Here is a 115343-nt window from a genome sequence, read left to right as displayed (position 1 = left end):
CTCAATGAAAAAATAGAATCTTCCGCAGATGTAACCTCGACAGCAACGTTAAATAATCCAATCTGAGGAACATCAATCTGAGCCGTTGCGCCGATCGGTAAAGCTAAATCCGCTCGAAGTTGGATACCCTGTTCTGAAAGTTGAATCGTTTCTGCCTCAATCCATTTTCCTTGGAACATCAAACCGCACTCTAGCTGATGGAAAAAATTCAGCGATAGCACTTTCTGCGGAACATCGATCGTGGTTTGCAGCGCAATCAGCAAAATCGCCATGTTATAGATTGCCCAACCTAGATTAATCAAGGTTGCATCGTTTAGCGCCGAGAAATTCCAAGTCAATCCACCCCACACGATCGCCATACTATACAGCCCAATGAGAACAATAATGGGAAATGAGATTTTCCAGTTAAACCGAATTCCTTTGGCAGTTACGCCTTTTGGTGTGACCTTGAAGCGTTTTCCAAAGGGATTGATCAATGTTTTGAGCGTGATTAACGCGATCGGGAAGCAGGTAATCGCAGCGTAGATTTCTCCCCAGAAGAAGGAGCGTTTACGATCGCTCAACCAGGACAATAGAATAATATTTCCCAAATAGCAGGGCAGCCAGTAAGACAGTAAGCCATCTAAGGGCATCAAGAGCGGAGTAAACCCGAACCATAAATAAGTGAGCGGCATGAGCAGCATCACGAGATTCAATCCAAATAGAAACCAACTGAGAATTCCGAGCAGACACAAGCCTCTTTGAGCGAATGTTAAGCCTTGCATTCTCAAGGGATTGTAGGAGCTAAACAAAGTTTGCAGAGTGCCTTGTGCCCAACGTAAGCGTTGATCAATAAAACTGCTAATGTTCTCAGCCGATGCGCCAGCAGAAAGACTTTCATTTAAATAGAGAACTTGGTAGCCAAGAGATTGGAAGTGCATGGATGTACAGAGATCTTCGCAGAGCGTTTCTGTAGGAATTCCGCCGATCTGGTTGAGCAGGTCGCGCCGCACGACAAAAGAAGTTCCACAGCAAATCGTCGAATTCAGTCCATCCCGACCGGGTTGAATTGCTCGAAAGAAAAAGTCTTGCTCATTGGTCAATACGCCTTCTAGTCCCAGGTTGTAGCGGATTGGATCACTGTTGTAGAACGTCTGGGGAGTTTGCACTAAAGCGACGGTTGGATCTTGGAACAATCCAATGGTGCGATGCAAGAAGTTCTGAGTTGGAATGAAATCTGCATCAAATACAGTGATCAAATCTCCCTCAAGGAATTGCAGTGCGTGATTGATGTTTCCGGCTTTTGCGTGCCGATTGTCGGGGCGATCGACATAGTTGCAACCGAGTTCTGCTGCAAGCGATCGCATTTCCGGTCGGCGCTGGTCATCGAGTAGATAAATACTCTTGCGCTCATACTTGAGCGCTTGACAACCAATAATAGTTCGTCTCAACAATGCTACAGGTTCATTGTAGGTTGGAATCAAAATATCAACCCAAGGCGCGTAAGATTCTTCTAGAACTGCCTCTGAAGCTTTGTCTGCTTGGGCAGTACGATCAGTCCTCCAACACATCAGCAGCATCGAACTGATGTTTTGAATGAAAGCTAAAAGTTCAATTCCAAGCGCTAACAGGCTTAAGCTCCCATTGACCGGATCAGAGAGATTAAGCGTATAAAGAACGCGCCAGAGTAGATAGCGCACCGCTAGAAAAAGCATCAGCGCAGAGGCAATTTTTCGGATACCGCTGGTCGAATCAGTAAAAAACAACTTGAGTGCGATCGTAATTGAAAAACTGATGACAGCAGGAAAGAGAACGGTCTGCCAGGAAGCATTGAAGTCTTCTAGCGATAGCAGTTGTCTCAGCCAAAACTGAACCTCAATCATCCAAGCTTCGATCTGCGGGTCTAACCAATCTTGCTGTTGTACTGCGTTCACGAACATCACGATCGCGGCACTCACAGCGGCATAAGAAATCAAACGACTGAACACGGGCACTCCTAAACGGCAGATAGATGAATAAAGTACTATGAAGAACTACAAACGCGACTCTGTGATCGGTTTTGGCACAGTCACTTCAACGGTGCGCCCGACGAAACAAAACTGCTGCGGTGGCAGTGTAGCGGAGGGAATTGCAATCCGCACGCTTACCTGCTGGCGTAAGGAGGTAGGCGGCGCGATCGCGACATCCTGCCCTACTCGTCTTCCGGTTCCCCCTCGAATCGATTCGACTTTACCTTGCAGCGTTTGACCTCCTGATATCTTCACAGGAAGCATCATTCCCGGAGCTAAATAGTGAGAATCTGCCTCAGAAAAGAACGCATCTACCCAGACATTCGCGCAGTTCATCACTCGAACGATCGGTGCGCCTGCATTCACAAATTCAGATGGTTTTGCATCCACAGACCAAATCGTGCCATCAAATGGACTTTTGACTTCAGCGGATTGATTCAGCTTGATTTGCGGCTCGATCTCTTTAAGTTCATTAATGGCACTGTTCAGTTGAGTTTGCACCGTGCTCAGTTGCCGCTGCAATTCTGCGATGTCAGTTTGAAGTTCGCGCTGACGAATTTCAGAATAGCTCAAGGTTCTTGATCCCCCAATTTGCAAGCCTGATTCTGCGGCTGTTAGTTGCTGAATGGCTTGGTCTAATCGAGCTTTCGCACTGTTCACCATTGCCCAAGCTTGATTCGCTTGAGCTTGATTCTTTTCGGCAAGTGCGGCGGAAGTTGCACCTTCTTCGAGCAAGACACGATAGCGATCGGCATCAGCTTGCGCGGATTTTGCCTCATACTTCGCTTTGTCTAATTCGCTCGATAACTGCTGCACTTGATTTTGGGCTGAATTGACTTCTAAACGTTGCCCGGACTGGGACTCTACTTTGAACTGTCCGATTTGTTGTAGTTGATCGGCGATTGTTTGCCGAATCGTAATTAGTTGCTTTTGGTTGAGTTGAATTTGCGATCGCAGTTGGTTTCGTTTGATTTCTAACTCTGCGTTTCTGGGATTGCGAACTTCACCGAGCTTAGTACCCGCTGTAAGTTGTTGTCCGGGCTGTAATGAATTGAGCTGTAATGTTCCAGAGATGGGAAGTTTGACGCTCACAACTTCTGCATTGATATAAGCAGAGCGACTTTGAGCTTCGGTTAACTGCTTCCATCCCCAAGCTCCAGCTAGTCCTAAAACACTCAGCGCAAGCGTTAAACGCAGCGTTTTGAAGATCCAGGGACGGGTAATCTTTGATGCCTTTTTTGGCTTTTGATCAAACTCAAATTGGGTATCCATGGATCGATTTTGACCTCAATAACGGGTTGATCGTACTGAGTGTGTAGTCTTACGCATTTTTTCTAATAATGTGTTGCTCCATCTAGTAACTTAGGTGCAACTTATGTCGTAGTTGTATAGCAATCTTAATTGAGTCGTAAAATCATAATCCTTCTGCCTTCTCAGAAGGATCAGAGATGAGGGCAGATCGGAAGTTTAGGACTCAATTAGAATTGCTATCGTTAGGTACTACTTAAATGTCCATCTTCCATCGTGACAATACGATCGGCGATGTCCAAAATGCGATCGTCGTGAGTCACTAGCACGATCGTACAGTGCTGATCTTTGGCAAGCTTCTGGAGCAGTTCGACCACATCGCGACCGGATTGTTTATCAAGAGCAGAAGTCGGTTCATCGGCAAGAATAATCTTGGGATGGTTGACTAACGCTCTTGCGATCGCAACCCGCTGACATTGACCATGAGATAGGTTCTCTGGATAGGCTTTTAAGTACTTTGATAACCCCACGATTTCGAGAAAGTGTTGGGCGCGTTTCTGAGCTTCTGGATAAGGCACATCAAACAATTGCATCGGCAGCCGGACGTTTTCCTCGACGGTTAGAAACTGAAGTAGGTTGTGAGACTGAAAGATATAACCGATGTTGTGTCGTGTCTTGACTAACTCGAACTTAGAAGCTCCTGCTAATTCTTGCCCTAGTAGCTTGAGACTGCCTGCCTGAGTTGATCTCAGACAGCCCATGAGAGACAGTAATGTGGTTTTTCCAGAACCAGAAGGTCCCATCATGATTACAATTTCGCCTGATTCTACAGCAAGATTGACATCGAATAAGACTTGCCGTTTTAATCCCCCTTGACCATAGTAATGATTGACATTGGAGATCAAGATCGGGGAATTCATAACATAGCACCCTAATATACTTCAGCGGGATCAGCGGAGCTGAGTTTGCGAACTGCGATCGCGGCAGAAACTGTACACATTCCGCATGTGAGAACAAAGACTAAGGTTGCTCTTTCTGGAGTCATGTAAATGGGTAACAGGGTATTGCGCTGCATATTGCCGTAGACAAAAGAAGCAATGCCAATTCCGGGCAGAAATCCTAGCAGCGCCAGAATCAGTGCTTCTTGAAACACGATCGATAATAGAAAGCGATCGCGAAACCCAATTGCCTTTAGGATCGCGTACTCTGGTAAATGATCACGAACATCACTATAAAGAATTTGATAGACAATAACCGCACCCACCACGAAGCCAATCACGGCTCCTAAAGTGAACGTATATCCGATCGCAGTTCCATTTGCCCAGTATTGTCTTTCTGCTTCAATAAAGTCTGCTTTCGTTAGGATCTTAACGTCATTTGGTAGTTCATTTCGTAGCTTTTGTAGCATTTCATCCCGGTTCACTCCTGCTTCAAGTTGAACTAAGCCCAGACTAATCGCACCTGGCTTACGTTTGCTATTCATCATTCGCAGAAAGTTGATATCACTCGTAATCAGAGTGCCATTGATGCCAAAAGACGTTCCTAATTTAAATAAGCCCTCAACTCGAATCTGGCGATTCTCAACTTCTGTAACAACGGGGTTTCCTTGCTTGATTAAATCTGCAATATTGCCAAATTCAGTCCTTGCTCCTTGATCGAACAGTACTGTATCAGGAAGCTCTAATTTCTGTTGATTCTCGGCAACACCTGGTAACGTTACCGCCTGGGTTCTTGGATTAAATCCGAGAACCAGAATTGACCAAGAAGTGCGATCGCTCGGATTCTTCCATTTACCAAAATCCGCATAAACGGGAACGACCGATTGCACCCCTGAAAATCCTTCGACTTGATAGAGCCGTCTTTCTGCAAATGTCGTCGGCGAGACTATCGTTTGATAATTCTTACTTGTTAGCACCAGATCGGCTTTCAAGCCAGAATGAAGCTGTACTGCTCCATTGAATAGCGCATCGCGGATTCCTAACTGCATAAACATCAGCATATCCGCGAACGTAATGCCTGCGATCGCAACGAGCATTCGACCCTTCTGTTTCATCAATTGCTTCCAAGCAACTGGAATATTTCGTTTTTGCATGAGTCACTAGAGTAGAATTTGAGCTTTAATCTTGGCGTTACTCAATCCAGCTACTTGTCGGCTCGATTCTGGATCAAGTTGGATTCTCACCTCCACAACACGAGCATCAATAGCTGTTGCCGGATCAGTATCAAGCACATCACGCTTTCCAACGATCGCGCCCACTTCGCTCACTGTTCCACTCAGGTTCCCAGTCGAGTTGAGCAGTTCAATCTTAGCGGTCTGCCCGACTTTCACTTGAGCAATATCACTTTCATAAACTTCAGCGACTGCAAGCATTTGCTGCGTTTGACCAATTTCAACCACTCCATTCTCCCCGACGATCTCGCCCTCATGCGTGTGAATCTTTAGCACCTCACCGTCGCTTGATGCCCGAAGATAGCTCATTTCCAATTCCGCTTGGGCACGTTTCATCTGCGCCTGTGCGCCTTCAACTTCTCGTCTTGCTACAGTCACATCGATCGGGCGGACTTCCGCTACACTTCCGAGCCTTGCTTTTTCTTCCCCAATTTGCTTTTGCAGCGTTTCGACGGATTGATCCCGCTGTGCGATCGCTTCTTGAAGCTGTCGTTCTGTTGTCTCTAGAATGAGCCGATAGCGATCGTGTTCTTGAGTTGAAATTGCTCCTTGGGCGGCGAGGGCATTGTAGCGCTCGACATCTTGCCGCGCATTCTCAACCGTTGACTGTAGCCGTTCAACAGTAGCTTGACGAACGATCGTCTCCTGTTGCAGTTGCGCTCGATAACGGGAGACGACTGCGGCTTGAGCATCGATTTCGCCTTGCTTCGCACCCGCTTCGATCTGAGCGCGTTTAGACTCAGCAATCTCGACTTGTTTCTGCGCCTCGCCGACCGCTGCCTCGCGGGTCGCATAGTTATCGAGCACAGCAATGATCTGTCCTTTTTTGACTTGCTCCCGGACTCGGACTCGCAACTCTCCGATTCGATTACTGTTTGCAGCTTGAGAAATCGACAATTGAATCACTTCGCCTTTCGGTTCTAGTCGTCCTAAAGCTGCGATCGATTTTTGTTGAATGGGAGACTCTGCTGGAGCAGTGTTTGACGGTTGAGCCACTTGATGAGCACGCCAAACGAAGTATCCGGGAACAGTGCTAAGAATGACCCCGGCAATTAACATTCCACCCAAGGCACGACGAGGGCGATCGAACAAGACTTTAAAGGCTGACTGTGACATAGTGAAAGTAGCTCAGGATGTAGGAAAAACTTCAGCGTAACAATCGAGCACTGTCCAAGGTGATGAAGTCAAGCGTGAAATGTAGGTAACTTGTGATTAACTTAAATCTTGCACCAGTCTTAACAAGGCGTATTTCGGGCGTTTCGTCCTCTGCACTATCTCGCCCCGGACTAGAAGTCGGGGCTAATTGTGCGAAGTCCTTTGAAAAGGACTGAAGAAGCTGAAATTGTCTGCTCAGTCCCCTTGAGTGGACTTTGTTCTGTTAGCCCCGACTTCCAGTCCGGGGCGGGTGAATGCAATAAACGAGAACCTTGAACAGTAGCTTGTGAGCAATTTAAAGAAAAAGACGACCAATTGAGCCATATCAAATTGGTTTGGTATGAGTAATGGGTGAAATTAAGTGAGAGACAACAGAGCGGATTGCTCCAGTGGTACTCTGTGTCAAATAGATTTCGGACTAATCTTGAGTTCAACTAACAGGAACCGTCTATTCCTCGACCAGCAAACCCCGTAATGGACTTTGTACTGTTGTTCCAGCCTAGAGAAGTAACAGCAAAACTCGCATCGAATACTGTTTCAATTGTGATTTATCGATCACATGGGGATTTTGCTGAACTAGAAAACAATGATACAAGAAACAGCGGATAATGCAACGAAAATAGGATTTTTTGTTGAGCGCTATTGTAGCGATCATATTTTGTAATGCATATACCTTCAGAGGGAGAAAGTTATCCTTCCATTGAATTAAGCTGATCTTTAAAGCTTGCTCATCCGTCTATCTGAATGTTCATCTTATCCTGGCATTCAGATAGATGGATGTAGAACGGCACTGTGAAGCTTTGTCTTCAATTCAGAACAATTATCAGCTTGGGGCTAATCTTATGAGACGCATGAGCAGATCGCTGCAAGCATCAGCAGCGGGGTTAGCTTTAGCGAACAAGGCAGTGCTTCAGTTTGCCCGCAAAGCGGATCTTGCCACGGACCTAGCAATTTCGCGATCGACCATCCAGAAGTTCTTTTCTGGCAAACCGATCGCCCGCGAGAACTTTCACCAAATCTGCGATCGCTTGGGGATTGATTGGCGCGTTGTTGCAGAAGAAGATTGTGATTTCCAAACCACGAGTGGCGATATCGGTGACGATCTCGATCTAGAACCAGAACTGCGATCGACGGAACCGCAGGATATTGAATCGCTAGTACAACAAGTTCGGCAGCAAGGACAAGCGAGTGTTCAAGCGCAATATGGAATGATTCGGGTACTCGATATGACACAGCCCTTGTCGTTGCTAGAAGTATATACAAGCACCAAAGTTTTAGAAAAAATCAGTGGGCGCAGACGATCGAAGCTAGAGCATCTGATCAAGAGTACCAGAGATAGTCCAGAGCGTTTGATTCTAAACCACCACATGGAACGAGAACGAGTGAGTGCCCTAAAGCTTGCTCATCAAGTCAACAAGCTGATTGTTTTGGGAAGACCAGGTGTTGGAAAAACAACCTTCTTGAAGTTTCTTGTCTTGCAATGTAGCCTTGGGAATTTTCAATCAAACTGTGTACCAATCTATATCTCACTAAAGGACTTTGCGGAAGAACCCGGACAGCCAAGCTTAACCGACTACATCAATGATCAGATCGAGGATTATGGCGTTGAACTGAGACAAGTTGCTGAACGACTCTTGCAGCATGGGCGACTCCTGATGCTTTTGGACGGATTAGATGAGGTAAAAGAGCAAGATCGATCGCGGGTGGTGCAGGACATTCAGCGCTTAGCGTTGCGATTTCCCGATAATTGGATGGTGATGGCTTGTCGGCTTGCCAGTCAGGATTATGTGTTTGAACAGTTCACAGAAGTCGAAGTTGCAGCGTTTGATGACGAACAAATTCGGCACTTCGTCAGCCATTGGTTTGCAGCAAGACTCCGAAATCAGAGGATTGCCGCATCAACGGCTCAATGCTGTTTAGAAAAGCTGTTCCTATCGGTCAATCTGCCCATTCGAGAACTCGCGACCAATCCCTTGTTACTAACCCTGCTGTGCCTTGTCTTCGAGGAGCGAGACGACTTTCCGCGCAATCGATGCGATCTGTACCAGGAAGGATTAGATATTTTGCTGAAACAGTGGGACGCAGGACGTAATATCAACCGAACTTCGATCGATCCCCAGTTCACACTAGCGCACCGCATCACTTTGTTGAGCCGTCTTGCTTGGGCAACCTTTGAACAAGGAAATTATTTTTTTACTCAAGATGAAGTAGACCAGCACATTCAGACCTATCTGAGTACTCAGCCAGCCTTAACGATGTGTGCTGATAGTGGCGCGATTCTCCAATCGATCGAGGCACAGCATGGACTTTTAGTACAGCGATCGCGGCAAATTTATTCATTCTGCCATCTCACGTTTCATGAGTATCTTGCCGCTCATGAGATTGTTTTTGGTAACAGATCAGAACGACCCGATCGACTAAAAAGACTGGTTGAACACATCACAGAACCCGGTTGGCGGGAAGTGTTTTTACTGGTTAACGGAATGCTACACCACTCAGATGAGCTATTGCGGTTGATGCAAGACCGACTGCGGCAACTGGTGGTCTGTGATCCGCAACTTCAGCAGTTTTTAAGTTGGCTAGAGTACAAATCTGTTCGTGTTTCGACAAACATTGATCCGGTTGTGGTTCGGGCGTTTTATTTTGATCTAGAAATGGGGAGAAGTTTTCAGCACTCCCATCGTCTGCTGGATTTAGCACGGGCGCTACAGCCAGAATTAATGCGATCGCTGACCTCAGAGTTGTCCTTAGATTTAGCGCTCGATCGAATCCTGGCACTGATGCAGTATGTTGGTGCGGTTGAAGACCCCAAGATGACCTTTATTCGAGTGATCAATCGTGCGATCGCTCGTGCGGATTCTTTGTCGATGACGGGATTGGCGACATCTCTTGAACAATTAAAGACCGCAATCCCAAAGGAGGTAAACTTTGAGACTTGGTGGGAGCAATGCGGTGAACCGTGGTGTGAGCAGCTACGAGCCATCCTAATTTCAGAACGCGATATTGGGCATCAGTGGCGTTTCGAGCCTCTGATGCAGTACTATAACGCCTGCTGTTTATTTGTCGATTGCTTGAACAGTCGTGAGCTATCTACTCCCAGACTAGAAACGACTCACCGCGCTCATGAGAACTATACAAAAGATCTAATCAAGCTGATTGATTGAAATAGGAAGGCGAAATTCACGAATCACAGATTGGTTTCGCTGATTGTTAGGACGATTCTGTATCAAAGCAAACAGAAGTGCAGAACCGAGTAGAACTAGGGTAACGAAGCCCACGAGTTGAAGCATCAGACTATAACGCATTACCATTTCCTGAGCGACATTAAGCCAGGTTGAAATGCTCTAAATGCACGTTCGTGATCGGCACATCCAATTCATGCAGCGATCGCTCAATTTGATTCATCATTTTGGCAGTCGCGCAGATAAAGTAGTGTCGAGTTCCTCGTTGCTGAGGAATGTGACGATCGAGCATAGGGGCATCAATGTATCCGGTTTCGCCCTTCCAGTCGGTTGGTGGCTCTCTCAGAACATAGATAACGGTGAGTTCAAGTTGAGTTTTGAGATCCTCGATCGAGGATCGATAGGGAATCTCATCCCAAGTTCGATTGGCATAGATCAAGGTGTAAGGGCGATCGTCTCTTCGCTCTGCTGCCGTAACTAGCATACTCATCATCGGCGTAATGCCAATGCCTCCTGCAATCAACACAAAGCCAGCGGCATCTTCATAGCGATCGGGGGTAAACACACCGTAAGGACCATCGAGATAAGCTTTCATGCCGGGTTTACACGCCTTGATCCGAGTCGTAAAGTCACCGACTGCTTTAATTCCAAACTCTAGCTTTTCCGGGTGTTCTGCACTAGATGCGATCGAAAAGGGATGTTCCTGCATTCTAAAAGGGTTAGTGCCCAGTGTGATCCAGACGAACTGACCGGGCTGAAACCGAAAGCCTTCATGTCCGCTCGATCGCAATATGAGCGTTGAGACATGACCCGCCTCTGGTAAAACAGATTCAATCAGGTAGGACTTACCGAGCATTAACCAAGGTCGAACGAGGCGGATGTAGATCACAAGCAAGAGTGCAATCAGTGCCATCGCATCCCAAAGGACTGCTTTCCAAAACAGTTCCAGATAATTGCTCACTGCTAGAGCATGACCTAATCCTAATCCAACGGTCAAGAGCGACAGAACTGAATGGGAGAATCGCCAAGGTTCGTAAGGAATTCTAAGCTGCTTGCGCCAGATAGTTGTCACAATCAACACAATAAACGCCAAGGTTGCTAACAGTGCTGCGCGTGCCCGCCAAGGTGCTGCCGAAAAATCCAACAGTTGAATCGTGTCAGGCTGTGCCCAAAACAGAACTATCGGATGCACAAGTACCAGGATAAAGGCGATGAATGCGCTGTACCGATGAAATCCCAAGATTAGATCAATGCCATAGGACGCTTCAATCCACTTGACTCGTGCGGTGAGTACGAACTGCAACACCATCAGTGCTAAGCTAATAAAACCGAGAGCAGCCGAGAAGTCAAGCCAAAATCCTCGCCCCGATGGAGGATAGATTAGCAAAACTAGCAGGGGCAAGACGGTAAAAAATAAAAACGCGATAATCCATCCCAGTGCAATGACAACGGGACTCGGCATCAACAAGCTTCGCATTCTTCATTCTCCTGCTAGGAACTGAAATCAAACTATTTGATCAAGTTAATCAAGCGTTCTGATTAATCAAGTTAATCAAGCATTCTGATCAAATATTGAGTTTGAGCAAATATAGCCGTACCTATTTTAGTTAGGACACTTCGAGATCGCCCCCCAGCCCCCAAGTTTGGGGGAGCAAGAGTCTTAAGCCCCCAGAATTGGGGGTTTGGGGGCAACTCCGAGAATGTCCTAATCTAAACTTCTACTGCTATATTATTTGATCAAGCATTGAGTCAACTGTTGCCATGTTTGTAATTCTCCACCTCGCTCGGTCAGTAGTTGGTTCAAGTCATCGAAGTCGCGGTGAATGCTGTCTTGTAACTGCTGAGTTTTGCGACAATATGCTGCGAGTTTTTCAGAATGGGTTGCTCCTACCAGCAGGTATCGCCAGAAGTAATCGAATAGATCGATCACTGTTTGGAACGGGAGCGCCAGACGATCGTACTCGATCGAGTTCAAATAGTTCTCGTAAGCAACTCGATCGCCTCGGATGATCAGATATTCCAAGTAGTTAATTTGCATGAACGGTGTATTTCCACTCTGTTCAAGCGCTGACTGCATCAGTTGAATAGAGCGATCGATCTGATGTTGACGCAGTAGAAAGATGGCGTACCGCTTGATTGCCCAACTATAGTTTGGGTTGCGCTCAAGAACGGTTCGATAAGCTTGCTCTGCCGCTTCAGGTTGATTGTATTTTTCTAGGAAATAGGCGTAGTGCGAGAGCGTCCAAAGATCACTGTCGTAACCGTGACTTAAGGCATACTCGTACCATCGATTCGCCTGTTCCATCAATTGGTTTCTTTCCAGGATGTAGGCGTAATAGTGTGACCCTTCAGTGCGATCGTCCTGAAATGCCTGGGTGAGATGGTTGAGCGCGGCTTGGTATTGATAGGTTTTGCCGTAGCAGACTCCGATGCCGTAGTGAAAGTCAACATTGTCTTGATGAGCCAGTAGATAGAGATAGAGGCTCAGGGCAATACTATAGCTTTCCTGGCGGCGGAGTAGATGAGCGACTTCTGCGATCGCATCGAGATCATAGGCGGCGTAACTATCGAGCAGATCGCGGTAGGACTTTGCTTCAGCAAGTTCAACAAGTGGATTGTTTAACATCAAGAAGTCTCCTGAATTTACGCTCCAACTGGAACTAGAATTCGCTGCAAGAAACTCGCAAGCGCCGCTGTAACACTTTCCGCTTGCTCGACATGGACATAGTGACCTGCCCCTTTCACCATGACCAACTCGGCTTTGGGAAGTGCTTGCTGCAAGAGTCTTGATTTTCGCGGCGAGATAATCACATCATCATCTCCGGTGATCACGAGCGTGGGCTGGTGAATTTCAGATAAGCGATCGCGCAAATCGCACTGGCTTAATCCCATAAAATCGGTTGCTTGTTCTGCTAATCGAACAGATTGCAGTTCATCGAGTACAAGCTGCTTTAGTTCTGGTGCAACTTCTGCTGAGAAACTTTGTTGCATCATGTCATAGTCCCACTGTCCGCTCAACGCTTGCTGAAGAAAATCAGGATGGAGTTGAATACAGGCAGAGGTTGCAATCAGCGTCAATCTTCGGACTCGTTTCGGATAGTTGAGCGCAAATTGTAATCCCAGAATTCCACCCGCTGAATGACCGACATAAGCGATCGGGGTTTTCACTTCGAGGGCATCGAGAAATGAATTGATAAAGTCAGCCTCTGCCTCGACAGACTCTAGAACGGTTCCCTCTGTCTCGCTATGTCCAGGAAGATCGAGAGCAACCGGATAGAAGTTTTCTCGAATCTGCTGAGTCTGCCAGGATTCAAGCATTGGGTTCCAATGACGGTGACTGCCGCCTGCACCATGAACGAGTAAAACAACAACACCGGAACTAGACTGAGGTAAACCTTTGGGAGCAATGTAATGGGTTTGTAACCCTGCACAGGAAATCAATGGCATAAGTGTGATTGGTGAGTTCTGGTGTGGAGCGAGAACCCCGATTTTGTTTGAGAAAATCGAGGCTCTAAGAGGATGTTTGAGAAGTATAGGAAGACTCTTCGCTGCGATCGCGTTCCGTCCGTGATTGGAAATCATGGTCTATCGGAAAAAGTCTACTAAAGGGGACTGGAAGCGAGGGATAGAGAACGCTTCAGTCTGTTTTAACAGACTTTGTTCCGATAGCCCCGAATTCCATTCGAGGGGCGATTGCTGCGATGAACGATGACTTTTCAAACACCCTCTAAAGGACTTAAGATTTCACGACGATCGTAGAAAGCATCGTATTCATCTTGTTGACCGATTCCACATATTCGTTTTCTGGAACGGATTCCCCGACAATGCCTGCACCTGCGTTCAGATAGAGATAGTCGCCGTACTGGTAAGCAGAACGAATCGCGATCGCGAGATCCATCACGCCGTTACTATTGACCCACCCGATCGCACCCGCATAGACCCCACGCGGCTCTGACTCTAGGCGATCAATCCAAGCCAAGGCTTCTTGTTTGTTGATACCAGACACCGTAATGCCCGGAAATAGAACCTTCAACGCATCCCAGGGAGTTTTATCAGGTTTGAGTTGTCCACCTACCCGTGAAGATAGATGCTGGACACAACGGTATTTCTTGACCTCCATAAAGTCGTAAATCTGCACCGTTTCCGGCAGACAAACCGAGGCGATTTCTTCCTGAGCAAGCCAAACGGATAGCGCGTGTTCTTTCACCTCTTTGGCATCCGAAAATAGTTCGTCGTGAAGCTGTTGATCGGCTTCTTGATCGGGGTCACGTGGACGAGTTCCCGCTAAGGGATTCGTGGCGACAAAGCGATCGCTTGTCACTTCCATGAGAATTTCTGGACTAAACCCAACCGCAGATACCTCTCCCATCTTCATGCAGTAAGAGCGAGCGGCATTATTGCTGCGCTGTCCTAGCACGTAGGTTCCGAGCAAATCCATCTCTGCCTTGACTTTGACAAAGCGCGAGATGATCGCTTTTTGCAGTTTGCCTGCTTGAATTGCATCCACGAGGTTTTTTACTCGCTGCTGATAGTCTTCACTATCGGCAAAATCAACCATCGGAGGCGTTGCCGTATAGTCTTGTAAAGGAGCATCAGATTCGAGAGCACGTTGGAGCTTGACGGGAGATTTCACACTCCGGACGTGAACGCCTTTGGGCGTGATGTAGATTTCAGTCTCCGGGACAATGAAATGGACGATCGGCTGATCAAAGGATTTAGAGTAGCTAGAATAAAAGCTGGAAACATCAAAGCTGACATAGCCGTAAGCAGTCCAGTTCTCGATCGGTAAAGTTGCGAGTAGCGCTTCGACTTGCTTGAGCGGATCGGCAGTCGGTTTGGATTGCGATTGCCCCATCCCGGTCAGCGTGACACTATCAGCAGTAACCATGACTTGGGCAAGCGGATTGCCTGCGATTCTTACCTCGTCATCGTGCTGATACATCACATAGTCAGAAATGAGTTGTGCTGAGAGGAGGCTGTTCAGCACCTGACTCGGATCGGTTTTACCCGGTAAGAACAATTCGTGATAAGTGATGACTTCTGGAGCTAGTTGATACATAGGTAATCCTCGGATGGGGAAACTTCAGGTGAATGTTGGTAAGAGGCGAATGTTGAATTGGTCGTGAAAGGTGGGGTCTGTTGTGCCCCCTAAATTCCCCACGAGTGGGGGACTTTGAAGTGTGAACAAGCCTTGAAATTGGAGAAATCTTTCTTGCTCGAAGTCCCCCAGAATGGTAGGGCTGATTCATTCTGGCGAAAGCCTTTCGTGCCCTCACCCCCAGCCCCTCTCCCAAGCTTGGGAGAGGGGAGCAAGAGTTCCGGTTCCCCTTCTCCCAGCTTGGGAGAAGGGGCTAGGGGATGAGGGCGAATCGGCTGAAACGTAGCTAGAGCAATCCTTTTAGTAGAATGAATCAGCCCTACCCCAGAATGGGGGATTTCTACCCTGTACACACAAGTCTTGGATCGCTTCGTTTCAGTCGGCTTCAGCCCCCTAAATCCCCCAAAATTGGGGGACTTTGACCTAGAAAAAGTTCTCTAATTCCAGAAAGGGTTCGTCCTTCAAAGTCCCCCAGAATTGGGGGATTTAGGGGGCGAGAGACTTCAGCAATGACAGATCAATCAACTTGTGTGTACACGGTAGGAATGGGGGATTTAGGGGGCGAAGAATATCAGCAATGACAGATCAATCAATCAATCAATCTGCATGTACACGCGGTCACAAATCAATCTGGTATCAAAACTCAAATCGGATGACGATCAGTCGTTAAACAGCAGCAAGTTCCAGAGGCTTGATCGGAGCACTCCAAGTCTCAACGGTTGCTTTGATCGCCCGCATTTGTGTTCGAGTGTTGCGATTGAGAAAAGATTCCATCTGTTCGGTTGTCCACTTGCAATCGTCGTGAACCTCAAACTTCTGAATCCACGTCATCACCGTTCCGACATTCTGGGGCAATGTCTCATAAGTCCAGTGGATCTTCATCTCTTTGAACGGAAAAGCTGCTTCGATGCGTTGTGCAGTTGCTTGTCGTCCCGGCTTGTCGATGATCCGGCGCGATACCCAAGTCCGAGAAGGTCGATCGCCTTCTGGGAAAGTCGTTAAGCTAAAGACGACTTCATTGCCCTTGCGCTCTAAAACTTCTGCTTTCTCGTACTCGGTGAACAGTTGTGTCCACAATTCGATTTGATTGGTCAGGTCAAACACCGTATCAAAATCGCGCAAAATGACGATCGTATTTTCTGTGTATCCTGGCATAGTCTCAGTTCTCCAATTTCGCAATCATTGATTCAGTCTCTAAGGCACAATGCCAACCGCACGCACCCAACTTGCATCTAACCCTTTGACTTTGAGCGGAAAACACGCCACCTGAAATCCGGTGTCCGGTAATTCCTCCAGATTGGCTAATCGTTCGATCTGAATGTATTCACACTCTCGACCGTAGAAATGAGCACACCAGAGAAATCGTCGATCGCCTGTGCGCCAAAAGTCTTCCAACATCGTCACAAAAGGTCGATCGAAGCCGTAAGTATCAATGCCAATGACCTTTATTCCGCGTTGGGTCAACCATTCGGTCGCTTCGCGGCTCATTCCAGGCGCATGGGAAAAATACTCGCGCTTACCCCAAAGCTTGTCGGTTCCAGTCCAAATCAGCACAATGTCTAAGGGCTGAAGCTTGTGTCCGGTTGCCAACAATGCGGTTTCTAAATCATCAGGTGTGATAAAGGCTCCTGCTTCCTTGTGCCGCAGATCCAGACGCACTCCTGGAGCATAAAACCACTCTAGTGGTAGCTCATGAACCGATCGTGCTGGCTTGCCTTCACACTCTGGACCGTAGTGAATCGGTGCATCAATATGGGTTCCCATGTGGGTCGGCAGCGTCACGGTATCAAGGGTAATGAATGCACCATCAGGGAAATCTTCCGGTTGCAGACGGCGCGGATCAGAGGGTTGCTTGGCGGCATTGCGCGTTGCAACTTCATTACAGAACTGACGAGCGCCCTCATAGTGATCTAACCGTTCCACCTGCATTTTCAGTGGTTCTGACGGTGAATTTTCCACTAAAACACTGAGATCAACTAACGGCACTCGCAACCTCCTTTCTCGATGTTGCTTGTTTCGTTTCGTAGTTGTCGATCGCTGCGACCGTCTCATCCAAAGCTAAGTTCGTATCGGTGATGCCAATAATCGGGAGTGCCAGCAACACCGCAGAGATCAATTCCTCTTTAGTTGCACCTTCATCCATCGCGCGTTCAACGTGGGTGTGAATGCCGCGTAGTCCTCGATTCGCTGTGAAAATACCAAGCAAAATCAACTCGTTCGTCTTCTCATCCAGGGGCGAAAACTGTTTCACAGATTTTGCTAGGTCAAAAAAACCTTGAGCCACACCAGGGGCTTCCTTGATCATGTTCTTCATTGGTCTATCTCCTAATGGTTAAAAACTTTACTCGTGCAGGATGTGTCCGTCCTTTGGAGAAGGTGCAAGCGGTGATGCTGCAAAGACAACGAGAATCTCTTCTTCGCCCGTATTCTGGATCGTGTGAACTGCGCCTTGGGGTGTCAGCACTGCTTCTCCCGGTTGAAAGGGATAGACCCCCATTCCTTCGATCGTGATTTCTCCCTTGCCCCGCAACACATAGAAGCATTCTTCACCGTGGGGATGAGCATGACGCAGCACTCGACCCCCCACTGGAACCGTTGCAGTTCCCATAATCAGATGGTTCGATGCCACGCTCGTCGGTGAAATCAAAACATGAATCTCACCGCCGCGATCCTCGATCGTCGGAACATCCTCAGCACTCATGACCAATCGGCGCAATTGTTGAATTTGCATCAGTAAACCTCTAAAAAATGAACCTCTAATGATTGAAAGATTGAGCGATCGCTGTTTCTCCACTGCGTTCTGTGCTCAATGCACTCGATAGCAACTTGCGATGAATCTTTCCAGTGGAGGTACGCGGCAGCTTATCCAGGAAATGAATCGTCTTTGGTGCTTTGAAGTGCGGGAGATGGGACTTAGCAAATCGGCGAATTGCGTCCTCTAGCTCTAATGAACCCATGAACCCAGCTTTGAGTGTGATAAATGCAGTCACATAAGGTAGATTCTCGCCATTCTGTTCGGGCATTGCTGCCACATCCAAAATGCTCTCATGTTGCAGCAAGACATCTTCAATCTCAAACGGCGAAACCCACTGCCCGTTAACTTTGAACAGATCATCTTTGCGCCCCATGAACCAGAAAAAGCCTTCTGCATCACAGCGGTATTGATCCCCTGTCCGAATGCTATTACCGTAAATGACCTTGCGCGTATCGTTTGGTCGCTTCCAGTAGCCCAGCATCAAACTATCGCCTGTTACTTGCAGTGTTCCAATCTCATCGGCTTCCACCGGATACCCTGCATCATCCAGCAGTTGCACCTTGTAGCCAGGAATCGGAAATCCTGAGCTACCCGGCTGACATTCCCCTGGACGATTGGAAAGAAAGATGTGCAATAGCTCGGTTGTGCCGATGCCTTCACAGATTTCGTGACCATAGCGATCGAGCCATCTTGCCCAGATCGTTCGCGGCAGTTGTTCCGCTGCGGAAATGCACAACCGCAATCGCAACGGATAGTCATCTAAGGGAGCAATGTCTTGAACTGCAAGAATGGCAGCATAGGTAGAGGGTACGCCAAAGAAGACCGTCGGCTGATAGCGCTGAATGTCGGCAATGATGTCAAAAGCATTTGTTGCATCTGATAACACGGATGCGGCTCCGACCGTCATTGGCATATACAGGGTATTGCCTAATCCATAAGCAAAGGGCATTGTTGCTACAGAATAGGTAATGTCTTTTTCGCTTAATCCCAGCGTTTCTCGACCATAAGATTCGGCACAGGTGATAATGCTGGAATGGCTATGCACCACTCCTTTCGGTCGTCCTGTACTACCAGAAGTATAAAGCCAAAAAGCAGGCTCAAACGGAGAAGTCATAGCAGGAGTCGGCTCTGTTTTCATCTGATCGATCGCGTGACAAAAGGGAGAATCGTCATCGACCAGCAGAGTGTGACGCAGGAAAGGAGATCGAAAGTGAGTGAACTGCTGCTGCCACTCGTCCGTGGTGAGCAAAATTTGAGCGCGGCAATCTTTCAGAATGTATTGGATATCATCCAAAGTGCAGGCAGTGTTGATCGGGACTGGAACCGCACCCGCCCAAATTGCACCGAGAAATGCAAAGATAAACTCTGGCGTATCGGATAGCAAAATGGCGATGCGGTCTTCGCGATCGAGACCCAGTTGCTGAAAGTAAGCTGCCGATCGCTGAACATAGGTTTTGAGGCTGCGGTAGGTGTAGATTTCGTTTTTGTAGTAGAAGGCAACGCGATCGCCATTGCCTCGACACAAGTTCAGTTCGATCAAGTACGCCGCGATGTTGAAAACCTCTGGAAATGGTTCACTAACTTGATACATAGTCGTTTTGAGGGTGAAGAATGGTTGATGCAAAAACTTGTACGAGCACATAATCGTCCCAAGTCCACCAAGTCGCATACCAGCGATGAATGTGTTGTTGAATTGCTAAATCGTAGGCGGCTCCTGATAGCTGGATATCAAGGATGTGCGGTGCGATCGTAACTTCGATTTCTGTCCAGCCAATGTCTGCAAGTCCTGTTCCTAAAGCTTTTCCGACGGCTTCTTTAGCGGAAAAACAAAGAGCATAGTAGTGACTTGGAGCGAATTGGCATTGTTCAATTTCGGAGTGGGTGAACAGCAGATTGAGCGTTGTGCGATCGTATCGATCGACGAGTTTTGCAATTCGGCTAATCTGCTCGATGTCAATGCCGATCATGAGAATGAACGGGAACTAAGTAGATAGCTGCAATTAAACCTGAGTTGGTTTTCTCGCTTCGTTGCTTGTTCGCCCCGGAATGGAATTCTACCGTGTACACATAAGGTGATGGATTGGTGATTGCTGAAGTCTTTCGCCCCCTAAATCCCCCAATTCTGGGGGACTTTGAAGGACGAATCCTTTCTGGAATTGGAGAACTTTTTCTAGGTCAAAGTCCCCCAATTTTGGGGGATTTAGGGGGCTGAAGCCGACTGAAACGAAGCAATTCAGACTTGTGTGTACAGGGTAGGAATGGAATTCGGGGCTATCGATGCGAAGTCAGTTTCAACTGACTGAAGATTCTTTTGTAGTCCCTTCAGTGGACTTTCTCCGATAGACCGTGATTTTCAATCACGGGCGGACAAGCAACGAAGCAGATCGCCCGAAATCTCGTTCTTAAGCTAATCTCGTCTACTTAAATCAGGGAGAAGCAAGATTCGGTGACATTGCTTGTTCTACCTTCTCGCAGACTTGAGCCAAGGTTAAATCTTGTCGGGATTCGAGTTTGACATTGACATCTAAGCGCCGTTTCAGTTCCAGCGAAATTTGCACCGTCTCAGTAGAATCGAGTTGCAAATCCTTACGCAGAAATGCAGAGTCACTGATTTCTGATTTTGTAATTCCCAATTCCGTCAAAATCGCGGTCAATGTATCCATGATCATCGTGTTTGCTCCCCAGGAAATGATGTCTTTCAACTAACTGAGCGAATTTCGTCCCACTACAAAGGAGAAGTTCACCGCTTCTCGCGCTCGCGAATTCACCATAAAACGATCGATAGATTGCTCAGTCGGTCGATCGACAAACTTGAGCGGACAATCGGGATCGGGATGCTCGATCGATTGCATCATCGGCAGCGTGTTGGTGTCCATTGCCAACAGTCCACAAGCCACTTCTGTCGCACAGCTTGCACCATATAGATGCCCGTAGAGTGCTTTAGGAACTGAAACAGGGAGTGATTTCACTGTCTCGCCAAATACCGCAGAAATCGCTTGAGCTTCAACGCGATCGCTCATCTGAGTCCCGCAGCCTTCCGCCAGCATTAAATCGACTTGATCTGGTGCAATACCCGCTTCTTGCAGTGCCTTTTCCATTGACCGCTCAAAGGCACGACTGCTTGTAGGACTGAGATCGGTTGCGGTATGTCCCGCCATGATTTCACCATAGATTCTAGCGCCGCGCTTCATCGCGTGTTCTGCTGATTCTAGAATCAAGACGGTACTTCCTTCGCCGAGAACAATTCCACTGCGATCGCGATCGAAAGGTTGATAAGCGCGATCGGGGTCTGAATTGTTGCTCAGTTCTCCAGTTTCATAGTAGCAGGTCATCCCAAATCGAGTGATGGGTGCTTCAGAGCCGCCTGCTAGAACAACATCATTGTGACCTTGCAGAATCGACTTAGCACCGAAGTACAATCCACTTGCACCACTCGCACGATCGCAGACAAAGCTTTTACTATAGCCGCGAATTCCATAGCGAATGGTTACAAATCCCTGAGCCGCTGTGGGAAACCAAGCGGTTGCCTGCCAAGGATTCACCATTGTTGGACCATCATTGTACAACTCATAAAAGCCGCGTTCAGCAATGTCCCAACCGCCTGCATTGTTGCCAAACCAGACCCCCACACGATACGAATCTTCTTGGGATAGATCCAGATTTGCATCTCGCAGCGCTAACTCAGTCGCTGCTAATGCATAGTGAGTAAAGCGATCGGTCTTGACAACAAAACGACCTGGAATATAGTCACCGGGAACAAAGTCAGTAAGCTCCCCTGCAACTTGAGTCGGAAACCCTTCAGCATCAAAGCGTGTGATTTTGCGAATCCCAGATTTACCACTAGAAATATTGTTCCAGAATTCATCTTTGCCAATGCCAGCAGGATTGATAACACCGATCCCAGTAATCACAACTCTCTGAGTGAGCGGAACACCATAGTTCATGTCGTAGCTCCATTAAATTTCCGTAGAATTGCAGCCGAGTGAATTCCACCAAAGCCGCTTGCTGTTAGCATTGCAGTGTTCACATGATGAGCACGAGCCGCGTTTGGAACATAGTCGAGATCACAAGCGGGATCAGGAAACTCATAGTTTGCAGTCGGATGAACGACCGATAACTCGATCGCGCCCAAGGTTGCAACCACTCCGACGAGACTTGCAGACGAAAGCGAATGTCCAATCATCGATTTGGTTGAACTGATTGGAATCTGATAGGCTTGCTCACCCAAAACTTTCTTGTAGGCATTCGTCTCAAACAAGTCGTTTTGAGGTGTAGAACTTCCGTGAGCGTTGATGTAGTCCAACTCTTCAGGCTTGACTTGTCCTTGCTCCATTGCTCGCTGTACAACCGCTGCCATCGGAATCCCGTGATCCGGCAGGTCGGTCATGTGAAACGCATTGCTGACACTAGCGTATGCGATCGCTTCAGCATAGATATGTGCTCCTCGTGCAAGGGCATGGTCTAGTTCCTCTAGCACCAACACTGCCGCTGCTTCCCCGATCACAAAGCCGCCCCGTTTCGCATCAAAGGGGCGCGATGCTTTCTCTGGCTCACAATCAGCGACAGAGAGCGATCCAATCACATCGAGTGTAGCGTAGGTCAAGCTGGTTAACGGTGCTTCTGAAGCTCCTGCCAGCATAATCTTAGCTTCACCGGAGCGAATCATTTCGATGCTTAATCCTAGTGCATCTAAGCCAGCAGTGCAACCTGTAGAAAGCGACGTGCAAGCTCCCTGAATGTTATGTTTATGCGCCAACAGTCCAGCCGGATAGTTGAACATCCCCGCATTGTAGAACGTTTCACCAACGGGCATATATCGAATGGGTTGCCGACCTAAATCGGTGACTTGCTCATAAATCTTCTGGATAAACGGCGTTCCCCCAATAGCAGAAGAGAAAATAATGCCGATCGAATCCGGATCTTCTTGTGCAAGATCCAGTCCGGAGTCCTCGATCGCCAATGAACCTGACACGACCCCAAACTGCACCACGCGATCCTCACGATCGAGCTTGTCGAATTCCTCATCTGTGCAGTAGTCTGCCAAATTAAAATCGTGGACGCGGCAAAGTACTTTACTCTTAATTCCCATTGATTCCATTTCGGGATCAGCTTCTAGATGGGAGCGTCCACGAATCGCATTGTTCCAAAACTCTTTCTTGCCAATTCCCAAGGGAGCAACCACACCAATTCCGGTTACAACGACTCGCTTGGTATCACTCTGATAAATCGACATATGCTATTCCTAAGGTGAATGATGGTGCTTTAGATGACTTGTAGATCTAAGAGGGTGTTTGAAAAGTATAAAAAGTGGCTTTGCTGCGTTGCCAGTCCGCCCGGAAATAAATCTCCGGGCTAATGGAAGAAACCCCGCTGAAGCGGGCTGGGAGCGCAATTCGGAGTTCTTAGCCCAGTTCAGTGGGCTTCCCCTGATTAGCCCGGAGATTCATTTCCAGGCGGGTGAATGCGATCCACGATTACTTCTCGAACACCCTCTAAAGTCGTAAACAATCCGTTGATATTTAGGGCTTGTCACGACTTCTCCAGTTCGTTTTTACTTTGTTCATAGCTGTGTTAACGCTTTGCTTTGTTCGCTGCTTGCAACAGGAACCTGGCTTCGGATGGTTCTCAATAGTTGTGAGGTTTGCGCGATGTTCTCACCGAGCCACATCGATCGCAGATGCAATCCTCGAATACCTTCAATTCTGCTGATTCCTTGTGCTAGATCGATCGTGGTCTTCATGCACTCAGCTTGAGTGTTACGACTGGCTGAAATTCGCGTCATTAATGCAGTTGGAACCGTCATGCCTGGAAGTCGGGCTGCTAAATGCTCTAGCGCTTTCAAGCTGCGGAAGGGATACATCGAAGCTAGGAAGTGCGCCCGTTGATGTAACTTGCGATCGCGAACCGCTGTCATCCAATGCTCTAACGATTCTAGTTCAAAAACCGCTTGAAGCTGAATGTACTTTGCACCTTGATTGATCTTAGTTTCTAGATCATCAATGCTTGCATCAAGACTACTCTGATTTTGAGGTGCTGCGATCGTGCCCATATAAAAGTCAGGTGCGGGTCTGATCGCTTCCCCATTAAACAGTTGTCCGGTCTCAGTGAGCCGATGAATGGCTGCGATCGCTGCAATGGGTTCAAGATCCGTTGCATCTTTGGCATCGGGATCGCTACCGATCGAGCAAGGATAACCCCGCAAAACAATCAGATTGCGAATCTCCAAAGCTGCGAGACTGAGTAAATCACCTTGCAGTGCAATTCGATTCCGGTGGCGCAAACTAAACTGCACAACAGGTTCTATGTCAATTCGCTGCAAGAAATAAGCTGCAACGACACTAGAGAGCCGTGCTTGCCCTAAAGCATTGTCACTCACCTGAATCACATCAACATGGGGCTTCATCTGATGTGCTCTTGCAATGAAAGTATCGATATTGTAATGACGAGGTGGGTTGAGTTCAGCAGATATGATGAAATGCCCCGCTGTCAGTAAAGTTTGTAATTTATTGGGAGTCATTTTCAGCAGGAAGATATGTTGGTAAGAAAAAAACTGTTTAAGCGCCAGTTGTTGAAGTAATAAAAATAACAACAATTCCGCTATTTCTGAATTTTCAATTTGGATAAAAAGCCTCTATCTTTGTGTAGAGATGTGGAGCAATTGCTCGATACTTTCTTACAACTTTCTCAAAATTTGCGTTCGTAGAACTCCACATGGTTCCTGTGAATTAAGACAGCTTACGTTCGTCGCTATGCAAAGCTCTTGTCTACGATTTTCAGTGATTCACACTGTATTAATTTGTTTGTTTCAGTATCACATGATTTGTCTGTGTTCGTGTCTAATCAATGCTTCGGAATTGTTGCTTTTATGTTCAACCTGTGCATCACTTCCTAATTGAGAAACTTAAAGACTTCATGAATATACTTTGTTTGTCAAGTACTTAACATTTTATGAATTAGAGGATAGCTTACTGTAAGCAACTATTACTAATCTGTCGCGACTGAAAAACTCGATCGAGTTTTCGCCAATCAAATTCAAAAGCGTCAACTCTAAACGGAGTGCGATCGTATACAACCTGGATCACCTGGGACAGTCCGAGATCATTTATCTGCTCGCTCCGCTTCTGGTGATTCCCGTTTGCAATTCGATTGTTCTTTCAAGTTTTTTATAATAGTGTCGGCTTCAGAACTATAGGGAGTGGGTGATGTCTATCAAATCTCGTCGTTCTCTGAAAGCATCAAGCAGTGGTATCCACCGCGCTAACCGTGCAGTTGTGATGTTCGCAACTAAGATAGATCTCGCGGCTGAAGTAGAAATCTCGCGGGCGACCGTGCAAAATTTCTTTGCGGGTAAACCAGTCGGACGCGAAAATTTTCACAAAATCTGCAATACGCTGAAGTTACCTTGGGGTGAAGTTGCGGACTTAGCAGACGAGCCAGATTTGGGTGTTTCCAATCTTAATTTACAAACAGATTTACAAACAGATGATGCAGACTCTTTCAAGATTGTTTCTGAACTTCCTTGCTTCCCTCTTGATTGTATGCCAGTTGATTGTATGCCAGCAAATCCGCCTGATCTAAACCCTGCTTTCCAACTGCGGCAGCATCTCCGGAGTCAAATCGAACAACGATGCGCTAGTGTACGGGTACTCGATATGGCTCAACCAATGCCGCTTCAGCAGGTCTATATTCAAACCAATTTACAGGTTCGCTCGAATCGCCATCGGCGGCTCAGTAGGGCAGAATTAAACAGTGTATGGTTTGGAACTTCGGGAACGGATTGGATAGACTTAGGCGCTCAAGATACTGTTTCAGCATCAAGTGTGATCTCTCAATCTGAGAAACTTCTGATTCTCGGCAAACCTGGGTCTGGTAAAACAACTTTATTAAAGCAAATTGCGCTGGACTGTATCGAAGGGAACCTACACCCTGATTCTGTTCCGCTGTTTATTTCCTTAAAGGATTTCTGCACAGAGGACACCGACGAACATCTACTCACCCATCTGATTAACTTGTATGCAGGACATCAACCGACGATCGCTCAACTCATTCGTAGCATTCTGCACGAGGGACAGGCACTGGTTTTGCTAGATGGACTAGATGAAGTGCATCCGAGTCAAAAAAATCATGTGCTGGCTCAAGTTCGTCGGTTCGTCGCACGATTCCATTCCAACCGTTTCGTGATCACCTGCCGAACAGCAGAAGGGTATACGTTGGAGCAGTTTACCGAGACGACGATCGCGGATTTTAGAGTAGAGGAGATTTCTAGCTTCGTGACTCGCTGGTTTAGTAAAACTCCGATGCTGGGTACACAATTATTACAGGAACTAGAGCGGAACAGTGCAGTTCGAGAACTTGCAACCAGTCCACTCTTGCTCACATTAGTCTGCATTATCTTCGAGGACTTAGAAGCATTTCCTACCCCGATTTCTGACCTCTATCGAGAAGCAGCTAATGTCTTGCTAAGGGAGTGGGATGCACAACGTCAGATCGATCGTAGCAGCGATGAGGAGTTAACGGTACAACAGAAAGAGTATCTTGTCGGTCAAATTGCGCTGCATAGTTTTGAGCAGGGTCAATATTTTTTTGAGCAATCAGAACTACAACAGTGGATTGAGAACGATATACGAGATTGGAGAACTTATTTTGGAACTTATCTCGATAGTGAAACAATTCTGAAGTCGATCGAATCCCAGCATGGACTTCTAACCGAACGAGCACGGGGAATCTATTCGTTCTCTCATCGGACTTTACACCAATACTTCGCAGCTTGTGCGATCGCGCAAGACCCGGATCAGTTAGAAACTACCTTGAGCAATCTCAGCGATCGCTTGCTTGATCCCTGTTGGCAGGAGGTTGTACTACTCACGCTTGAACTATTACCGCAACCCGAACGCTTGCTTCAGTACCTCCAGCGTTTGCTTGAGGAGGGAGTTTCACAGAGCGCAGTGGTATCTGAACAGAGCCTAGCTCTCAATCCTCCAGTTCGGGCGCTTGAAATGGTGAAAACGCCAGTCCGAACCTTCTATCGCGACCTACCGCACTAATTGATAGACAGCTTGAATCAAACCTAAATAAGACACAACTTAGACGTAAGCTTCTCATAGGAAAAATGCTGCTCCGCTAGTATAAAGTAGCAACAATTCATAAACCCTTACTAGGAGGCAAAAATGACAGCAGTAACACCACGTGGGAACCTAGTAACGACAATCTCGAAGGAACAAGAATTAGTCACATTAATCAACGTCTTCAAAGTTGCTCCTGAAAACCAACAGAAGTTAGTTCAGCTACTGGTCGATGCAACAGAAGAAACGATGGCTAACCTACCTGGATTTATTAGCGCAAATATCCATGCCTCTTTAGATGGAACACGTGTGACGAACTATGCACAGTGGCGCAGCGTCGAAGACTTTCGAGCAATTTTCAAGAATCCTGAAGCGATCGCGCACATGCCTGCAATTGGCGAGATTGCAGAGTCTGATCCGGTGCTTTACGAAGTTCAGTACATGAAGCAAGCCTAGTTCACATTCACTTCTACTTCTCAATATCCTTCTTCAACATCATGGCTCTCGCAAAATCCACTCACTCACCTGCAAAATCAAATCAACGGAAGCCAAAGCAGAAATTACCTCCCGCAGTCCTCATTCGCACGATGACGCGAGTGACCGATTCGTTGGGAATGCTGCGATCGAAGCTTGTTCCTCCCCAGGCGACGATGCTGCAATTGATCACCGGATATCGCATCTCTCAAGGAATTTACGTGGTTGCAAAGCTGGGGATTGCAGATTTACTAGCAACTGGACCGAAGACCAGTCAAGAACTTGCAGCCCTAACGAGTGTTCATGCCCCGTCCCTGTACCGGGTGATGCGATCGCTTGCGAGTTTAGGCATCTTCACTGAACAGGAAAACGGTCGTTTTGAATTAACTCCCCTCGCGGCAACGCTGAAGTCCGATCATCCCAATTCGGTGCACGATGCGGCTGTGATGTTTGTTGAAGATTGGCATTGGCAGGTGTGGGGGAACTTTTTTGACTGTGTTAAGACAGGCAAAACAGCTTTAGAGCAGACCTTCGACACTTCCAATTTGTTCGACTACTTTGCAACGCGCAATCCAGAGGCAGGTCATCAGTTCGATCGAGCAATGACAAATACCTCGGTTATGGCAAATCAAGCCCTACCGATCGCCTACGATTTCGGAGCCTTTCAAACCTTGGTTGATGTGGGGGGTGGACAAGGAAGTTTTCTCGTCGCATTGCTTCAAGAATGGGATCACCTTTCCGGCATCTTGTTTGATCTTCCTTCTGTGATTGAAAGCACGCGACAGCAAGACTTACTACACGGCTTTGAGAATCGCACGACCTTAGTAGCAGGAGATTTCTTTGAATCGGTGCCTGAAGGAGCCGATGCTTATCTGCTCAAGACCATCATTCACGATTGGGATGATGTAAATGCGATCGCGATTCTGAAATCTTGCCGCCGTGCAATGAGCCGCAACAGTAAACTGCTACTCGTGGAATTAGTTGTTCCTCCAGGCAACACTCCTAGCCTCAGTAAAATGCTGGATTTGGAGATGTTAGCAGTGTTCGGTGGTGTGGAGCGAACCGAAGCAGAGTATCGATCGCTGTTGTCGAACGCAGGGTTTCAACTGACCCGAATCTATGGAACTTCTTGTCCTTGGAGTGTGATTGAAGCCATTCCTGTGTAATGCGGAGGATGTTTGAGCAGTATAAAAAGCGGCTTTGCTGCGTTGCGAGTCCGCCCGGAGATTAATCTCCGGGCTAATGGAGGAAACTCCGCTGAAGCGGACTGGGAGCACAACACGAAGTTCTTAGCCCAGTTTAGTGGGCTTCCCACGATTAGCCCGGAGATTAATCTCCGGGCGGGTGAATGCGATCAACGATTGCTTTGATCAACGATTGCTTTTCAAGCACCCTCTAAGACCAATATTGTTTTTTACAAAATTATCATGACTGCAACCCAACCAACTATTTCTGCCAACGCTCCCAAAGTCCTGCCTCATTTGCCACCTCAAATTGCTATGCTGCAAATGATCGGTGGATTTCGGGTTTCCCGTGCGATCTATGTTGCAGCGGAATTAGGAATCGCAGATTTGCTGGCAAAGTCCTCTCAGACGGTGGAAGAACTCGCGCAAGCGACCGGAACCCATCCTCGATCGCTTTATCGGGTTCTACGAGCATTGGCAAGCTTGGGAGTGTTTACCGAAGCAGAAGATAGTCAGTTCCATCTCACACCCATTGGGGAATATCTACGCAGCGATGTCTCCGATGGCATTGCTGCAACAGTGAAATTGCTCGGTGAATCGTGGCACTGGCAGATTTGGGGAAATCTCTGCGACAGCGTTCAAACGGGGCAAGCTGCATTCGATCGGCAGTACGGACAGAACTTTTTCGACTATTCTGAGCAAAACCCTGAGTTTGGCAGAAAGCACGGACCTTCCAAAACAAGTATTTCTGCGAGAGCTTCTGCATCGCTTGTAGAGTGTTACGACTTTACAAACCTGAATCAGGTTGTGGATGTTAATCTATTCGGTGGCTATGGCAATTCGCTTATTCCACTGCTCAGAGCGCATCCTCATTTGCAAGGTGTTTTGTATGATTTACCTTGCGTGATTGAATCTGCAAGACCTGCGATCGCACAAGCAGATAGAACTGATCCGACCGTCGCGATCAAAGAGCGGATTCAGCTTGTCGAAGGGCATTGTCTCGACGCGGTTCCCTCTGGAGGAGATGCTTATCTGCTCATGTTTGTGCTCCATAACTGGGACGATCTAAGAACCATCAAAATTTTGCAAAACTGTTATGCAGCGATGTCATCGACAGCTAAGCTCTTGATTGTTGAGATGATGATGCCTAAGGGCAATGATCCTTTTGTCGGTAAGTTTATTGACCTAGAATCGCTGCTGATTACGCCGGGTGGGTATGAGCGCACTGTGAGTCAGTATCAATCTTTGCTAGAAGCTGCTGGCTTTCGCATGACTCGGATGATTGCAACTCGCACAGCGAACAGCATTATCGAAGCAGTAAAAGCTTGATATCGCTACACTAGAAGAATTGGAAAGCTATTACTCACACACATCGCTCAGAAGTGCGCGACCATTAATCGTAATCGCTAAACCGATAAAGTCTGAATCAAAACTGGAAGTAAATTTGCTTCCAGTTTTTTTGTTTATTTAAACCATTCTTACAATTTGTTTGTTAATGTAATCAGTAGTTTTAGGGCAGCACAAACCACAATCGGAGCACCAACGCAGCAGCGATGTGAAAGCTCCAGGGCTTGCAATCATTTAAACCACGCAGTTTTTATACATTGCGGCTTCCTGGTTGATTACTAATTGAATTCCAAATTATTAGGAAAATTACCATGTCCACTGTTGTTCTTGACATCACGTTAGATCTTCCAGAAAACGTTGATACCTTAGATGAAATTCGGAATTTTATTCAGCAGTACAACATTCCGACGTATCAATTCACGCCAATTAGCGGTGTTGGTACTGAACCATTTACAGTGTTCCGCCAACCTGTAATTAACGAAAGTGGTGTACTGGCATTTGAAGGATTCGTTGCTCCCGATGCTCCTCCCGGCAGTATTCTGACGGGCGATGGTCAGCGAATCGATCGCATTGCTGATTTCGAGCGTGGTCTAGATATCACTTTCGGTGCCTCATTTAATGATCATGGTGTTGTTTCTTTTACAGGCAATACCTTCGGTGGGAGTATTGATGCGCCTTTAGCCGCGAGTGGAGTGTTTGTCGGGAATGGTAGTTTTTTTATGACCGTTGCCTCTCGTGACACCTTCGTTGAAGAATTTGGCAACTTTGAGTTTTTTGGACCCTCTTCGATCAACGATCGATTAGACTCGATCGATGTCGCCTTTATCGGGATCAATTCACGATTCGATGTGGGTGTCTTCTTATACGAAGGGGGACACATTAGCACGATCGCGAGTAGTCTTGGAGAGTTCGATTCGTTCAACAAGCAAATCCCTACGATCGGGGGAGATGGTCCATTCACGATTTATGCGCCGCCTGCTCTAGACGATCACGGTACGGTCTACTTTACTGCAAGTCTAGACAATGGGAAACGAGGCATCTTCGCTGGAGATGGACAGCAAATCAAAACAATCGTAGATAGTAAATTGGAGTTCGATCGCTTTAGTGCACCTTCGATTAACAATCAGGGTTCCGTTGCCTTTCTTGCTCAGCTTGATAACCATTCATCTGGTATCTATGTTCGCGACTTCAATGGCAACACAGAAACGATCGCGACATCAGATGGACCCTTCAGTGAATTCCTCTCAGATCCATCGCTCAACAATAAGGGCGATGTTGCCTTCCAAGCGACACTCGACAACGGTAAAGAGGGAATCTTTGTTGGATCAGATCCAGTGCTAGATAAAGTGATTGCAGTGGGAGATCAATTGGGGTCTTCGACAGTATCGCGATTGTTATTTGGTGGTCGAGAAGCGTTCAATGGTGCGGGACAGTTGGCGTTTGGTGCGGTTCTGGCAGATGGTACGGAAGGAATCTTCCGCGCTCAGCCGTTCCTTACGGGCTACAAGGTGCTTGCCTAGAGGACAAATTAGAGCGGCGAATTAGAACGCCAGCCGCCGCATAGTCACCTGCATGGCTGATAGAGACCTCGATCGTGATGCCTTGTTGATCACACCATTGTTTAATGCGATCGCTCAATTCAACCTTGGGACGACCATTGAGTTCGTGCCGAATCTCAACCTCTGTCCGTTCCAAAGGGAAAAATTGAGCGGTTGCTTCACAGGTGTAAAGTTCGTTGATTGCTTCGATTAAAGCTGCCTTCGCACACCAAATTCCAGCGCGTGAAGCAGCAGGATTCGCTTTTCGTGAACAATACTGGTATTCATAGTCCGAAAGAAAGGCGGTATCGTAGTCTGAAAGAGCATTTGAGCTGAACCGATGAACCTTCTGAACACTGTTTCTAACAATCAGCATGGCATATAGTAATCCCAAATTAGTTGTAAGTCGCACGATTGATCTAGCCCCCTAGCCCCCAAGTTTGGGGGAACAAGACTCTTAGCCCCCGAATTGGGGGTTCTACCGTGTACACACAAGTCGAACAATTCTTGATTCGTCGGTCATTGCCGAGATCCTTCGCCCCCTAAATCCCCCAAAATTGGGGGACTTTGACCTAGAAAAAGGTCTCCAATTCCAGAAAGGGTTCGTCCTTCAAAGTCCCCCAGAATTGGGGGATTTAGGGGGCTGAAGCCGACTGAAACGAAGCGATCCAAGACTTGTGTGTACACGGTAGGAATTGGGGGTTGGGGGCTTTCCCGAATCTTACAACTCAAATTGGATTGCTATAGTAAAGGCATAGTAAAACAGTTAATTTCGACAGAAGCAACAAGACTGACATAAGTTGTACAGAGCTACATCATGAGCTAGACAGCGATCGCAAAAGAATATGACACTCTAGAGATTAACCATTCATCTCTGTACGGTCAGTTCGATGCAAACCCATCTGAGCGTCAATTCTAAAGTTAACTTGCGCGGCTATTTTCGTCGTCCCCAGCCTAGTTCTTCCGTAAAATCGCCTCGTCCCAAGGGAGATTACTTCAATCGATATGAACGTCAATCAGGAGTTTACCGCGTTCCAGTGTCCTATGAGTCAGGACGGGCTAAATTTACGCATCACCCAAGGATAGATGCGGTTTTCAATCGGTTGCAGAAGTCTCGTCAGCTTCCTCGAATTCAGTTCCCAGTGTTGGGCAGCGATCGCATTGACACCGTAAGCTATACTTCCTCTGCTCCAGACTCTGAGGAAGGTAGTGTATGGATTAATGACACCCAGTATTTTCGGGGCATTCCTGCCAAGGTGTGGAATTGGTCTTTGGGAGGACAGCAACCTTGTCAGAAGTGGCTCCAAGCGCGGCAGCACTCTACTCTTTGCGACCATAGCATTCAGCAGTATCAGCGCATTGTGACGCTGCTTGCGGACATGATGACTCTCATGGAACAGGTTGATAGTGTACTGCAACAGCAATGATCGTAGTTAGAGGATGTTTGAAAAGTAATCGTTGATCGCCTGAATCGCCCCTCGAATGGAATTCGGGGCTATCGGAACAAAGTCTGTTGAAACAGACTGAAGCGTTCTCTATCCCTCGCTTCCAGTCCCCTTTAGTGGACTTTTTCCCGATAGACCGTGATTTCCAATCACGGGCGGAACGCGATCGCGGCGAAGAGTCTTCCCATACTTCTCAAACATCCTCTTAGAGCAATTGACCCCACAGCAATAAAAAACTACAGCAATAGAAAACAAGTAGTTGGACAATTTAGATAATTGGTGAATTTGTGGAACAGGCAAGATTCCTGTTCGGAAGAACACCCCACAATCTTATTCTGTTCATTGACTTACAAACACTGCAAAGCTTCAACCTTAAAGCAACATTTATCCATCACTGAACTATGATCACCGCCAAACCCACCTCTTCCCCGAATCAGGGCATCCCGCCCCAGGTCATGATGCTCCAAATGGCAAACGCCTATCGCACCTCACAAGCGATTCATGTTGCCGCAAAATTAGGTATCGCTGACCATCTCATCTCTGGTCCTCAGAACATTCAAGTCCTCGCAGAAGCAACTCAAACCGAGCCACGATCGCTTTATCGTCTCCTTCGCGCCCTTGCCAGCATGGGAATTTTTGCTGAAACTGAAACGGGCGAATTTGAGTTAACCCCACGCGCCGAAACGCTCATCACCAGTGCCCCCAACTCTCTGCGCGACTATGCGATCGTGATCGGTGAAGATTGGCACTGGCAGATGTGGGACGATGTTCTCTACAGCGTCAAAACTGGACTGCCTGCCTTTGACCACCAGCATCAGATGCCATTCGAGGAGTACTATCAAAACAATCCTGCGATCGCGGCTCAATTCGATCGCAGCATGGTCAGTTTGCTGGACAACGTTGACTCCAGCGTGTTTGCAGGATATGACTTTTCCCTCTTCAACACGGTGGTAGAAGTTGGAATTCCAGGAAACTATGGCAAGCTCATGGCGCAACTGCTTCAAGTCAATCCCCATCAGTCTGGAATCATTGTCGATGCTGAATCTGGACTCAATGCTTGCAAGACTTATCTGAAGCAGCAGGGTGTGATCGATCGCTGTCAATTCATCTCAGGTGATGCGTTTCAACCAATGCCCAAGGGCGATGTCTACATTCTCAAGAACCTGATTCATGACCTGAATGACGATCGTGCACAAGAAGTTCTCAAGCAGTGCTGTACAGCGATGAATCACGATGCAACCGTACTGCTTGTGGAAATGCTGGTTCCGCCGTCTAACGAACCTGCTCTCAGCAAAATTGTGGACATGGAAGCATTGATCATGTCAACCGGAGGGTATGAGCGAACAGAAGCACAGTATCAAGTCTTGTTAGCCTCAGTGGGTTTAACAGTGTCCCATGTGATTCCGACTCGCTCACCCTTCAGCATCATTGAAGCCGTCCGCACTTGAGAGGTTTTAGAACATGACACACCCTTTGAAAACTGCTTGGGTTTTTCCAGGACAAGGCTCCCAAACTGTAGGCATGGGTTGGGATCTCCTGACCACGGCAACTGCAAAAGTAAGATTCGAGCAAGCGGCAGACCTCTTGGGCTGGTCAGTTCTGGAAGTCTGCCAACAAGAAGAATTGCTTTTCCAAACGCGCTACGCCCAACCTTGTCTCTTTGTCGTTTCAGCGATCGTAGCGGAACTGAGACAGCAGCGTGGAGAAACGCCCGATCTCGTTGCAGGTCATAGTTTGGGAGAATTTGCTGCGCTGCACGTCGCTGGCGTGTTTGATTTTGAAACAGGAGTACAACTTGTCAAGCAGCGAGCTGAGTTGATGAGCAAGGTCAGCACGGGGAAGATGTTCGCGTTGATTGGGTGCGATCGCGCTCATCTAGAATGCCAGCTTCAAACCGTGTCAGATGTTGTTCTTGCCAACGACAATCATCCAGGGCAGCTTGTGATTTCAGGAGCCGAAGCCGCGATCGAGGAAGTGTTAGCTGCTGTCAAAACGCGAAAAGTTGTCCCTCTAAAAGTGAGTGGTGCATTTCATTCGCCGTTTGTTGCCGAGGCAGCCACGGTGTTTAATCAAATTTTGGCAACCGTTGAGTTTCAGCCTGCAAAAATTCCAGTGCTTTCTAATGTTGATCCGTCTCCTGCGATCGCAGTGAATGAGTTAAAGTCTCGTCTGATGCGGCAAATGACAGGTTCGGTTCGGTGGCGCGAAACAGCTTTGCGCTTGCATCAAGAGGGGATTGAAAGAGTGGTAGAAGTGGGTCCGGGTCAAGTCTTAACCAATTTGATTCAGTATACCTGTCCAGACCAATTGATGCTGGAGACAACGTGCTAATCATCCGACGGTGTTCTCCCGGTGCGTGAATCCTCTATTTCCCGCGTCGCCTTCTAACTTCATCTTGCCTGAACGGGTCTTCTGAAATTTGCGTCTTTTCAACCATTCTGTCAAGAGACAAAAAGTTTCTTTAGAATTGAAGCGATTGCAGGTTCAAAATATAGCCGTACTTATTTCGGGTAGGACACTTCTAGAAAGCCTCCCAACCCCAAAGTTTAGCAGGGTAGTTTCATTGTCGCGAAAGTCTGTCGTGCCCTCACCCCCAACCCCTCTCCCAAGCTTGGGAGAAGGGAGAAAGAGTTCCGGTTCCCCTTCTCCCAAGCTTGGGAGAAGGGGTTAGGGGATGAGGGCGACATTAATAAATTTAAGTTCCTTGAGAACCGTATTCCCTTTGTACATCCATACTCAATTGATCAAATGCACTATTCCACAGTCACACTTTTCGCCAAGTTACGCGGCTGATCCACATCTAATCCACGTCGTGCCGCGATGTGATACGCCAACAATTGCAGCGGAATCACCGTCAAGATTGGCGACAGAATTTCATCCACGTGAGGCACAGGAATCAAGGTGTCAAACGTATCCGCTGCTTCCTGTTCGTCCATAGGTGTCACTCCGATCAGTCTTGCATCTCGCGCTCGTGCTTCTTGAGCATTCGAGAGAACTTTCTCAAACACTAATCCAGGCATCGCGATCGTAACCACTGGAACTTTCGCATCCAGAAGCGCGATCGGTCCATGTTTCATCTCGCCTGCGGGATAGCCTTCTGCGTGAATGTAGCTAATTTCCTTCAGTTTCAATGCACCTTCTAAAGCGATCGGGAAATTGATGCCGCGTCCTAAGAAAATAAAATCCTGCGTTTCTGCAAAATCATGAGCAAGTTCTTCAATATAGCGCTCTTGGCTTTCGAGAATCAGTTCGATCTGGGCGGGAAGTTGGCGCAATCCATCGAGCAATTGTTCGATCGTACTCGGATCTTTAGCTTGGCGGCGGAAAGTTAGATCGATCGCTAACGCATAAAACGCCATGACTTGAGCAACAAAGGTTTTCGTCGCAGCAACACCAATTTCAATCCCTGCATGCGTTTCGATGATGTTGGGAACTAGATGACCAAGAGAACTTTCGGCGCGATTGGTGATGCCGAGCATTCGAGCTTCTAAACCTGTGCTTAATGTCGATCGACGATCTTGTTCCATTGCTAAAGCAGCGAGAGTATCCGCCGTTTCACCAGATTGAGTCACCCCGATCGTTAACGTATTCGGAGTCAGGGGCGATGCAGAATAGCGATACTCAGATGCATAGTGAACTGAAGTGGGAACACCCGCTAATTGTTCGAGCAGATATTTACCTACTAATCCCGCGTGCCAACTCGTGCCACAAGCAATGATTTGAACTTGTTGGAGATTGTTCAAAGTGCTGTCAGACAGTCCGAGCTTCACTGGAGAGCGATCGTTTGAAGCATCCCATTCGGTATCGAAATAAGCTTCTAAACAAGCTCGAACCACTCCAGGCTGCTCGTAAATCTCCTTCAGCATGTAGTGTTTGAAGCCTTGCTTTTCGACCATTACCGGATTCACATCCAACGTACGCGGCTTCTTCTTTAATCGCTGACCCTCGAAACTGTAGATTTCAACCCCGATCGGAGTCATTCTCGCAAGTTCGCCGTTCTCTAGATTCAACACGGCGCGAGTGTAGGGAATCAATGCGGGCGTGTCGGAGGCACAGTAGAATTCGCCTTGACCGAAGCCGAGAACAACGGGAGCTTGCTGACGGGCAACGATTAATTCGTCCGGATAGTCCGCGCAGATAACCGCGATCGCAAATGCACCATTCAATCGTTTCACGACCGATCGCACCGCTTCAAGTAACGGGAATTCAGCCGAAAGTTCCGCTTTGCTCAATTCTTCCGCAATCAGATGAGGAATCACTTCGGTATCCGTATCCGATCGAAATTCACAGCCACGACTTTTCAATTCCTCGCGCAGTTCACGATAGTTCTCGATAATGCCGTTTTGAATCACCGCAATCCGCATCTTCATATCCATGTGCGGATGGGCATTATACTCTTCTGGTTTACCGTGTGTTGCCCAGCGAGTGTGTGCGATTCCAGTGCGAGCCGGATTCGTTTCACCTGCAAGTTTTTCTTCTAGATTATGGAGTTTGCCTTTAGCGCGGACACAGTGAATTTCGCCATCTAGAATCGTCGCAATTCCAGCAGAATCGTAGCCCCGATATTCCAATTTCCGCAACCCTTCAAGCAGAATTCCGCTGGCTTCTTGGGTTCCGATGTAGCCGACAATTCCGCACATAGCTCACTCCTTAAACTGAAGGATTTTACCCTGCTAATTTAGCCTGAGTCTGATGAACATACCAGATAAAAAGCAGACATTTCGCAATCGGTTGACAGAAGATTTTACAAAATGATGTCTCTTGTTGAGTGATCTAGGATGGAATGTACTACATCTACGATTAAAACAAACCGATGAATCAAGCAAAACTCTGGATCGGCGTGATTGGAACACTTGTTCTGTATTGGGTATTAGTCAATACTCTGCTTTAGGATAAGAAGCGCCGCCTTCTAAGGTCAGTCAAAATGCCTCTTCAAGTCTATGGGATTCCCACCTGTGGAACCTGCAAAAAAGCGCTCAACTGGTTAGACGATCGCTCGATCGACTACACCTTTGTCAATACGAAAGATCACCCTCCATCCCCGACTGAACTCAAAGATTGGGTCTCCACTTTAGGAGCAAAATCGATGCGAAATACGTCTGGGCTGTCTTATCGTGCGTTGGGGGAGGAAAAACAAACTTGGACAGAGACACAATGGATCGAGGCATTCTCAAAAGACGCAATGCTGATCAAGCGTCCATTATTTGTTAAAGATGGAACAGCGGTGTCTGTTGGATTTAAAGCAGATACCCTGGAGCAAGCCCTGAAATAGATTGGAGATTTACTATGGTGTCACGTGCGAGAAATGTGTTAGGCGAAGAACTACAAAGCTGTTGTCGATCGCCGATCACTGGATACTATCGCGATGGATATTGCAGCACTGGAGCCGGAGATACTGGAATTCATGTGGTCTGTGCTCAATTGACCGAGGAATTTTTAGAGTTCACCAAGTCAAAAGGCAATGACTTAAGCACCCCGAAACCGCTGTATGATTTCCCAGGATTGAAACCGGGCGATCGATGGTGTCTGTGTGCCGCTCGTTGGAAAGAAGCGCTTGATGCGGGGGTTGCGCCTCCGGTTGTACTAGCTTCGACTCATGCAGCCAGCCTGGAATATGTCTCACTGAGTGACCTTAAGCAACATGCAATTACTGAGTAGCGATCGTAGTTTCTAAATTGTGGTTAAAGAATAATTTCGAGCAGTATCCTTAAGTACTTTGTGGCGAAAAATGTCTTCAAGTCTTAGGGAGAATGTTCGGTTATGGTTTTACCCGGAGTGTGCCAAGCCGCAGCAGCAGGAATGGCTGCCCTTCAACTGTTTTATAGTCCGACGACTGGCTTGTGGAACTCGACAGGCTGGTGGAATGCGGCAAATGCACTCGAAACCACGATCGATTATTCACGGCTTACCAACCAGCAAACCTATCACCGCATCATTGCAAACACTTACGAAAAGCAGAAAAAGACGAAGTTCACTGAAGCAGAAGTCTACGACGATCAAGGTTGGTGGGCACTCACTTGGATTAAAGCCTACGATTTGACAGGCGAGAAGCGCTATCTCGATACTGCTAAATCTATCTTTAAAGATATGACCAAAGGTTGGGATTCAAAGTGTGGCGGCGGTATGTGGTGGCGGAAAGATCGTCAGTACAAAAACGCAATCACCAATGAGCTATTTTTTACAGTCGCGATCCGATTGCATCAACGCACTGTGAATGATTACGGTAAAGGAAGTTACATCGATTGGGCGAAACGCGGTTGGACTTGGTTAAAGCAGTCGGGCATGATCAACCGCAAAAACCTCGTCAACGATGGACTCGACGATCGCTGCCGCAATAATGGACAACCCACTTGGACATACAATCAGGGCGTTGTGATTGGGGGATTAGTTGATTTATACACCAGCACGAAGGATAGTTCTTATTTGAAGCAGGCGAATGCGATCGCGAATGCTGCAATTCAGCACCTTTCCAAAAATGGCGTTCTGCGCGAAGTGTGTGAACCGAACTGTGGTGAAGATGGACCTCAGTTCAAAGGGATTTTTATTCGCAATTTGGCTTATCTGCATCAAGTCTCACCAAATTCGCGATATCGAGATTTCATTGTGAAGAATGCGTCCTCGATTTGGGCAAACAGTCGCAACGATCGACATCAGTTTGGATTGATTTGGGGTAAGCGATTCGATCGAGCCGATGCAGCCCGTCAAAGTTCCGCGATCGATGCTTTGAATGCAACAATTCCGTTTGATTCTTGTGTGGCGAAAGCGAGTGAAACTCCAAAAATTACCAGCCCTTTATTTTCAGCGGTTCAGCCTGAAGTGCAACAGCCTTGGAAGCCAGTTCTATCGATGATGGTCGGATCTGAATCGAAAGGGATCATTGGCTATTAAACGATAAAATACCGACACTGAGAAAGTGAACTGAAATGCGATCGCTGTATTTTTTGCTGCCTGGAACTGGAAAGCGTTTTGCCTGTGGCGGATTGTGGGCAGAACTCAAAGCTTTTGAATTGGCAAAACAAATTTGTCCAGCAGAAGTTGTCACCTATCGGCAACGCGAGAAAGACACACTGTTCTTGGATGATGTGCTTCAGCAACAAGATTTGAACAATGTGATCTTTGTGATGAGTTGGGGGTTTGATGTTGCAAAGTTAGCAAAGCGATTAAAACACTTTAATGCGATCTATCACGCGCATAGTTCGGGCTATGGATTTACATTGCCATCGAGTGTTCCGATCGTAACAGTGAGCCGCAATACTTTAGGCTATTGGGGACAGCTTTCACCGAATTCATTGATCTACTATCTCCCGAATCAAATCTCAGATGAGTTCAATGTGCAAGGCTTAAATCGCGACATTGATGTTCTGATTCACACGAGAAAATCTTCTGAATATCTATTAAATCAATTGATTCCCGCGCTTCAAAAACAGTGCAATGTGAGAGTAATCGATAGTTATGTCGATAGTCTTGCAACTTTGTTTAATCGAACTAAAGTGTATCTTTACGATTCGGCAGAATATTGGGCACAGCAGCGGGTGAGTGAAGGATTTGGACTGCAACCGATGGAAGCAATGGCGTGTGGGTGTCAAGTGTTTTCGAGTGTGAATGGTGGATTGTCTGACTATCTAGATCCAGGCTTTAACTGTTACAAAATTGCAGGTTATTCGACCGAGTTTGATGTGCAGCGAATTTTGAGAGCGATCGATACTTCAAAACCGCCCTTACCGAGCAGTTTCTTCGATGAATATCGCGCTCCAAATATTCTCGATCGATTCGAGGTGATCCTACGCGAAGTTAATGAATTCTTTGACCATAAGCAATCGCATCCAGCCACGATCAAACCATTAACGCGATCGCGGTTAGCCCAACTTGCTGTCAAACGAATTCTCACAAAAGTGCAGAAAAAATTCGGACAAAATATCTAATCTTTCGTTTCCGCGTCCTTGAGAATAATTTGATCTGTCCAATCGGGGAGTTTTTCCACCCGACTGAGGACTGCCATCGAAAAACTGACAACTAATAAACTTCCAACGATTGCGAGTAGCGGAGAATGTTTCGCAATCCCAGAATCCCTTAGAATACGAGCGATCGGGCGACTTTGCTTTCTAAGCTGCTGACTTGATAATTTCTTTGTGCGGAACGGGTCGCGGACATAATGACCGCTAAGACTGACCACTAGGCGCGATCGACAATGAGGACACGTCAACAAACCGCCAACCGATTTGACAGACGGCAATCCTCCGGTACGATGACAAACCGGGCAACTATCAGAACCGCGATCAAAGGTATCAGCATTCATTAGACAACGGAAAGCAGTACAACTAAAGGGCGGGTCGCTAAAGGCGCTTTTCTAAATGAAGCAATCTGAGGCAGAAATTAAAGATCGAAATTTTCAAAGGGCAGATCAATTTAGTTATAACCAGTTTACTCGCGATCTTTATCACCATTACGATCGATTCGGCAAAATCGCTGAATCTTCATTCTTCCGAGTCCTCATTTCTGGACATTAAAGGAGTTCGTTCGAGTCGCTTTACTCCTACCAGAGTCAGCAAAGTTAATAAAGTTCCCAAAACGGTCAATTCCCAGAGTCCGGCTCCTGCGGTGATTCCTAGGGCGGCTGTGACCCAGATCGATGCAGCCGAGGTTAATCCCTTCACCTCTTGATTTTTTCGGTTCGGGCGCGATCGATGCAAGATTTCTCCAGCCCCTAAAAATCCCACACCAGCCGCGACTCCTTGGATCGTGCGACTCACACTATCAACTGAACCACTGACCTCGATCGGAACCAAGACAAACATTGCCGCTCCAAGGCTGACTAGCATGTGAGTTCTCAGTCCTGCGGATTTGCGTTGCTGTTGACGCTCCCACCCGATCGCGCCTCCTGCCAGTAAAGCAGAACCTAATCGAACAATCAGCCCGCCCCAGTTGTGTATATCGATCGCGTAATTTGCCATATTTCCTAGCACTAAATAGCCGAGTTAAACGTGAGAAAGTTGATGTTTTGTATTGTCGTTTCTTCTGATAGAAATTAGATTGTTTGATGGTATACAAAATAATTCATCCATCTGTAGAAAGCATTACCAAATTTAACAGGTTGCTATAGGGAACTCCACCCGCAAAATGGGTAAGTTTCCGATGGCAAAGACGGGGATCATCTCTTATGCTTGAAATAGGGTCGAGTGTGACGACCAAACACAGATTTGCCTCTATTCAAATAACGGTTAAATTCCATGCCTGAATGTCCTTGCTGTTCAGAAAAATTATTGCGTCACGTTCGCCACGGGAAAGTGTATTGGTTTTGCACTCATTGTTGGCAAGAAATGCCGAATTTAGAAGCCATTATTTGTGATGCCGCATTAACACCCAAAGAAAGAGTTCCAGCTAAAAAAGTTGTACTAACCTAATGAGTGATGACTTTGGGATCTGAGTATGGCTCTAGGAAGGATGGTGGATGGGAAATGGACAACGGATTGGAACGAACGCGATGAAAGCGGAAAGTTCAATCGCACCCCCACCAAGTTTCGCGATCGTATTACAGCAGACGGCTCTAGCGGGTTTCAAGCCGCATCCGGTAGATATCATCTCTACGTCTCGCTGGCTTGTCCGTGGGCACACCGAACGCTGATCATGCGATCGCTGAAAGGATTAGAAGAAGTGATCGGTTTGTCGATCGTCGATGCAGTTTTAAGCGATAAAGGTTGGTTTTTCTCAGAAGAACCCGGTGCAATTCCTGATTCTGCAAATCGCACAGAGTACTTGCAAGAAATCTATCTCAAGGCAGATTCAAAATACACGGGACGAATCACGGTTCCGGTGCTTTGGGATAAAGAGAAACACACGATTGTTAACAATGAATCGCGTGAAATTATTCGGATGTTTGACACCGAGTTTGGTGAATTTTCAAAGCAGGACATTGATCTGTATCCAGAAGCGCTAAAACAGCAAATTGAGGATACGATCGATAAGATTTACACCCCGATTAATAACGGAGTTTATCGATCGGGTTTTGCCACTTCTCAGGAAGCTTACGAAGAAGCAGTAACAGAACTATTTGAGAATCTAGACCATTGGGAAACGGTGTTAGGTCAACAGCGCTATCTGTGCGGAAATCAACTCACAGAAGCGGATATTTGTATGTTTACAACGCTACTGAGATTTGATTCGGTTTACTATAGCCACTTCAAATGTAATGTGCGCCGAATTGTTGATTATCCGAATCTGTGGAACTATCTCAAGGAGTTGTATCAACATCCGCAAATCAAGCCCACTTGCAATTTAGATCACATCAAACGGCACTATTACATGAGCCAAACTCAGATTAATCCGACGCGGATTGTCCCGATCGGACCTGAGCTTGACTTTGAAGAAAACCACGATCGAGATCGATTCAACTAATCAAACGTTCAAAATCTTGAGTTGATGATAGTCTGTTGCTGCGATTAAGTCCGCCCGGAGGTAAATGCTCCGGGCTAATAGGGGAAAGGAGGCTTTAGCCTCCTCAGAGCCTGTTTGAAAAGTATAGAAAGTCATTTCGCTACGATGTCCTCTCGCCCCGGAATGGAATTCGGGGCTAACAGCACGAAGTCCACTGAAGGGGACTGGGAGCCGATTTCAGAGTCTTGAGTCCCGTTTACTGGACTTCGCACCGTTAGCGCCGACTTCTAGTCCGGCGCGAGTGAATGTGTCCGAACGGCTACTTTTCAAACGCCCTCTCAGACAGCGGTTTCAGCCCTCTTTAGAGGGGTTCCCTCGATTAGCCCGGTGGTTCAGCGCCGGGTGAGTTCACGGATGAACGATTACACCAGAATTCACAAACTTTACTAATCAAACCAGCTAGAGTCTGGCTCAGTTGAGGAGACAGGCGCATTTGGAAAGACAGGATGGGCAAGCGCAGCGGCTTGGCGCTTTCTGATAATCTCCTGATGGTTTCTAAGGTCTGAATCATCCCTTGGCGCTTTCGGGAGTGCTTTAGGAGCTAACTTGCTTTCCGATTGCTTGTCTTTGAAGGTTTGATTTTCTTCGGTTAGCTTTTGATTGGAGTTCGCAAGCTGTTTGTTTTCTTCGATCAATTTTTGATTCGCTTCAGCCAGTTTCAGTGCGTCTTTTTGAACCTGGTCGAGTTCTGATTGAAGATGAGCAGTTTTGTCGGATTGCTCAGCTTGTTTGAGTTGCGATCGCAGTTGAGCCAGTTCTTCTGCGTGTTGCAATTTCTCCGCAATCAGTTGCTTATTTTCTTCGGATAGTTTGAGTGCCATGTGCTGAGCTTCTTTTAACTCAGCTTGCACTTGATTCGACTGATCGAGATGAGCTTCAAACTTTTGGACGATCGACGTATGCTGCTCAATTTGAGTTTGCAAATGTTCGATCGTATGTTGAAGCTGTTTCTCGTTTTGTTGCGAATGTTCTAATTCATGTTTCAAATCGTCAAGATGCGACATCAGATCAGTGTGAGGTGTGGAATCTGGCGCGATCGCTGGAGTGTTGCCATTTTGAGTGGGCGTTTTTCGCTGTCGTTGCGTTGCCATTGTGGGTCACTTGAGTTCCTACTTTCAACCCTACACCCGATTTGAAGAGACTCATACGGATGTTGACGAATCTTTGCTTGAGAGTTTCTGAAGAAAATGTGTACAGCCCATTGATGGATCAAACATGTGCAGTTGAAAATGGCGCGAAAGTTCTTCGCAAACTTTAATCCCTCGAACACTGTTTCCGTGACTATCAAGTAATGGAGAAAATACGGCAATTCCAACCTGATTCGGAACGACTGCAAGAATACCACCGGAAACGCCGCTCTTTGCAGGAATGCCAACATCATAAGACCACCTTCCTGCATAAGTGTACATGCCACATGTGTACATTACAGATAGGATATCGCGAATATATTCAGTACTGACTGCGCGATCGCTAGTAATTGGATTAATTCCTTTATTTGCTAACGTTCCCGCCATCACTGCGAGATCATGAGAATCTACTAAAACTGAACACTGCTGAAAGTACAAATCTAATTCTTCATCAATATTTTGTTCAATCATACCGAAGTGGTACATTAGATGCGCCATTGCACGATTTCGATGTCCGGTTGTACGTTCAGACATGAACACAGAAATATCAATATAAACATCATGTCCGATGTAGTTCCGAAACATTTCTAGCAATCGATTGACTCGCTCAGTTGCGTTTTCTCCTTTAATTAAACTTGTGGTTGCGATCGCGCCTGCATTTACCATCGGATTGTCCGGTCGCTTCGAGTTCTCATCCAATCGAATAATCGAATCAAACGGATCGCCTGTTGGTTCCACTCCAACTTTTTGCAGTAATACTTCTCGTCCCCGATCTTCTAGTGCCATTCCATAAGCGAACACTTTCGAGATCGATTGAATCGTGAACAATTGACTCGAATCTCCGACTTCAAACACTTGCCCATCAACTGTTACGACACTAATACTGAACCAATCGGGATCAGCTTTCGCCAATTCTGGAATGTAGCTGGCAACTTTACCATCCTTGAGATTTCGATATTTGAGGTACAGTTCTTCTAGGAAGGCTTGAAATGGATGAGTCATTCGTTTAGAGAGACGCAGCAAGACGATAGTACCTTATGTTTCAAACGACGCGACGACGATTGGCACTTTGGTATACCACCGTGACAGCAGTATTGCTGTTTGTGTTTGCCAGTGGGGTTTATTTCTATGTTCGATCGACCTTAATCGAACGAATTGACGATACGTTGAATCATGTTGCTGAAGTAGTTCAGCGATCGCTGGTGATCGAAGCGAAAAGCGATCAGGTCAGTGTTAACGTCGAAGCAAGTTTCCGCGATAATTCGATTTCGCTCGAAGATGATCACATTGATATTGAATGGTTCGATCCGAATGGCAATCAACTGTGGTCAACGTTTGCAGAACCATTATCTGTTCCATTGCATCTCAATCAAGATGGCGAAACAGTTCATGTTTCGGATACACAGCTTTTGAGACAAGTGACAGAGCGCATTCAGATCGGACGACGGGTTCTGGGCTATCTACGAGTGAGTCATCCTTGGTTTGAAGTCACCAAGCCTGCTCGTCAGCTAATTCTAGACCTCAGCATTGGAACTGCCACGATGATCGGGATTGTTGCGGCGATCGGGTGGTTTCTCTCAGGACTTGCCATGCAGCCGATTCGCGAATCCTATCAACGGTTAAAGCAATTTACGGCAGATGCGTCTCATGAATTGAGAAACCCGATCGCGATTATTCAAACAAATGTTCAAGTTGCACTTTCTGATCCAAATCCAGACCCGCAAACACAGCAACAGCATTTACAAGTGATTGAGCGCTTAACTCGACGGCTTGGAAAGTTAGTTGATGACTTGTTGTTTTTAGCTCGGCAAGATAGTGGAATAGTACAACCGCAACGAAGCGCGATCGAGCTTGATGAACTTCTCGACGAAGTGCTGGAAGAACAAGGAATGATCGCCGCAGAGAAAGATATTTCACTTTCGTTCAAAGTCGATCGCAGTTTGGAATATTGGCTACAAGGCGATCGCGATCAACTATCGAGACTCTTTACGAATCTGATTAGCAACGCAATTAAGTACACTCCAGAGAATCGAGAAATTACAGTAGAACTCTCGCAATCGAAATCGGGCTTACAAACGAAAGTGATTGATACTGGAATTGGAATTCCTGAAGATGCGATCGCGAATTTATTCGATCGATTTTACCGCGTTGATCCAGCAAGAACGAAATCAACAGGTGGATCAGGATTGGGATTAGCGATCGCACAAGCGATTACCGAAAATCACAATGGACAAATTCAAATCGAGAGCCAAATCAACCAAGGGACAATCGTTACGGTCACTCTTCCTCAATCCCAAGTAGAATTAGCTTAATTTCTGGTAGTTGGTTATGTCTACGATCGCTCAACTGATTATTCGTCGATCGTCGATCGAGATTCCCATTTGGCAAACTGCAACTTGGGGAGATTATCTTGCTTGTTGCAAAACCGCAGAAATCGAACAACCTGACCATTTCAAAATCTACTTCGACCAAGGATATTTGTTCGTCGATATGGGATGGGAAGGAATCGATCACGCCAGAGTTAGAGAACTGATCACAATGCTGATTGCATTCTGGTTTAGTCAACATCCTGAACAATCTTTTGACTGTCTAGGCGGCTGTATTCTCGAAAAGCCAAACCAACGTGCTGCCGCTCCTGATCAAGTTTTGTATGTTGGTAGTGATTCCCCTCGCTGGCAAGAAGGCGAACCGCGACGCATTAATCTAAGACAGTGGCGAGTTCCGAACTTAGTCTGCGAAGTCGGAGATACTACTTTGGCGACTGATCTAGATGAGAAAAAGCAAATCTATGCAGCTTTGGAAATTCCTGAGTATTGGGTGATTGATGTTTCGGGCGCGAGAGTGATCGCGTTTCAGTTGCAGGCAGATGGCAGATATCAACAATGCGATCGCTCAATTGCATTAGCAGGATTGTCGATCGCATTAGTTCAACAAACTCTTTCCCGTCTCACTTACGAAACGAATGGAACTGCCGCTCTGTGGTTTGTTCAGCAAATCTCAAACCTGTAATAGCTCTGCTTCGGGTTCTTCCTGCCAACCTGTTTGGGAGAGTCGATCGATAGTTTTTTCCAATAATTCTAAGCCTTGATTCACATTCTCGATCATGCTCAACTGTCCGCGCAGTTCTGCCGCGCCTGCAAATCCTTTCGAGTACCAAGTCATGTGTTTGCGGGCTTGACGAACGCCTCGATCGCCTTTGTATTCCCACAACATTTGGAGATGATCACGAGCGCATTCTAATCGCTCGATCGGGGTCGGTTTCACTTTTTCTTCTCCGGTCTTGAGGAAATGATCAACTTCGCCGACTAAGAAGGGATAGCCCAATGTCCCACGCGAACACATTACGCCATCTGCTTTGGTGAATTCCAGGCATTTCACAGCGGATTCGACTGAGAAAATGTCCCCGTTAGCAATCACGGGAATTGAGAGAATTTCTTTGACTTTCGCAATCCATTCCCACTTTGCAGGACCGTTGTAGCCTTGAGCGCGGGTGCGTCCGTGAACGGTGATCATTTTCGCGCCTGCGTCTTCCATTCGTCTCGCAAAATCAAGAATGGTGATTTCTTTTTCTGTCCAGCCGATTCGGGTTTTGACCGTGACGGGAACATCGACTGCATTGACGACCGATCGAACAATTTCCTCTGCCAATTCAGGCTGTCTCAACAACGAAGAGCCGCCGCCATTCTTCGTAATCTTGTTCACAGGGCAGCCCATATTGATGTCAACGGTGTCTGCACCTTCCCCGACTGCTTTTTGAGCCGCTTCAGCGAGGAAATCTGGGCGACAATCAAACAGTTGAATGCTGATCGGACGCTCATTTGGATCAACTTCCATCAAAATCGGCAACTCTTTGACGTAGTGCAAACCCGTTGCATTCACCATTTCGGTGTACATCATCGAATCGGGCGCATGACGACGCACTAACCGCCGAAATACTAGATCCGTCACGCCCGATAGCGGAGACTGCAACACGCGGCTTTTCACCTCGAAATCTCCAATCTTCAGAGGTGCAGCGAGACGGGTTTGCAAATCGGGAGGCAGAATCAACATAGCAAGAGAAACGAACACGCAAGCGTGAACTGCAAGTAACGACGTTCTCCAGCATAGATCATCTATTGCGATTCTGTTTGGAGGTGGGGAGTGGGGAGTGGGATGGATAGACTTTGTTCAAGTCACGGGCTGCATGTCAAAGAACGTTTCACAGAGTTTTAGTCCGACTTCGTTCATTCGACGCTGGAGATTGTCTAAAAATTCGTGCAGTCCCGATTCCATCACATCGTCGATCGTTAAATAATCTAAATCGGCTCTGAGCTTTCCTAAACTCCGTTCGACTCCAGTGTTCCAAGTGCCTTCTGGCGTTCCCGTAATTTGATGCAACGATCGTTCAGTTTGTCGAATACAATAGCGAATCGATCGAGGAAATTCTCGATCGAGGACTAAAAATTCTGCCACGGACTTGGGTGTAATTCGATGCGCTCCACGCTTGCGGTACATCTCGTAGGCACTGGTCGATCGCAGTAGTGCAATCCACTGCAACTGATCCAAAGTTGTGCCCACATCTTTCACTGATGGCAGCAGAATAAAGTACTTCACATCGACAATTCGACTCGTTTTATCAGCCCGTTCGAGCCAGCGTCCCATCAATCCAAAGTGCCAGCCTTCGTTATGAGTCATCGTTGCACTCGCGACTCCAGCGAACAAATGACTCGCTAGTTTCACCTCGCTGAAAAAGGTTTGGAAATTCAGAGATTGATCGTTTGCGGCATCATTGACGAAATGATAAAAAGCATTAATTTGTTGCCACATCTCAGAAGAAATAATTTCGCGGACCGATCGAGCATTTTCCCGCGCTGCATTCAGACAAGAAATAATCGAATTTGAATAACCTCGATCGAACGTGAGAAATCGAATTACATTCTCTGCATTCGCTTCCCCGTATCGTTCTTCAAAGAGGTGGAGATCGCCTGTGGTCATGACTAACGGTTTCCACTGCTGCGAAACCCCGATCGGAGAATCCAACAGTAAAGTCAAATTCACATCGACAAATCGAGCAATGTTTTCTGCCCGCTCGACATATCGATTCATCCAGTAGATCGAATCTGCTACTCGGCTCAACATAGTTCTACGCCCTCAACTCACAACCCAAGTATCTTTATAGCCACCACCCTGCGAAGAATTCACCACCAGAGAACCCCGCTTTAACGCCACACGAGTCAATCCACCCGGAGTTACATAGATATCTTCGCCAAACAAGATATAAGGACGCAGATCCACATGACAGCCCTCAAATTCATCACCCATCAAAGCTGGAACTCGCGACAAACATAAGGTTGGTTGAGCAATATAGTTCCGAGGAGCCGCTTTAATTTTTGCTGCAAATGCTTCCCGTTCTGCTTGCGTCGATTGTGTTCCGATTAACATTCCATAGCCACCCGATTCATTCGCAGCTTTCACGACTAACTTATCCAAGTTTGCCAGCACGTGATCTAACTGCGATGGCTCCCAGCAAAGATAAGTCGGCACATTGGAAAGAATTGCATCTTCGCCCAGATAGTACCGAATCATTTCTGGAACATAAGCATAGATCACTTTATCGTCTGCGACTCCCGTTCCAAGAGCATTCGCAAGACCGAGACGACCCGATCGATAAACTTCCATCAGTCCCGGAATTCCCAACAGCGAATCAGGACGGAACACTAATGGATCAATAAACTCATCATCAATCCGTCGATAAATCACATCTACCCGCTTCAAGCCTTTGGTGGTTCGCATCTGAAGATAGCCATCCGATACGACCAAATCCCGACCTTCGACCAATTCCACGCCCATCTGTTGAGCCAGATAGGAATGTTCAAAATATGCAGAGTTATAAATTCCAGGTGTGAGTAAAACAACCGTTGGATCATCAATGTAATCTGGCGCAAGATTGAGCAAAGTTTCGAGCAACTGACTTGGATATTCCTCGACAGGCTGAATCTGCATTCGATCGAAGACCAGCGGCAACGTACTTTTCATAATCCGCCGACCTTCTAGGACATACGAAACCCCCGAAGGACAACGCAAATTATCTTCGAGGACATACCACTGCCCATCTCGATCGCGTACCAGATCCATCCCGCTAATGTGCGACCAAATTCCTTTCGGTGGCTTGAGATCCTTACACGCCTTGAGAAATCCTTTCGACGAATACAGAATATCCGCTGGAATCACGCCATCGCGCACGATCTTTTGATCGCCGTACACATCCGCTAAAAAATGGTTCAGCGCTAGAATTCGCTGCTTCAGTCCTTTCTCCAAACTTTGCCATTCTGAAGCCGCGATCGTTCTTGGCAAAATATCAAACGGGAAAATCTTTTCCGTCCCTTGACTATCGCTATAAACGTTGAACGTAACTCCCATCTTGAATAGAGCAATCTGAGCGGCTTGCTGTCGATGCTGAATTTCTTCGATCGACAACGAATTGATCCGCTCAATCAATGGAGCCACTTCTGAACGAGGCGATCCCGGTGCATCGAACAGTTCATCGTAAAAGTGCCCTGGATCATAGTTTGCTAACTTCACGCCAATCACCTACACGAGCTACCTGATTAATAGGATTGACTGAACTTCTTAAGCTGTAAAGCTGAATACGAAATTTGTCATCAGCGTAATCAAGAAATATGACAAAACTGTTCGATTGACGAATGATCGTTGCAAGGTAAAAAAGTGGAGTTCTGCCGAAGGCGATGACTTATGTAGCGGATTTGGGACAAGGACAATCGTTATCGATCGATAATATCGGCGCTCAAACCACAATTGCTTGGGAAACGAAAAGCGCGGGACAACAACAAAGCCAGCAGATGAGTTTGTCGCTCGGTAAATGGTCAGCTTCTCCGATCGTGTATCGCGTACAACATGGATTCGTGTTGCAGATTGAGTCGAATCACCGTCCTTATTACGTTCGGCTGCAATCAAACAGTATTAGCTTACTGAGTGAGGTTCCTTTGATGCTTGGTGCAGAAGAGGTTCCCCTCCGATATGTCGCTTCTTCTAGCGCCAAGATGCCAGAAATGAAGCCTCTAGAGCCGCTACGAATGGGGAATATGTCGATGCGGATGGAGCCAATGGAGATGAGCATGGGCAGCATGAATTTCTCGACTTCTAGCAGTTCGGCTCCGCATTTTTGTACTCAGTGTGGCGCGAAAGTGAAAGACAGCGATCGATTTTGTTCTCAGTGCGGAACAAAGTTGACCTGATCCTCTACGGCAGCCAAGGATATTTCCGAAAATCGGGTTTACGTTTTTCTAAAAACGCTTGTTTCCCTTCAGAGCCTTCTTCGGTCATGTAGTAAAGCATCGTGGCGTTTCCAGCGAGTTCTTGTAATCCCGCTTGTCCGTCACAGTCTGCATTCAGAGCCGCTTTGAGACAGCGAATCGCGATCGGGCTTTTTTCTAAAATTTCTTGTGCCCACTGAATGCCCTCGGCTTCGAGTCGATCGATCGGAACTACAGTGTTGACTAATCCCATATCCAAAGCTTCTTGAGCGTTGTACTGACGACAGAGATACCAGATTTCACGGGCTTTCTTTTGTCCCACAATTCGCGCCATATAACTCGCGCCAAATCCCCCGTCAAAGCTTCCCACTTTCGGTCCAGTTTGTCCGAAAATCGCGTTATCAGCCGCGATCGTCAAATCACACAAGAGATGCAAAACGTGACCCCCTCCGATCGCATATCCCGCTACGAGCGCAATAATCGCTTTAGGCATCGATCGGATTAATCGCTGCAAATCCAGAACATTCAATCTCGGAACACCTGCCTCATCGACGTATCCCGCATGACCTCGAACGCTTTGATCGCCGCCAGAACAGAACGCATATTTGCCATCCGTATGCGGTCCTGCACCTGTGAATAAGATCACTCCAATCCGGCTATCTTCACGTGCATTCGCAAACGCATCATAAAGCTCTACGATCGTTTTGGGACGAAAAGCATTTCGCTTGTGGGGACGATTGATTGTAATTTTAGCGATGCCATCAGCTTTGTGATACAGAATGTCTTCGTAGTCTTTTACGGTTGTCCAATCGATTGTCATAGTGAATTCGCAAAGTGTTTTAGATTCGTTTTGCGCCAGTTGGCATCAAAGGCGCGATCGGTCTTGAGTTCCAGCACTCGAATGCCAGTCGTGGGAAGAGGATTGATGCGATCGCGCAATTGCTCCCAGGTTTCAATGATTTCATGTTTGACATCATAAGTCTGACAAAGTTTGGAAAAATCGATGTTCTGAGGAGTCGCAAAGAATTCCTCAAAAGGCGGATCGAAAGGTGCGATCGGTAACATACCGAAAATTCCGCCACCGTTGTTGTTGATGAGAACGATCGTTAAATGTCCTTGGAAATGCGATCGGATTAAAAATCCATTCGTGTCATGTAACAGCGAAAGATCTCCGGTAAGCATGACTGCCTGTTGATGATGTGCAATTCCTAAAGCTGTGGAAAGTGTGCCATCAATGCCATTCGCACCTCGATTAAAAAAGGGTTGTACTTTTAAATTTCCAGGCTTCCAGAAAAATTCGGCATCTCTTACAGGCATACTACTCGCAATGAATAATGAAGTTTCAGGCGGAAGAAATTGAGACAAAATCCAAGCTGCTTTTCCTTCAAATAATGCGGTTTCTTGAGCCAGAGTTTGATCGATCGTCTGTCGGACTTTCGATTCTGCATGGAGCCAATCTTTCAGAAAATCAGCGGGTGGCAATGTGAGAAAACAATTGAGAGACTCAACTGCGATCGGAATATGCACCGTTTTGCTATGAACCGGATCAAGACTACGATCGCTTGGATCAATGACAAATTGCATCGGCTGAATTGCATCCAACCACAAGCGAACTTCCTTACTGGTCGGCATTTCACCGACTCTTAGAACAATTTCAGGAGCCAGTTTCTCGGCAGCTTCTTTGTTTCGCAGAATCGTGTCATACGTCGAAACTAGATAAGGATTGAGACTGGAATAATTTCGCAAGGGAGAGAGTGCTTCAGCCAATATAGGCAAGGAAAGCGATCGAGATAAATGTGCGATCGCTTCACAATACCGTTTCGGATCTTTTGGCTGTGCACTTCCGGCAATAATTACCCCTCGTCGCTCCTCAAACGAGGAAAATAATCGACTCACGGCAAGCTGTTGATCAATCTCCCAACCCGAAACATCGAAATGCTCAAAGAAATCATCGGGCAACTGATTCGGCATTCCAGATTGTTCAATGGGTGCTAACGGTTCACGAAACGGCAAATTCAAATGCACTACACCCGGAATCGGATATTGTGTCTGCTGCATTGCATTCATGATTGTCTGACGCAAATACCGCAGCATTGATAGTTCTGTTGAAGGAATTGCAATCTCGCTGTAGAAGTTCACATACGAGCCGAATAACTTTTGTTGATCGATCGCTTGTCCCGCATTGCAATTTCTCAATTCTGGCGGGCGATCTGCGGTGAGAATTAACAATGGCACTCGACTTTCTCGCGCTTCGATCACTGCGGGAAAAAAGTTTGCTCCAGCCGATCCAGAGGTACAGACTAAAACGACGGGATTATGAGTTCTTCGAGCAATTCCAAGCGCGAAAAAAGATGCCGATCGCTCATCTAAAATAGGAATCGCTTCGATCTCTGGATGACGCGCAAACGCGACCGTTAACGGAGTCGATCGAGAACCGGGACAGACGATCGCAGTTTTCAAGCCCGATCGCGCTAAGGTTTCCACCAGCACCGAAGCCCAGAGCGTATTCACATTCCGAAAATCTAAGTTCATTGTCGCGATTCAACAAAGGCTTTGTGTTCAGGCGATCGAATCCCTTCCTGAACGGTTTCTAAGACTGCAATCATGTTGTCATTCAACAACGCATTCACATTCAGCCACAGTCCAGGAAAGACATTAGAGCGAATAATCCCTGCTTCATCTGGCTGCATCAATTGATATTCCCCTTCGACCAATTGAAACCAATCAATGCGTTTCTCATAAGAGAGCCAGATGATGTATTCCTGCACTCCGTTGCGTCGATATACTCGTTTTTTCTCTCCGCTATCGATCGCTGCGCTACTGGCTGCCACTTCAACAACTAATTCCGGTGATCCTGCCAAATAACCATCTGAAGTAATCGCAACTCGTCCACCAAATTTTTGTTCAATAAACAGAACTAAATCCGGTTGAGGTTCATTATCCGAATCTAATCGCAACGTCGGAGCATCGCCCAAACGACATCCAGGAGTAAATGTCCGGTAGATAGTTAACCAACCGTTAAGATTACTATGCGGTTCAGCATGAAACTCAAAGCGTAAGGGAGAAGCCACGTAAACAATTCCTTCAATCAGTTCAGCTTTTTTGACGTGAGGATCAGCAGCATATCGATGCTCGAACTCTCGACGAGATAGACGATCGCCACTTTGCAACGGTGGAATTTTGCTTAAAGGAGTGTTCATACGATGGCATTCAGTAAAGCTTTCAGTTTGAGTTGAACTTCAGCGAATTCCTTCTCTGGATCTGATCCTGACACAATTCCCGCGCCTGCGAAGAGTCGAGCATGATTTCCTTGGAGAATTGCCGATCGAATCCCCACTGCAAATTCGCCGTTGCCCTGATAATCCATCCAGCCAATCGGAGCCGCATACCACGATCGCTCAAACGCTTCAAACGATCGAAGATGTTCACAAGCGATCGACTTGGGCGCACCTGCGACAGCGGGAGTGGGATGAAGTTCTGCTACTGCATCGAGTAGATGTAAATCGGATTGAATCGTAGCTCGAATTGGAGTTTGCAGGTGTTGAATATTCGGGAGTTGGAGCAATCGAGCAGGGGAAAATTGTGGCGTGAGATTCAGATTTCTCAAGTGTTGCGCGATCGAATCGACGACGACTTGATGCTCGTGTTTTTCTTTTTGAGCGTTGAGTAAAGTTGCTGCGAGTCGGGCATCTTCGGAGCGGGTTTTTCCACGAGGAACCGAGCCTGCCAAAGCTTCGGTGAATAATCGATCGTGCTGGATTCTGACTAATCTTTCTGGACTTGCACCAATGAAAGTCGCATTTTTCCCGTTACTTGCAGAGAAAACATAACAGTTGGGATAGCGCGATCGTAGATTACTCAGTGATGAAACGAGATTAAACGGTAACGGTGAAGTGACTTCTAAAGCATCAGCTAAAACAATTTTATTAAAACGCTCTTGTTGAATCAGCTTTAATGCTGCGGTGACGGATTTTTGATAATGACCGGAATGTGAAACGGATTGCTGTTTGAAAAATGGTTTTGGTGTGTCGATCGCCAATCGAATCACGTTGTGTTTTATCGATCGAATTTTCTGAATCGTTTGTAGTGTTTCATCTACAGTCGTTTTGATATCGGAATCGTGAGTGATTTTTAGATTTGCCACGATCGTCGATCGATCTTCTGCGCGTGAAATTTGCCATGAGGGAAGAAACGCACGAGCCGCAGGAAATAGAGGATCTGTTGTCCGATCGAAAAAAGAAAAGTTACAAAAAAAATGCGCTCCAGAGAACTGAGTATCGAGCGCTCCAATTTGGTGAGTTTTAGCGATCGTGGATTGAATTTGGGTTTTGAGATCAGTAAAGCGATCGCGTCCCTTTGCCTGAAACTCTAAGGTTGTATCGAATGCTAAAACAGCTTGATCGTTCTCAAAATAGAAATGAGTTTGATTCGATTTAACAAACGACTCTAAAACCGCTAACAAATCAATCTCTTCAACGGAGATAGAAATACTAGCGATACAGTAATCAATGGTTTCAGAAATAGATTGTTTACACCTGAGAAGAAATTGGTAGAGATCTTGAGAATCAAGCTGTGACTGAGGCTGATACTGGATCGCAGGCATAACAATCGTTCCAAACGTCGGCAACCATTAGCCGATCTTAAAACACGAGGGGATCTGGTCTTTGTGATTTGTAATATCAATTAAAAAAACGTGAATTCTAGGAATTATGGATCAACTCCGGAATCGTGGCTCGATCGCTGACGACTTTCAATCGAAACGAATCCGGCGGCACAAACGTAATTCCCCGCCGCGCAGGACGAACGGCTCGATCGAGATTCGTTTCAAACTCATACCAAGACAGCACCGTTGCCAAGACCAACTTCATCTCAAACAACGACAACGCCATTCCAACACAACTCCGACTGCCCCCACCAAACGGCAAATATTCATACGCCGAAAACTTCCGATCCAAAAAGCGCTCTGGCTCAAACTGATCCGCCTGCTCATACGTTTTCGCCCGTCGATGCGCCAAATAAATACACGGAATCAAAATCGTTCCAGGCTGGTATGTATAACCCTCGATCTCGATCGTGCGCTTCACCTTACGCGGCTGAGAAATTAATGCGATCGGATAAACTCGCAACGCTTCCTTACAAACTGCGGTCAAATACGGAGCCTGTGAAAGTGCCACGGGATCAGGATTTTCGCCCAATTGATCCAGTTCTTGCCGCAATCGATCGAGCGATTCCCGATGTCGATGCAACCAATAAAACGCCCAAGTCAATCCCGATGCCGTCGTTTCATGTCCCAACAGCAACAACGTCATTAACTGATCGCGCAATTCCTGATCGCTCATCGATTCGCCTTGTTCATCTCGCGCCATCATCAGCACCGAGAGAATATCCGTCCGATTTTGCAGCGATTGAGAGCGTCGATCGTGAATTTCCGCAAAAATCAACTCATCGATCTGCGCCATCTGTTCTAGAAACTGTCCCCAAGGACTCCATCGCCCCAAATTCTGCTGAAGCATCGGGAAAAAGAACTGCGTCGAATATAGCGGCGATGTGATCGCTTCTAAGAGTTCCGCTAATAGCTGTTTTAATCGCTCGTATCGAACCCCTGGAACCAATCCAAACACGACTTGGAGAATCACTTGCAGCGAAATTTCGGACATTTCCGATCGAACTGCGATCGCATCTCCGACATTCCACTCAATCATCCGCTTCTGCGTCAACTGACAAATCAAATGCCCCTGACTATGCAACTGTTCCCGATGCAAAGCAGGCATCAACAATTGTCGCTGTCTCTGATGTCTTGCACCTTCCTGCATAATCAGCGACTCATTGCCCACGAGTGGACGAAACACATGAGTCACTTTGCCAAATTCAAACGCATCCGCAAGCGTTGTAAATACGGCTTGAATCGCATCGGGATCGCTAAGAAACACAACAGGCGGAGAATTCAGCCCCAAAACTCGCGTCGTAAACGTATCGCCATACTGAGCAGAAGTCCGATCGAAAAATGCGATCGGATCAGCCACAAGCGACAGAGTTTGAACGAGAGCAGGAGAACGCAAACCGGGCGGTAACATCATCGAATCAGCAATACACACTATCTCTAGTGTAGAGAATTCAGATTTCCCGATGTGCGAAGTTTCAAATTCTTCAAACGATCGCGCCCAGAAATTACCGTTTCGCTTCTGGCAGAATCAGCATCGCATCGCCGAAAGAATAGAACCGATACTCATTCTCGATCGCTTCTTGATACAAAGCTAACAGTCGCTCTCGTCCAATTAAGGCACTCACAAGCATTAACAAACTGGACTTTGGTAGATGGAAATTCGTGACCATGCCATCCACGGTTTTCCATTCATAACCGGGATAGATAAAAAGATTTGTCTTCCCGCAGAACGGTTCAAGTTGACCCGATTGAGATGCACCTTCCAGCGATCGAACAACGGTCGTTCCCACCGCGATCACTCTTCCGCCTTTTGCTTTCGTTTCTCGAATCTTTTCGACTGTTTCAGGCGAAACTTCGATCCATTCCCCGTGCATTTGGTGTTGAGTAATATCTTCGACTTCCACTGGGCGGAAAGTGCCAACGCCAACGTGCAGGGTGATAAAAGCTCGATCGATGCCTTTTTGGTCTAAGCGCTCTAACAGTTCAGGCGTAAAGTGTAAGCCTGCGGTCGGAGCAGCCACAGCACCTATACGATCGGCATAAACGGTTTGATAGCGATCGGGTTCTGCTTCGGTTTCGTGAATATAGGGCGGGAGCGGCACTTCACCGAAATGATCAATCACTTCTAAGAGCGATCGACCATTTGAGGCTTCAAACTGAAGAATCCTGCCGCGTGTCTCTGGATCACTCGCAAGAATGGCTGCTTTGAGTTCTACCTCAGTTTCAGCTTGCGGCTTAAACACAATTTGATTTCCAGGCTTGAGTCGTCTTCCGGGTTTAACCAAAGCCAACCACTGATTTTGTTGATGTTCTTCGAGCAAGAGGATTTCAACTTCGGTTCCGGTCGTTTTGTGACCATGAAGCCTTGCAGGAATGACTTGCGTATTATTTAACACAAGCAAATCTCCAGGTCGAAGAATTTCGTCCAGCTCTCGGAAGACTTGATGATGATGTTGCGTTTGAGTTTCAATCACCAGCAGACGAGCACTATCCCTTGGTGTAGCGGGATTTTGAGCGATCCGGTCTTCAGGTAAATGATAGTCATAAGCCGAAAGGAGTTGATCAGCTTCCACGGTCTTAGCCCTATGGGTCGTTACAGGTGAGTGGTTAGTATTTTCGGATAATTTCGATCGATATAATTAAATAATTTTTAAATTGGGTGAGATTCCCTAACCAATATCGGGGGCTTTTCCCCTATTGAAAGGTGATTTCCTGTTCCACAATAGTAGATGAAAGAAAGTAGCATTTGCTGGGTCTGTGTTCTATGGAATATCTCTACTGCCTTGCGAATGCCAGTCTAACCCTGAGAATTGTGGAACACTTGCACCAATCGAAGCAACTCCCGCTCAGCTTCGTGACTGTCATTCATCAAATCGATGGTTGGATTGTGCGTGTGAAATTGTCTCGTCCGGTGGATGCCCACACGGAAGGGGATTTCAAGGCGTTTCTCAATGAGTTGGGCATTCCGTTCTGTCCGAATATTCGGATTCAGATGGTGCTGTGGGGATTGGAAACAGGACAGTCTCCGATCGAGGTGATGCAGCGCTATCAAGTGGCAGTTGTTTCTCATGGTAGTCCCGATCGAGAAGAGATCGAGGAGTTCCGTAAGCAGTTTGTTCAGGGTTTGGGATACTGTCCCGAAACGCTGGCTTAACAGAAAGCATTGTCAATGTAGTTTTGGAGTGAGAACTGATTTTTGGTGAGGTGGGGGGAAGTCGCCAGAGTGGGCGGGTTTCCCCTTTTTTCTGTGTAGCAAATTTTTGTATAGCGAACAAGGGCAACATCGAATCGACAAGGAAATCCTGCAAGTTCAGGATGTTTTTGGAGAAATAACTGAGCGGCGATTACTAATTTTCTCTGTTTCGTGGGCGTAATCGCCAAAGCGCCATCATTGTCCCAATTGCCACGACTGCGAGTTTTAACTTCAACGAATACGATCGTTGAATCGGCGGTTTTCACAACGAGATCGAGTTCTCCCGATCGACAACTCCACTGGCGAGCAAGTACGATCGCGCCTTGAGCTTGTAGCCAGTCTGCGACAAAGGTTTCACCCAATGTTCCGAGATCAGATGTCGAATTCGGCAGATCCACAGGTACGATTTAAAACAGTTCTCTTACAACGTTCCCCGATTGTTCGGATGAGTTTTATGAAAGGCTTCGTTTGCTCAGTCCTTATTTTGTTCGCGTCTTGGATGATGTTCGCCTCGCCTGTTTTGGCTTTAGATTACAACCGAGAATCGCTGATTGGTCGAGATTTCTCCGGTCAGGATCTCACCGACTCAGAGTTCACCAAAGCGAATATGCGCGACAGTAATTTGAGTCACGCCAATCTTAAAGGGGTGCGATTTTTTGCGACCAATTTGGAAAGCGCGAATTTAGAAGGGGCGGATTTGACGAACAGTACGCTGGATGCGGCGCGGTTGACTCGTGCAAACCTGAAGAATGCCAATCTAGAAGGGGCATTTGCGGCGAATGCGAAATTTGAAGGAGCCACGATCGAGGGTGCAGATTTTACCGATGTGGAACTTCGCCCGGATGTTCAAAAAATGCTCTGTAATGTGGCAAAAGGAACAAATCCAACGACCGGACGCGAGACCCGTGAAACGCTGTACTGCGATTAAACTATGCTGATCCTGCTTGCTGAGGACGATCCAGCCCAGTCTGAACCGCTTCAAACTGCATTGACCAAAGCGGGTCACGTGGTCGATGTGGTTGAAGATGGAGATACGGCACTTTGGTTAACAACCACGAAAGCGTATGATTTGCTGATTCTCGATTGGATGTTGCCGAAACTCAGCGGAGTGGTAGTCTGTCAAAGATATCGGCAAGCAGGAAAAACGGCTCCAGTCTTGATGTTGACGGCAAAAGATACGACCGTCGATAAAGTCACCGGACTCGATGCGGGTGCGGATGATTATTTGGTTAAGCCGATCGATATTATTGAACTCCTGGCACGAGTCAGAGCTTTAGGACGACGCTCACCTTTATGGCAAGGTGAGACGTTACAGTTAGGGAGCTTACAGTTACATCTGACGAATTTAACGATCGAGCGAAATCAAGCGACGGTTCAACTCTCTGGACGAGAATTTCAACTGATGGAATTTCTCATGCGTCACCCGCGCCAAGTGCTGTCTCATGACCAGATCGAACAAGCGTTGTGGGGTTGGGGTAGTGAACCCGAAAGTAATGCTGTGACGACTTTAGTTCGCAGATTGCGTCAGAGATTAGAAACTGTCAGTGCCAAAGACTGGCTCGAAACAGTGTATGGGATTGGGTATCGCTTGAATGCGCTGGAGTAGGAAAGGTGTTCGATCGAAGTCGGCGAAATTTAGCGTATTGGTTCGCGGCTTCGATGGGCGGAATTCTGCTCACTTTTGCAGGAGTCGGTTACGGCTTCATTGTGCAGACTCAACTGAAAAATTTTGATGATCTACTGTACAGGCGCAGTCGGCTTCTCATCGGGGTTCAACCTGCCATTCCTGGAGTGATGCCAACGATGCCGATCGATTTAACTTATGCTCGCTGGTATCGCGTCGATCGACAACGCATCAAATATATCGGTTCAGCCGGATCGAATTATCTAGCCGGAACGATCGGGTTTGAAACGATCGAGAACCTAAGACAGCTAACGTTGCCGATTCAGAGACAAAATCAAACCATTGGATATCTCCAAGTTGCAGCACCTCTAAATCCGTTGCAACAGAGCTTAGAGCAAGTGCGATTCGTGCTGTTAATCGGAGTGCCCGTTACGATCGCATTAATCGGCGTTACAGGCTGGATTTTGGGTGGAATTGCGATGCAGCCTTCAAGACGCGCTTATGCTCAACTTCAAAGGTTTACAGCCGATGCGTCTCATGAACTTCGTGCGCCGATTGCCGCCGTATTAAGCAATGCTCAAGTGGGATTGATGCCACCCGAAGATCAGCAAGAACAGCACGATCGATTAGAACGCATTGTAGAGATTGCAAAATCGATGAGTGCGTTGGTGACAAATTTGCTTTGGTTAGCTCGCGAAGAACTCGATCGCACTCGGTTTCAGACAGTCGATTTAGTGCAGTTAATTCGAGGTTTGGACTATCCAGACGATCGCGCTTTTACACTGTCACTTCCTGATCATCCAGTCCCAATCGAAGCTGATCCTGAACTGATTCGACAAGCCGTTTTTAATCTACTTAGCAATGCGTTTAAGTACACTCCAAATGCTGGAACAGTCCGTCTTGAATTGATTAGCAAGCAAACTGCAATTATTCGAGTGATTGATACTGGCATTGGCATTCCTCCCGAAGACTTGCCACATATCTTTGAGCGGTTTTACCGAGTAGACACGGCACGATCGAAACAAACAGGCGGATTCGGATTAGGTTTAGCGATCGTGCAGCAAATTGTCCAAGCACATCAAGGACAGGTGACAGTCACGAGTCAGCCTGGGACAGGTTCAACCTTCCAAATTGAATTGCCCCTGAAAGCCGCACGAAGTAAGGCATGACATTTTGTTGTCATTTTCTTTTTCCACACTGGGGATAGCTCAGAAAACTCCTCACACATTCCTGGAACCCTAGAAATGGCTTCTAATCGCTTCTTAAAATCTTCGTTAGCTTCTCTCTCTCTGGTGTCGATCGGGGCTGTCAGTGCTTTAGTCGGAACGCAAATTCCCTCAACTCAATTCCAACCACCTGCGATCGCACAAGTTTCAAATCGATCAATCAATGATGAGAACTTTGTCTCAGCAGCGGTCGATCGGACAGGTCCTTCCGTTGTCCGAATCAATGCCACTCGTGAACGTGTGACTTCGAGAGGCGGACAAGTTCAGCAAGGAACCGGATCAGGATTCATTCTGCGATCGAACGGTCTGATCGTCACGAATGCTCACGTGGTTTCTGGAGCCAGTCGCGTTAGCGTCACCCTCAAAGACGGTCGAGAATACACCGGACGAGTTTTGGGAGCCGATCGCCAAAATGATGTCGCGGTTGTGAAAATCGAGGCGAACAATTTACCCGCTGTTACACTGGGAAACTCAGATCAACTGCGACCGGGAGAATGGGCGATCGCCATTGGCAACCCGCTCGGACTCGATAACACGGTCACGGTTGGAATCGTTAGCGGCACAGCGCGATCGGCAAGAGCATTCGGCTTAAGAGGCTCACAACCGTTTGTTCAAACCGACGCTGCGATTAACCCTGGAAACTCTGGCGGTCCCTTACTCAACCAACGCGGAGAAGTAATTGGCATCAACACCGCCATCATTCGAGGCGCACAAGGAATCGGATTTGCAATTCCGATCAACCAAGCCACACAAATCGCGAATCGGTTAACGGCTCAAGCGGGCGTTTAAAGCACTTGAGAAGCCCGGTCACACGCTAAAATATGGACGTTATTTACAAGGATTCACCGTGGTAGAGCGTCCTATTAAAAAGTCTGAGCGCCAAGAAATCAGCGCAGCAGACCCAACTGCAACATCTTCCGATCAGCCTTCAACTTCTGAGGGTGCCGCTCTTCCAGATGGAATGAAGTCTACTTCGCCTCGTCCTGTGAAGAAAGGCGATGCTCCGAGATCGAGCGAAAGATCCAACGAAAAGCGTGGGAAGAAGAACGATCGCGGTGGCAAAAAATCAGAGAAAGTTGATGCGCCTCCAGTCAATCCCGCATTGATGCGAGGACCCAGACCGCCAAAACCCTCTGCGGCGTTGCCCGAACCTGAAGCGCCCGCTGAAACAGAGTCATCTGAGGCTGAGAGCGAGTCGTAGTCCATCTAGGTTAAGAACTTGTACGCTTGCTGTCCCGTCTAGAGTAATTTCTAGGCGGGATTGTATTAGATACAGCGATCGCTTCAACAAACCCAGTGTTTTATGAAGTAAACCCAGCGATCGCTTCAACAAACCCAGTGTTTTATGAAGTAAATACAGCGATCGCTTCAACAAACCCAGTGTTTTATGAAGCAAACTCAGCGATCGCTTTAACAAACCCAGTGTTTCGTGAAGTAAACCCAGCGATCGCTTTAACAAACCCAGTGTTTCGTGAAGTAAACTCAGCGATCGCTTCAACAAACCCAGTATTTATGCAAACGAAGTCCACCGTTGTAGATTTAATAAGCCTGGCGAATGGAATTCGCCAAGGCATTCGTAGCAGACATTTTTCACCCTGGTATAAGAGGGTGTTTGAGAAGTAATCGTTGATCGCATTCACCCGCCCGGAAATGAATCTCCGGGCTAATCGGGGAAGCCCACTAAACTGGGCTAAGAACTCCGCATTACGCTCCCAGCCCGCTTCAGCGGGGTTTCTTCCATTAGCCCGGAGATTCATTTCCGGGCGGACTGGCAACGCAGCAAAGCCGCTTTTTATACTTTTCAAACACCCTCAAGAGAGGTACGCTCTGTCTGCCCCGAATTCTATTCAGCGGGCATCTTCGATTCATGTAGAACTTCTGCTAATTCCTCAGAAAGTAAACGTAGTTCTAATCGTCCCAATCACCACATCATCATTACGATCGTCATGATTCGGAGCCGTCAACCAAATAATTCCAGGCGTGATCGCAATGTTGTCATTCAGTTGATACTGATAGAAGCCTTCAACATGCAGTGAAGTACTACGATCGCGTCCCACTGCCGATCCGAATGTGCCTCTCGCTCCCGCAACTTTCGGCTCCATCCCAACAATCACCCCCGCAACGCTACCTTTCTTGAGGAAGTCAGGAACCGCTAAACCGACTGCCCAGTTCCAGATGTCGAGCGTTCCTCGTGCTCCAGGCTGTACCGATCGAGCATTTGTATATCCAACCGAGCCATTCAGAACCAGTTGGGGCGCAATTTGAAACGTTGCAGAAACACCATAGGCATTCGCGATCGTCGGTACGTTGTCGGCTAAAAATCCGGTTTCAGCCAGCGATCGGAAATTCGCACGATTACTTCCAACTGCACCATTTCCAGAAAAATCGACGTTGTAGGCATTGATATACGTTAAACCAATCCCAAGCCGCTCACTCGGACGGAACGTGAGTTGCGCCAATGCACCATAAGACCCGTTGAAGATTCCATTCCCTGCTGCGGGAGAAGCGGGATCGCCTGCCAGATAGCCCAAGCTCAATTCCAGTGCTTCCCCAAACTTGTGGCGTACTCCTAATCCTGTTCCACTGGTTCCATTTCCAAGGTAGTAAATCGAGTTGCGGGTTCCAAAGTGCGACAGTGCGCCAGAGCCACCATCCCCATCTAAAAAGGGATTCAGCGTATCGGTAAAGTCATCGATCGCACCCGCATTCGCTTCGAGTACAACGGTCGTATTTTCGCCGATCGGGAAAGTATAGTTCAGCGCATCCAGCCCGATATCATTCGCATCACCGCCTGCAAATCGTAGCGTTCCTTCACTGGTCAATTGATCGCCGTTGAGATTGGTCGGCAGTCCAGAGAAATTCGCTGCTTGTAACCGAGTTCTCAAATTGTCGCGTCCGGTGAAGCTGGTATCGAAGTTTAAGCGGACTCGATTTCCAACGATCGTATTGCGAGAAACGCGATCGACAACTTCGGTACTTCCGACTCCCGGCACAAATTCCCGTCGAATAAAGTCTCGACCTGCGGCAACTCCAGCGACTCCAAGCACAATTTCTGCATTCAGCTTCGTCGTGGTTGAAAACTGCTGTCTCTCCAGCGTCGTCGTTCTCGCTTCTAAAGCATCCACTCGACCCCGAATCGTTGCCAGTTCTGCCGCGAATTGTTCTTGAAGTTTTTGCAACGTGGCGAGGTCTTCTTTTTTCACCAGATCAGCGGTCGAAGCAGCGATGAGTTCATTGACTCGATCGAGACAGGCATTCAATCCTGCTGCAAACTCAAACCGCGTTAATGCTCGATTTCCGCGATAAGTTCGATCGGGATATCCCGCAATACAGCCATAACGCTCGACTAACGATTGCAGAGCTTGAAATGCCCAATCCGTTGGACGAACATCAGAAAGCTGGGAAACAGAAGTGACTTGAGATAAAGGTTCTGACTTGCTCAGATCTGCAACATTTGGAATTTCAGAGGCGGAGGCACTTGCCGCAACCCCTAAACCCGCCGCCAAAACTAGGGAATGAATCAAAAATTTTGTCATGACCAATTTTCCTTACACCAGTCGATAGAGTTGCGATCGAGCCATCTCGATGCAAAGTCACTATGATAATAGGTCTTATTGTCAAATAAATCGCGATAAGTTCGGGTCACCTTAATCTTTTCTTCGTTCTATTGAGAAATCAGAAACATTAAAACGACAAGCTGTAAAACCGTGCTGTTAGCCCTTTTGAGAATGAGTCGCATTAATTCTTTGCGGGTGTAACCGTTCCCAGCGTCATCAAATCCAACTCGTTCAACAACTTCACCGTTTGGGCACGACGGACACCCGAATCTGACGGCTGTTTCGATAACCATGCGATCGCGCTCGGTTTCCCTTGCTGCGCCGCCAATCGTAACGCCGCCCAAAGTTGCACCTCCGATCGTGTCGGATCAAAATTCAATGCAGCATTAATCCGCCTCTGTACCCGACCCGGATCAAATTTGAGCACGTCTAAAATCTCTGTGCGATCGCTCGTCGAATTCTGTACTAACTGCGCTGCCCGTTCCCAGCGTCCATCTAATAAATTTGCCAAGACTTGCTGTCCCACATTCGCCCAAGGCTGTTCTGCCTGCGCCTTCGTCACCTTGGCATGACGCGCCACCAAATCCATCTGTGCTTGAGCATTCTGCGTCCAATCCAAACCCACTTGACGCTTCACCGACTGCATATATTCCAAAGCCGTTGACCAAAGACCACTCCGCGCCAAAAATAACGCATCCACAAACGCGCCATTCTCCTGCTTCAGTCCACTTTCACTCAGCGAAATCGGTTGCAGTTGAAATGGAACATTCTTGCGTTTCACCGATCGCAGTTGATACACCTGAAAATCTGGCTCTAATCCGACGGTTTGATTCACCACAAATTCAGCCGGACGACCCTTCGGAACCGCTTGCCAACTCGGAAGTTCCCCCTCTGGACTCGTCCAAGACAGCATCACGCTCATCGCAGTAGTAATCGGGTTGTAATACACCACCTGCCCGTAAGCGATCGACGAATCCCCTTGTTGCAATTTGCCATTCATCGTCAGCCAAGCGCCATTCCGAGGCGCACGGTCTTCAAATCGCTGCACCATTGTAAAAGGCACAGGACGATCCGAACTGGGATTAATCACCCGCGATCTCACCAGAGGTTCTGTGACAAAATCTTCTCTCAGTTCCAAAATCTCGATCTGATTCACAAACTGTAGAGCTTCCTTCTTGTGCGGTGTCGGGTTCAGCACCAATCGATACGCCCGTAGTTCCTTTAAGCGATCGTCTCCTCCCTCTTGTGCCGATTGAAACACCGGAATCAGTAAATCGGTTTGAGGTTTTTTGCCTTTAATCGGGGTTTCAACGCGAATCGGTTCCCCTGCAAACAATCCTGCTCTTCGCAAATCCGATTGAATTTCTTTGAGCGTTTTTGGGTCGTCCCAAGCACTGACTGGAATTCTTGCCTGTTTTGGAAGGTATTGATTTAGCCAAACAATCGATCGCGGATCGATGATGAACTGGGTACTCAGCCAAGCGCTCGATGCAACCAATCCTGCTGCACTCGCGATCGCGACAAAAATCCCGATCGATCCCCAAGGAACTCTACCCTGTTTCGGCATCCGCAACTTCATAATCCAACTTGAAAAACTGCCCATTCTTTGAATGGTATATGCGTCTTGCAGTTTTCGAGCTAATTTCCCCGTATGGATGATTGTGAAGAATACCTCTTTGCCCAAATCGGCTAAAACCTTTAACGAGCACCATCAATCTCTACTGTCCATCCAGTCAATGCTGCTTGTGTAACCTGAGTTCGGGATAAGAAATTGCGTTCAACCGCCGTGGCGAATGGAATTCGCGGCTATACAAACGAAGTCCGCCTGTCGCGGACTCATTGCCGAAGCTGGCGGTTAGTGCGCGGCGGCGCACTTTGTCTGTATAGCTGCGGTTTCTAACCGCCAAGCGCCTCGCCTTATCCCGAACTCACGTTGTGTAGGTTTTACCAGTCAGAGTATGTTCAGAAAAGTTGTCCGTTGTCTCAAGAGTAGTGAAATAACCTACACCTGAGACAACGGTTTTATCTCTACGAGCAATCGTTTTGGAGCTACTTAATCAAGTGCAGAACGTTTCGCAGAACACTAAAGCCTGCTAAATCCCACAATAAATAAGCAGTAAATCCAATCATTGCCAAGCGTCCGTTCCAAAGTTCTGCTTGGGGATTGAAGCCGAAAAGAAAAGCATTGCGATCGACACCATTGTATTCAGTTGCAACAGGGGGTAAGTTAGTCGCTTTGTTCGATTGCATTGTTACACTTCTTAATAAACTTCTACTCGTCATCATACAGTCAGCATTCTGATTGGATCTGTACCTTTAGACGTATTTCTAAAGATTGTGCTTGAAGTTGCGATCGCAACAATGTTATCTAAACGACAATTGAGTAAAGAGCTAATTTCTCTATTGCTCTAAGCAGTCGTTGAACTTGTCAAAGCTGTGTTAGCTTGAAGGCTGAAGCGATATTTTCGGCTGTGTAATTCCTTATTTGTCTTAAGTGTTGCTCCGAACCTAAATCTCTACACCACTGTGATTCTGGAGCCATTTTTAATGTCAATCTATGTTGGCAATCTCTCTTACGATGTGATGCAGGACAATCTCAGCGAAATGTTTGCTGAGTATGGAACGGTCAAGCGAGTTCAATTACCGACCGATCGAGAGACTGGACGGGTTCGGGGCTTTGCGTTTGTCGAAATGGAGACTGAGGCAGAAGAGGAAGCTGCGATCGGAGCGCTCAATGGTGCAGAGTGGATGGGACGCGATTTGAACGTCAATAAGGCGAAGCCGCGTGAAGAGAAAGGTTCTTCGGGTGGAAGTTGGGATCGCAAGGGCGGATCTTCTCGCCGCTAGTTTGGGTTTGGCGAGTCTTTAGTACAACTTTAAAGGCTTGTAGGCGAGAGGTCGGTGGAGTCTAGCTTATTCGCGATCGCTGACTCTACCGTTCAACTCAGCGATCCTTGTTCTTTACTTAGCCTGGAGAAACAAATGAATACCAAAGAAATTCTGAGCCGATATGCTGTAGGACAAAGAGACTTCCGAAATCTGAATTTAATTGCAGTCAATTTCAGAAATGTAAATCTTGCGGGTATCAACCTCAGTGGTGCGAATTTGACAAGGGCAAATCTGACTAAGACTAACTTAAGTCATGCCAATCTTACAGGTGCAATTTTGACTGGAGCAACGTTAACCGAAACGAACTTCACAAGAGCAAACCTCACGGAGGCTAACTTGAGCGACACAAGCTTGGGTGAAGCCAATCTGAGCCAAACTCACCTCAAGGGAGCAATCCTACCTAACGGAACTAACCCTAGTACGCCCTCAAATCCTCTTAAAGTGCCACAGATCTGAAAACCGACGGTTTACAAAAGAATATTCTTAGCAACCTGCATTACCCAAGGGACTCAATCCTGTGTTCGATAAATTTACAGAGAGAACCATCAAAGTTGTGAATGCGGCGCAAGTTGAAGCTCGTCGCATGGGACATAACTATGTGGGGACAGAACAGCTTCTACTAGGTTTAATTGCGACTCGACCCAGCATCGCTGCACAAGTGTTAGCTGATCTAGACGTAACTTTGGAAGAAGCACAAGAGCAGGTGCAGGCAGTTATTGGTCGAGGAACCGGATTGTCTCGGACTGAGACACCCTTTACTCCCCGGAGTCGGCGTGTCTTAGAACAGTCTTTACAGGAAGCAGAGCGGCTAGGGCAGAGCCGGGTAGAACCAGAGCATTTGTTGCTTGCGATCGTGCAAGATGAGGCGGGATTAGCCACTCAAATTTTAGAGCGGTTAGGTGTGGAGCGGGTTGAAGTTCGGACTGAGGTGCTGCAAGCGATCGCTGAAGCGAAGCCAATCCTAAAAGGCAATAGTTCCGGTCGTAAAAATACACCGATTTTGAATGAGTGCGGTGCGAATCTGACGGAACTAGCGGCATTGGGAAAGCTTGATCCAGTGGTGGGTCGTCAGCAGGAAGTGGAGCGGATGATTCAGATTCTAGGTCGCCGCACCAAGAACAATCCGATTTTGATTGGTGAACCGGGTGTTGGAAAAACTGCTTTAGCAGAGGGACTAGCGCAGCGGATTGTCGATCGAGATGTGCCCGAATCGCTCCAAGATCAGCAAATTCTCACATTAAATATCGGGACATTGTTAGCGGGAACAAAGTATCGAGGTGAGTTTGAGGAACGCCTCAAAACCATCATGCAGGAAGTTCGCTCATCGGGAAACATCATTTTAGTGATCGATGAAGTTCATACTTTGCTAGGGGCAGGTTCTACTCAAGGATCGCTCGATGCTGCGAATATTCTGAAACCTGCTCTAGCGCGAGGCGACCTCCGCTGTATCGGAGCGACGACACTGGATGAATATCGTCAGTATTTTGAGCAAGATGCGGCACTTGAACGGCGATTTCAGCCTGTGATGATTGATGAACCCAGTGTTGAAGAGACAATTCTAATTTTGCAAGGGTTACGCAGTCGATATGAGCAGCACCATCGGCTCGAGATTTCGGATCTAGCACTAGAAGCAGCGGCGAAACTTGCCGATCGATATATCTCCGATCGATTGCTCCCAGATAAAGCGATCGATCTAATCGATGAAGCTGGATCTCGCGCTCGAATTCTTCACGCCAAACAATTCACACTCGATAAGAGTTTGAGTGCAAGATTCAAACAGATTTTGCTCACGAAAGCAAGCGCGATCGCACAACAGGACTTCAAACGCGCCAGCGAAATACGATCGAGTGAACTAACATTTCAATCAGAGCTTCAGACCGAGACTCCAGCATTTGGCGCTTCAGTGGTAGTGAATGAAGTCGATATTGCTCACATCGTCTCAGCTTGGACGGGTGTTCCGGTAAACAAAGTGACTGAAGCAGAGTCAGAACAGTTGATGCAGATGGAAGCAGTGTTGCATCAACGACTGATTGGACAAGAGGAAGCTGTGAATGCGATCGCACGCGCTACTCGACGGGCAAGAGTGGGATTGAGCAATCCGAATCGCCCGATCGCATCGTTTATTTTTTCAGGTCCGACGGGAGTTGGCAAAACTGAATTAGTTAAAGCACTAGCCGCCTGCTTTTTTGGCTCGGAATCAGCAATGATTCGATTGGATATGTCTGAGTTTATGGAGCGTCATACTGTTTCTAAGCTGATTGGTTCTCCACCTGGATATGTGGGCTATGGCGAAGGTGGACAGTTAACAGAAGCAGTTCGACGCAAGCCTTACACGGTTGTGTTATTTGACGAGATCGAAAAAGCGCATCCTGACGTGTTTAATTTACTGTTGCAAATTCTAGAAGATGGTCGCCTAACGGATGCAAAAGGGCGAGTCGTGAACTTCAAGAATACGTTGCTAGTCATGACCTCGAATGTTGGCTCTAAGGTAATTCAGAAAGGCGGCGGCGGACTTGGTTTTGAATTCTCTGACACTGTATCGGAGACATCTTATCGACGCACTGTGACGTTAGTAAATGAAGAACTGAAGCAGTACTTTCGCCCGGAATTCTTGAATCGTTTAGATGACATTATTGTGTTCCGACAACTGACACACGATGAAATCAAACAAATTGCCGATCTCTTGCTGCACGAATTTTCCGATCGACTGCTAGAACAAGGCATCAAAATGGAAGTTAGCGATCGCGTTAAAGATCGTCTCGTCGAAGCAGGCTATCATCCAGAGCAAGGTGCGCGTCCATTGCGACGAGCCATCACCCGCCTCCTCGAAGATTGTTTCGCTGAGAAGATTCTCTCAGGTCAGGTTAAGTCTGGTGACTTTGTGAAAGTCGATTTAGATGAGCAGGGACAGATTGAAATAGTTGAATCAACTTAGTTGATCGGACAAAATCAAACATTAAATATTTCTAGGAAGATAGGCTTTGGGACTTAATACAGCCCCTTTAATCTATGGTCAAACGCTCCCTTCAAGCATCACCTACTGGCATTCAACAAGCTAAACGCGCATTTGCGATCAAAGATTGGACGCAGGAAAATCTGGCAGGAGACGTGAACTTAAAGACCCGTCAACCTATTTGGCGCTTTTTCACTGAGATTGCTGAACTACAGAACTTAAAACCGACTGAATTCGATCGTGTGGGATTGGGAGCTATTGAGCAAAAGAAAATCCCAGGAATGCAGGCAGTCAAAACTTATTCAAAGCTCAGAGTTTTGGGAAGACCGGGAGTTGGCAAAACTACTTTTCTGCAACATCTAGCAATTCAATGTAATGGAGGTGCGTTTGCTGCTGATCAAGTCCCAATCTTTATCATGATGAGAGACTTTGCAGAAGAATCGAGGAATAGCAAGACATTCAGCCTTTTTGACTATATCTGCTCTCGACTTTCTGATGTTGCTCCAGCAGTACACTGCGATTGAGAAGCCCCAGTATCAGCGCCTGCGATACTTTGCTCAAGATGAAAGCCGATTTGGCTTGAAAACCACAGTAGGACGCTTGATGACGAGTTTGGGAGTCAAGCCGTTGGGCACTTGGCAATGGCAGTTCAAAGCCTTTTGGCTCTATGGAGCAGTCGAACCCACCACTGGAGAGCAATTCTTTTTGCAATTCACGCATGTCGATAGCGCTTGCTATCAGCTATTCCTCGACCAATTTTCCCAAGCTTACCCATTGTGGCAGCACTTGAAGAAAGATTTGCGCTGGGGCTTATTCAAAAACCTAGATCAACTGCAAACGAAGGTAGACAAGCTGCTTGCTGACCTGACAACTGATACCGTTGCATCTGTCACAGGATTTAGCTTCATCTTAGATGCCTTATCTGACGCAGGTATTTTTTGATTTGGTATGAGAACCTTAGAGGGTGTTTGAGAAGTATAAAAAGCGGCTTTACTTCGTTGCCAGTCCGCCCGGGGATTTATTTCCGGGCTAATAGAGGAAACTCCGCTGAAGCGGACTGGGAGCGTAATTCGGAGTTCTTAGCCTAGTTGAGTGGGCTTCCCTCAATTAGCCCGGAAATTCATTTCCGGGCGCGTGAATGCGATACAAGATTACTTCTCAAACACCCTCTAAGAGGGCTTTTTGTTGTTCTAAAATCTACCGCTGTAGCGCTCTTCTTGCCAAGGATCGCCCCGGTGATGGTAGCCATTGCGCTCCCAGAATCCTAAGTCTTCTTTCGACAGGAACTCTAAGCCGTTGAGCCATTTTGCGCTTTTCCAAGCATAGAGATGGGGAACAACTAAGCGCAGGGGACCGCCATGATCCGGAGGGAGCGGTTCACCAAATAGAGTGTGAGCAAAAAAGTTCTCTTCTTTGACGAAATCATCGATCGCAATATTCGTCGTGTATCCTCCATAGCAGTGCTCCATGATATGAACCGCTTTGGGATCAACTTCGATATAGTTCATAAAATCGGTGACTTTCACCCCAATCCACTGCACATCCAGCTTTGACCAAGTAGTGACGCAGTGAAAATCAGCAGTAAACTCGCTTTGGGGCATTGCCATGAAATCGTCCCAGGAAAAGGTCTTCTCCTGAGCGAGTCCCCAGACGCGGAATTGCCAAGTAGCGCGATCGACTTGTGGAGTGGGTCCGTAGGTCAGGACGGGGAATCCGGTAGCGAGTCTCTGACCGGGAGGAACGCGATCTTGGTGTTCTGGTTCTGGCTTTTTGAAATACTTGCCTAACATTCTAGTGACTCCTATGAAGGCTTCACTTTTAAGTATGGAGCACATAGAGAAAATGCGTGACTCTCTCATTCGACGGAATCACGCATTTTCATTACTCTTCTTCGCCTTCTTCTTCGGTTGGGTAGACGAATCCTTTTGCCCGTCCGGTGAGAATCGATTTGCCCAGCGATAAGGCGCGTTGAGCTTGGAGATTGGCTTTGCGTTTCCAGGTGGCTTTCCGCTGGTCGCGCTTGGCGTTGGAGGTTTTCTTCTTAGGAACAGCCATAGTTTTGGCGATCGTGATTAAACAGCTTTTCCATTCTAAAGGAGTCTGGGCAGATTGCAACAAATTTGCGCTACCGGGGAGTGGGGAGTGGGGAGTGGGGAGAAGTGGAGAAAAAGGACATCTCTTGTAGTCGTGACTTATAATCGCACCTCAGCACCTTACTCCCCACTTCCCACTCCTCACCAAAGACGCACTGTCGCTACAAACACAGGGTTAATTCGGAGCCGTTTTGGTGTTTGGCGATTTCGATGCGGGCTTGGAAGGCTTCTCGGAAATGCGGCATGTGCGTGATGATCAGAATGCAGGCGAACTCGGATGAGATAGCATTGATCGCGGCAATTAAGCGATCGCATCCTTCTTGGTCTTGGTTGCCGAAGCCTTCATCGACAATCAGCATTTGAAGCGCAGTTCCCGATCGTTGGGCGAGTAGTCGCGCTAATGCTAATCGGATTGCGAAATTGACTCGGAACGCTTCGCCGCCCGAATAAGTTTCATAGGGTCGAGTGCCATACGCATCGGCGATTAGGATGTCTAAGGTTTCCATTGCTTTCGCGGTTTTGGATTTGCGATTGCGTTGGGTGACGAATTGGACGTGAAGCTGATTGGCACTGAGGCGGGACAAAATTTGATTCGTGGTGGCTTCGAGTTGCGGCAGAATGTTCTCGATCATCAAGGCTTGAATGCCATTTTTACCAAAGGCTTGAGTGAGTTCTTGATAAACGCGGCTTTGTTGACGAGCGGTTTTGAGTTGAGAGTTAATTTCCTCAAATTGTTGACTGAGCAGTTCTTGTTGTTGCTGCTGCTGTTGGAGTCTTCCGAGTTTTGCTAGGTGTTGATCGAGCTTTGTGCGGTGCTGTTGAATTTGTTGCTCTAGCGCTTGGAGATGGGTAGTTAGGTCTGGTGTTTTTTCTAGGGCTTGGATCAGTTCTTGACAATGATGCGTGACTATTTGTAAGTCGTTGTATCGGGCTTGCAAAGTTTGTGTTAGGTCGTGTAAACGATGTTGAACTTGAGGGTACTGCTGTTGAGCTTGTTGGAGTTCTTGATAGCGGAGTTGCCAGGGTTGAGCTTGACGGAGTGCCGATCGGATTGCATTGTGTTGCTCTAAGTTGTAGCCGATCTCTTGAATTTGTCGATCGTACTGTTGCAATCCTCGCTCTAAATCGGCGTTTAAACGATCGCAGTGTTGCTCTAATTGTTCGATCTGGGTTTTCAAAGTCGGCTGACGATGCAGAATGTTTGCTTGTCGGCGTTTGGCTTGTTTGATTTCAGCTTGACGAATTTCTGCCCAACGCCAACGATCGACACTTCCACGAGCAAGCGCATGATCGCGTTCGTCGTAGTTTAATTGCTGCAAACTGCGATCGAGAATGTTTAACTCTTCGTGTAGTTCTGGCTCAAATGCTCTCGTTTTTAGTTGTGCTTCGAGCTTGAGCGCTTCAGTGTTGAGTTGAGTTAATTGCTCTTGAACTTCCGCAGTGTTTTGTAATTGTTCCTGTAACTGTCCACGTCGCTCTAAGGTATCTCCGTACTGAGCAAGTCGCTGTTCGATTTTGGTGTATTCTTCGCGCAGAACTTGGATCTCGCGCTCTGAAGTGGTTAATTGTTCGCGAATCACCCAAATTTCAGAAAGAATCTCTTCTTTTTGGGCTTGTTGTTTTTCTAAGACTAAGCGCCAGTGATGTTCGTCTAAAGGTCGATCGCACAAAGGACAAGGCGGAAATTCTAATTGTTTGATTTGAACGATCGTCGTTCCTTCAGCTCCTTCAGTAATCGCTGCTGCTCGTTCTTGTTCCAGCATCCGAATCTTATGATCAATCTCAGCGAGTTGAGCTTCATAGTTCCGCTGATGAGCTTGTAACTGCTCCATGAAACTTCGACGCTCTAAACCTTTCTCCCGAACTTGATCTTGGTATGCTCTAAGCTTTTCGAGTTCGTCAATTTTTACAGCAACCTCGACGGCTGCTTTCTTTAAACTTGGTTGGCGTTGTTGTTGGGTTTGAAGTTGACGTGCAGAGGTGCGGAGTTCTTCAAGTCGGGCAGACAGACGAGTGAAAGAACGATCGAGCTTTTGCTGAATTTGTTGTTTGCGTTGAAGAAGTGGAGAAGCTTGTAGTTGTAGCTGATCTAATTTTTGCAGTTCTTGTCGGGCTGAGGTTAATTGTTCGATCGCAGATTCTACATCCGCTTCTTTACTCAGGGATTTTTGCACCTCTTGTAATTGTTCTTGCAGCGTGATTTCTTGTGCTTGAACTTTTTGAAGCTGATTCTGTAACTGTTGCAACTTCTCTGAATAATGCTGCTCGAATTGTTGCCGCTGAGATTGAGCGACTTGATGCGATTGGAACTTGGCAGAGAAAAGCTCCTCTTGTGCCTGAAGCGCTTTCCAATGTTGAAAGCCAGCGATAATTCTACTTTCTTGCTGCAAGAGATATTCTAGAGTTTGTCGCTGTCCGTCGGTTTGCGATCGCTCTTTTTGTAATCGCTGACAGTCTTGGTTTAGATTGCGCTGTTGTTGTTGTTGCCAGGTAAGTTGCTGTTGCCAGGTTTGCCGCTGATGTTGAACGGCTTGGAACTGTTGCAGTTGATGATGATTTGCCGATTGTTGGGCTTGCATCTGTTCGAGAACGGTTTCGAGTTCAGCCCGTTCTTGTGCGATCGCGTCTCGTTGGTGTAATTGTTCTCGAATCGAATCTAGCTGCCGTTCTAAGAGTTCGACTTGTCCTTTGAACTGTCGCGATTTATCTTTGGCTTGCTCTGACAGTTCATCGTACTGATGGAGTTTTAGTAAATCAGCGAGAATTTGTTTGCGATCGGCGGGACGTTTGAGCATGAATTCGTCCGCTCGACCTTGACGCAGATAAGCAGAATTGATAAAGGTTTCGTAGTCGAGTTTGAGATGCGTGAGGATGAGTTGTTGCGTCGATCGAATGCCTTTTGCGGTGAGCGATCGAAAACTGCTCCCCTGCATGATTTGAAATTCGAGTGAGACTCCTTGCCCGCGTTGACGAGTTCTCAGGACTCGATAAGTTTGCTGGTGCATTTGAAAGATGAATTCTACCTGGGTCTCTTTTGCTCCCATGTGAATGACATCATCTTCAGAAGTAGCGCGACTTTCTCCCCACAGCACCCAAGAAATGGCTTCTAATAGCGATGATTTTCCCGCACCATTGGAACCGCACACACAGGCAGTATGAAGCCCCTGGAAGTCGAGGATGGCTTCCCGGTAACTTAAAAAATTACGCAGTGTGAGTCGTTGCGGGATCATCGCGAGAATTGCGAAAAGATCAGTACTGATGCACGAAAGTACACCAGCACTCGTATATTGAGTGTAATCGGAAGATGAGCAAAATTGCTAAAAAGATTTGAGATAGGGTATGGGATTATAGTTTCTTCTCCATTTGATAGTTCGTCAACATTTCGCCCCGACAAAAAACTTCCTGCTCCGTAATCATCGCGAAGCCTAGTTTTTGGAAAAAGGGCTTTGCTGTAATGCTGACTTCGGTGAAGAGTCGATCGACATTCAGTTCCCGCGCTTTTACCTCAATTGCCTGATAGATTGCCTGTCCGACTCCTTGCCGCTGATAGTCTTTGTGGCAGTAAAAACAACCAATGTGCCCGTCTGCTTCAAGCTCACCGAATCCAAGGATTAGTCCTGCTTCATCGGCAACATACGTGAATCGTTGAGCGCAAATCGTTGCCCAATCGCGAAAGTACAAATCATCGGGCGACCAGGCTTGCACTTGAGCGATCGAATAATCTCGAATATTGACTTCACGAACCGTATCGTGAAACAATTTCGCGACTTGATCGGCATCTTCAGGGCGAAACAATCGAATCAGCATCGAAATCATCCAGCCAAAGATCGGGCATTTCTTCAGAAATTACTACACGATCGACAACAACTTTCCGACTTTCACGATTCGTCATCACTTCAACGGCGATCGCTTCGATCCGAATTTCTACACTGTCGAATGGGACTTTGATTTCAGTGGTCGCTTCTAACTTGCCGTGTCCGTCGGGTTTGAAATCGATGATCCAACGAGGCGGTTCGACCAAACTGCGGCTTTGTCGATCGCTAATCCATGCTTTGACGTAAATCTTAGGCAGGATGTCTGGAAGCTTGATTCGAGCGATCGTCGTTGCGCCTCTGGTGAGTTCGGATTCTGAAAGGGTGACGATCGGATCAGGAACAGGCTGATCTTCGGGAAGCAGTAGCGGATTTTGAGCGCGATCGGATTGGGTCTGACGGCGAGACACGATCAAGTCTGTGAGCGGCAGAATCGGTTCATCATCGACTACAAATTCATCGATTACCTGATCGGGACTGGGTTGGAGATCAAGCGAGATTTCGTCTAGGACTAGAAGATCTCGATCGTCTGCTTGAACTTTTAGCTCAGCGATCGGCTCTTCAACCGGAGCTAACACTGGCTCTTCTTTTGGTTCTTCTTTCGGCTCTTCGACGGGCGCTTCAGGAGGCGCGGGAGCGTCAGTGAGAGGGATTTCTAGCTGTCTTGCATCTGGATCAGGAAAGGCTCCATCTGGCTGAACTCCGAAATTGGGAAGATCGAGCTTTTTGCGAGCGTAAGGATTGGGTTGATGCAGTTGGGGTGGAAGGGTTTGAGATTCTTTGGATGCGAAATTCGCCGCTTCAGGATTTTTTGGAGCAGCAATGAGATTAAGAAATGCCAGGTTTAAAGATTGAGGGACAGCAGGATTCGTTGCGGGCAGGTCTAACATATCTTCTGCCATTGCCCGATCGTCTTTTCTCGCTTGTTGCATAGCATCGAGCAACTCATTCACATCAGACATTAAAGTGAATGATTGAGTTGCAATAATCGGCTTGCCTTCGACTTGGACATCGTGCAGCGTGATTTCTCCCAGAATTAGCTGAGTCTCAAGCTCGACGGGCAACGTGACCCGATAGACCAAATTAAACGGCAAAGAGGCTTGATTCAGAATCTCATGCGTATCCAAGAGCGTCCTAGAGGTCTGAGGATCACGTAAGCAAATTCGCAATTCTCCATCTAAATGCGTCAACTCAGTCGCAGTAATTTGACCGGAAATCGTGAGCGGCTCGCCGCGATTCGCAATGTAAGTTTCTTGAATTTGTTCGATCGAGATTTCTGAATCACCAAACCGAGCGACTTGAGGCGGTTTGTCTTCCTCGTAGGATTCTTCAGCAATCAGACCATACTCTGTCAAAATATCGTCCGCGATCGAGCTTGAATCTTGATCTGCCTGCTGTAAAAATTCCTCCAAAGAAGCTCGATCGGCATCGATCACTTTCGATTCTGTTACAGATGCAGAAGCCGGAAAATCAAAGGTCGTCTGATCTTCGAGTTCCCAATCTGGATTCCAATCTTCGACAATATCGGACTCGATCGACAACACGCGCAGTTGAATTGAATGCGCTTCCCCTTCAGGTGCGGCACAGCGAAATTCCCAGATTCCAGACTGGAGACGGGTATAGGGAATGACGGGCATTAAGCCTTTGGGATTCGTCTGATGGGTTCGGGTTTGAGTGCGGCGTTTTGGAGGAACTTCATCGATCGCATCGTATCTAATCCGGACTTCGACAGGAGTACTCCGGCGATTCGTTTTCGCGGCGATGCGATACCGACCCTCCAAAATCTCAACATTGGAACCCTCCAACGGCAACCATGCTCGATCGCCGTCTAGCTGTATCAAAAATTCCCAGGTTTGCAGTTCAGGCATAGGTCGGAGAAGCTTTCACCAGGTTTTGCAGTTTATAGGGTACTGTATGTCAACCTACTTTTGGCGATTTTATCCGGTACTTCTTTCGGTGATGCAACAATTTCGATAAAAAAGCTCGATCGACTTGTCGATCGAGCCATTGGCAAGATATTTCAGTTCGGTAGAGTTTAGTTGAATGCACCCGTGAAGATCTTGTCTACGATCGAGAAATTCGCGATCAGTAGATAAGCGACGAATGCGCCACCTGTTGCACCGACGAAAAATCCGCCTGCGAATTGGCTCCAACCGCCAGAAGTTTGCAGCGAGTCTGAGGAAGACTCGTCGCTCTGGAAGGTGGCTAATCCATAAGTCGAAAGGCAAGCCGTTGCAATCAAAATCAATGCAACAGCGGAGATTAATCCACCGACAGCCGCATGTTCTGAATCACGGAGAGGTCCGAGTAATGTCCAGGGACCAACTAAAAAGTAACCATGTGCCATCCCGATTTCCAATCCGCGCAGCAAGGGAGAAAGTCCTTTGCGATATGCGGGCAGGTTGCCAATAAAGGCGCGGGTAAAGGCAGAATCACTGATAGGGGTCGAGAGATGTCCGATAAACGGATCGCCGTTGTACGGTTTAATAAGCTCGTCAGCCATATCTTAATATTTCCTAATGATTCTGAAGAGAACAAAAAGAATTCGAGACTTATTTTAAGTATGTCTTGGGGCTGATTCTGACAATTGCTTCAGAAAAGTTCACCATTTGGATAGGTGCAGAGTTGAGAAAAATACTCCGGTGGCGGAGATAAAACTAAGTCCTGAGATAAAGGAACCTCTATCGACAGAGCGATATGACAGCTTTAGCGATTCGGGTACAACGTAGAAGGTTAATTTTTACGGAGACTGTATCCTATGAAACCGAACTATTTTGTAAAAAGATTAATTGCTGGATTATTTGCGGTGCTGATGATGGTGTCGGCTTGGGTGTCAATGCCTGCTGCTTATGCGGCTTCTGCTGAAGGTGCAGCGCAAGCGACTCAAGATAACTCTAAGAGCTTTGTGCGGGATGTGCGTGACAAAGTAAAAGATGCTGCTAAGAGCAATGCGATGAAAGTCGATGAATCGACGGATGGGACTGTTGCTCGGAAGGCGAAAGAAGATGCAGCAACGATCTTGGAAAGAGCCGATAAAGATGCAGAACGGACTCAAGACGCGATCGATAACAATATGGGTGCTGTGAAAAAAGCAGTTGAAGGCATCAAAGATGCGTTTAGCAAATAGTTGAACTTTCATCGATCGAGTCCATCGGGGAACATTTCCTCGGTGGACTTTTTGATGGAAGGAGTAATCTTTCTTTCGAGGTAGGTCGATTAGTTGGACGTTCGCTATCAATTCTAGAGGGCGTTCTTGGTGTAGGGTATGAAAGCGATTTCGCGTGTTCTTCTGATTGTGCTGTTAGTTGGTCTCTTGGGATATGCTCTAAAAATTGCACTGCCAACTCGTCCACCAAAATTAGAGAATGTTCTTGCCTTTCAACCGACTGCTCAGGAAGTAGGCTCGTATGATGTTCTGGGTCAGTCTGTTAGTAAATCTGAAGCGGAACAACTCTTGCAGACTGAAGAAGGAAAAGCTTATCTTGCACCGGAGAATGGCGCGATCGAGGTGACAAACGATTTAATCAAGCTCGGTCGAGATAGCTTCTACCGCGAAACATTTGGGAATGAGCGCTTTTTCACCGATGTTTTGGGCGCGATCGATGGTCCGATTAATTTAGTGAGTGTGAGTCAGGCAATCCTAGCACTGAAGGGACAACCGACGACGAATTTGCAGATTCCGATTTCTGAAGATATTACGGTCGGAGGTCGCGAATTCAAAGCAGGTACAAAGGTTGATACCGGGTTAGATGTCGCGGCTGGATCGCTTCTACCGCTTGGAATGCAGACCGTGAAATCTGGAGCAAAAATTCGAGTTGGTTTAACTTGTGCTCTGTGTCATGCTGCGGTGGATCTGGAATCTGGGAAAATCATCGAAGGTGCGCCGAACACTGATTTAGATAGTGGATTGTTGCAAGCATTTGGAACTAACTCAGCAGCAATGTTTCGTCAAACTGGAGTGAATCCGCTCACGATTCCAGCAGGCGAGAATAGTACAACTTACATTAATGCAAAGGGACAAAAGGCAAAGCTTCCTGATCCGAAAGCGTTAGAAGATGCGGTCGATGCTCAGTTTTTAGCTTGGTCGCCTGGTAACTTTGACTCAACTGGGGACAATGTAAACAATCCATCTCAGAATCCTTCCTCTTATACGTTTGAAGCTTATCCGTACGGATGGAGTGGCTTTTCTGCGATCGGGTGGTTTCATGGTTTGACTACATTAAATAACAATGTTCACGCGACGAATTCTGATCCGACGACAGGCGCAAATGCGAGTGAGAAACTGTTAGGAATTGATAAAGAGACTTATCTCGGTGTAATTTTGCAAAAGGCTGCCGATCGCAAATTTCGCTTACCTGATGGCAAAAAACCTTCTACATTCTTCCAAACCGTTGATCCAACTCCTAGAGAACCTGCAATTAACGAAGTGATCAAAGCTCCTGGATTTCCACAAGGGTCGCTGTTTATTGCAGATGGCTTTATGGCGAGTTCTCCAGGTTACAAGGCTGGAGAGCAATTAAATGCAATGTCCGCGTATCAAAATACGTTAGCTCCGCCTCCGGTTGCTGAAGTCGATCGAGAAACGCTTCAACGTGGTGCAAGAATCTTTCAGCAAGCGAATTGTACAAGCTGTCATGTTGGGCGCTATTTTACCAATCATGCGGTCGTTGCTGAGTCGGAAATTCAAGCACAACCGTCTCGTGCTGTTGCTCTCGCAAAATTTCCGCGTATCTTTGGTGAGCCTCAAACTTACACACCCAATACCCCTGTTCCGCTCCCTGTTGATCCGTCGATGTTAGTGGTTCCGGTTGATACTGCACCAGCAGAAACTCGGAGGGCGGCTTATGCGATCGATCCTCCAGAAGGTGGCTACAAAGTTACAAGCTTGGTCGGTTTAGCGGTGACTGCACCTTACTTACATGATGGAGGTGTTGCTGCGAGTAAAGATGCGATCGCGCTTCAAGGTGATCGTTATGCTGTTGCGAAACCTGATGAAATGGGACTTTCGGGCACTTGGATGCAGCGGATTGCACCTGATCCAGAAGCAAGCTTGCGAGTATTAGTCGATCGAGAATTGCGATCTGTTGCGGTTGAGAAAAATCGTGCAAATCCGGATCTTCAAGCAATTAACAGTGATGGAAGTGGACATAACTATTGGGTCGATCGAGAAGCTGGATTTAGCTCACAGGATCAAACAGATTTGATTCAGTTTATGTTGTCGATCGACGATGACCCGGCAGTGACACTTGAAAACTAACGGTAGATCGGATGCACTGTGTTACTCTGAAAGAACTGAAACAAAGGGAGCGCTGAAAATCATGGTCGCACAACCTAAAACCGCTGCCTCCTCAGAAGTGATTTACCCGGAGTCCGACGGTCAGCCGATGTCCGATAACACAAAGCAATTTCGCTGGATCGTCACAATCAAAGAGAATCTAGAGATTTTATACGCCGCAGACCCGAATGTATTTGTGGCGGGCGATTTGATGTGGTATCCGATCGAGGGAAGCAATCGGCTGTGTCAAGCTCCAGATACGATGATCGTGTTTGGCAGACCAAAAGGCGATCGGGGTTCTTACCAACAATGGAAAGAAGATAATATTCCGCCTCAAGTCGTTTTTGAAATTCTGTCTCCGAGTAATGCTGCAACAGAAATGTCCCGAAAGTTGCTGTTTTATCAACAATATGGAGTCGAAGAGTATTACATTTACGATCCACAACGAAACGAACTGATTGGATCACAGCGGATAGAGCAGCAATTAGTAGAAATCCCTGAAATTCAAGAATGGGTTAGTCCGCGATTAGGAATTCGCTTTGTGCTAGATGACACAACTCTGAATTTGTATGCACCAAATGGCGATCGCTTTTTGACTCCGGTAGAACTCGCAGCCCAACGCGATCAAGAACGGCAACGAGCAGAACAAGAACGGCAACGAGCAGAACAAGAACGGCAACGGGCAGACGAATTAGAAGCATTGCTTCAGCAATATCGAGAACGGTTTGGAGAATTGGAGTAGCGATCGCTGAATTTGTTGAGTTTATTAACGTGACGGTCAAAAAATCTTCAATTCCGTTGAAGATCAAAACCGTAGAGTTACGAACTTTCCAGCATTGTTATGACCCCGACGCTTTTTGGTCGATGGCAAACTCGGATTTTGCTGTTGTTTACCGTTGGTCTGCTTGTCACAATTCCGTTTTCGATCGGCATTTTAGGAGAGCCATCGAGCAACTATATCGCCATTTTGGTATGGATTGCACTGTTTGGAATTGGATGGGATATTTTGTACGATCGCATTCAGAAATTCCGCTGGGATCGCGATTGGCCCGCCAGTTTTCAACTGCTTGCAGGGATTTGGGAAGCAATCTTTATCTTGTTTATTCTGAATGGGCTTGGAATTCCGCTGCCAGGAATTGAAGACCTTCCCATCAGCTTAGGAGTATTCATTTTCCACTATAGTACTGTTTGGTTAACGGTGTTTACTGCCTCTCAAACTCTGATGCGAGTGGTTTTCCCCCGTTGGCGATTTCGTGGAGGCAAATGGCTTTAGATGCACTATCTTTCAACAATTCCAGGTTTACCGCTGACTGATCCGGTTTATGTGTTTGCTTTGATTTTGGGACTGATCCTGCTTGCAATGAATCTATCCTCTCGGTTAAAAGTGCCGATGATTGTTCTACTCATTGCCTTTGGTGCGATCGCGGGTACAAACGGATTGAACATAATCGCTCGTGATGCTCAATTGATTTTACTAGAGCGGATTGGATTGCTCTACATTATGCTGCTGGCAGGATTAGGCTTGAATCTTGATGTCCTCAAGCGATCGAGCAAAAAGGTTTTGTCTTTCGGATTGCTCACGTTCGGGGTTCCATTTACGATCGGGTTGATTACTGGACTACTATTAACGAGCAATTTGCTTGTATCAGTATTACTAGGAATTCTCTACTCGCCACATACATTAATGGCTTATCCGATCGTGGTTTCGCTGGGAATTGTGCAACAAGAAGCGATCGCGGTTGCAGTCGGTGGCTCAGTGATTACAACAATTCTGACCTTGGTGAGCTATGCGATCGTCAAAGCAGTACATTCTGGCGGTGTTGGGATCGAGCTTTGGATCAAGTTGCTGATTGTTTTCCCGATCGTTGTAATTGGTTGCTTCAAAGTTCTACCTGCTTTAGCAAAACGATTCGTGAAGGACGAAAAACAACCGATTCAAGCCTTTTTGTTTGTATTAGCAGCAATGTTTTTTACAGCAACCCTGACTCATGCGATCGGGATTGATGCAATTGTTGGTGCATTTCTCTCAGGTCTTGCTTTGAGCCGTTTTGTTCCAAAAGAAAGCGACCTGATGCAGCGGCTCGAATTTGTTGGTAATAGCTTGTTTATTCCTGCATTTGCGCTTTCAGTGGGTGTATTGTCTGATCCGAAAGTCTTTGTTCAACACCCAGAAAACTTGGGAATTGCAGCTTTAGTAATTTTCGGTGCAGTTGGAGCGAAGTATTTAGCAGCTTGGTTTACAGGACAATGGTTTCACTATCGATCGGCATCCGTCATGACGATGTTTGGATTAACGATGTCTCGATCGGCTTTGGTGCTCGTCATTGCTTTGTTCGGGAAAAATGCAGGATTGCTGACGGACGGAATTTTTAATGCGATCGTGGCTTATATTGCGGTGACTTGTTTAATTGGTCCGATTGTGACGACTGTTTCTGGTAGAGCAATGAATCAGAGTCGCTTGATTGAGAGTAATTGACTGCGCCTGCGCGGAAAGCGATCGCCAAGGCGCAGAATTGTCATAAGTTAGACTGACCGCTTCTTCGCGATCGCTTTCCGCAATCGAGACACTCCAAATACGCCAAATCCAAACAACGGGTTAAACGCGAAAGGAATCGGTGTCGATGAATACGCAACCTGATTGAGTTGAAAGCTTCCTCTTGCAGAGGTAGTGTTATCTCCAATGAAGATAAGATTAGGAGTATTATATGCTGCTGTCGCTAGTGAGGGGAAAGCAGCAAATTCCGGTCTGTAGTCCCGTAAACGACCTGTACGTATTGGGACACTATAATTGCCATTGGCAAAGAGAATATAGCTGTTTCCTAAAATCGTTAAATCAAACTGATTCATGCTTGACTGCGTATCGAAAGCAACTCCTTCTGCTTGAGAAAATCGTGTTCCTGTTGGACTGGTCGCTGGATTTGTTCGAGTTATTGGGTCAGCTTTCACAAGTCCATCCTCTTGCGCCCAAATGCGATCTGTCCAGAATCCAAACTCAATTCCTCTCGTATCGGAACTGAGAACGAGGATACTTAAGCCTGCCCGATCATCGCTGGTGTCTGTTCCAACGTTGTTTGAAGCAGAACCATTCCGCGATTCACTGAGTAACTGCAAATCGAACCGAATGTTAAAGCCTGTTGCTCGATTCAGGGTTGTATTAGTCCAGGCATAACCATCTGCAATATTGAAATCTGCGGTTGTGTCGAGGAGAGTTCCGCCTCCGCTTAGACTTTGTGAACCGAGAGTGCTTGGTCTTGCCCAACCTTGAACATCCGGAGTCGTTCCAGCAGCACCATTGTAGAGAACTGTCGTAAGCGCGGAAGCACTCGCAGAACTGATGAGTAGAAAAGTGCTTGTTAGAGTTGCAGTCAGTAAATGTTTCATGATTTCGGGGGCATAAAGGTCGATCGTAGTTTTCCCAATTCTTCAGCAAGTTGAAAGCTCAGGAGATTTCTCAAATAGCTCCTGACTGAGAATTTCATGGAGTTTGGTCAGTTGTTGCACCGGATCACAGAGTTCAATTGCTCGATCGAGACATCCTTGCGATAGTCGATCGCGTTCTCTCGCATCGGTGATTAGTCGCTCTAGAACTTGTGCGATCGCAGAATCATCTCCAGCAGACACTAAACAGCCACAGGTTTCATTCACAATTTCTGGTGCAGCCCCGATCGCAGTTGTCACGATCGGCAGTCCCGCATACAACGCTTCAACTAACGAAATTCCAAATGATTCTGCACTGCAATTTGGCTGACAGTAGAGATCTGCCGCTGCTAAAAGTTGTGGCACATCAGTTCGCTCTCCTAGAAATTTAACGCGATCGGCGAATCCTAACTCCTCGACCTGTTGCTGAAGCGAAGTCAGATAAACCTGTTCTTGAGAACGCTGCGCCCCACCTGCAATCCAGACTTCCCAGTTCGGAATTGCCTTTAGTTCACCTAATGCAGAGAACAACGATCGATGTCCTTTGCATTCCTCTAAACGGCTAACTTGAATCATGACAACTCGATTTGAAGGCGTTTGTAGCTGCGATCGTATTTTCTGGCGAATTAACTGTTGATTTGAATACGCTGAATTTAATACTGGAAAATAGACGGTACGGTTCTGGGTTTTTGGATAAAGATGCTTTACTGTTATTGCAGTATACCGACTGTTGGCTAACACCAAATCAGGTGCGGTTCTTCTCGCAAGCTTCTCTAACCATCCCTGTCCTGAAACAATGTTATGAGCATAGAATACCAATGGGAGATTTTGAGCTTTCACGACCGATCCGAAAATCGCTTGCACCCAACAAGCATGAGCAATCACGACATCGAACCGTCTCTTTTGTAAAAGTGCTTTGAGTTGCGATCGCGCTCTCCAAACTGATAAAGGATTCCGAAGCTTTACCGCTCCAAGTTGATGAACGATCGCGCCTGCTTGTTGCAGTTCCGAAGACAATCGCCCCTGAAAGCATAGTGCGAACTCATGTTGAATCTGCGACAGAGGAGTTTTTGCCAGAGTGATCAAATAGGTTTCAATTCCTCCGAACAAGTTTCCAGCATACAGATGTAACACTCTCATCACAGTTCCTCAACTAGACTAAAATTGGCTGAACATCTTCTTGACGAATTACTTGCTGATAGATTCGTAAGCTTTCCTGAGCCATCAACAGTTGATCAAACTGTAACGATCGAGCTTGAGATGCGATCGAGAATTTTCCTCGAAGATGAGGTTCTCTCAACAATCGATTTGCCGCATCTGCTAACGCCCACGGATCATTAATTGGAACTGTGAATCCTTCAATTCTATCCCGGCTCACCCAAGTCACGCCACTGTTCGGAATTGCTGCATTGATCACAGGACAACCGCTTGCCATTGCTTCCACTTGCACGAGTCCAAAGGCTTCACTCCGAGCATTTGAAGGAAACCAAAGAGCAGTTGCGGCTCGATAAGCTCCGATTAGTTCATCCTGACTTACTTGCCATTTGAAGACGACACGATCGCTCACTCCTATGTCGATCGCATGTTGCCTGAGTGAATCTGCAAGCTCTCCTTTCCCGACAATGATCAATGTTCCTGGAACGGTTCTGAGGGCTGAAATTGCCACATGGAGAGCCTTGTAGTAAACTAAGCGTCCAACACAGAGCCAAATTGGACCAGGGTGCATAAATCTTAAGCGTTTCTCGTATGCGATCGCGGCTGCACTCGGTTGCCGATAAAGCGATAAATCAATTCCAAAAGGAAGAACCTGTGCTTGAGAACGGTAAGGACGCAGAAACTCTGATCCTGCTAAATACGTTGGACTAGCAATCAGAATTTTTGCAGCGCGGCGATAGAGATGATGCAACAGCGGACTTACAAGCTGCTTTAAAACCTTTTGCTTTACGATATCGCTATGATGCGTCACCACTAACGGAATATTAGAATTTGATAATGTCCAATGTAGCGCCATTGCAGGATTTGGAGCATGGAGATGAGCAATGTCATAACTCAATCCTTTTGCTCCGAAGTACTCAGAAAATGCAGTAAAAATATCAAATCGAGCAACCGTTCCCATTCGTCCCAATCGAATCACCCGCACATTACGATCGAGTTCTTCAACCGTTGCCGTTTGCTTCGCTTCTCTGCCTTCTTCATCACACGCATTCACACAAATCACATCCACTGCCGCACCCAGTTCTGCTTGCGAAGTTGCTAGTGCTCTGACGTGTGTTTCAATTCCTCCAGGTTGCGGAGGATAGTACTTGGATAGATGACAGATTCGCAGTGGAGCATTGGGATCTCGTGTTGTAGCTCTACGAAGGCTGGAAGAGACAAGACGATCTGAGGTTTGAGTATACGACATGGTGAAGAAACGGTATCACAACGTGTAGCACAGGCGGTTAGGTTGTGGAAGCAGAAAAGCGACAAGAACAAACACAGCAAAAACTACTGTGGGAACATTGCAATTTGAGAGCGGTTGAATTCTGATGTTTGGATTGTACAGAGAACTATTTTATTGGGAGCTACGTGGATGTGCGGGTATTAGGATAGGTTGCTGAAACGGTGTGCGTAATTTTAGATAGTTATGTCAGTGCGTTGATAGCGCCTAAATAGCAAAAAAACTCCGATCGCAGTAAACCGGAGTTTCGCCTCAACTGAATCTAGAATTAGTTCCCAATCAACAATCGCAACAATCCAAATGCTCCTGTAATTGGACTCACGATCGATCCCAACAAATCAGAAACTTTTGCAGTATTGCTCCGATTCACAATAATCACATCGTTTTGATGAATCGCAGGATTAGAGGCTTCATCAAGTCCGCGTGTCACATCGAATTTGAACTCTCGTCGATCGAGCTTTCCATCTGGCAACAATCGAACCAGTTCCACCTTTGCACGATTTCCTCGTCCAGGCGTGATTCCGCCCGCTGCTAGAACAGCCTGCATCAGAGTAGAATTCGGACGAACAGCAACGCCACCGGGTCGAGTCACTTCACCGACCACGTTGACTTGAATCTGTTCCGGAGAGAAATTGCTCAGAGCAACTTGATTCGTTTGAGAGGGATCGATCGCGGTTGCAGTCGGAACAAAAATCGTATCGCCATCTTGCAGCGGAATGTCCTGCGATAGTTCACCTGCTTGCAAATACTTCCACAAATCCACTTTAATTTTCTCAGTTGTGCCATCGGTTTGAGGACGGCGCACCTCAATCTCGCGAATGTTCGCTAACTGTGCAATTCCACCCGCAGTTTGAATCGCTTTAGATACGGTGGGCCACTGGCTTCCACTTTCTGCGGTACTACGCTGACTGAGACTCGACTGTGTAATCTCGCTCCCGATCGTATTGACAATATAAGATCCCGGACGATTCACCGCTCCGATAATCCCAACTTTTAAGGGACGTGGCGCAATCAAACTCACCGTGATTACCGGATTTTGCACATACTTCTTATAGCGTGCTTTGAGTTGTTCAGAAGCTTGAGCCAGCGTCAATCCTTGCACTGAAATGCCACCAATCCAAGGTAAATTCAGCGTCCCATCTAGTAGCACTGTATATCGCGGCTCAAACGTCAACTCAGGAACATCAAACATATCCAACCGTACTAAATCCCCAGCACCGAGCTTGTAGCGACTATCCACAGCACTGTCCGGTTCGGGCGGTTGCGGCTTCAATACAGGTAAAGCACGAGAGGGAAGCATTGGAGACTGCGCCAACACTGCTAGAGGTTGAGTAGCCGTCATGCTTAGCGCAAGACCCAGCCGAAATGCAAAACGTTTGAGAGCTTTCATAGATAAGAGAACTAAAATCTACGGTTAGGCAGATTTACGGTAGGCGATTCCGCAAAAATCACACTCTGTGAATTCCCTAGAATCTCAGTATTTGCCGAGAGACTAGGTTCAGTACTCTCACGGACTCTCGAATATAAAGAGCATGAAATACTGAGCGCAACTCCATCAAGTTGTGGTGTTTCAGCAAATCTGCGCGAGTGGCACTACGGATTACCCTTTAAGTTGCATGAGTATCAATCCCTTATCAAAGTTGTATCAATCTGAGCTAGGTCAAGAGAGTAGGAATTCTCCAAATTTTCTTAGCTTCAAAGGCACGGAAACTCGATCGGAACTCGATCTGAAGAAAATTTGGGACGTAGTGCGGCGGCGGAAAATCTTTGTGGGCACTGTTGCCCTGATTTTGTTTACTGCAACAATGGCATGGTCAACCACTCGGAAGCCCATTTATATGAGTGTGTTCCGATTGTTGATTGAACCGACTAAAACGAATCCTGGACAGCAGCTTGGAGTCGCGCTGAATGAGCAAGTTGCGGGAACCAACTATACAACGCTGACTCAAGTTCTGAGAAGCTCACAGATTCTAGAACCTGCGTTCAAATCGCTGCAAAAAGAGTATCCGTCTCTAACGTATGACCAGTTTCTTAGCAATCTTTCAGTCAATCGATTAAAAGAGACTGAGATTATTGAAGTTAGCTATTTAGACAATGATGCAAATCAGAGTTTATCTGTTGTAGAAAAGCTGGCTGCAACTTATCTGAACTATGGTGAGCAACTGAGAAGCCGCAATTTACAGCAGGGAATTAAATTCGTCGAGAAACAGTTGCCGACTCTGTATAGCCGAGTCAATCAGATTCAGAGCCAGCTTGAATCGTTTCGGGAATCCAATAAGATTGTGAATCCTGAAGATCGTGCTGCCTATTTGATTAGGATGAGTGGAGAGATTGAGGCTGAGCAAAAATCGACTCAAGCGAGACTAGCAGAATCTAGAGCGCTCTATGCGACACTCAGCAAGCAAGTGGGAAGTAGTCCTGAAGTTGCGATCGCATCCTCCGCTCTAAGTGAGTCAAAAACTTTCCAAGCCCTGCGCGAACAGCTTCAACAGTTAGAAACTCAAATTTCAATCAATACCGAACGTCTGACTCCTGATGCGCCTCCAGTCCAAGCTTTGATGAAGCGACGAGACGGTGTGCTTGCTCAGATGCAACTCGAAGCAAAACGAACGCTGAGTACAACTGGAACTCGACAGGCACAGGGTAATTTGAGTGGAACGCTGATCGAGCTAAATCGTCAACTTGTCACAGTGAGCAATGAGATCAAAGCGTTAGAAGCGAGAAACCAATCTTTACTTGGAACGGCTCAGCAACTTCAAGCCAGTTTAACGACGATTCCCTCTTTAGTCCGTCAGAATGTTGATTTACAGCGGGAATTGAAAGTTGCGAATGATAGTCTCGATCGCTTTCTTGCGAATCGCGAAAGTCTGCAAATCGAAGCGGCTCAAAATACTCAACCTTGGCAAATTATCGCCTCTCCCGCTCAACGTCCCGCTCCCGTTTTCCCATCCATTCCTCAAAGTGCGGCTCTTGGATTTGTCGGTAGCTTATTCCTCGGTGTCTTAGCAGGATTGTTAGTAGACAAGCTGGATGATGTGCTCTATTCAGCCGAAGACTTGAAGCAGGATAGTAAATTCCCGCTGCTCAGTGTCATTCCGTTCTACAAGAATCTGAGCGAACTGAGCTTGCCTGCGATGGCATCTCTGCGGAATTTGCCTGCTGCTTCAGAGGGTTCAACTCAATCGGCGCAAACTTTCTCGATCGACTTAAGCGAAGATGCTGCAATCTTCCGCGAAGCGTTCCGCACGTTGAATCTCAGTCTCTCGATGGCGAATTTGCAGAACTCATTGCAGTCGATCGTGGTTGCTTCTGCGCTCGCAAGTGATGGAAAATCCACGGTTGCGCTCAATATGGGACTGGCAGCCGCGACAATGGGGCAGCGCGTTCTAATCGTTGATGCGGACTTGTATCGCTCTAAGCTACATACCTATGCAAGAGTTACCAATGAGCAAGGCTTGAGCCAGTATCTCACTTCGGATGGCTCTGTGCATCACTTAATCCAACAATCGCCAATGGAGCAAAATCTTTTTGTGCTAACGGCTGGAAAACCACAAATGGATGCAAGTCGATTGCTCTCTTCTGCCAAGATGAAGAAACTAATGGAAGAACTGAAAGAGCATTACGATTTGGTGATCTACGATGCGCCACCTGTTCTAGGTTTTTCTGATAGCTTGATTCTGTCTGGTCAAACCGACGGCAGTGTTCTAGTCGTTGGACTTGGAAACACTGGACGAACTGCATTACTTGAATCTTTGCGAGGTCTACAACTTTCTGGTAGTCCGGTTTTGGGAATTGTGGCGAACTGTCTCAAACCTGGAACGCATCTAGCACACAAATACCATGAATACGTGCGGCGGAACTATAACTCGGATGTTGTAGAAACGGTTTAATTCACCTGCGATCGAGGTTTACTTATGCAGCTATCGTCTTCAACGCAGTCTAATATTGTTGGCTATAGTGCCGAAGCTTACCGCCAACGAGAGAATGGCTATTCACCAGAACCGATTCGCGATCGCTTATGGAGCTTGGTCGGTGATCAAGTCGCTGGAACTGTTCTAGATGCAGGTTCAGGCTCTGGAGGTTGGCTCAAACGATTACAACAGCGATCGAGCATTGATAAACTAATCAGCGTTGATATTGTCGATGATGGAGCAAGCCAAATTGAGACAGTTGAATTTCACATCCGTGATCTCTCAACAACAGTGCTACCTTGTGCGGATCAGTCGATCGATTGGATATTCGCGATCGAGGTGATGGAACATTTAGCGAATCCAAGACACTTTGTTCAAGAAGCAAAACGCAGTCTTAAACCGGGTGGAAAGCTTGTGATTACGACTCCTAACAATGATAGTTTGCGATCGCGAATTTCTTTCTTACTTAGGGGCTACTATCCAGCATTTTGTGAGCATGATTACCAGGTTGCAGGTCATATTACGCCAATCCTCGAAGTTGATCTGCAACGCATGGCGACAGAGGCAAAATTTTCTGATATTGGTTTCTTCTATCCTTTGCCCGGTCAAATTCCTGGACTCTCAGTGAAATGGCAATCCCTTTTACCAAAGTTGCAGGGAAAAGCTTGGAGCGATAGTTTATTTGCGATTTTGACCGCTTAGTTTTATTAATTTCAAGCAATGAGAAACCGAGATTTACTAGAGCGATCGAGCCATTTCCCTGTTGCCTCATCTTGGCGACTTTCCCTGCCTCAGTTCTCATGGCTTCATTGTTTTGTGCTAATCCAGTTCTTGTTGCAAATTCTGTTATTGTTCCCGGATGTCTCAGAGTTCAGAATTTTCTTCAGAGCTGGAGCTTTTGCACTGAGTCTGGGATTGTTGTGGAAAGTTCCTAAAACAGGAATCGATCATCCTGCAAAACGATGGGCGATCGCGGTTCTGTGTATTATGGCGCTTCAGCTTTTCTGGCATCCTTATATCAATAGTATTCCAGCAGGGTTAGCACAATGTTTGATGTATCTTGCGATTCTTGCTCCACTGTTTTGGGTCAGTCGCTTAACTCTTACCGATGAAGGATTTCGATGGTTAATCTATCTACTGTGGGGCTTTCACACGCTGAGTTCGATCGTCGGTGTGTTGCAGGTTTACTATCCTGAACTTTTCCAGTTTGCGATTTCCTCGGTGATTGAAGAAGGAAAATTTGGAGGCGATCAGCTAAGAATTACGCTGGCAAATGGAGCTTATATTTATCGTCCATCTGGATTAAGTGATGTTCCGGGAAGTGCAGCAACTTCTGGATTTTATGCGCTACTGCTCGGAACTGGAATGGCATTACAAACTCGAAATTTAATCGTTCGTTTAGTTAGTATTGCGAGTGTTCCGATCGGATTATTTTGTATCTATCTTTCTCAAATACGATCGACTTTGATTGTTTCATTACTCTGTTTATTCATTATTGGTCTGGTTCTACTGCAATTAAAGCGGCTTTGGCAAGTTACAGTCATGTTCGGAATAATGATTGTTCTTGCTGTGGTCACAACGCATTGGGCAGCGGGGGTGGGCGGCGAGATGATGAGCGATCGCTTTCTCACCTTATTAACGGAATCTCCCGATACGGTTATTTATCAAAGCCGAGGTTTGTTTCTCGAAGAAACGATCGTAGAAATCATTCCCAAATATCCCTTTGGTGCAGGGTTAGGACGCTGGGGCATGATGAATGACTATTTTGGCAATAACTATAATCCAATTACGTTTCCGGTTTGGGTCGAAATTCAATGGACAGGCTGGGCGTATGATGGTGGCATTCCTTTACTCATTGCCTATTCGGGAGCAATCATCGCAGCATGTTGTGGAGTTTGGCGGGTGATTAGCGATCGCTTTTCTTCACTCCAACTTTGGGCAGGAATTATCTTTGCGTATAACATGGGTGCGATCGCGATTACTTTTAGCTATCCCTTGTTTATGAGCCAAGCAGGGATGGAGTTTTGGTTGATTAACACTGCACTGTTTGTTGCGCGTCGATCTTACACGGTTCCTTTGAATGAGAAGCAATGAAGCCTTTTTTACTGGTTGCAGGCGATTTTATCAAGACGGGTGGAATGGATCGGGCGAACTATGCGCTGGCGGATTATCTGGTTCGTCAAGGTGCAGAAGTTCACTTAGTCTCGCGCCGAGTTGAACCTGAATTGCAACAGTCTGCAATTTGGCATCGGGTTCCGAAAGTTGCGAACTCAAACTTTCTGAGTGATTTCTTACTCGATCGAGTTGGACAATATTGGGCGCGACAAATTTCACAGCGCGGCGGGCGAGTGTTCGTCAATGGTGGGAACTGCAATTGGGCGGATGTGAACTGGGTGCATTATGTTCATGCTGCTTATCAACCAGAGTCGAAGATCAGTCTGTTACAACGCGCCAAAGTTGCAGTCACACATTCCCATTTTCGACGGACGGAGCAGCGAAATTTACGACGGGCAAAGCTTGTGATTGCTAATTCTGAACGGACGAAAGCGGACTTGGTTGAGTGTAATCTTGCTGCTCAATCTAAGATTCGTTCGATCTACTATGGAATTGATCCTGAAACGTTTTATCCAGCAACAATCGAGGAAGTTCGATCGCTCAGACAACGATTAAATTTACCTTTAGATTGTTCGATCGCTGTTTTTATTGGAGCATTAAGCGATCGACGAAAAGGTTTTGATGTTCTATTTGAGGCTTGGAGACATCTCTGCCAAGATCCAGCTTGGAATGTTCAATTATTCGTGATTGGACAAGGTGCAGAAGTTCCAATCTGGAAGCAGCGATTAAGCGAGACGGGATTAGTCGATCGTATTCAATTTTTAGGATTTCGCTCTGATGTTCCAGATTTACTGCGAGCGTCCGATTGTTTAATTGCTCCAACTCGTTATGAAGCTTATGGTTTGGGAGTTCATGAAGCACTTTGTTGTGGAATTCCAGCGATCGTGACTGAAACAGCGGGAGTAGCAGAACGCTATCCAGCAGCGCTCAGTCGCTTATTGCTATCCGATGGGAGTGATGTGTTCGAGTTGGTGAAAGCAATGTATCATTGGCGGAGTCATCAACAACACTATCAGTTCTTGGTGCAATCTCAAGTTGCGCCTGTGTTGCGAAGCAGAAGTTGGGATCAGATGGCACAGCAGATTGTAGACACGATCGGGACTGTGACAGAGGTAAAGCCTGTACTTATCTAAATGAGAGATTTAATATGAGTGTGAAGCATTACAATGCCTGTCCAGCTTGCGATAGTGGCTCAATTAGGCTTGTAGAATCAGTAGAGACGGCTCGAATTGCTGAAGCATGGTCAAAGATTTCTGCGACTGCCAAAGATGCTCTAAGGACTGAAATTGAGGGAGAAAACATTCCGCATCAGACACAGATCTATCACTGCGATCGCTGTCAGCTTGAGTTTGCAAATCCGATGTATTCTGCGTTGTCAGATTGGTATGCAGAAGTTGAACAGTATGGAATTCGCTGGGAATTTCAGCAATGCTTAGCGGATATTAATCCATCTTCAACCCTGCTTGAGATTGGATGCGGGGAAGGCTATTTTCTTGAACTTGCCATGCAAGCTGGACATCAAACGCTTGGTTTAGACTTTAACCCAAAAGCAATCAAAATCGCGCAGGCGAAAGGATTAAATGCACAGTGTTGGGATTTGAAGAAACTTGGAGCACAGCAGCAGACCTTCGATCGCGTTGCTTTTTTTCACGTTCTCGAACATATTGACGATTTAGACAGCTTTTTTGCTGATTTATCAGCGCTAACAACTAAGGACGCATCGCTGCATTTTTCTTGCCCACACCCCCAACGGTATACCGAGCTAATTGACTATCATCGATTAGGAAAACGAGAGTACTGGGATTATCCACCGCATCATCAAACTCGTTGGGTTCCGAGCGCGATCGAACAATTGCTCAACCGATTGGGCTGGAAGCTAATCAAAACGATGAATGAACCCTTTCACTGGGTTGGTGTTTCCGGTTATTTAGCGAGATTAAAACACGAGCAACAGGGACAGTTATTTGCTGATCTCTCTCCCATTCGACGCAAAACTGCGATTGTGGCTCAGATGATGCAAACGTTGATTCCTTCACGACATTATTCAGGAATTAGTCTGTACTGTGTTGCAGTTCGAGCTTAAGGAGCAGAAAATCATGATCAGAAAGACTATTGCTTGTTCTGCTCCTTACGATTCTGGTGGTCTAGGGCAGCATTTCTCATTCATTGTTGAAGAAGCGCGATCGCAGAACTCTCTTACGGAATATTACACTTCTCGCCCTAAATCAGGCGATGCTTGCGGTCGGCTCGTTCAGATTCCAAATCACAAACGGTTTCTAATGCAGCATTCTCCGATTCGTTACAGTCCGGGATGGCTGCACTATTTTGCAAATGATTGGTTCGATCGAGCGGTTGCTGCTGTGCTTTCTTCGGGTGATGAGTTTGAAACCGCTTGTGCAGGTCAAGCGATTCATTCATTTAATCGCGCTCGTGAATTAGGTTACAGTGTGCTTGCGCTTCAAGCTGATAACAGTCATGTGAACAATGTAATGACACAGCATCTCAAAGCTATCCGAGCTTTTGGAATTGAGCCAAGTTGGTTAAATGAAGCGCAGCGTCGTAAAACGCTACAAGCGTATGAAATGGCTGATGTTATCTATGTTGCTTCAGACTATACCTATCATTCATTTCTCAAGGCTGGAGTTCCAGAAGCAAAGTTGAAGAAGCGCCATTTTACGGTTCATCCTCGATTTGTTCGATCTCTTAAACCGTCTGACGATGGTGTTTTTCGCGTGGTTTACTCTGGTACGTTGACGGTGATGAAAGGTGTTCCAGTGCTGCTCGAAGCGTTTTCTCGACTACGAAGCCCAGATTGTGAATTGGTTTTAGTGGGGAATTCCACGACGCGAGGAATGCGAAAATATCTTGAAGCGTGGAAACAGCGCGATTCTCGGATTCGGATTGCTCCTGGTGATCCGCTACCTCACTTACAGCGTGCCAGTGTCTATGTTCATCCTTCTTACGAAGATGGATTTGCGTATGCACCCATGGAAGCTTTAGCTTGTGGAGTACCTGTGATTGTGACTGAAACTACAGGAATGAAAGAACATATTCAGTCTGGCATCAATGGTTTTGTGATTCCTACTGGCGATTGGGAAGCACTGTTGGATCACTTACGCAACTTTGAACGATCGCCATTATCTGTATGAGCACTGCGCTGTATGAGGAAGTTTCACAATGATTATCGGACACTACATTCCCCATCTTGCGGCACACGGAGGTGCAGAAGTTTATTTACAGCGCATTGCTATTGCCCAGAAGAAATTAGGACATACCGTTCACTATTTCTCTAGATATGATACGATTGCCAGCTTGAATGGAATTCCAATTCATTCTGTGAAAACAGATGCAGAACTCTATCAAGCGGCAATGCGGCTGAAGATTGATCTTCTACATCTGCATAGTGAGGTAAGCTTACTGCCCCCTGAGAATTTAACCGTTTTGAGAACCGTTCAAGGACATCAGCCGTACTGTCCAAGCGGCAGTAAATTCTTAGCACGATCGACTTGTCCTTGCAATCGGGCTTACAGTGTAACAGGTTGCCTTTGGGGGCATTTTGTCGATCGCTGCGGTAGTATTCGACCTGAAGCCTTGTTGCGTGGATTTGAATCGACTCGGAATGAGCAAAAAGTACTTTCCAAAGTGCCAACGCTTGCGAATAGTGCCTTTGTTAGAGAGCGGATGATTGCTTCTGGGTATTCAGAGCAACTGATTCAAACACTCTATCTCGCTGTTCCTGATGTGGTGGCTACTACTGCACCTCCTCAACATGAGATTCCTAGATTTCTGTTCCTGGGACGGTTGACAACTGCGAAAGGCGTGAGTTGGTTGATTAAAGCACTCGCACAAGTTCCTGTCCCAGTTCACCTTGATATTGCAGGAGATGGAGACCAACTGAAACAGCTACAAGCTCTAGTGCAGCAACTCGGAATCGTCGATCGCGTGACATTTCACGGGTGGGTAACTTCTGAAACGGTTTATGAATTGATTCAGTCCTCAAGAGCGCTGATTTTTCCGTCTCTCTGGCATGAACCTGCTGGAATGGTTGCTTATGAAGCGTTGATTAACGCCAGAGCCACGATCGCTTCGCGAGTGGGTGGAATTCCCGAAGGCGTAATCGATGGGGTGAATGGGTTGCTGGTTGAACCCAATGATATATCTGGACTGGCGCATCAAATCGAACGATTAGCCAAGGATTGGTCGTTAGCAAAACAGTACGGGGAAGCAGGACGCGACTTCGCGATCGAAACTTTTGGCATCGAACATCACATGAAGCGATTGATGCAAATCTATCAGCAACACCTTGTTAAGTGCGATGCTGTGCAAGCTTTAATCTCTAATCGACCATGACTCGCACCAAACGCTCGATCGCTAATTTTTTATCGTTGTTAGTTCTTCAAGCAACTACGATCGCGATCGGTTTGTTTAGTACACCGCTTTTGCTGCAATGGTTAGGCGATGAGCGCTTTGGAGCGTTTCGGGCTGCAACAGACCTTCTGGGTTACTTGTGGTTATTTGATCTGGGAATTGGCGGAGCGCTCTGTGCCTTGTTGGTGCCAGCAATTCAGCGTTCAGAACCGCGTGAGTTGGGTGCAGTAATCGCGATCGGGATTCGAGCTTACTTAAAAGTCTTGGCTGTGATGACGCTCGGTGGGATCGGATTAGGACTCTTGGTTTCGCGGATTGTTTCTGTCGAGGGCGTAATTGCAACCGAACTCCAGATTGGGTTCTGTGTGAATCTGTTGTGTCTACTGCTGATTCCGCTCAATGTGTTTCAGCTTTTGATGGATGCTGAGCAAAGAGGGTACTTCAAGAACATTGCTCTTTTGATTCAGAGCGTGCTGACTTCTGGCGGATTGCTCTGGTTTGCCTGGTTAGGGTTTGGAATTCCAGGTCAGTTCTTTGCGATTTTGCTGGGTAACTTCTGTTTTAGTGCGCTAATCACTTGGAAGAGTCTTCAGCGTTATCCAAGTTTAATTCCGTTGATTTTACGTCCTCCTCAAGAACACGCCCCATCGATTCAGCAGCGACTCTGGCAACTGAATACACCAGGATTGATTTTTCATCTTGCGGCTCGGATTGGATTGCTCAGCGACAATCTCTTTATTTCATTCTTTTTAGGACCTGCGGCGGTGGTTCCTTTTCTGATCACTCAGCGGCTTGCAATCCTGGCGCAGACTCAGCTTGAGAGCGTTACGGTGGCAACCTGGGCGGCACTGGCTGATCTGAAAGCTCAAGGCGATGATCAAACGTTTAATGCGCGATTAGTGGACTTGACTCGATTGTTGATGGTGATGGGATTAACGATCGTCATTCCAATCCTGGCGTATAACATTCATTTTGTGGCGCTATGGGTTGGAGTGGAGCGATTTGCAGGATGGGCGGTTACTGCTCTGATGGCTTGGAACATCACCATTCGAGGAGTGTTTCATCTGTGGAAATGGTGTTTTATCGGAACTGGACTTGCGAACCGGTTAGTAAAACTCTCGATCGTGGATACGATCGTCAATGTTGGAGTGAGTTTGGTTGCAACACAGCGGTTTGGGCTTGTGGGTCCTCTGCTAGGCACGTTTGTAAGCGGTGTGGGACTTTACTCTTGGTGGATGCCACGGTTGCTTAAACAAAACTTTGGCACACAACCTGTGCAATTGTATGCTGTGATCGCACGTCCTTTGTTTGTTGGTATTCCTTATAGTGCGATCGCGATTTGGATCAGCACGCATCATACGCCCCTGGGTTGGATCGGTTTGGCTATTGAAATGCTGATTACAGCGGGATTGTATCTTGTTGCTGCGTGGTACCTCGTATTCAGTTTGCACGATCGATTGATCTGGCGGCAGCGCTTACTGGGATTTTTGCCCAAGCGCAAGATCAAACAAACGATTCCTTAGCAAATCCCAATTCCTGCAAACTCTGAGCCAGGGAATGAGTGTGGCAACGCAGGGAGTGTGCTTGATACCATTGATGTGCCGCAGTAGCGATCGTTTCAGGTGAAGTTGCAGACTGTTGAATCAAAATATAGTGTTGATTCAGGCTTAATCCATCTTGATCGGGCATCGGGTCTGAGAGAACAATTGGAAGAACACCATGTGAACAATAAGCGGCAAAAATGCCCGACTTTGCTAGATAGTCTGTTGGATAGCTGACGACTCCAGCGATCGCATTGTTCAACACCTGTCTAATCTGTTCTGCCGTTTGGACTCCCAATGATCGAATTGGAATCGTGCCTAGCGGATTGAGTTCGATGCTTAGCGGTTTCCCAATATCAATGATGGTTTCAATTTGAAGGGCATGACAAAGTTGCTCTAGATGAAAGCGCGATCGCTGATAGATTTGCTGTCGCGAATTTAAACTACCGAAGATTACTAAGTTACGCGATCGAGCATTAAATGATTTTGGATTTGAGCACTCTCCAATGTTTGAGAAAACAGGCATCACGATCGCGTGTTTCTGACTAAAACTGCGAATTTTCTCAGCATACAATTGGCGATTGGTGAAGGTTCGATCGCTCAATCGCATCAGATCGATCGCGAGATGCTTTTGAAGATGCCGTGTGAGTATTGCACTACTAAAAAGAGGTCGAGTTGCATAGAGTTCGTGAAACATTGTGACTAATGTTCCGCCTCTTTGACACCAGTGTTTGATTGCTTTCACTAACCATACGGGGCAACCTCGATTTGCATAGCCATGTCCAGCATATTGCAATAAAACGGTTGCAGGTGGAGTTGGAAGCAATCTCAGTAAGGCTTCTTGCGATCGCGCTTTTACAGTTGTAACTTGGAAAAAATCGCCTTGCGTCTCGCCTTGCCAATCAGGTGTTCCCACAATAAAACGGGTTTTCCAACCAAAGTCTTGATAAAGCTGTCTTGCTAAAAGAAATCCATAATCTCCAATTCCATCGATCGAGGGCGGGAGCTTTGGCACGATTATTACTAGTGTGGTTTGGTCTTGCATCAGTCAGAGGCTTCCAGTTGTTCTGCTGTTTTACTCGAAATCTTGCAAAAAGTCAGTAATTGTTCTTGAGTTGGGCGATCGTTTCGAGTAGATTCCGTGATTTTACGCTGGGTGGAATTGCAGAAGCAGTAGATAGTTCTACTGGCTGAGACCGTAATTTCAGCAGGACTCCAATTCGATCGAGATGTTTTTATGAAGTTCTCCCGTAAGCTTCTGACTATTGGACATTCCTACATTGTTCCGTTGAATCGTCGTCTTGCAAATGAAATGTCTCGCATTTCGCAGTGGGAGATTACGGTAGTTTCACCTTCTGCTTTGAAAGGTGATTTACGTCCTTTGAAGCTTGAGATCAATGCTCACGATCGCGCAACGGTTGAAGGGGTTCCGGTTCGATTCGATCGTGTTCCTCAGTTGATGATTTACGGCGATCGACTGCGTGAAATTCTGCGCCAAAACTGGGATTTAGTGCATTGTTGGGAAGAACCTTATGTGCTATCAGGTGGACAAGTGGCTTGGTACACTCCTAAGCATGTCCCGCTTGTGTACTTCACAGCGCAGAACAATTCTAAGGACTACCCGCTTCCATTTAACTGGATTGAAACTCAAACAATGCAGCGTTCATCGGGTTGGATTGCAGCAGGTCAACTGGTGGCAAATGCACTCAAACATCGTAAAGGCTACGATCGACCGATGCGAATGATTCCTCATGGAGTAGATGTAGATTGTTTTTGCCCCAATTCTAAAGCTCGACAAGCGATTCACCAACAGTTGGAATGGGATCAGATGAATGTCCCAGTGATTGGTTTTTTAGGGCGATTTGTTCCAGAAAAAGGTCTATCTTTGTTGATGCAAGTTCTCGATCGCATCAATCAGCCGTGGCGAGCTTTGTTTGTGGGAACAGGAGCAATGGAAGCAGATCTGCGATCGTGGTCGAAACAATATGGCGATCAGGTTCGGATCTGTACAACAGTGACTCATGATCAAGTTCCAGACTATCTGAATGCAATGGATCTGCTCTGTGCGCCAAGTCAGACCACGCGAGGCTGGCGCGAACAGTTTGGACGAATGTTAATCGAAGCGTTTGCTTGTGGGGTGCCTGTGATCGGGAGTGATAGCGGTGAAATTCCGTATGTGATTGCAGATGCGGGAATTGTAGTATCAGAGCAAGATGAACAGGCTTGGATTCAAGCGATTTCGCTGTTACTTGAGGATTCGGAGCAGCGCCACGAACTTGCCCAAAGAGGACTTGATCGTGCTCATTCGGTTTATCAATGGTCCGCGATCGCGAAACAGCACTTAGAGTTCTTTGATGCAATTTTGGCACAGCATAGTCAACGGTTGGAAGTAGTTTAACTCTAACGCAATCATTTTGAGGAGAATGCTGCATGGTTAGCTTAATAGAGTCTGAAAAATCTAACCTTGAACTTTGGGTAAAACGAATTTTCGTAGAAGGTAGTCTGTATCTAACGAATCATCTAATTAATCGCATTCCTTCTCATCGGTTTCGATTGTTTTGTTATCGTCGTTTGCTGAATTTTGGAATTGGTCAGGGTAGCTTTATTTTCATGGGAACCTGGTTCGATGCACGAAACGGCTTTACGATGGCTGATCATTCCGTGATTAATCAGAATTGCCGAATTGATACACGAGGTGGCATCACGATCGGTAAAAATGTCTCAATCTCAGCCGAAGTTTGCATCCTAACTGCTGATCACGATCTACAGTGCGCGAATTTCTCTGGTCAAGAACGCTCAGTGATGATTGAGGACTATGTTTTTATCGGGACGAGAGCCATGATTTTGCCGGGTGTAACGTTGGGAAAAGGCTGTGCAGTTGCGGCTGGAGCGATCGTCACTCGGAATGTTCCACCCTTCACGATCGTGGCAGGCTGTCCAGCAAAACCCATTGGTGTTCGACCTTCAAGCTTAAATTACACGATTCACTACGATCGATTATTTGCTTAATTATTTTGCGATTAAAGATGCGAACGGCTCTGATTTGTGACTACCAAGAAGAACAGTGGCACAGTATGGACTTGTGTGCTGAGATGTTGTTGAAGAATTGGCAAACTGATTTGTATGAAGTTCGCCCATCTTTTCAGCATCGCCTGACTCGATCTCCGAGATTTGGAACTCGTAAAACTGCTTTTAATGTCGATCGATTACTAAACCGCTTTTGGGACTATCCCAATTATCTGAAAAAGATTTCGGCTCAGTTCGATGTGTTTCATGTTTGTGATCATACCTATGCTCAGTTAGTGCATGAGTTGCCCGCGAATCGAACGGGTGTGTTTTGTCATGATATTGATGCGTTTCGATCGCTAATTACACCCGAACAAGAACCGCGCCCTCGTTGGTATCGAGCAATGTCTCAACGAATCTTAGAGGGATTACAGAAAGCAGCGATCGTCTTTTATTCGACTCAAACTGTTCGGCAACAATTGGAGCATTATCAATTAGTTGATTCTGATCGCTTAGTTCATGCACCTTATGGAATTTCGCATGAGTTCTCAATCGAGAGTCATACAGCATCGATAGTTCAATCCCCGTTTATTCTTCATGTTGGAAGTTGTATTCCACGTAAGCGGATTGATGTATTACTGGATGTATTTGTAGAACTGAGTCGCTCTCATCCTGAACTAAAGCTTGTGAAAGTCAGTGGAGAGTGGACAGAGGAGCAAAATCAGCAACTCGATCGATTAAATATCAGATCGAAAATTGTTCATTTGCGGAATCTTCCAACTTCTACGATCGCTGAACTCTATCGTCAAGCTGAAGTGGTGTTATTGACCAGTGAAGCGGAAGGATTTGGATTGCCGTTGATTGAATCGTTAGCGTGTGGCGCGATCGCGGTTGTGAGTGATCTTCCTGTGTTTCGGGAAGTTGCTCAAGATGCAGCAATCTATTGCCCGGTGGGCGATATTGCGGCTTGGGTGAATGCGATCGAGACTGTTCTAAATGATCCGAATCAAGCACCAGATCGATCGAAACGATTGAAACAAGCTAGTCAATATTCTTGGCAAAAACACGCTGACATTATTCGACAAGCTTATCTTCAGCTTGGAGCTTAGAACATGAGACTTTTATTTTTTAATGCAGTGGGCGCGATCGGAGGAGCAGAGCGAGTATTGCTCACGATGATTGAGAGCTTGCAGGAATTTGATTTAGAGATTTTTTTAATTGTTGGAACATCAGGAGAACTGATCGAAGCAGCGGAAAAGTTAGGTGTAACAGTAATCTGTTTAGCTCTACCGCAGTCGATCAATCGGTTTGGAGATAGTGGAGTACGATCGCGCTTCTCAAAGTTCAAACTCTTGCTCAAAGCAGGATTGTTACTACCGGAATTTTTGAGCTATTTGAAACAATTGCGTCGAATGATCCAGCGCATTCAACCAGACTTAATTCACTCGAATAGTATCAAGACGCATCTTTTACTGGCTGCACTTCGGACTGTTCGGATTCCGATCGTATGGCATATTCATGATTTTTATCAGTCTCGTTCTTTGGTAGCGCGGATTTTACAGTGGGCGCAATCCTCGGCGACTTGTGCGATCGCGGTTTCCAATTCTGTTGCAAAAGACGCAAGACAGTTACTACCTAACTTGCCAATTCAGGTTATCTATAATGCAGTGCCGATTCCTATAATTCGCTCAATTCGCAATCCAATCGTTCAAATTGGTCTAGTCGCGACCTTTGCACGTTGGAAAGGACATGATGTATTTTTGCAAGCCGCTTCAAAGGTGGTAGCTGAACTTCCTCATGCTCCAATTCAGTTTTTGATCATTGGTGCGCCAATCTACAAAACACAGGGATCACAGTTCTCAATGGCAGAACTTCAAGCTGAAGTCCAACGATTGAAGCTCGATCGATATATTCAATTTCTCGGTTTCCAATCCGATACAACAGCTATCTATCAATCTTTAGACATCGTAGTTCATGCAAGTACTCAACCCGAACCGTTTGGATTAGTGATAGCAGAGGCAATGTCATTTGGAAAAGCGGTGATTGTTTCAAATGCGGGAGGTGCAGCGGAATTGGTTGTACATAATGAGAATGCGATCGCGGTTCCTTCCAATGATGTTCAAGCGCTTGCACAAGCAATGATTCAATTGATTCAATGTCCAGAACAACGATCGATGTTAGGACGGAATGCCCGAAGAACTGCGATCGAGCAATTCAACACTGAGCGATTTGGAACTGAACTTTGGCAGATTTATAGAAACTTTGACATTCGATCGACTGCTTCCACTAAAATCTCCGGTTCATGTACCAGTGCAAATCGAACATAACCTTCGCCTGATTTACCAAATCCTGCACCCGGAGAAACTGCAACACCTGTCGCTTCTACAAGCTTGATAGCAAAATTAATTGAATCATTGCTCCAAGCCTCCGGTAACTTTGCCCAAACATACATTGCTGCTTCAGGAGTTGGAACTTTCCAGCCGATTTGATGTAATCGATCGACAAATACATCCCGTCTATGCCGATAGATTTCCACTGCTTTTTGCACACTTGATTGATCGCCTGTAAGTGCTGCGATCGCACCGTTCAAAATACCGCGATATTGATTGAAATCGACCGCAGCTTTGATTTGTCTCAATGCGCGAATTAGCTCTGCATTCCCGATCGCGTATCCCACTCGAAAGCCGCCCATTTTGTAAGACTTCGAGAACGTGAAAAACTCGATCGATACCTTTTTCTCTGGATCAGCTTGCAACACTGAAGGCATAGGTTCTGAACCGAGATAGAAATCAGCGTAGGGAAAATCGTGAACTAATACTAGATCGTGAGCTTGGCAGAATTCAACCGCTTTTTTGAAAAAAGATAAAGGCGCGATCGCAGTTGTGGGATTATGCGGATAGCTCAACACCATCATGCGAGACTGGGCGAGAACGGCTTCGGGAATCTCCTCAAACACTGGAAGAAAGCCATTCTCAGCCCGGAGCGGCATCGGATAGATTTGCCCACTCGCTAAATAAACGCCACCCGCATGAGACGGATAGCCCGGATCAAGCAACAATGCAAAATCACCCGGATTCAACACTGCTAAAGGTAAATGTGCTGTGCCTTCTTGTGATCCGATTAGCGGTAGCACTTCAGTTTCGGGATCAACCGTCACCCCAAACTTATCGGTATACCAACGAGCTGCCGCTTGCCGAAACGCTTTCGTGCCATGAAACAACAGATACCCATGCGTTGAGGGATCATGCAGTGATTGTTCGATCGCTTCAATCACGTGCGGTTCTGTGGGCAAATCTGATGATCCCAGCGACAAATCAATGATGTCTTGTCCCGATGCGATCGCTTTCGATTTTGCACGATCCATATCCGCAAACACATTCACTTGAAGCGGCTCTAAGCGTTTGGCAAACTGCATATTATTCCTCAAGCTGTGACTAAGTTCTCGTTCAAAAAGGCTTCAAGTTTTTGTCTGGTCATCACTCCTTCTGCCGACTGAACGATTTCGCCGTTTTTAATTAATCGAAAGGCAGGCACTCCTTCAACCTGGAATTTTGCGACACTTTCTGGATTCGGATCGACTTCCATTTTTACGACTTTTAATCGATCGGCGTAATTGGTTGCGATCGCATCCATGACAGGCGGCAACAACCGACAAGGACCGCACCACGTTGCCCAAAAATAAACCAAAACAGGCTGAGTCGCGTTCATCACCTCAGTTTCAAACTCTGCGTCTCCAATCACAAGAACGCTACTCATAATTGATTCTCAAAATAACGGCTTTCTGATTTTAAAGCCCTTCGCTCCCTCTGTGGATCTGCCATACTGAAACAGAAGGGATTGGATCGCGCTTATGTTCGGAACATTTCAGCAAAGTAGCCTCCGCATTGAGGTTGAAGCCACAGAGGAAACGCTGGCAAAAAATCTGACTCAGGTAAAAGAATTGCAAAACTGGCTCTGGTTTGAGCGGTTCTCTGTGGGCATTTCCGATACGCTTGCCCCCGGAACCAAACTGACGGGTCGGATCGGACTGATCACGATTCAGCACGAGGTGGAACTAACCGAACCGAATCGAATTCGCTTTCTCCTGAGTCAAGGCATTGACGGCTTCCACGAATGGGCATGGGGCAACGGTTGGGTACAATCTCGCATCGAAGGCGTTTCATTACTGCCAATTAGTCTTGGTCAAACGGCAACGCTATTGAGTTTGAAGCAATATCTGAGAAATCAAAACTAAGAGAATGTTTAGGAAGTGTCGCTCATCGCACTGCTCCGCCCTGGAATGAATTCGGGGCTAACAGCACAAAGTCCACTGAAGGGGACTAAGAGGCGATTTCAGCTTCTTCAGTCCGTTGAAACGGACTTCGCACTGGTAGCCCCGAATTCATTCCGGGGCGAACTCGACCGCAGCGAGAAAACCTTCATACTTCCCCTTTCATAATCTTTCGGAGATCTTGTGACTAAGATTCTCTTCATACGGTTTTCCGATCTTTCCGTTCTTTAGCACTCTGCTCCAGTGAGTGCTAAATTTCTAGGTGGAGAACTGGCTAAAACTTATGGCGAAGATTGTTGTCTTTGATGAAGCGTCCCGGCAGGCACTCGAACGCGGCGTGAATGCACTTGCAGACGCGGTACGTGTCACGCTAGGTCCGCGTGGTCGAAATGTACTGCTCGAAAAGAAATTTGGCGCACCTCAGATTGTGAATGACGGGGTGACGATCGCAAAAGAAATCGAACTCGAAGATCCGCTGGAAAATACCGGAGCTTCCTTAATTCGCGAAGTCGCTTCCAAGACGAAAGATTTGGCAGGAGACGGAACCACGACCGCGACGGTTCTTGCTCAAGCGATGATTAGAGAAGGATTGAAAAACGTTGCAGCCGGAACGAATCCAATCAGCTTGCGGCGCGGAATGGATAAAGCGATCGCGAAACTCGTAACTGAAATCCAAGCCGCCGCGAAACCCGTTGAAGGAACCGAAATCGCTCAAGTCGCAACCGTTTCGGCTGGAAACGATGATGAAGTTGGCAAAATGATCCAGTTCGCAATGGATCAAGTCGGTCGCGATGGCGTGATCACGGTTGAAGAATCGAAATCTTTGGCGACGGAACTGGAAGTCGTGGAAGGAATGGAACTCGATCGCGGTTATCTTTCGCCCTATTTTGTCACCGATACCGAGCGTCTGATTGTCGAATACGAAAACGTTGCGGTTTTACTTTGCGATAAGAAAATCGGTTCGATTCAAGAATTGGTTCCGGTGCTGGAACGAGTGGCACGTGCAGGTCAACCGCTCTTAATTATTGCGGAAGATGTTGAAGGTGAAGCACTGGCGACTCTGGTTGTGAACCGTTTGCGCGGTGTGTTGAATGCAGTCGCGATCAAAGCTCCTGGATTTGGCGATCGACGTAAACAAATGCTGCAAGATATTGCCGTTCTCACCGATGGACAGGTGATCTCTGAAGAGATTGGTCTGAGCTTAGATGCGGTTTCGGCTGATATGTTGGGACTGGCTCGGAAGATTATTGTGACCAAGGATTCGACGACGATCGTGTCTGACAATGCCAACAGCGAAAACGTGAAGAAGCGCGTCGAGCAGTTGCGTCAAGAAGTCGAGCGGAGTGATTCTGAGTACGACAAAGAAAAGATCACCGAACGGATCGCAAAACTGGCTGGCGGAATTGCGGTGATCAAAGTCGGAGCGGCAACTGAAACCGAATTAAAAAATCGCAAACTGCGAATTGAAGATGCTCTGAACGCGACAAAAGCAGCGGTAGCAGAAGGCGTTGTTCCAGGTGGCGGTGTTTCGCTGATTCACTTAGCCTCGAAGCTGGAAGAACTGAAGCCCAGCTTGAACTCGGAAGAGCAAATCGGAGTGGATATCGTGATTCGTGCGATCGATGCTCCATTGCGTCAGATTGCTGACAATGCAGGCGTTGAAGGCTCGGTTGTCGTTGAGAAAGTGCGGGCAATGAGCTTTAACGAAGGCTACAACGCACTCACCAACGAGTATGAGGATCTGTTAGCTGCGGGAATTGTTGATCCGGCGAAAGTTGTGCGATCGGCACTTCAAGACGCAGGCTCGATCGCTGGAATGGTTCTGACAACTGAAGCCCTGGTCGTTGAAAAACCTGAACCGAAGTCCGCTGCGGCTCCCGATATGGGTGGCATGGGCGGAATGGGTGGCATGGGTGGCATGGGTGGTATGGGCGGAATGGGAATGATGTAATCGTCCACCCCGTGTAATTTGGGCAGTCGATCGAGTTGTCGATCGGCTGCTTTTTTCTTACAAATTCAGAACGAAACCAGGTAGAACGTCTTCGCCTGAGAGTTGAACTGGGAACTTCACAATCTCGATCGCTTGTCCCGATCGATAAATTTCCACCTGTTCATTTTGGGGATCAATTAGCCATCCCAATCTCAATCCGCTGTCGAGATATTCCTGCATTTTTTCTTGAAGAGGTTTGAGGCGATCAGTACGCGATCTGAGTTCAATTACAAAATCGGGGCAGATCGGTGGAAATCGTTCTTGCTGTTCTGGCGTGAGTACATTCCAGTGATCGAGCCTCACCCAAGCTGCATCTGGAGAGCGATCTCCACCATTCGGTAAGCTGAAGATTGTTGAGGAGCTAAAGACTTTCCCTAAACCAGTTTGGCGATTCCAGTTGCCTAAATCAATAATGTAGTCAGCTTCACGACTACCGCTTTCTCCTCCAACGGGTGGCACGATAATTAATTCTCCTTTGTGATTTCGTTCCAATGGAACATTCGGATTGGATTGGCACAGTTGATAGAACTGCTCGTCGGTGACGTGAGCGATCGCACTAAGGTCGAGTGTGATGATGGTCATGGCACTAATTCATCCGATATCGCAATACATATCAAGGTTAGAACAAATCACAAGCGTGAAATCCCGACACCTTAAAGGGTGTTTGAGAAGGATAAAAAGCGGCTTTACTTCGTTGCCAGTTCGCCCGGAAATGAATCTCCGGGCTAATGGAAGAAACCCCGCTGAAGCGGGCTAAGAGAGTAATGCTAAGAGAGTAATACGGAGTTCTTAGCCCAGTTTAGTGGGCTTCCCGCGATTAGCCCGGAGATTCATTTCCGGGCGGGTGAATGCGATAAACGATGACTTCTCAAACACCCTCTTAGCTTCGCACCTGCTCTAAAGCTCATCGTGGCACAGACTGATATTTTATGAACATTTTCACTCTGCTCGATCGCAAGATAGAGATTCCAATCCCGAAATTTCTCTCTAATGTCAGACTATTTAAGAATGATGACTGAGTAAAATCGCGCCATCCGATCCTGTCTCATTTAGGTATGGCAAATCAAACCGCGATCGCAGCAACGTTTATCACGATTCTCACTTTGATTGTTCTAATTGGGGCTTACTCGGCGCGTCGGACACAGAACACCACTGATGATTACTTACTCGCCAGCCGGAATGTGAATCCCTGGTTTACGGCTTTAAGTGCAATGTCTACGGGGCAAAGTGGACTGCTGTTTCTAGGACAAGTTGGATTTGCTTACAAAATCGGGATTTCTGCGATTTGGTTAACGATCGGATGGGCGATCGGAGATTACTTGGCTTGGTGGTTGTTCTTCAAACGCTTGAGACAAGTTTCAGAAGCGACTTCGACGGATACGGTTTCTGCTCTGCTCGCTCACAATTCAAAGGGAGGGAGATGGGTTTCGTTTATCTCAGGTTTGATTATTTTGGCATTCTTGGGATCTTATGCGGCTTCGCAGCTTGTGGCGGGCAGTAAAGCGCTCTCGGTTGCATTTGGTTGGGATTATACGATCGGGATTATTTTAGGCGTTGCGATCGTTCTCGTTTATTGCTTTTCGGGTGGGGTTCGAGCGGATATCTGGACAGATGTGGCACAGTCCGTTGTGATGGTTAGTTCGCTGCTGTTGCTGTTTACGGTTGCGATCGTGGCTTGCGGTGGATTTGGTGGACTGTGGAACGGAATGGCAGCGATCGATCCGAAGCTAGTGAATCTCAGTCCAGCGAACTTGCCTTTGGGCTTTTTGCCGTTCTTTATCGGGTGGATTGTGGCGGGTTTTGGAGTTGTGGGACAGCCGCATATTTTGACGCGAGGAATGGCGATCGATTCTCCTGAGAATATACAACTATCGCTCAATATCAAGGCTTTCTTTAGTCTGTTTAACTCGTTTGCGGCGTTGGGTGTGGGAATGGCAGCACGAGTGATTTTGCCAGAAATTATGACTTCGGGTGATCCAGAATTGGCACTGCCGTTTTTGGCACAACATCTTCTGCCAGATGCGTTTGTGGGGTTGATGTTAGCGGGAATTTTTGCAGCAACGATTTCTACAGCGGATTCTCAAATTCTCTGCTGTTCTGCGGCACTGACTCAAGATATGTTTCCACAGTTTGCCAAGTCTTATCGCTGGGTGAAGCTTGGGACATTAACGGTCACTGCGATCGTGTTCAGTATTGCTCTAGTCGGCGATCGAAACGTCTTTTTCTTAGTTACTTTTTCCTGGGCAGCGTTAGCATCCGGATTGGGTCCATTGCTGATTGTGCGGGTGTTGAGACAACCTGTGAATTTAGCGATCGCGCTCACGATGATGGGGGTTGGAATTGGAACCGCTTTGCTGTGGAGTCAGGGCTTGAGGCTATCAAGTATTACGAATGAAGTGCTTCCGGGAATGCTTGCAGGCGGTGTTGCGTATGGGATTTGGAGAGTGTTCGCCCGTCGAGCCGTGTTTGAACATTGAATAATCTAGGAGTATGTTCAAAATTTTGTTCCGCTTCAAGTCTGTCGCTGCGATGTAGTCCGCCCGGCGCTAAACCGACCGGGCTAATGGGAGAAAGGAGGCTGAAGCCCCCTCAGAGCGCGGTTTTAGCCCGCTTCAGCGGGGTTTCCTCAATTAGCCCGGCGGTTTAACGCTGGGCGGGTTCACGGATGAGCGAACACACCAAAATTTACAAACTCCTTGAATCCCTAATCCGCGATCGTCCAAAAATACAGCGTCGTTTCTTCTTCGATGTCGAGTTTGATTGTTTTTTCCGGTTGCCAATCGCCCATATCAAAATCGATCGATACAATTCGCGTTCCCGGTTTAAGCTGCTCAAACAATGCAGGTCGCAATCGTAAATTCAAATGCGGCAACAAATAGAGAACGACGATCGAAGCTTCTTCAAATCGGCTTTCAAATAAATCTGCTTCACGAAACGTCACTCGATCGCTGACTCCTGCCTGTTCTGCCTTCGATCGCGCTTCCTGAATTCGCACCGGATCAATATCGATCCCCACACCCCACACCCCACACCCCACCGCCGCTGTTACCAAAACCTGACCATCTCCACAGCCGAGATCATAAATCACATCGGAGTCCTTCACCTGCAATTCCTTTAGCAGCACCTCGATCGCGAGTTCAGGCATAGGAATAAAGGCAATATCTGGTCTTCGAGACATATTGGCTCTCTTTACAATTGCGGACAAGTTCCTCATCATACTGAAAGGCGATCGCAATTTTGTACACCAAAACGATGGGCGATACGCTTGACTCAACTAGACACGCTTGATTTAAAGTGCTCTTGTCGTGACGGTAAGGCTAAGGGACAGTCAAAAAGATTATGGGCAACTCGGCACAGAAAGAACAACTCAAATCGATCGGCGCTCGGCTTGGCGAAGAACGCCAGAAAAAATCGATTTCGCTCGAAGAAATTGCCGCGAAAACCTACATTCCGCAGCGACTTTTGAGCGCGATCGAAGATGCAAACCTCGATCGACTCCCGGAACCCGTTTTTGTTCAAGGGTTTATTCGCCGTTACGCCGATGCGATCGGGCTAGATGGCACAGCCATGTCCAAAGAATTCACGGTCGATCTCTCGCCACTGCCTGCGAGCACTGCGGCAACGTTGATTTCTTCGACTCCTGAACCGCCTCTGAAGCCTGTGGTGCAAAATACCACGCCGCTTAAATCTGCACAAACCCCAGTGCCACTAAAACCTGTGCAAAACGCTGTCCCACCAAAACCTGTTCAAAACACTGTCCCGCCAAAACCTGCTGCGCCTGTTACACCGCTCCCCACTCCGAAACCGCAAGAGCCTGAACTCGTTCGCGATGAACCGAAGGTAAAACTCAGTGAGCCGAAGTTGACGGGGAATGAATCTTCTCGATTGCCCTTGTTTGCTCTAGGAGGCGCGATCGCATTAGGCGTAATTGGTGTGTTAGCAGCAACCGTCTTTAATCGTCCCGCAGAACGATCGGCTCCCGTAGCGGCAACGGCTCCTCAAGCTCCGAAACCGTCGATCGCTCCCCCCAATTCGACGACTATTCCGAGTGCGACTCAAGCCCCTCCAAACCCTTCTCCCGTAGCTTCTCCGAGTCCGTCTCCAGCGGGTGCAGTTGGTGTGAAGATGAATGTCACCGAGGAGAGCTGGGTGGAAGTTGTCGTCGATGGGACTCCAGCGTTTGAAGGAACCCTGCCCAAAGGGACTCAGCGGACGTGGAGCGGCAAGCAAACGGTTGTCGTCAATGCCGGGAACGCAGGTGGTGTAGCGCTGTCTTATAACAATGCGCCGTTCAAACCAATGGGCGCGGCTGGAGAAGTTTTGAGCGCAAGTTTTCCGCCAAACCCCTAACGTTTAACGGCTCCGTTGGTCGGTTGAGAAATTGCGATCGCTCGATCTAAGTGTTGCGATCGATATTGTCCTGCCAAGTAATGATCGACGTGTTGAAAAACCGCGATCGGGGCAACAGTTCGACAGCTAAAAAACTCAACCGCAACTCGTCCATCTGAAAACACTCGAACCTTTGGAGAGTAATCCTTTGGAGCTTCTGCCCGCCATTGCCAATGAGGAAGGTTTGGAAGTGTATTGATTAAACGATGCTGGCTCCAAGTTGCGAGTCGTCCCATTCTGCCGAATTCGAGCAGTTCACGACGCAGTAAGGAAGCGATCACATAAGACATTGGAGAATGATCGCCCTCGATCGCATCCATGAAATCGGGTAGGGCATTTTCGGGTTTAGGAGGTCGATCGCGACCTTCAGCAATCAGTAATGCTTTTTCCAGATGCGAGGTGGTGCTGAACTGTTCTGGAACTGCCCAAGTTGCTCCCGTCCCATCGTCGCCACTCCGGTACAGATAGCTCACGAGTCGAAATCCTGATTTGAGCTTCAGACCGGGTAATTTCATCAATGCAGTTCCAGGATTGGCTGAACTGATGAACCATTGCCCCTGACAATTTGGCATTTGTAGCGCATCTTCCAAGGAGCCACCGAAGTGAAACAAACTGCCCAAATCTTCGAGTGAAGTCGGGGTTGGGGGTTCTTCTCGATCGATATAAATCTCCGGATGATCTTCCGCTTGTGGAACCAGCAGTGTGGTCTTGAAGTGTTGTCTAATTTTTTGCAGGGCTTCGAGTGGAACTCTTTGGGTAGACATGAGCCAAAAGGGGCGGAATATTTAAATCTGTGCTTCTAAAGTGCCCTTGATTGGGGCTGAAATTCTTACTCCGGTCTTACCGCTTCATAATAGAAACAGTCCTTTATGTTGCCGAGCTATGCCGAGAGATTTGCGCGGATTTATCAGACAGCTTGAAGAACGCGGACAGTTGCGCCGCATCCAAACGCTGGTTGATCCTGACTTAGAGATCGCTGAAATTGCGAATCGGATGTTGCAGCATGGTGGACCTGGATTGCTGTTTGAAAATGTCAAAGGGTCGCCGCATCCCGTGGCAGTGAATCTGATGGGAACGGTGGAACGGGTCTGTTTGGCGATGAATATGGAGTCGCCTTTGGAACTCGAAACGCTGGGGAAAAAGCTGGCGTTGTT

107 protein-coding genes (2 of these 107 cut by a window edge) are annotated in these 115343 nt (G+C 46.9%); 52 read left to right on the top strand and 55 right to left on the bottom strand.

The features are described from left to right. The 5 genes from ACQ4M5_RS12465 to ACQ4M5_RS12445 all read right to left on the bottom strand — a co-directional run. Window positions 1-1967 carry the 5' portion of a glycosyltransferase gene (locus tag ACQ4M5_RS12465; RefSeq protein WP_430675940.1) on the bottom strand. Its footprint begins 154 nt before the window's first position, so only the first 1967 of its 2121 coding nucleotides appear in the window; its start codon is at window positions 1965-1967; the stop codon falls past the left edge of the window. 45 nt (window positions 1968-2012) lie between these two features. Continuing rightward, window positions 2013-3260 carry an HlyD family secretion protein gene (locus ACQ4M5_RS12460; RefSeq protein WP_430675939.1) on the bottom strand — a complete coding sequence of 416 codons (1248 nt, stop codon included), beginning with the start codon at window positions 3258-3260 and terminating at the stop codon, window positions 2013-2015. Window positions 3261-3481: 221 nt separating this feature from the next. Next, on the bottom strand, window positions 3482-4156 hold the full coding sequence (locus tag ACQ4M5_RS12455) for an ATP-binding cassette domain-containing protein (protein WP_430675938.1): 675 nt from the start codon (window positions 4154-4156) through the stop codon (window positions 3482-3484). An 11-nt stretch (window positions 4157-4167) separates the two neighbouring features. Beyond that, the gene (devC, locus tag ACQ4M5_RS12450) at window positions 4168-5328 is read right to left on the bottom strand and encodes an ABC transporter permease DevC (protein ID WP_430675937.1); all 1161 of its coding nucleotides are present in this window, start codon (window positions 5326-5328) and stop codon (window positions 4168-4170) included. A 6-nt stretch (window positions 5329-5334) separates the two neighbouring features. Continuing rightward, window positions 5335-6522: an HlyD family efflux transporter periplasmic adaptor subunit gene (locus ACQ4M5_RS12445; RefSeq protein ID WP_430675936.1), complete on the bottom strand. Its 1188-nt coding sequence runs from the start codon at window positions 6520-6522 to the stop codon at window positions 5335-5337. 881 nt (window positions 6523-7403) lie between these two features. Here ACQ4M5_RS12445 and ACQ4M5_RS12440 point away from each other — a divergent pair. Continuing rightward, complete coding sequence (locus ACQ4M5_RS12440) at window positions 7404-9725, top strand: NACHT domain-containing protein (RefSeq protein ID WP_430675935.1); 2322 nt, start codon at window positions 7404-7406, stop codon at window positions 9723-9725. Between the two features lie 160 nt (window positions 9726-9885). Here the strand turns inward: ACQ4M5_RS12440 and ACQ4M5_RS12435 are convergent, their stop codons facing one another. The 14 genes from ACQ4M5_RS12435 to ACQ4M5_RS12370 form a co-directional block, all read right to left on the bottom strand. Then, window positions 9886-11220, bottom strand: a complete 1335-nt coding sequence (locus ACQ4M5_RS12435) for a ferredoxin reductase family protein (protein ID WP_430675934.1) — start codon at window positions 11218-11220, stop codon at window positions 9886-9888. Window positions 11221-11472: 252 nt separating this feature from the next. After that, a complete protein-coding gene (locus ACQ4M5_RS12430; RefSeq protein ID WP_430675933.1) occupies window positions 11473-12369 on the bottom strand; it encodes a tetratricopeptide repeat protein in 897 nt (298 codons plus the stop codon). Window positions 12370-12386: 17 nt separating this feature from the next. Further along, window positions 12387-13190, bottom strand: coding sequence for an alpha/beta fold hydrolase (locus ACQ4M5_RS12425; protein ID WP_430675932.1), 804 nt, complete (start codon window positions 13188-13190; stop codon window positions 12387-12389). A gap of 289 nt (window positions 13191-13479) precedes the next feature. Then, a complete protein-coding gene (locus ACQ4M5_RS12420) occupies window positions 13480-14802 on the bottom strand; it encodes a salicylate synthase (RefSeq protein WP_430675931.1) in 1323 nt (440 codons plus the stop codon). A gap of 705 nt (window positions 14803-15507) precedes the next feature. Further along, window positions 15508-15996, bottom strand: coding sequence for an SRPBCC family protein (locus ACQ4M5_RS12415; protein ID WP_430675930.1), 489 nt, complete (start codon window positions 15994-15996; stop codon window positions 15508-15510). A 39-nt stretch (window positions 15997-16035) separates the two neighbouring features. Beyond that, window positions 16036-16827 (bottom strand): cyclase family protein, encoded by a 792-nt coding sequence (locus tag ACQ4M5_RS12410; RefSeq protein WP_430675929.1) that lies wholly within the window; start codon window positions 16825-16827, stop codon window positions 16036-16038. Further along, on the bottom strand, window positions 16814-17155 hold the full coding sequence (locus tag ACQ4M5_RS12405) for a carboxymuconolactone decarboxylase family protein (RefSeq protein WP_430675928.1): 342 nt from the start codon (window positions 17153-17155) through the stop codon (window positions 16814-16816). The genes ACQ4M5_RS12410 and ACQ4M5_RS12405 overlap by 14 nt, the downstream gene beginning before the upstream one ends. A gap of 27 nt (window positions 17156-17182) precedes the next feature. Beyond that, entirely contained in the window at window positions 17183-17572 is a 390-nt protein-coding gene (locus ACQ4M5_RS12400; RefSeq protein ID WP_430675927.1) for a cupin domain-containing protein, read from the bottom strand. A gap of 25 nt (window positions 17573-17597) precedes the next feature. Then, on the bottom strand, window positions 17598-19187 hold the full coding sequence (locus ACQ4M5_RS12395; RefSeq protein ID WP_430675926.1) for a benzoate-CoA ligase family protein: 1590 nt from the start codon (window positions 19185-19187) through the stop codon (window positions 17598-17600). After that, complete coding sequence (locus ACQ4M5_RS12390) at window positions 19174-19563, bottom strand: holo-ACP synthase (protein WP_430675925.1); 390 nt, start codon at window positions 19561-19563, stop codon at window positions 19174-19176. Before ACQ4M5_RS12390 ends, ACQ4M5_RS12395 begins: the two co-directional genes overlap by 14 nt. Window positions 19564-20022: 459 nt before the next feature. Next, window positions 20023-20265 carry an acyl carrier protein gene (locus ACQ4M5_RS12385; RefSeq protein WP_430675924.1) on the bottom strand — a complete coding sequence of 81 codons (243 nt, stop codon included), beginning with the start codon at window positions 20263-20265 and terminating at the stop codon, window positions 20023-20025. A gap of 33 nt (window positions 20266-20298) precedes the next feature. Further along, entirely contained in the window at window positions 20299-21540 is a 1242-nt protein-coding gene (locus tag ACQ4M5_RS12380) for a beta-ketoacyl-[acyl-carrier-protein] synthase family protein (protein WP_430675923.1), read from the bottom strand. Next, window positions 21537-22829: a beta-ketoacyl-[acyl-carrier-protein] synthase family protein gene (locus tag ACQ4M5_RS12375; RefSeq protein WP_430675922.1), complete on the bottom strand. Its 1293-nt coding sequence runs from the start codon at window positions 22827-22829 to the stop codon at window positions 21537-21539. The genes ACQ4M5_RS12380 and ACQ4M5_RS12375 overlap by 4 nt, the downstream gene beginning before the upstream one ends. Window positions 22830-23156: 327 nt before the next feature. Further along, the gene (locus ACQ4M5_RS12370; RefSeq protein ID WP_430675921.1) at window positions 23157-24113 is read right to left on the bottom strand and encodes a methylenetetrahydrofolate reductase; all 957 of its coding nucleotides are present in this window, start codon (window positions 24111-24113) and stop codon (window positions 23157-23159) included. 685 nt (window positions 24114-24798) lie between these two features. Between ACQ4M5_RS12370 and ACQ4M5_RS12365 the strand changes: the two genes are divergently transcribed. From ACQ4M5_RS12365 to ACQ4M5_RS12345, 5 genes are all read left to right on the top strand, one after another. Continuing rightward, on the top strand, window positions 24799-26640 hold the full coding sequence (locus ACQ4M5_RS12365; protein WP_430675920.1) for an NACHT domain-containing protein: 1842 nt from the start codon (window positions 24799-24801) through the stop codon (window positions 26638-26640). A 123-nt stretch (window positions 26641-26763) separates the two neighbouring features. Further along, entirely contained in the window at window positions 26764-27114 is a 351-nt protein-coding gene (locus tag ACQ4M5_RS12360; RefSeq protein WP_430675919.1) for an antibiotic biosynthesis monooxygenase family protein, read from the top strand. 41 nt (window positions 27115-27155) lie between these two features. Further along, window positions 27156-28298, top strand: coding sequence for a methyltransferase (locus ACQ4M5_RS12355; protein WP_430675918.1), 1143 nt, complete (start codon window positions 27156-27158; stop codon window positions 28296-28298). A gap of 261 nt (window positions 28299-28559) precedes the next feature. Continuing rightward, window positions 28560-29645, top strand: coding sequence for a methyltransferase (locus tag ACQ4M5_RS12350; RefSeq protein ID WP_430675917.1), 1086 nt, complete (start codon window positions 28560-28562; stop codon window positions 29643-29645). A gap of 329 nt (window positions 29646-29974) precedes the next feature. Next, the gene (locus tag ACQ4M5_RS12345) at window positions 29975-31183 is read left to right on the top strand and encodes a DUF7453 family protein (protein ID WP_430675916.1); all 1209 of its coding nucleotides are present in this window, start codon (window positions 29975-29977) and stop codon (window positions 31181-31183) included. Here the strand turns inward: ACQ4M5_RS12345 and ACQ4M5_RS12340 are convergent. Continuing rightward, window positions 31158-31613, bottom strand: coding sequence for a holo-ACP synthase (locus ACQ4M5_RS12340; RefSeq protein ID WP_430675915.1), 456 nt, complete (start codon window positions 31611-31613; stop codon window positions 31158-31160). The two genes, ACQ4M5_RS12345 and ACQ4M5_RS12340, sit on opposite strands and share 26 nt — an antisense overlap. A gap of 478 nt (window positions 31614-32091) precedes the next feature. Between ACQ4M5_RS12340 and ACQ4M5_RS12335 the strand changes: the two genes are divergently transcribed. From ACQ4M5_RS12335 to fabD, 3 genes are all read left to right on the top strand, one after another. Next, window positions 32092-32628: a type ISP restriction/modification enzyme gene (locus ACQ4M5_RS12335; protein WP_430675914.1), complete on the top strand. Its 537-nt coding sequence runs from the start codon at window positions 32092-32094 to the stop codon at window positions 32626-32628. Window positions 32629-33047: 419 nt separating this feature from the next. Then, on the top strand, window positions 33048-34094 hold the full coding sequence (locus ACQ4M5_RS12330; RefSeq protein WP_430675913.1) for a methyltransferase: 1047 nt from the start codon (window positions 33048-33050) through the stop codon (window positions 34092-34094). Window positions 34095-34107: 13 nt separating this feature from the next. Further along, entirely contained in the window at window positions 34108-34977 is an 870-nt protein-coding gene (gene fabD / locus ACQ4M5_RS12325) for an ACP S-malonyltransferase (RefSeq protein WP_430675912.1), read from the top strand. A 422-nt stretch (window positions 34978-35399) separates the two neighbouring features. Here the strand turns inward: fabD and glmS are convergent, their stop codons facing one another. Continuing rightward, complete coding sequence (gene glmS / locus ACQ4M5_RS12320; RefSeq protein ID WP_430675911.1) at window positions 35400-37286, bottom strand: glutamine--fructose-6-phosphate transaminase (isomerizing); 1887 nt, start codon at window positions 37284-37286, stop codon at window positions 35400-35402. 284 nt (window positions 37287-37570) lie between these two features. Here glmS and ACQ4M5_RS12315 point away from each other — a divergent pair, with 284 nt between their 5' ends. The 4 genes from ACQ4M5_RS12315 (at window position 37571) to ACQ4M5_RS12300 (ending at window position 40568) form a co-directional block, all read left to right on the top strand. Further along, window positions 37571-37918 carry an arsenate reductase family protein gene (locus tag ACQ4M5_RS12315; protein WP_430675910.1) on the top strand — a complete coding sequence of 116 codons (348 nt, stop codon included), beginning with the start codon at window positions 37571-37573 and terminating at the stop codon, window positions 37916-37918. Window positions 37919-37932: 14 nt separating this feature from the next. After that, window positions 37933-38304, top strand: a complete 372-nt coding sequence (locus ACQ4M5_RS12310) for a DUF2237 family protein (protein WP_430675909.1) — start codon at window positions 37933-37935, stop codon at window positions 38302-38304. A gap of 102 nt (window positions 38305-38406) precedes the next feature. Beyond that, window positions 38407-39534 (top strand): glycoside hydrolase family 76 protein, encoded by a 1128-nt coding sequence (locus ACQ4M5_RS12305; RefSeq protein ID WP_430675908.1) that lies wholly within the window; start codon window positions 38407-38409, stop codon window positions 39532-39534. Between the two features lie 35 nt (window positions 39535-39569). Beyond that, the gene (locus tag ACQ4M5_RS12300; protein WP_430675907.1) at window positions 39570-40568 is read left to right on the top strand and encodes a glycosyltransferase; all 999 of its coding nucleotides are present in this window, start codon (window positions 39570-39572) and stop codon (window positions 40566-40568) included. Here ACQ4M5_RS12300 and ACQ4M5_RS12295 read toward each other — a convergent pair. Continuing rightward, the gene (locus tag ACQ4M5_RS12295) at window positions 40565-40942 is read right to left on the bottom strand and encodes a hypothetical protein (protein WP_430675906.1); all 378 of its coding nucleotides are present in this window, start codon (window positions 40940-40942) and stop codon (window positions 40565-40567) included. The two genes, ACQ4M5_RS12300 and ACQ4M5_RS12295, sit on opposite strands and share 4 nt — an antisense overlap. 178 nt (window positions 40943-41120) lie before the next feature. Then, window positions 41121-41597, bottom strand: coding sequence for an MgtC/SapB family protein (locus ACQ4M5_RS12290; RefSeq protein ID WP_430675905.1), 477 nt, complete (start codon window positions 41595-41597; stop codon window positions 41121-41123). A 276-nt stretch (window positions 41598-41873) separates the two neighbouring features. Here ACQ4M5_RS12290 and ACQ4M5_RS12285 point away from each other — a divergent pair, with 276 nt between their 5' ends. After that, on the top strand, window positions 41874-42047 hold the full coding sequence (locus ACQ4M5_RS12285; RefSeq protein WP_430675904.1) for a hypothetical protein: 174 nt from the start codon (window positions 41874-41876) through the stop codon (window positions 42045-42047). 25 nt (window positions 42048-42072) lie between these two features. Further along, window positions 42073-43038 (top strand): glutathione S-transferase family protein, encoded by a 966-nt coding sequence (locus ACQ4M5_RS12280; protein ID WP_430675903.1) that lies wholly within the window; start codon window positions 42073-42075, stop codon window positions 43036-43038. A 425-nt stretch (window positions 43039-43463) separates the two neighbouring features. Here ACQ4M5_RS12280 and ACQ4M5_RS12275 read toward each other — a convergent pair whose 3' ends face one another. Together ACQ4M5_RS12275 and glsA are read right to left on the bottom strand one after the other, a co-directional pair. Beyond that, window positions 43464-44168, bottom strand: a complete 705-nt coding sequence (locus ACQ4M5_RS12275) for a hypothetical protein (RefSeq protein ID WP_430675902.1) — start codon at window positions 44166-44168, stop codon at window positions 43464-43466. Window positions 44169-44219: 51 nt separating this feature from the next. Further along, a complete protein-coding gene (glsA, locus tag ACQ4M5_RS12270; protein ID WP_430675901.1) occupies window positions 44220-45206 on the bottom strand; it encodes a glutaminase A in 987 nt (328 codons plus the stop codon). Between the two features lie 35 nt (window positions 45207-45241). On the opposite strand from glsA, the gene ACQ4M5_RS12265 reads away from it, so the two are divergent. Beyond that, window positions 45242-46516, top strand: coding sequence for a sensor histidine kinase (locus ACQ4M5_RS12265; RefSeq protein ID WP_430675900.1), 1275 nt, complete (start codon window positions 45242-45244; stop codon window positions 46514-46516). A 16-nt stretch (window positions 46517-46532) separates the two neighbouring features. Continuing rightward, window positions 46533-47213 (top strand): Uma2 family endonuclease, encoded by a 681-nt coding sequence (locus ACQ4M5_RS12260; RefSeq protein ID WP_430675899.1) that lies wholly within the window; start codon window positions 46533-46535, stop codon window positions 47211-47213. Here ACQ4M5_RS12260 and dusB read toward each other — a convergent pair. The 3 genes from dusB to ACQ4M5_RS12245 form a co-directional block, all read right to left on the bottom strand. Next, complete coding sequence (gene dusB / locus ACQ4M5_RS12255; protein WP_430675898.1) at window positions 47202-48254, bottom strand: tRNA dihydrouridine synthase DusB; 1053 nt, start codon at window positions 48252-48254, stop codon at window positions 47202-47204. The genes ACQ4M5_RS12260 and dusB overlap by 12 nt on opposite strands. Window positions 48255-48371: 117 nt before the next feature. Beyond that, the gene (locus tag ACQ4M5_RS12250) at window positions 48372-49322 is read right to left on the bottom strand and encodes an alpha-E domain-containing protein (RefSeq protein ID WP_430675897.1); all 951 of its coding nucleotides are present in this window, start codon (window positions 49320-49322) and stop codon (window positions 48372-48374) included. 12 nt (window positions 49323-49334) lie between these two features. Continuing rightward, window positions 49335-50765: a circularly permuted type 2 ATP-grasp protein gene (locus tag ACQ4M5_RS12245; RefSeq protein ID WP_430675896.1), complete on the bottom strand. Its 1431-nt coding sequence runs from the start codon at window positions 50763-50765 to the stop codon at window positions 49335-49337. 164 nt (window positions 50766-50929) lie between these two features. Here ACQ4M5_RS12245 and ACQ4M5_RS12240 point away from each other — a divergent pair, with 164 nt between their 5' ends. Further along, window positions 50930-51439: a zinc ribbon domain-containing protein gene (locus tag ACQ4M5_RS12240; protein ID WP_430675895.1), complete on the top strand. Its 510-nt coding sequence runs from the start codon at window positions 50930-50932 to the stop codon at window positions 51437-51439. A 4-nt stretch (window positions 51440-51443) separates the two neighbouring features. Here the strand turns inward: ACQ4M5_RS12240 and menB are convergent, their stop codons facing one another. The 6 genes from menB to queA form a co-directional block, all read right to left on the bottom strand. Beyond that, window positions 51444-52277: a 1,4-dihydroxy-2-naphthoyl-CoA synthase gene (gene menB / locus ACQ4M5_RS12235; RefSeq protein ID WP_430675894.1), complete on the bottom strand. Its 834-nt coding sequence runs from the start codon at window positions 52275-52277 to the stop codon at window positions 51444-51446. Then, window positions 52274-53989 carry a 2-succinyl-5-enolpyruvyl-6-hydroxy-3-cyclohexene-1-carboxylic-acid synthase gene (menD, locus tag ACQ4M5_RS12230; RefSeq protein ID WP_430675893.1) on the bottom strand — a complete coding sequence of 572 codons (1716 nt, stop codon included), beginning with the start codon at window positions 53987-53989 and terminating at the stop codon, window positions 52274-52276. The genes menB and menD overlap by 4 nt, the downstream gene beginning before the upstream one ends. Further along, complete coding sequence (locus tag ACQ4M5_RS12225; RefSeq protein WP_430675892.1) at window positions 53986-54657, bottom strand: Uma2 family endonuclease; 672 nt, start codon at window positions 54655-54657, stop codon at window positions 53986-53988. The genes menD and ACQ4M5_RS12225 overlap by 4 nt, the downstream gene beginning before the upstream one ends. Then, window positions 54654-56060, bottom strand: a complete 1407-nt coding sequence (locus ACQ4M5_RS12220) for an isochorismate synthase (protein ID WP_430675891.1) — start codon at window positions 56058-56060, stop codon at window positions 54654-54656. Before ACQ4M5_RS12220 ends, ACQ4M5_RS12225 begins: the two co-directional genes overlap by 4 nt. Window positions 56061-56157: 97 nt before the next feature. After that, window positions 56158-57534 (bottom strand): cytochrome P450, encoded by a 1377-nt coding sequence (locus tag ACQ4M5_RS12215; protein ID WP_430675890.1) that lies wholly within the window; start codon window positions 57532-57534, stop codon window positions 56158-56160. A gap of 91 nt (window positions 57535-57625) precedes the next feature. Then, complete coding sequence (gene queA, locus ACQ4M5_RS12210) at window positions 57626-58693, bottom strand: tRNA preQ1(34) S-adenosylmethionine ribosyltransferase-isomerase QueA (RefSeq protein ID WP_430675889.1); 1068 nt, start codon at window positions 58691-58693, stop codon at window positions 57626-57628. Between the two features lie 191 nt (window positions 58694-58884). Between queA and ACQ4M5_RS12205 the strand changes: the two genes are divergently transcribed. Beyond that, window positions 58885-59274 (top strand): hypothetical protein, encoded by a 390-nt coding sequence (locus ACQ4M5_RS12205; protein WP_430675888.1) that lies wholly within the window; start codon window positions 58885-58887, stop codon window positions 59272-59274. On the opposite strand, the gene ACQ4M5_RS12200 is transcribed toward ACQ4M5_RS12205, so the two are convergent. Then, entirely contained in the window at window positions 59271-59711 is a 441-nt protein-coding gene (locus tag ACQ4M5_RS12200; RefSeq protein ID WP_430675887.1) for a YraN family protein, read from the bottom strand. The two genes, ACQ4M5_RS12205 and ACQ4M5_RS12200, sit on opposite strands and share 4 nt — an antisense overlap. Window positions 59712-59767: 56 nt before the next feature. Here ACQ4M5_RS12200 and ACQ4M5_RS12195 point away from each other — a divergent pair, with 56 nt between their 5' ends. The 5 genes from ACQ4M5_RS12195 (at window position 59768) to ACQ4M5_RS12175 (ending at window position 63364) form a co-directional block, all read left to right on the top strand. Beyond that, a complete protein-coding gene (locus ACQ4M5_RS12195) occupies window positions 59768-60241 on the top strand; it encodes a pentapeptide repeat-containing protein (protein ID WP_430675886.1) in 474 nt (157 codons plus the stop codon). Between the two features lie 3 nt (window positions 60242-60244). Next, on the top strand, window positions 60245-60919 hold the full coding sequence (rppA, locus tag ACQ4M5_RS12190; protein WP_430675885.1) for a two-component system response regulator RppA: 675 nt from the start codon (window positions 60245-60247) through the stop codon (window positions 60917-60919). Between the two features lie 5 nt (window positions 60920-60924). After that, window positions 60925-62106: a sensor histidine kinase gene (locus tag ACQ4M5_RS12185; protein ID WP_430675884.1), complete on the top strand. Its 1182-nt coding sequence runs from the start codon at window positions 60925-60927 to the stop codon at window positions 62104-62106. A 75-nt stretch (window positions 62107-62181) separates the two neighbouring features. Beyond that, the gene (locus tag ACQ4M5_RS12180; protein ID WP_430675883.1) at window positions 62182-62952 is read left to right on the top strand and encodes a trypsin-like peptidase domain-containing protein; all 771 of its coding nucleotides are present in this window, start codon (window positions 62182-62184) and stop codon (window positions 62950-62952) included. A 58-nt stretch (window positions 62953-63010) separates the two neighbouring features. Continuing rightward, window positions 63011-63364, top strand: a complete 354-nt coding sequence (locus tag ACQ4M5_RS12175) for a hypothetical protein (RefSeq protein WP_430675882.1) — start codon at window positions 63011-63013, stop codon at window positions 63362-63364. Here ACQ4M5_RS12175 and ACQ4M5_RS12170 read toward each other — a convergent pair. From ACQ4M5_RS12170 to ACQ4M5_RS12160, 3 genes are all read right to left on the bottom strand, one after another. Then, window positions 63338-63664 carry a hypothetical protein gene (locus tag ACQ4M5_RS12170; protein WP_430675881.1) on the bottom strand — a complete coding sequence of 109 codons (327 nt, stop codon included), beginning with the start codon at window positions 63662-63664 and terminating at the stop codon, window positions 63338-63340. The two genes, ACQ4M5_RS12175 and ACQ4M5_RS12170, sit on opposite strands and share 27 nt — an antisense overlap. Before the next feature lie 388 nt (window positions 63665-64052). After that, complete coding sequence (locus ACQ4M5_RS12165) at window positions 64053-65699, bottom strand: iron uptake porin (RefSeq protein ID WP_430675880.1); 1647 nt, start codon at window positions 65697-65699, stop codon at window positions 64053-64055. Window positions 65700-65901: 202 nt separating this feature from the next. After that, complete coding sequence (locus tag ACQ4M5_RS12160; protein WP_430675879.1) at window positions 65902-67323, bottom strand: hypothetical protein; 1422 nt, start codon at window positions 67321-67323, stop codon at window positions 65902-65904. Between the two features lie 168 nt (window positions 67324-67491). On the opposite strand from ACQ4M5_RS12160, the gene ACQ4M5_RS12155 reads away from it, so the two are divergent. Beyond that, window positions 67492-67620 carry a hypothetical protein gene (locus ACQ4M5_RS12155; RefSeq protein ID WP_430675878.1) on the top strand — a complete coding sequence of 43 codons (129 nt, stop codon included), beginning with the start codon at window positions 67492-67494 and terminating at the stop codon, window positions 67618-67620. Window positions 67621-67769: 149 nt separating this feature from the next. Here the strand turns inward: ACQ4M5_RS12155 and ACQ4M5_RS12150 are convergent, their stop codons facing one another. Beyond that, complete coding sequence (locus tag ACQ4M5_RS12150) at window positions 67770-67970, bottom strand: chlorophyll a/b-binding protein (RefSeq protein WP_190375274.1); 201 nt, start codon at window positions 67968-67970, stop codon at window positions 67770-67772. A gap of 297 nt (window positions 67971-68267) precedes the next feature. Here ACQ4M5_RS12150 and ACQ4M5_RS12145 point away from each other — a divergent pair, with 297 nt between their 5' ends. From ACQ4M5_RS12145 to ACQ4M5_RS12125, 5 genes are all read left to right on the top strand, one after another. After that, window positions 68268-68567 carry an RNA recognition motif domain-containing protein gene (locus ACQ4M5_RS12145; protein ID WP_430675877.1) on the top strand — a complete coding sequence of 100 codons (300 nt, stop codon included), beginning with the start codon at window positions 68268-68270 and terminating at the stop codon, window positions 68565-68567. Window positions 68568-68702: 135 nt separating this feature from the next. Further along, window positions 68703-69065: a pentapeptide repeat-containing protein gene (locus tag ACQ4M5_RS12140; protein ID WP_430675876.1), complete on the top strand. Its 363-nt coding sequence runs from the start codon at window positions 68703-68705 to the stop codon at window positions 69063-69065. A 61-nt stretch (window positions 69066-69126) separates the two neighbouring features. Further along, window positions 69127-71544: an ATP-dependent Clp protease ATP-binding subunit gene (locus ACQ4M5_RS12135; RefSeq protein WP_430675875.1), complete on the top strand. Its 2418-nt coding sequence runs from the start codon at window positions 69127-69129 to the stop codon at window positions 71542-71544. 74 nt (window positions 71545-71618) lie between these two features. After that, the gene (locus tag ACQ4M5_RS12130; RefSeq protein ID WP_430675874.1) at window positions 71619-72086 is read left to right on the top strand and encodes an NACHT domain-containing protein; all 468 of its coding nucleotides are present in this window, start codon (window positions 71619-71621) and stop codon (window positions 72084-72086) included. Further along, window positions 72031-72504, top strand: a complete 474-nt coding sequence (locus ACQ4M5_RS12125; RefSeq protein WP_430675873.1) for a hypothetical protein — start codon at window positions 72031-72033, stop codon at window positions 72502-72504. The genes ACQ4M5_RS12130 and ACQ4M5_RS12125 overlap by 56 nt, the downstream gene beginning before the upstream one ends. 248 nt (window positions 72505-72752) lie before the next feature. On the opposite strand, the gene ACQ4M5_RS12120 is transcribed toward ACQ4M5_RS12125, so the two are convergent. The 6 genes from ACQ4M5_RS12120 to ACQ4M5_RS12095 form a co-directional block, all read right to left on the bottom strand. Further along, complete coding sequence (locus ACQ4M5_RS12120) at window positions 72753-73352, bottom strand: sulfite oxidase-like oxidoreductase (RefSeq protein WP_430675872.1); 600 nt, start codon at window positions 73350-73352, stop codon at window positions 72753-72755. Window positions 73353-73443: 91 nt separating this feature from the next. Then, complete coding sequence (locus tag ACQ4M5_RS12115) at window positions 73444-73617, bottom strand: 50S ribosomal protein L32 (RefSeq protein ID WP_190375943.1); 174 nt, start codon at window positions 73615-73617, stop codon at window positions 73444-73446. Between the two features lie 199 nt (window positions 73618-73816). Next, on the bottom strand, window positions 73817-76885 hold the full coding sequence (gene sbcC / locus ACQ4M5_RS12110; protein WP_430675871.1) for an exonuclease subunit SbcC: 3069 nt from the start codon (window positions 76883-76885) through the stop codon (window positions 73817-73819). A 115-nt stretch (window positions 76886-77000) separates the two neighbouring features. Continuing rightward, window positions 77001-77462 carry a GNAT family N-acetyltransferase gene (locus tag ACQ4M5_RS12105; RefSeq protein ID WP_430675870.1) on the bottom strand — a complete coding sequence of 154 codons (462 nt, stop codon included), beginning with the start codon at window positions 77460-77462 and terminating at the stop codon, window positions 77001-77003. Continuing rightward, the gene (locus ACQ4M5_RS12100; RefSeq protein ID WP_430675869.1) at window positions 77437-79335 is read right to left on the bottom strand and encodes a hypothetical protein; all 1899 of its coding nucleotides are present in this window, start codon (window positions 79333-79335) and stop codon (window positions 77437-77439) included. Before ACQ4M5_RS12100 ends, ACQ4M5_RS12105 begins: the two co-directional genes overlap by 26 nt. Window positions 79336-79502: 167 nt before the next feature. Further along, complete coding sequence (locus ACQ4M5_RS12095) at window positions 79503-79970, bottom strand: photosystem I reaction center protein subunit XI (protein ID WP_430675868.1); 468 nt, start codon at window positions 79968-79970, stop codon at window positions 79503-79505. Between the two features lie 255 nt (window positions 79971-80225). On the opposite strand from ACQ4M5_RS12095, the gene ACQ4M5_RS12090 reads away from it, so the two are divergent. From ACQ4M5_RS12090 to ACQ4M5_RS12070, 5 genes are all read left to right on the top strand, one after another. Beyond that, window positions 80226-80594: a hypothetical protein gene (locus ACQ4M5_RS12090; protein ID WP_430675867.1), complete on the top strand. Its 369-nt coding sequence runs from the start codon at window positions 80226-80228 to the stop codon at window positions 80592-80594. A 138-nt stretch (window positions 80595-80732) separates the two neighbouring features. Next, window positions 80733-82724, top strand: coding sequence for a hypothetical protein (locus ACQ4M5_RS12085; protein WP_430675866.1), 1992 nt, complete (start codon window positions 80733-80735; stop codon window positions 82722-82724). 61 nt (window positions 82725-82785) lie between these two features. Further along, window positions 82786-83484: a Uma2 family endonuclease gene (locus ACQ4M5_RS12080; protein WP_430675865.1), complete on the top strand. Its 699-nt coding sequence runs from the start codon at window positions 82786-82788 to the stop codon at window positions 83482-83484. Between the two features lie 99 nt (window positions 83485-83583). Further along, on the top strand, window positions 83584-84015 hold the full coding sequence (locus ACQ4M5_RS12075; RefSeq protein WP_430675864.1) for a hypothetical protein: 432 nt from the start codon (window positions 83584-83586) through the stop codon (window positions 84013-84015). Next, a complete protein-coding gene (locus ACQ4M5_RS12070) occupies window positions 84016-85218 on the top strand; it encodes a cation:proton antiporter (protein ID WP_430675863.1) in 1203 nt (400 codons plus the stop codon). Between the two features lie 47 nt (window positions 85219-85265). Here the strand turns inward: ACQ4M5_RS12070 and ACQ4M5_RS12065 are convergent, their stop codons facing one another. From ACQ4M5_RS12065 to ACQ4M5_RS12050, 4 genes are all read right to left on the bottom strand, one after another. Continuing rightward, window positions 85266-86123 (bottom strand): choice-of-anchor Y domain-containing protein, encoded by an 858-nt coding sequence (locus ACQ4M5_RS12065; protein ID WP_430675862.1) that lies wholly within the window; start codon window positions 86121-86123, stop codon window positions 85266-85268. Between the two features lie 42 nt (window positions 86124-86165). Continuing rightward, window positions 86166-87299: a glycosyltransferase gene (locus ACQ4M5_RS12060; protein ID WP_430675861.1), complete on the bottom strand. Its 1134-nt coding sequence runs from the start codon at window positions 87297-87299 to the stop codon at window positions 86166-86168. A gap of 13 nt (window positions 87300-87312) precedes the next feature. Beyond that, the gene (locus ACQ4M5_RS12055; protein WP_430675860.1) at window positions 87313-88563 is read right to left on the bottom strand and encodes a glycosyltransferase; all 1251 of its coding nucleotides are present in this window, start codon (window positions 88561-88563) and stop codon (window positions 87313-87315) included. A 304-nt stretch (window positions 88564-88867) separates the two neighbouring features. Further along, complete coding sequence (locus ACQ4M5_RS12050; RefSeq protein WP_430675859.1) at window positions 88868-89989, bottom strand: polysaccharide biosynthesis/export family protein; 1122 nt, start codon at window positions 89987-89989, stop codon at window positions 88868-88870. A gap of 226 nt (window positions 89990-90215) precedes the next feature. Between ACQ4M5_RS12050 and ACQ4M5_RS12045 the strand changes: the two genes are divergently transcribed. Genes ACQ4M5_RS12045 through ACQ4M5_RS12010 form a run of 8 tightly spaced genes read left to right on the top strand, consistent with a single transcriptional unit; the run spans window position 90216 to window position 100516 of the window. Further along, a complete protein-coding gene (locus ACQ4M5_RS12045; protein ID WP_430675858.1) occupies window positions 90216-92489 on the top strand; it encodes a GumC family protein in 2274 nt (757 codons plus the stop codon). A 24-nt stretch (window positions 92490-92513) separates the two neighbouring features. Then, entirely contained in the window at window positions 92514-93212 is a 699-nt protein-coding gene (locus tag ACQ4M5_RS12040) for a class I SAM-dependent methyltransferase (RefSeq protein ID WP_430675857.1), read from the top strand. Window positions 93213-93230: 18 nt separating this feature from the next. Next, window positions 93231-94604, top strand: a complete 1374-nt coding sequence (locus tag ACQ4M5_RS12035; RefSeq protein WP_430675856.1) for a hypothetical protein — start codon at window positions 93231-93233, stop codon at window positions 94602-94604. After that, the gene (locus ACQ4M5_RS12030) at window positions 94601-95758 is read left to right on the top strand and encodes a glycosyltransferase family 4 protein (RefSeq protein WP_430675855.1); all 1158 of its coding nucleotides are present in this window, start codon (window positions 94601-94603) and stop codon (window positions 95756-95758) included. The genes ACQ4M5_RS12035 and ACQ4M5_RS12030 overlap by 4 nt, the downstream gene beginning before the upstream one ends. Window positions 95759-95772: 14 nt before the next feature. Continuing rightward, window positions 95773-96708 (top strand): class I SAM-dependent methyltransferase, encoded by a 936-nt coding sequence (locus tag ACQ4M5_RS12025; RefSeq protein ID WP_430675854.1) that lies wholly within the window; start codon window positions 95773-95775, stop codon window positions 96706-96708. 13 nt (window positions 96709-96721) lie between these two features. Then, on the top strand, window positions 96722-97774 hold the full coding sequence (locus tag ACQ4M5_RS12020) for a glycosyltransferase family 4 protein (RefSeq protein ID WP_430675853.1): 1053 nt from the start codon (window positions 96722-96724) through the stop codon (window positions 97772-97774). A gap of 28 nt (window positions 97775-97802) precedes the next feature. Further along, window positions 97803-98975 carry a glycosyltransferase family 4 protein gene (locus ACQ4M5_RS12015; protein WP_430675852.1) on the top strand — a complete coding sequence of 391 codons (1173 nt, stop codon included), beginning with the start codon at window positions 97803-97805 and terminating at the stop codon, window positions 98973-98975. Beyond that, window positions 98972-100516, top strand: a complete 1545-nt coding sequence (locus ACQ4M5_RS12010) for a lipopolysaccharide biosynthesis protein (RefSeq protein WP_430675851.1) — start codon at window positions 98972-98974, stop codon at window positions 100514-100516. The genes ACQ4M5_RS12015 and ACQ4M5_RS12010 overlap by 4 nt, the downstream gene beginning before the upstream one ends. Here the strand turns inward: ACQ4M5_RS12010 and ACQ4M5_RS12005 are convergent. Then, the gene (locus tag ACQ4M5_RS12005; RefSeq protein ID WP_430675850.1) at window positions 100497-101549 is read right to left on the bottom strand and encodes a hypothetical protein; all 1053 of its coding nucleotides are present in this window, start codon (window positions 101547-101549) and stop codon (window positions 100497-100499) included. The genes ACQ4M5_RS12010 and ACQ4M5_RS12005 overlap by 20 nt on opposite strands. Window positions 101550-101771: 222 nt before the next feature. Between ACQ4M5_RS12005 and ACQ4M5_RS12000 the strand changes: the two genes are divergently transcribed. From ACQ4M5_RS12000 to ACQ4M5_RS11985, 4 genes are read left to right on the top strand one after another with little or no spacing between them, the layout of a single operon-like run. Continuing rightward, a complete protein-coding gene (locus ACQ4M5_RS12000) occupies window positions 101772-102932 on the top strand; it encodes a glycosyltransferase family 4 protein (protein WP_430675849.1) in 1161 nt (386 codons plus the stop codon). A 32-nt stretch (window positions 102933-102964) separates the two neighbouring features. Then, window positions 102965-103543: an acyltransferase gene (locus tag ACQ4M5_RS11995; protein WP_430675848.1), complete on the top strand. Its 579-nt coding sequence runs from the start codon at window positions 102965-102967 to the stop codon at window positions 103541-103543. A 17-nt stretch (window positions 103544-103560) separates the two neighbouring features. Then, a complete protein-coding gene (locus tag ACQ4M5_RS11990; RefSeq protein WP_430675847.1) occupies window positions 103561-104649 on the top strand; it encodes a glycosyltransferase family 4 protein in 1089 nt (362 codons plus the stop codon). A 3-nt stretch (window positions 104650-104652) separates the two neighbouring features. Next, the gene (locus tag ACQ4M5_RS11985) at window positions 104653-105867 is read left to right on the top strand and encodes a glycosyltransferase family 4 protein (protein WP_430675846.1); all 1215 of its coding nucleotides are present in this window, start codon (window positions 104653-104655) and stop codon (window positions 105865-105867) included. Here the strand turns inward: ACQ4M5_RS11985 and ACQ4M5_RS11980 are convergent. Together ACQ4M5_RS11980 and ACQ4M5_RS11975 are read right to left on the bottom strand one after the other, a co-directional pair. Further along, on the bottom strand, window positions 105792-106955 hold the full coding sequence (locus ACQ4M5_RS11980) for an LL-diaminopimelate aminotransferase (protein WP_430675845.1): 1164 nt from the start codon (window positions 106953-106955) through the stop codon (window positions 105792-105794). The genes ACQ4M5_RS11985 and ACQ4M5_RS11980 overlap by 76 nt on opposite strands. Window positions 106956-106963: 8 nt before the next feature. After that, window positions 106964-107296: a thioredoxin family protein gene (locus ACQ4M5_RS11975; RefSeq protein ID WP_430675844.1), complete on the bottom strand. Its 333-nt coding sequence runs from the start codon at window positions 107294-107296 to the stop codon at window positions 106964-106966. A 94-nt stretch (window positions 107297-107390) separates the two neighbouring features. On the opposite strand from ACQ4M5_RS11975, the gene ACQ4M5_RS11970 reads away from it, so the two are divergent. Both ACQ4M5_RS11970 and groL read left to right on the top strand, forming a co-directional pair. Continuing rightward, on the top strand, window positions 107391-107774 hold the full coding sequence (locus ACQ4M5_RS11970) for a hypothetical protein (RefSeq protein ID WP_430675843.1): 384 nt from the start codon (window positions 107391-107393) through the stop codon (window positions 107772-107774). A gap of 319 nt (window positions 107775-108093) precedes the next feature. Continuing rightward, window positions 108094-109761, top strand: coding sequence for a chaperonin GroEL (gene groL / locus ACQ4M5_RS11965; RefSeq protein ID WP_430675842.1), 1668 nt, complete (start codon window positions 108094-108096; stop codon window positions 109759-109761). A 57-nt stretch (window positions 109762-109818) separates the two neighbouring features. On the opposite strand, the gene ACQ4M5_RS11960 is transcribed toward groL, so the two are convergent. Continuing rightward, window positions 109819-110382 (bottom strand): Uma2 family endonuclease, encoded by a 564-nt coding sequence (locus ACQ4M5_RS11960; protein WP_430675841.1) that lies wholly within the window; start codon window positions 110380-110382, stop codon window positions 109819-109821. 473 nt (window positions 110383-110855) lie between these two features. On the opposite strand from ACQ4M5_RS11960, the gene ACQ4M5_RS11955 reads away from it, so the two are divergent. Then, window positions 110856-112277, top strand: a complete 1422-nt coding sequence (locus ACQ4M5_RS11955; protein WP_430675840.1) for a sodium/proline symporter — start codon at window positions 110856-110858, stop codon at window positions 112275-112277. 227 nt (window positions 112278-112504) lie between these two features. Here the strand turns inward: ACQ4M5_RS11955 and ACQ4M5_RS11950 are convergent, their stop codons facing one another. Next, window positions 112505-112978: an SAM-dependent methyltransferase gene (locus ACQ4M5_RS11950; protein WP_430675839.1), complete on the bottom strand. Its 474-nt coding sequence runs from the start codon at window positions 112976-112978 to the stop codon at window positions 112505-112507. A 161-nt stretch (window positions 112979-113139) separates the two neighbouring features. On the opposite strand from ACQ4M5_RS11950, the gene ACQ4M5_RS11945 reads away from it, so the two are divergent. Then, a complete protein-coding gene (locus ACQ4M5_RS11945; protein WP_430675838.1) occupies window positions 113140-114150 on the top strand; it encodes a RodZ domain-containing protein in 1011 nt (336 codons plus the stop codon). Here the strand turns inward: ACQ4M5_RS11945 and ACQ4M5_RS11940 are convergent. Further along, the gene (locus tag ACQ4M5_RS11940) at window positions 114147-114953 is read right to left on the bottom strand and encodes a hypothetical protein (protein WP_430675837.1); all 807 of its coding nucleotides are present in this window, start codon (window positions 114951-114953) and stop codon (window positions 114147-114149) included. The genes ACQ4M5_RS11945 and ACQ4M5_RS11940 overlap by 4 nt on opposite strands. 118 nt (window positions 114954-115071) lie before the next feature. On the opposite strand from ACQ4M5_RS11940, the gene ACQ4M5_RS11935 reads away from it, so the two are divergent. Next, window positions 115072-115343: the 5' portion of a UbiD family decarboxylase gene (locus tag ACQ4M5_RS11935; RefSeq protein WP_430675836.1), read on the top strand. It continues 1243 nt past the right edge of the window; 272 of the gene's 1515 nt are visible here — the first part of the coding sequence; it begins with the start codon at window positions 115072-115074; its stop codon lies beyond the right edge, outside the window.

Origin of the sequence: Leptolyngbya sp. AN10, assembly GCF_050565645.1 — a bacterium.
Taxonomy (GTDB): Bacteria; Cyanobacteriota; Cyanobacteriia; order Leptolyngbyales; family Leptolyngbyaceae; genus Leptolyngbya.
The sequence above is the reverse complement of the archived record's forward strand: the minus strand, read 5'-3'. Positions and strand labels throughout refer to the sequence as shown.

Bases quoted from the DNA above. Each gene is read 5' to 3' on its own strand.
- ACQ4M5_RS12225 (WP_430675892.1), bottom strand. From the start codon at position 54,657: ATGAACACTCCTTTAAGCAAAATTCCACCGTTGCAAAGTGGCGATCGT.
- ACQ4M5_RS12425 (WP_430675932.1), bottom strand. From the start codon at position 13,190: ATGCCATTGATTTCCTGTGCAGGGTTACAAACCCATTACATTGCTCCC.
- ACQ4M5_RS11945 (WP_430675838.1), top strand. From the start codon at position 113,140: ATGGGCAACTCGGCACAGAAAGAACAACTCAAATCGATCGGCGCTCGG.
- ACQ4M5_RS12030 (WP_430675855.1), top strand. From the start codon at position 94,601: ATGAAGCCTTTTTTACTGGTTGCAGGCGATTTTATCAAGACGGGTGGA.
- ACQ4M5_RS12315 (WP_430675910.1), top strand. From the start codon at position 37,571: ATGCCTCTTCAAGTCTATGGGATTCCCACCTGTGGAACCTGCAAAAAA.
- ACQ4M5_RS11970 (WP_430675843.1), top strand. From the start codon at position 107,391: ATGTTCGGAACATTTCAGCAAAGTAGCCTCCGCATTGAGGTTGAAGCC.
- ACQ4M5_RS12265 (WP_430675900.1), top strand. From the start codon at position 45,242: ATGTTTCAAACGACGCGACGACGATTGGCACTTTGGTATACCACCGTG.
- ACQ4M5_RS12390 (WP_430675925.1), bottom strand. From the start codon at position 19,563: ATGATCGGCATTGACATCGAGCAGATTAGCCGAATTGCAAAACTCGTC.
- ACQ4M5_RS12080 (WP_430675865.1), top strand. From the start codon at position 82,786: ATGGTCGCACAACCTAAAACCGCTGCCTCCTCAGAAGTGATTTACCCG.
- ACQ4M5_RS12050 (WP_430675859.1), bottom strand. From the start codon at position 89,989: ATGAAAGCTCTCAAACGTTTTGCATTTCGGCTGGGTCTTGCGCTAAGC.
- ACQ4M5_RS12345 (WP_430675916.1), top strand. From the start codon at position 29,975: ATGTCCACTGTTGTTCTTGACATCACGTTAGATCTTCCAGAAAACGTT.
- ACQ4M5_RS12045 (WP_430675858.1), top strand. From the start codon at position 90,216: ATGAGTATCAATCCCTTATCAAAGTTGTATCAATCTGAGCTAGGTCAA.
- ACQ4M5_RS12445 (WP_430675936.1), bottom strand. From the start codon at position 6,522: ATGTCACAGTCAGCCTTTAAAGTCTTGTTCGATCGCCCTCGTCGTGCC.
- ACQ4M5_RS11995 (WP_430675848.1), top strand. From the start codon at position 102,965: ATGGTTAGCTTAATAGAGTCTGAAAAATCTAACCTTGAACTTTGGGTA.
- fabD (WP_430675912.1), top strand. From the start codon at position 34,108: ATGACACACCCTTTGAAAACTGCTTGGGTTTTTCCAGGACAAGGCTCC.
- ACQ4M5_RS12435 (WP_430675934.1), bottom strand. From the start codon at position 11,220: ATGCGAAGCTTGTTGATGCCGAGTCCCGTTGTCATTGCACTGGGATGG.
- ACQ4M5_RS12455 (WP_430675938.1), bottom strand. From the start codon at position 4,156: ATGAATTCCCCGATCTTGATCTCCAATGTCAATCATTACTATGGTCAA.
- ACQ4M5_RS12020 (WP_430675853.1), top strand. From the start codon at position 96,722: ATGATCAGAAAGACTATTGCTTGTTCTGCTCCTTACGATTCTGGTGGT.
- menB (WP_430675894.1), bottom strand. From the start codon at position 52,277: ATGACAATCGATTGGACAACCGTAAAAGACTACGAAGACATTCTGTAT.
- groL (WP_430675842.1), top strand. From the start codon at position 108,094: ATGGCGAAGATTGTTGTCTTTGATGAAGCGTCCCGGCAGGCACTCGAA.
- sbcC (WP_430675871.1), bottom strand. From the start codon at position 76,885: ATGATCCCGCAACGACTCACACTGCGTAATTTTTTAAGTTACCGGGAA.
- ACQ4M5_RS12405 (WP_430675928.1), bottom strand. From the start codon at position 17,155: ATGAAGAACATGATCAAGGAAGCCCCTGGTGTGGCTCAAGGTTTTTTT.
- ACQ4M5_RS12300 (WP_430675907.1), top strand. From the start codon at position 39,570: ATGCGATCGCTGTATTTTTTGCTGCCTGGAACTGGAAAGCGTTTTGCC.
- ACQ4M5_RS12180 (WP_430675883.1), top strand. From the start codon at position 62,182: ATGGCTTCTAATCGCTTCTTAAAATCTTCGTTAGCTTCTCTCTCTCTG.
- ACQ4M5_RS12375 (WP_430675922.1), bottom strand. From the start codon at position 22,829: ATGTCGATTTATCAGAGTGATACCAAGCGAGTCGTTGTAACCGGAATT.
- ACQ4M5_RS12145 (WP_430675877.1), top strand. From the start codon at position 68,268: ATGTCAATCTATGTTGGCAATCTCTCTTACGATGTGATGCAGGACAAT.
- ACQ4M5_RS12215 (WP_430675890.1), bottom strand. From the start codon at position 57,534: ATGATGTTACCGCCCGGTTTGCGTTCTCCTGCTCTCGTTCAAACTCTG.
- glmS (WP_430675911.1), bottom strand. From the start codon at position 37,286: ATGTGCGGAATTGTCGGCTACATCGGAACCCAAGAAGCCAGCGGAATT.
- ACQ4M5_RS11980 (WP_430675845.1), bottom strand. From the start codon at position 106,955: ATGCAGTTTGCCAAACGCTTAGAGCCGCTTCAAGTGAATGTGTTTGCG.
- ACQ4M5_RS12130 (WP_430675874.1), top strand. From the start codon at position 71,619: ATGGTCAAACGCTCCCTTCAAGCATCACCTACTGGCATTCAACAAGCT.
- ACQ4M5_RS12260 (WP_430675899.1), top strand. From the start codon at position 46,533: ATGTCTACGATCGCTCAACTGATTATTCGTCGATCGTCGATCGAGATT.
- ACQ4M5_RS12070 (WP_430675863.1), top strand. From the start codon at position 84,016: ATGCACTATCTTTCAACAATTCCAGGTTTACCGCTGACTGATCCGGTT.
- ACQ4M5_RS12060 (WP_430675861.1), bottom strand. From the start codon at position 87,299: ATGAGAGTGTTACATCTGTATGCTGGAAACTTGTTCGGAGGAATTGAA.
- ACQ4M5_RS12285 (WP_430675904.1), top strand. From the start codon at position 41,874: ATGCCTGAATGTCCTTGCTGTTCAGAAAAATTATTGCGTCACGTTCGC.
- ACQ4M5_RS12040 (WP_430675857.1), top strand. From the start codon at position 92,514: ATGCAGCTATCGTCTTCAACGCAGTCTAATATTGTTGGCTATAGTGCC.
- ACQ4M5_RS12025 (WP_430675854.1), top strand. From the start codon at position 95,773: ATGAGTGTGAAGCATTACAATGCCTGTCCAGCTTGCGATAGTGGCTCA.
- ACQ4M5_RS12280 (WP_430675903.1), top strand. From the start codon at position 42,073: ATGGCTCTAGGAAGGATGGTGGATGGGAAATGGACAACGGATTGGAAC.
- menD (WP_430675893.1), bottom strand. From the start codon at position 53,989: ATGAACTTAGATTTTCGGAATGTGAATACGCTCTGGGCTTCGGTGCTG.
- ACQ4M5_RS11990 (WP_430675847.1), top strand. From the start codon at position 103,561: ATGCGAACGGCTCTGATTTGTGACTACCAAGAAGAACAGTGGCACAGT.
- ACQ4M5_RS12420 (WP_430675931.1), bottom strand. From the start codon at position 14,802: ATGTATCAACTAGCTCCAGAAGTCATCACTTATCACGAATTGTTCTTA.
- ACQ4M5_RS11940 (WP_430675837.1), bottom strand. From the start codon at position 114,953: ATGTCTACCCAAAGAGTTCCACTCGAAGCCCTGCAAAAAATTAGACAA.
- ACQ4M5_RS12415 (WP_430675930.1), bottom strand. From the start codon at position 15,996: ATGCCAGGATACACAGAAAATACGATCGTCATTTTGCGCGATTTTGAT.
- ACQ4M5_RS12140 (WP_430675876.1), top strand. From the start codon at position 68,703: ATGAATACCAAAGAAATTCTGAGCCGATATGCTGTAGGACAAAGAGAC.
- ACQ4M5_RS12160 (WP_430675879.1), bottom strand. From the start codon at position 67,323: ATGGGCAGTTTTTCAAGTTGGATTATGAAGTTGCGGATGCCGAAACAG.
- ACQ4M5_RS12195 (WP_430675886.1), top strand. From the start codon at position 59,768: ATGAAAGGCTTCGTTTGCTCAGTCCTTATTTTGTTCGCGTCTTGGATG.
- ACQ4M5_RS11960 (WP_430675841.1), bottom strand. From the start codon at position 110,382: ATGACCATCATCACACTCGACCTTAGTGCGATCGCTCACGTCACCGAC.
- ACQ4M5_RS12440 (WP_430675935.1), top strand. From the start codon at position 7,404: ATGAGACGCATGAGCAGATCGCTGCAAGCATCAGCAGCGGGGTTAGCT.
- ACQ4M5_RS12205 (WP_430675888.1), top strand. From the start codon at position 58,885: ATGGAATATCTCTACTGCCTTGCGAATGCCAGTCTAACCCTGAGAATT.
- devC (WP_430675937.1), bottom strand. From the start codon at position 5,328: ATGCAAAAACGAAATATTCCAGTTGCTTGGAAGCAATTGATGAAACAG.
- ACQ4M5_RS12305 (WP_430675908.1), top strand. From the start codon at position 38,407: ATGGTTTTACCCGGAGTGTGCCAAGCCGCAGCAGCAGGAATGGCTGCC.
- ACQ4M5_RS12370 (WP_430675921.1), bottom strand. From the start codon at position 24,113: ATGACTCCCAATAAATTACAAACTTTACTGACAGCGGGGCATTTCATC.
- ACQ4M5_RS12330 (WP_430675913.1), top strand. From the start codon at position 33,048: ATGATCACCGCCAAACCCACCTCTTCCCCGAATCAGGGCATCCCGCCC.
- ACQ4M5_RS12065 (WP_430675862.1), bottom strand. From the start codon at position 86,123: ATGAAACATTTACTGACTGCAACTCTAACAAGCACTTTTCTACTCATC.
- ACQ4M5_RS12395 (WP_430675926.1), bottom strand. From the start codon at position 19,187: ATGTATCAAGTTAGTGAACCATTTCCAGAGGTTTTCAACATCGCGGCG.
- ACQ4M5_RS12310 (WP_430675909.1), top strand. From the start codon at position 37,933: ATGGTGTCACGTGCGAGAAATGTGTTAGGCGAAGAACTACAAAGCTGT.
- ACQ4M5_RS12290 (WP_430675905.1), bottom strand. From the start codon at position 41,597: ATGGCAAATTACGCGATCGATATACACAACTGGGGCGGGCTGATTGTT.
- ACQ4M5_RS12400 (WP_430675927.1), bottom strand. From the start codon at position 17,572: ATGCAAATTCAACAATTGCGCCGATTGGTCATGAGTGCTGAGGATGTT.
- ACQ4M5_RS12430 (WP_430675933.1), bottom strand. From the start codon at position 12,369: ATGTTAAACAATCCACTTGTTGAACTTGCTGAAGCAAAGTCCTACCGC.
- rppA (WP_430675885.1), top strand. From the start codon at position 60,245: ATGCTGATCCTGCTTGCTGAGGACGATCCAGCCCAGTCTGAACCGCTT.
- ACQ4M5_RS11975 (WP_430675844.1), bottom strand. From the start codon at position 107,296: ATGAGTAGCGTTCTTGTGATTGGAGACGCAGAGTTTGAAACTGAGGTG.
- ACQ4M5_RS12035 (WP_430675856.1), top strand. From the start codon at position 93,231: ATGAGAAACCGAGATTTACTAGAGCGATCGAGCCATTTCCCTGTTGCC.
- ACQ4M5_RS12015 (WP_430675852.1), top strand. From the start codon at position 97,803: ATGATTATCGGACACTACATTCCCCATCTTGCGGCACACGGAGGTGCA.
- ACQ4M5_RS12250 (WP_430675897.1), bottom strand. From the start codon at position 49,322: ATGTTGAGCCGAGTAGCAGATTCGATCTACTGGATGAATCGATATGTC.
- ACQ4M5_RS12085 (WP_430675866.1), top strand. From the start codon at position 80,733: ATGAAAGCGATTTCGCGTGTTCTTCTGATTGTGCTGTTAGTTGGTCTC.
- ACQ4M5_RS12115 (WP_190375943.1), bottom strand. From the start codon at position 73,617: ATGGCTGTTCCTAAGAAGAAAACCTCCAACGCCAAGCGCGACCAGCGG.
- ACQ4M5_RS12335 (WP_430675914.1), top strand. From the start codon at position 32,092: ATGCAAACCCATCTGAGCGTCAATTCTAAAGTTAACTTGCGCGGCTAT.
- ACQ4M5_RS12075 (WP_430675864.1), top strand. From the start codon at position 83,584: ATGACCCCGACGCTTTTTGGTCGATGGCAAACTCGGATTTTGCTGTTG.
- ACQ4M5_RS12220 (WP_430675891.1), bottom strand. From the start codon at position 56,060: ATGCCTGCGATCCAGTATCAGCCTCAGTCACAGCTTGATTCTCAAGAT.
- ACQ4M5_RS12100 (WP_430675869.1), bottom strand. From the start codon at position 79,335: ATGCCTGAACTGCAAACCTGGGAATTTTTGATACAGCTAGACGGCGAT.
- ACQ4M5_RS12460 (WP_430675939.1), bottom strand. From the start codon at position 3,260: ATGGATACCCAATTTGAGTTTGATCAAAAGCCAAAAAAGGCATCAAAG.
- ACQ4M5_RS12380 (WP_430675923.1), bottom strand. From the start codon at position 21,540: ATGAACTATGGTGTTCCGCTCACTCAGAGAGTTGTGATTACTGGGATC.
- ACQ4M5_RS12010 (WP_430675851.1), top strand. From the start codon at position 98,972: ATGACTCGCACCAAACGCTCGATCGCTAATTTTTTATCGTTGTTAGTT.
- glsA (WP_430675901.1), bottom strand. From the start codon at position 45,206: ATGACTCATCCATTTCAAGCCTTCCTAGAAGAACTGTACCTCAAATAT.
- ACQ4M5_RS12365 (WP_430675920.1), top strand. From the start codon at position 24,799: ATGTCTATCAAATCTCGTCGTTCTCTGAAAGCATCAAGCAGTGGTATC.
- ACQ4M5_RS12355 (WP_430675918.1), top strand. From the start codon at position 27,156: ATGGCTCTCGCAAAATCCACTCACTCACCTGCAAAATCAAATCAACGG.
- ACQ4M5_RS11955 (WP_430675840.1), top strand. From the start codon at position 110,856: ATGGCAAATCAAACCGCGATCGCAGCAACGTTTATCACGATTCTCACT.
- ACQ4M5_RS12295 (WP_430675906.1), bottom strand. From the start codon at position 40,942: ATGAATGCTGATACCTTTGATCGCGGTTCTGATAGTTGCCCGGTTTGT.
- ACQ4M5_RS12055 (WP_430675860.1), bottom strand. From the start codon at position 88,563: ATGTCGTATACTCAAACCTCAGATCGTCTTGTCTCTTCCAGCCTTCGT.
- ACQ4M5_RS12360 (WP_430675919.1), top strand. From the start codon at position 26,764: ATGACAGCAGTAACACCACGTGGGAACCTAGTAACGACAATCTCGAAG.
- ACQ4M5_RS12000 (WP_430675849.1), top strand. From the start codon at position 101,772: ATGAAGTTCTCCCGTAAGCTTCTGACTATTGGACATTCCTACATTGTT.
- ACQ4M5_RS12120 (WP_430675872.1), bottom strand. From the start codon at position 73,352: ATGTTAGGCAAGTATTTCAAAAAGCCAGAACCAGAACACCAAGATCGC.
- ACQ4M5_RS12350 (WP_430675917.1), top strand. From the start codon at position 28,560: ATGACTGCAACCCAACCAACTATTTCTGCCAACGCTCCCAAAGTCCTG.
- ACQ4M5_RS12275 (WP_430675902.1), bottom strand. From the start codon at position 44,168: ATGGCAACGCAACGACAGCGAAAAACGCCCACTCAAAATGGCAACACT.
- ACQ4M5_RS12095 (WP_430675868.1), bottom strand. From the start codon at position 79,970: ATGGCTGACGAGCTTATTAAACCGTACAACGGCGATCCGTTTATCGGA.
- ACQ4M5_RS12090 (WP_430675867.1), top strand. From the start codon at position 80,226: ATGAAACCGAACTATTTTGTAAAAAGATTAATTGCTGGATTATTTGCG.
- ACQ4M5_RS12385 (WP_430675924.1), bottom strand. From the start codon at position 20,265: ATGATCATGGATACATTGACCGCGATTTTGACGGAATTGGGAATTACA.
- ACQ4M5_RS12240 (WP_430675895.1), top strand. From the start codon at position 50,930: ATGACTTATGTAGCGGATTTGGGACAAGGACAATCGTTATCGATCGAT.
- ACQ4M5_RS11950 (WP_430675839.1), bottom strand. From the start codon at position 112,978: ATGTCTCGAAGACCAGATATTGCCTTTATTCCTATGCCTGAACTCGCG.
- ACQ4M5_RS12150 (WP_190375274.1), bottom strand. From the start codon at position 67,970: ATGCAATCGAACAAAGCGACTAACTTACCCCCTGTTGCAACTGAATAC.
- ACQ4M5_RS12105 (WP_430675870.1), bottom strand. From the start codon at position 77,462: ATGCTGATTCGATTGTTTCGCCCTGAAGATGCCGATCAAGTCGCGAAA.
- dusB (WP_430675898.1), bottom strand. From the start codon at position 48,254: ATGTTGATTCTGCCTCCCGATTTGCAAACCCGTCTCGCTGCACCTCTG.
- ACQ4M5_RS12165 (WP_430675880.1), bottom strand. From the start codon at position 65,699: ATGACAAAATTTTTGATTCATTCCCTAGTTTTGGCGGCGGGTTTAGGG.
- ACQ4M5_RS11985 (WP_430675846.1), top strand. From the start codon at position 104,653: ATGAGACTTTTATTTTTTAATGCAGTGGGCGCGATCGGAGGAGCAGAG.